The 107,476-nt window shown below is 71.2% G+C and carries 97 protein-coding genes and 2 pseudogenes (1 of these 99 only partly in view); 63 read left to right on the forward strand and 36 right to left on the reverse strand.

What is annotated here, in order from left to right:
• Together lysX and ACZ5VC_RS23025 are read left to right on the forward strand one after the other, a co-directional pair.
• A protein-coding gene (gene lysX / locus ACZ5VC_RS23020) for a bifunctional lysylphosphatidylglycerol synthetase/lysine--tRNA ligase LysX (RefSeq protein ID WP_469121902.1) crosses the window boundary here: on the forward strand, window positions 1-2,691 show its 3' portion. It extends 615 nt beyond the left edge of the window; the window shows 2,691 of its 3,306 coding nt (coding positions 616-3,306); its start codon lies beyond the left edge, outside the window; it ends in the stop codon at window positions 2,689-2,691.
• Between the two features lie 96 nt (window positions 2,692-2,787).
• A complete protein-coding gene (locus ACZ5VC_RS23025) occupies window positions 2,788-3,636 on the forward strand; it encodes a polysaccharide deacetylase family protein (protein WP_469121903.1) in 849 nt (282 codons plus the stop codon).
• A gap of 18 nt (window positions 3,637-3,654) precedes the next feature.
• Here the strand turns inward: ACZ5VC_RS23025 and ACZ5VC_RS23030 are convergent, their stop codons facing one another.
• Window positions 3,655-4,314, reverse strand: coding sequence for a class F sortase (locus ACZ5VC_RS23030; RefSeq protein ID WP_469121904.1), 660 nt, complete (start codon window positions 4,312-4,314; stop codon window positions 3,655-3,657).
• 309 nt (window positions 4,315-4,623) lie between these two features.
• Here ACZ5VC_RS23030 and ACZ5VC_RS23035 point away from each other — a divergent pair, with 309 nt between their 5' ends.
• Window positions 4,624-5,127, forward strand: a complete 504-nt coding sequence (locus ACZ5VC_RS23035) for a hypothetical protein (protein ID WP_469121905.1) — start codon at window positions 4,624-4,626, stop codon at window positions 5,125-5,127.
• Between the two features lie 104 nt (window positions 5,128-5,231).
• Here ACZ5VC_RS23035 and ACZ5VC_RS23040 read toward each other — a convergent pair whose 3' ends face one another.
• The 3 genes from ACZ5VC_RS23040 to ACZ5VC_RS23050 all read right to left on the reverse strand — a co-directional run bounded on the left by ACZ5VC_RS23040 (window position 5,232) and on the right by ACZ5VC_RS23050 (window position 6,857).
• Complete coding sequence (locus tag ACZ5VC_RS23040) at window positions 5,232-5,762, reverse strand: hypothetical protein (RefSeq protein WP_469121906.1); 531 nt, start codon at window positions 5,760-5,762, stop codon at window positions 5,232-5,234.
• 155 nt (window positions 5,763-5,917) lie between these two features.
• Complete coding sequence (locus tag ACZ5VC_RS23045; RefSeq protein ID WP_469121907.1) at window positions 5,918-6,682, reverse strand: bestrophin-like domain; 765 nt, start codon at window positions 6,680-6,682, stop codon at window positions 5,918-5,920.
• A 13-nt stretch (window positions 6,683-6,695) separates the two neighbouring features.
• Window positions 6,696-6,857, reverse strand: coding sequence for a hypothetical protein (locus ACZ5VC_RS23050; protein WP_469121908.1), 162 nt, complete (start codon window positions 6,855-6,857; stop codon window positions 6,696-6,698).
• 533 nt (window positions 6,858-7,390) lie between these two features.
• Between ACZ5VC_RS23050 and ACZ5VC_RS23055 the strand changes: the two genes are divergently transcribed.
• The 3 genes from ACZ5VC_RS23055 to ACZ5VC_RS23065 all read left to right on the forward strand — a co-directional run bounded on the left by ACZ5VC_RS23055 (window position 7,391) and on the right by ACZ5VC_RS23065 (window position 11,632).
• A complete protein-coding gene (locus ACZ5VC_RS23055) occupies window positions 7,391-8,392 on the forward strand; it encodes an SCO0930 family lipoprotein (protein WP_469121909.1) in 1,002 nt (333 codons plus the stop codon).
• 265 nt (window positions 8,393-8,657) lie between these two features.
• The gene (locus tag ACZ5VC_RS23060) at window positions 8,658-9,470 is read left to right on the forward strand and encodes an SAM-dependent methyltransferase (RefSeq protein ID WP_469121910.1); all 813 of its coding nucleotides are present in this window, start codon (window positions 8,658-8,660) and stop codon (window positions 9,468-9,470) included.
• Window positions 9,471-9,472: 2 nt separating this feature from the next.
• Window positions 9,473-11,632, forward strand: a complete 2,160-nt coding sequence (locus ACZ5VC_RS23065) for a putative bifunctional diguanylate cyclase/phosphodiesterase (protein WP_469121911.1) — start codon at window positions 9,473-9,475, stop codon at window positions 11,630-11,632.
• A gap of 69 nt (window positions 11,633-11,701) precedes the next feature.
• Here ACZ5VC_RS23065 and ACZ5VC_RS23070 read toward each other — a convergent pair whose 3' ends face one another.
• Window positions 11,702-12,616, reverse strand: a complete 915-nt coding sequence (locus ACZ5VC_RS23070) for a LysR family transcriptional regulator (RefSeq protein WP_469121912.1) — start codon at window positions 12,614-12,616, stop codon at window positions 11,702-11,704.
• A 95-nt stretch (window positions 12,617-12,711) separates the two neighbouring features.
• On the opposite strand from ACZ5VC_RS23070, the gene ACZ5VC_RS23075 reads away from it, so the two are divergent.
• The 5 genes from ACZ5VC_RS23075 to melC2 all read left to right on the forward strand — a co-directional run bounded on the left by ACZ5VC_RS23075 (window position 12,712) and on the right by melC2 (window position 17,655).
• A complete protein-coding gene (locus ACZ5VC_RS23075) occupies window positions 12,712-13,419 on the forward strand; it encodes a succinate dehydrogenase (RefSeq protein WP_469121913.1) in 708 nt (235 codons plus the stop codon).
• Window position 13,420: 1 nt separating this feature from the next.
• Complete coding sequence (locus ACZ5VC_RS23080) at window positions 13,421-15,367, forward strand: fumarate reductase/succinate dehydrogenase flavoprotein subunit (protein ID WP_469121914.1); 1,947 nt, start codon at window positions 13,421-13,423, stop codon at window positions 15,365-15,367.
• On the forward strand, window positions 15,364-16,116 hold the full coding sequence (locus ACZ5VC_RS23085) for a succinate dehydrogenase/fumarate reductase iron-sulfur subunit (RefSeq protein WP_469121915.1): 753 nt from the start codon (window positions 15,364-15,366) through the stop codon (window positions 16,114-16,116). The genes ACZ5VC_RS23080 and ACZ5VC_RS23085 overlap by 4 nt, the downstream gene beginning before the upstream one ends.
• 297 nt (window positions 16,117-16,413) lie before the next feature.
• Window positions 16,414-16,797, forward strand: a complete 384-nt coding sequence (gene melC1, locus ACZ5VC_RS23090) for an apotyrosinase chaperone MelC1 (RefSeq protein WP_469121916.1) — start codon at window positions 16,414-16,416, stop codon at window positions 16,795-16,797.
• 30 nt (window positions 16,798-16,827) lie between these two features.
• Entirely contained in the window at window positions 16,828-17,655 is an 828-nt protein-coding gene (gene melC2 / locus ACZ5VC_RS23095; protein WP_469121917.1) for a tyrosinase MelC2, read from the forward strand.
• On the opposite strand, the gene ACZ5VC_RS23100 is transcribed toward melC2, so the two are convergent.
• Both ACZ5VC_RS23100 and ACZ5VC_RS23105 read right to left on the reverse strand, forming a co-directional pair.
• Complete coding sequence (locus ACZ5VC_RS23100) at window positions 17,652-20,006, reverse strand: ATP-binding cassette domain-containing protein (protein ID WP_469121918.1); 2,355 nt, start codon at window positions 20,004-20,006, stop codon at window positions 17,652-17,654. The genes melC2 and ACZ5VC_RS23100 overlap by 4 nt on opposite strands.
• 9 nt (window positions 20,007-20,015) lie before the next feature.
• Complete coding sequence (locus ACZ5VC_RS23105; RefSeq protein WP_469121919.1) at window positions 20,016-21,035, reverse strand: MsnO8 family LLM class oxidoreductase; 1,020 nt, start codon at window positions 21,033-21,035, stop codon at window positions 20,016-20,018.
• A gap of 47 nt (window positions 21,036-21,082) precedes the next feature.
• Between ACZ5VC_RS23105 and ACZ5VC_RS23110 the strand changes: the two genes are divergently transcribed.
• Window positions 21,083-21,571, forward strand: a complete 489-nt coding sequence (locus tag ACZ5VC_RS23110; RefSeq protein ID WP_469121920.1) for a phosphatase domain-containing protein — start codon at window positions 21,083-21,085, stop codon at window positions 21,569-21,571.
• Between the two features lie 17 nt (window positions 21,572-21,588).
• Here the strand turns inward: ACZ5VC_RS23110 and ACZ5VC_RS23115 are convergent, their stop codons facing one another.
• On the reverse strand, window positions 21,589-21,816 hold the full coding sequence (locus ACZ5VC_RS23115) for a dodecin (RefSeq protein WP_469121921.1): 228 nt from the start codon (window positions 21,814-21,816) through the stop codon (window positions 21,589-21,591).
• Between the two features lie 263 nt (window positions 21,817-22,079).
• Here ACZ5VC_RS23115 and ACZ5VC_RS23120 point away from each other — a divergent pair, with 263 nt between their 5' ends.
• From ACZ5VC_RS23120 to ACZ5VC_RS23130, 3 genes are all read left to right on the forward strand, one after another.
• Window positions 22,080-23,330 (forward strand): extracellular solute-binding protein, encoded by a 1,251-nt coding sequence (locus ACZ5VC_RS23120; RefSeq protein ID WP_469121922.1) that lies wholly within the window; start codon window positions 22,080-22,082, stop codon window positions 23,328-23,330.
• A 178-nt stretch (window positions 23,331-23,508) separates the two neighbouring features.
• On the forward strand, window positions 23,509-24,285 hold the full coding sequence (locus ACZ5VC_RS23125) for a GNAT family N-acetyltransferase (RefSeq protein ID WP_469121923.1): 777 nt from the start codon (window positions 23,509-23,511) through the stop codon (window positions 24,283-24,285).
• On the forward strand, window positions 24,282-25,160 hold the full coding sequence (locus ACZ5VC_RS23130; protein ID WP_469121924.1) for a lysophospholipid acyltransferase family protein: 879 nt from the start codon (window positions 24,282-24,284) through the stop codon (window positions 25,158-25,160). Before ACZ5VC_RS23125 ends, ACZ5VC_RS23130 begins: the two co-directional genes overlap by 4 nt.
• Here the strand turns inward: ACZ5VC_RS23130 and egtD are convergent.
• The 4 genes from egtD to egtA are packed head-to-tail and all read right to left on the reverse strand — an operon-like array spanning window position 25,055 to window position 29,377.
• On the reverse strand, window positions 25,055-26,020 hold the full coding sequence (gene egtD, locus ACZ5VC_RS23135) for an L-histidine N(alpha)-methyltransferase (RefSeq protein ID WP_469121925.1): 966 nt from the start codon (window positions 26,018-26,020) through the stop codon (window positions 25,055-25,057). The two genes, ACZ5VC_RS23130 and egtD, sit on opposite strands and share 106 nt — an antisense overlap.
• Entirely contained in the window at window positions 26,017-26,772 is a 756-nt protein-coding gene (gene egtC, locus ACZ5VC_RS23140) for an ergothioneine biosynthesis protein EgtC (protein ID WP_469121926.1), read from the reverse strand. The genes egtD and egtC overlap by 4 nt, the downstream gene beginning before the upstream one ends.
• Complete coding sequence (gene egtB / locus ACZ5VC_RS23145) at window positions 26,772-28,082, reverse strand: ergothioneine biosynthesis protein EgtB (RefSeq protein ID WP_469121927.1); 1,311 nt, start codon at window positions 28,080-28,082, stop codon at window positions 26,772-26,774. Before egtB ends, egtC begins: the two co-directional genes overlap by 1 nt.
• A complete protein-coding gene (gene egtA, locus ACZ5VC_RS23150; protein ID WP_469121928.1) occupies window positions 28,079-29,377 on the reverse strand; it encodes an ergothioneine biosynthesis glutamate--cysteine ligase EgtA in 1,299 nt (432 codons plus the stop codon). The genes egtB and egtA overlap by 4 nt, the downstream gene beginning before the upstream one ends.
• 149 nt (window positions 29,378-29,526) lie before the next feature.
• Between egtA and ACZ5VC_RS23155 the strand changes: the two genes are divergently transcribed.
• Window positions 29,527-30,375 (forward strand): TIGR02452 family protein, encoded by an 849-nt coding sequence (locus ACZ5VC_RS23155; protein ID WP_469121929.1) that lies wholly within the window; start codon window positions 29,527-29,529, stop codon window positions 30,373-30,375.
• Window positions 30,376-30,406: 31 nt separating this feature from the next.
• Here the strand turns inward: ACZ5VC_RS23155 and ACZ5VC_RS23160 are convergent, their stop codons facing one another.
• Entirely contained in the window at window positions 30,407-30,865 is a 459-nt protein-coding gene (locus ACZ5VC_RS23160) for a type II toxin-antitoxin system PemK/MazF family toxin (RefSeq protein WP_469121930.1), read from the reverse strand.
• A 318-nt stretch (window positions 30,866-31,183) separates the two neighbouring features.
• Here ACZ5VC_RS23160 and ACZ5VC_RS23165 point away from each other — a divergent pair, with 318 nt between their 5' ends.
• Window positions 31,184-32,311 (forward strand): enolase C-terminal domain-like protein, encoded by a 1,128-nt coding sequence (locus tag ACZ5VC_RS23165; RefSeq protein WP_469121931.1) that lies wholly within the window; start codon window positions 31,184-31,186, stop codon window positions 32,309-32,311.
• Between the two features lie 70 nt (window positions 32,312-32,381).
• Here the strand turns inward: ACZ5VC_RS23165 and ACZ5VC_RS23170 are convergent, their stop codons facing one another.
• Window positions 32,382-32,876 (reverse strand): alpha/beta hydrolase, encoded by a 495-nt coding sequence (locus ACZ5VC_RS23170; RefSeq protein WP_469121932.1) that lies wholly within the window; start codon window positions 32,874-32,876, stop codon window positions 32,382-32,384.
• Between the two features lie 407 nt (window positions 32,877-33,283).
• Here ACZ5VC_RS23170 and ACZ5VC_RS23175 point away from each other — a divergent pair, with 407 nt between their 5' ends.
• From ACZ5VC_RS23175 to ACZ5VC_RS23185, 3 genes are all read left to right on the forward strand, one after another.
• Window positions 33,284-34,372, forward strand: a complete 1,089-nt coding sequence (locus ACZ5VC_RS23175; protein WP_469121933.1) for a LacI family DNA-binding transcriptional regulator — start codon at window positions 33,284-33,286, stop codon at window positions 34,370-34,372.
• Between the two features lie 69 nt (window positions 34,373-34,441).
• A complete protein-coding gene (locus tag ACZ5VC_RS23180; RefSeq protein ID WP_469121934.1) occupies window positions 34,442-34,714 on the forward strand; it encodes a hypothetical protein in 273 nt (90 codons plus the stop codon).
• A gap of 172 nt (window positions 34,715-34,886) precedes the next feature.
• Window positions 34,887-36,071: a thiolase family protein gene (locus ACZ5VC_RS23185; protein WP_469121935.1), complete on the forward strand. Its 1,185-nt coding sequence runs from the start codon at window positions 34,887-34,889 to the stop codon at window positions 36,069-36,071.
• A 131-nt stretch (window positions 36,072-36,202) separates the two neighbouring features.
• On the opposite strand, the gene trxA is transcribed toward ACZ5VC_RS23185, so the two are convergent.
• Window positions 36,203-36,568 (reverse strand): thioredoxin, encoded by a 366-nt coding sequence (gene trxA / locus ACZ5VC_RS23190; protein WP_469121936.1) that lies wholly within the window; start codon window positions 36,566-36,568, stop codon window positions 36,203-36,205.
• A 115-nt stretch (window positions 36,569-36,683) separates the two neighbouring features.
• On the opposite strand from trxA, the gene ACZ5VC_RS23195 reads away from it, so the two are divergent.
• Window positions 36,684-38,114, forward strand: a complete 1,431-nt coding sequence (locus tag ACZ5VC_RS23195) for a dihydrolipoyl dehydrogenase family protein (RefSeq protein WP_469121937.1) — start codon at window positions 36,684-36,686, stop codon at window positions 38,112-38,114.
• A 200-nt stretch (window positions 38,115-38,314) separates the two neighbouring features.
• Here the strand turns inward: ACZ5VC_RS23195 and ACZ5VC_RS23200 are convergent, their stop codons facing one another.
• On the reverse strand, window positions 38,315-38,932 hold the full coding sequence (locus ACZ5VC_RS23200; protein ID WP_469121938.1) for a class F sortase: 618 nt from the start codon (window positions 38,930-38,932) through the stop codon (window positions 38,315-38,317).
• The gene (locus ACZ5VC_RS23205) at window positions 38,929-39,612 is read right to left on the reverse strand and encodes a DUF4142 domain-containing protein (RefSeq protein ID WP_469121939.1); all 684 of its coding nucleotides are present in this window, start codon (window positions 39,610-39,612) and stop codon (window positions 38,929-38,931) included. Before ACZ5VC_RS23205 ends, ACZ5VC_RS23200 begins: the two co-directional genes overlap by 4 nt.
• Before the next feature lie 350 nt (window positions 39,613-39,962).
• On the opposite strand from ACZ5VC_RS23205, the gene ACZ5VC_RS23210 reads away from it, so the two are divergent.
• The 6 genes from ACZ5VC_RS23210 to ACZ5VC_RS23235 all read left to right on the forward strand — a co-directional run bounded on the left by ACZ5VC_RS23210 (window position 39,963) and on the right by ACZ5VC_RS23235 (window position 44,372).
• Window positions 39,963-40,421 (forward strand): hypothetical protein, encoded by a 459-nt coding sequence (locus ACZ5VC_RS23210; protein ID WP_469121940.1) that lies wholly within the window; start codon window positions 39,963-39,965, stop codon window positions 40,419-40,421.
• Window positions 40,418-41,647, forward strand: a complete 1,230-nt coding sequence (locus tag ACZ5VC_RS23215; RefSeq protein ID WP_469121941.1) for an NRAMP family divalent metal transporter — start codon at window positions 40,418-40,420, stop codon at window positions 41,645-41,647. Before ACZ5VC_RS23210 ends, ACZ5VC_RS23215 begins: the two co-directional genes overlap by 4 nt.
• Complete coding sequence (locus tag ACZ5VC_RS23220) at window positions 41,647-42,072, forward strand: hypothetical protein (protein WP_469121942.1); 426 nt, start codon at window positions 41,647-41,649, stop codon at window positions 42,070-42,072. Before ACZ5VC_RS23215 ends, ACZ5VC_RS23220 begins: the two co-directional genes overlap by 1 nt.
• Window positions 42,059-42,448 carry a hypothetical protein gene (locus ACZ5VC_RS23225; protein ID WP_469121943.1) on the forward strand — a complete coding sequence of 130 codons (390 nt, stop codon included), beginning with the start codon at window positions 42,059-42,061 and terminating at the stop codon, window positions 42,446-42,448. The genes ACZ5VC_RS23220 and ACZ5VC_RS23225 overlap by 14 nt, the downstream gene beginning before the upstream one ends.
• Window positions 42,449-42,600: 152 nt before the next feature.
• Window positions 42,601-43,683 carry a hypothetical protein gene (locus ACZ5VC_RS23230; protein WP_469121944.1) on the forward strand — a complete coding sequence of 361 codons (1,083 nt, stop codon included), beginning with the start codon at window positions 42,601-42,603 and terminating at the stop codon, window positions 43,681-43,683.
• Window positions 43,680-44,372, forward strand: coding sequence for a hypothetical protein (locus ACZ5VC_RS23235; RefSeq protein WP_469121945.1), 693 nt, complete (start codon window positions 43,680-43,682; stop codon window positions 44,370-44,372). The genes ACZ5VC_RS23230 and ACZ5VC_RS23235 overlap by 4 nt, the downstream gene beginning before the upstream one ends.
• A gap of 152 nt (window positions 44,373-44,524) precedes the next feature.
• On the opposite strand, the gene ACZ5VC_RS23240 is transcribed toward ACZ5VC_RS23235, so the two are convergent.
• Window positions 44,525-45,889, reverse strand: coding sequence for a phosphoribosyltransferase family protein (locus ACZ5VC_RS23240; protein ID WP_469121946.1), 1,365 nt, complete (start codon window positions 45,887-45,889; stop codon window positions 44,525-44,527).
• 153 nt (window positions 45,890-46,042) lie between these two features.
• Here ACZ5VC_RS23240 and ACZ5VC_RS23245 point away from each other — a divergent pair, with 153 nt between their 5' ends.
• Window positions 46,043-46,876: an HAD-IIA family hydrolase gene (locus ACZ5VC_RS23245; RefSeq protein WP_469121947.1), complete on the forward strand. Its 834-nt coding sequence runs from the start codon at window positions 46,043-46,045 to the stop codon at window positions 46,874-46,876.
• A 65-nt stretch (window positions 46,877-46,941) separates the two neighbouring features.
• On the opposite strand, the gene ACZ5VC_RS23250 is transcribed toward ACZ5VC_RS23245, so the two are convergent.
• On the reverse strand, window positions 46,942-47,328 hold the full coding sequence (locus tag ACZ5VC_RS23250; RefSeq protein WP_469121948.1) for a VOC family protein: 387 nt from the start codon (window positions 47,326-47,328) through the stop codon (window positions 46,942-46,944).
• A gap of 121 nt (window positions 47,329-47,449) precedes the next feature.
• Here ACZ5VC_RS23250 and ACZ5VC_RS23255 point away from each other — a divergent pair, with 121 nt between their 5' ends.
• The 9 genes and pseudogenes from ACZ5VC_RS23255 to ACZ5VC_RS23295 all read left to right on the forward strand — a co-directional run bounded on the left by ACZ5VC_RS23255 (window position 47,450) and on the right by ACZ5VC_RS23295 (window position 57,134).
• The gene (locus ACZ5VC_RS23255; protein WP_469121949.1) at window positions 47,450-48,415 is read left to right on the forward strand and encodes a pirin family protein; all 966 of its coding nucleotides are present in this window, start codon (window positions 47,450-47,452) and stop codon (window positions 48,413-48,415) included.
• A 367-nt stretch (window positions 48,416-48,782) separates the two neighbouring features.
• The gene (locus ACZ5VC_RS23260; RefSeq protein ID WP_469121950.1) at window positions 48,783-49,814 is read left to right on the forward strand and encodes a LacI family DNA-binding transcriptional regulator; all 1,032 of its coding nucleotides are present in this window, start codon (window positions 48,783-48,785) and stop codon (window positions 49,812-49,814) included.
• Between the two features lie 250 nt (window positions 49,815-50,064).
• The gene (locus ACZ5VC_RS23265; protein WP_469121951.1) at window positions 50,065-51,774 is read left to right on the forward strand and encodes a ribulokinase; all 1,710 of its coding nucleotides are present in this window, start codon (window positions 50,065-50,067) and stop codon (window positions 51,772-51,774) included.
• Between the two features lie 7 nt (window positions 51,775-51,781).
• Entirely contained in the window at window positions 51,782-52,450 is a 669-nt protein-coding gene (locus ACZ5VC_RS23270) for an L-ribulose-5-phosphate 4-epimerase (RefSeq protein ID WP_469121952.1), read from the forward strand.
• A gap of 11 nt (window positions 52,451-52,461) precedes the next feature.
• The gene (araA, locus tag ACZ5VC_RS23275) at window positions 52,462-53,967 is read left to right on the forward strand and encodes an L-arabinose isomerase (protein ID WP_469121953.1); all 1,506 of its coding nucleotides are present in this window, start codon (window positions 52,462-52,464) and stop codon (window positions 53,965-53,967) included.
• Window positions 53,968-54,319: 352 nt separating this feature from the next.
• Window positions 54,320-55,069: pseudogene (locus ACZ5VC_RS23280) on the forward strand (ISL3 family transposase); the annotation flags it as partial.
• 215 nt (window positions 55,070-55,284) lie between these two features.
• Window positions 55,285-55,911 carry a transposase gene (locus tag ACZ5VC_RS23285; RefSeq protein ID WP_469121954.1) on the forward strand — a complete coding sequence of 209 codons (627 nt, stop codon included), beginning with the start codon at window positions 55,285-55,287 and terminating at the stop codon, window positions 55,909-55,911.
• Between the two features lie 251 nt (window positions 55,912-56,162).
• Complete coding sequence (locus ACZ5VC_RS23290) at window positions 56,163-56,555, forward strand: nuclear transport factor 2 family protein (RefSeq protein WP_469121955.1); 393 nt, start codon at window positions 56,163-56,165, stop codon at window positions 56,553-56,555.
• 198 nt (window positions 56,556-56,753) lie between these two features.
• Complete coding sequence (locus ACZ5VC_RS23295) at window positions 56,754-57,134, forward strand: AbfB domain-containing protein (protein WP_469122134.1); 381 nt, start codon at window positions 56,754-56,756, stop codon at window positions 57,132-57,134.
• Here ACZ5VC_RS23295 and ACZ5VC_RS23300 read toward each other — a convergent pair.
• The 4 genes from ACZ5VC_RS23300 to chvE form a co-directional block, all read right to left on the reverse strand.
• On the reverse strand, window positions 57,058-59,175 hold the full coding sequence (locus tag ACZ5VC_RS23300) for an ATP-binding SpoIIE family protein phosphatase (protein ID WP_469121956.1): 2,118 nt from the start codon (window positions 59,173-59,175) through the stop codon (window positions 57,058-57,060). The genes ACZ5VC_RS23295 and ACZ5VC_RS23300 overlap by 77 nt on opposite strands.
• Before the next feature lie 264 nt (window positions 59,176-59,439).
• The gene (gene mmsB, locus ACZ5VC_RS23305) at window positions 59,440-60,690 is read right to left on the reverse strand and encodes a multiple monosaccharide ABC transporter permease (RefSeq protein ID WP_469121957.1); all 1,251 of its coding nucleotides are present in this window, start codon (window positions 60,688-60,690) and stop codon (window positions 59,440-59,442) included.
• Window positions 60,687-62,240 (reverse strand): multiple monosaccharide ABC transporter ATP-binding protein, encoded by a 1,554-nt coding sequence (gene mmsA, locus ACZ5VC_RS23310; RefSeq protein ID WP_469122135.1) that lies wholly within the window; start codon window positions 62,238-62,240, stop codon window positions 60,687-60,689. Before mmsA ends, mmsB begins: the two co-directional genes overlap by 4 nt.
• 95 nt (window positions 62,241-62,335) lie before the next feature.
• Window positions 62,336-63,406, reverse strand: a complete 1,071-nt coding sequence (gene chvE, locus ACZ5VC_RS23315; RefSeq protein ID WP_469121958.1) for a multiple monosaccharide ABC transporter substrate-binding protein — start codon at window positions 63,404-63,406, stop codon at window positions 62,336-62,338.
• A 785-nt stretch (window positions 63,407-64,191) separates the two neighbouring features.
• Between chvE and ACZ5VC_RS23320 the strand changes: the two genes are divergently transcribed.
• The 5 genes from ACZ5VC_RS23320 (at window position 64,192) to ACZ5VC_RS23340 (ending at window position 70,530) form a co-directional block, all read left to right on the forward strand.
• Window positions 64,192-65,739: a cellulase family glycosylhydrolase gene (locus tag ACZ5VC_RS23320; RefSeq protein WP_469121959.1), complete on the forward strand. Its 1,548-nt coding sequence runs from the start codon at window positions 64,192-64,194 to the stop codon at window positions 65,737-65,739.
• 15 nt (window positions 65,740-65,754) lie between these two features.
• Window positions 65,755-67,503, forward strand: coding sequence for a glycoside hydrolase family 6 protein (locus ACZ5VC_RS23325; RefSeq protein ID WP_469121960.1), 1,749 nt, complete (start codon window positions 65,755-65,757; stop codon window positions 67,501-67,503).
• A gap of 233 nt (window positions 67,504-67,736) precedes the next feature.
• Entirely contained in the window at window positions 67,737-69,074 is a 1,338-nt protein-coding gene (locus ACZ5VC_RS23330) for a pectate lyase family protein (protein ID WP_469121961.1), read from the forward strand.
• A gap of 200 nt (window positions 69,075-69,274) precedes the next feature.
• Entirely contained in the window at window positions 69,275-69,799 is a 525-nt protein-coding gene (locus ACZ5VC_RS23335) for a SigE family RNA polymerase sigma factor (protein ID WP_469121962.1), read from the forward strand.
• On the forward strand, window positions 69,799-70,530 hold the full coding sequence (locus ACZ5VC_RS23340) for a hypothetical protein (protein ID WP_469121963.1): 732 nt from the start codon (window positions 69,799-69,801) through the stop codon (window positions 70,528-70,530). Before ACZ5VC_RS23335 ends, ACZ5VC_RS23340 begins: the two co-directional genes overlap by 1 nt.
• Window positions 70,531-70,683: 153 nt before the next feature.
• Here the strand turns inward: ACZ5VC_RS23340 and ACZ5VC_RS23345 are convergent, their stop codons facing one another.
• Together ACZ5VC_RS23345 and ACZ5VC_RS23350 are read right to left on the reverse strand one after the other, a co-directional pair.
• Complete coding sequence (locus ACZ5VC_RS23345; RefSeq protein WP_469122136.1) at window positions 70,684-72,726, reverse strand: pectinesterase family protein; 2,043 nt, start codon at window positions 72,724-72,726, stop codon at window positions 70,684-70,686.
• A 135-nt stretch (window positions 72,727-72,861) separates the two neighbouring features.
• A pseudogene (locus tag ACZ5VC_RS23350) lies at window positions 72,862-73,340 on the reverse strand (carboxylesterase family protein); the annotation flags it as partial.
• Between the two features lie 572 nt (window positions 73,341-73,912).
• Here ACZ5VC_RS23350 and ACZ5VC_RS23355 point away from each other — a divergent pair.
• From ACZ5VC_RS23355 to ACZ5VC_RS23390, 8 genes are all read left to right on the forward strand, one after another.
• The gene (locus ACZ5VC_RS23355; protein WP_469121964.1) at window positions 73,913-75,535 is read left to right on the forward strand and encodes an AMP-binding protein; all 1,623 of its coding nucleotides are present in this window, start codon (window positions 73,913-73,915) and stop codon (window positions 75,533-75,535) included.
• Between the two features lie 22 nt (window positions 75,536-75,557).
• Entirely contained in the window at window positions 75,558-76,055 is a 498-nt protein-coding gene (locus tag ACZ5VC_RS23360; RefSeq protein WP_469121965.1) for an acyl-CoA thioesterase, read from the forward strand.
• 102 nt (window positions 76,056-76,157) lie between these two features.
• On the forward strand, window positions 76,158-78,464 hold the full coding sequence (locus ACZ5VC_RS23365) for an oxidoreductase (protein WP_469121966.1): 2,307 nt from the start codon (window positions 76,158-76,160) through the stop codon (window positions 78,462-78,464).
• A gap of 13 nt (window positions 78,465-78,477) precedes the next feature.
• A complete protein-coding gene (locus ACZ5VC_RS23370; protein WP_469121967.1) occupies window positions 78,478-79,521 on the forward strand; it encodes a carbon-nitrogen hydrolase family protein in 1,044 nt (347 codons plus the stop codon).
• The gene (locus ACZ5VC_RS23375) at window positions 79,518-80,630 is read left to right on the forward strand and encodes a cupin domain-containing protein (RefSeq protein ID WP_469121968.1); all 1,113 of its coding nucleotides are present in this window, start codon (window positions 79,518-79,520) and stop codon (window positions 80,628-80,630) included. The genes ACZ5VC_RS23370 and ACZ5VC_RS23375 overlap by 4 nt, the downstream gene beginning before the upstream one ends.
• Before the next feature lie 178 nt (window positions 80,631-80,808).
• Window positions 80,809-81,714, forward strand: a complete 906-nt coding sequence (locus tag ACZ5VC_RS23380) for a fumarylacetoacetate hydrolase family protein (RefSeq protein WP_469121969.1) — start codon at window positions 80,809-80,811, stop codon at window positions 81,712-81,714.
• 8 nt (window positions 81,715-81,722) lie between these two features.
• Window positions 81,723-82,526 (forward strand): maleate cis-trans isomerase family protein, encoded by an 804-nt coding sequence (locus tag ACZ5VC_RS23385; protein ID WP_469121970.1) that lies wholly within the window; start codon window positions 81,723-81,725, stop codon window positions 82,524-82,526.
• A gap of 106 nt (window positions 82,527-82,632) precedes the next feature.
• Entirely contained in the window at window positions 82,633-83,472 is an 840-nt protein-coding gene (locus tag ACZ5VC_RS23390) for a PaaX family transcriptional regulator (protein ID WP_469121971.1), read from the forward strand.
• A gap of 96 nt (window positions 83,473-83,568) precedes the next feature.
• Here ACZ5VC_RS23390 and ACZ5VC_RS23395 read toward each other — a convergent pair whose 3' ends face one another.
• On the reverse strand, window positions 83,569-83,691 hold the full coding sequence (locus ACZ5VC_RS23395) for a hypothetical protein (RefSeq protein ID WP_469121972.1): 123 nt from the start codon (window positions 83,689-83,691) through the stop codon (window positions 83,569-83,571).
• Between the two features lie 195 nt (window positions 83,692-83,886).
• Here ACZ5VC_RS23395 and ACZ5VC_RS23400 point away from each other — a divergent pair, with 195 nt between their 5' ends.
• From ACZ5VC_RS23400 to glpK, 6 genes are all read left to right on the forward strand, one after another.
• Window positions 83,887-84,576 carry a helix-turn-helix domain-containing protein gene (locus ACZ5VC_RS23400; RefSeq protein WP_469121973.1) on the forward strand — a complete coding sequence of 230 codons (690 nt, stop codon included), beginning with the start codon at window positions 83,887-83,889 and terminating at the stop codon, window positions 84,574-84,576.
• A 288-nt stretch (window positions 84,577-84,864) separates the two neighbouring features.
• A complete protein-coding gene (locus ACZ5VC_RS23405) occupies window positions 84,865-85,344 on the forward strand; it encodes an SPW repeat protein (RefSeq protein ID WP_469121974.1) in 480 nt (159 codons plus the stop codon).
• Between the two features lie 146 nt (window positions 85,345-85,490).
• Window positions 85,491-86,288, forward strand: coding sequence for a hypothetical protein (locus tag ACZ5VC_RS23410; protein ID WP_469121975.1), 798 nt, complete (start codon window positions 85,491-85,493; stop codon window positions 86,286-86,288).
• Window positions 86,289-86,338: 50 nt separating this feature from the next.
• On the forward strand, window positions 86,339-87,607 hold the full coding sequence (locus tag ACZ5VC_RS23415; protein ID WP_469121976.1) for a SpoIIE family protein phosphatase: 1,269 nt from the start codon (window positions 86,339-86,341) through the stop codon (window positions 87,605-87,607).
• A gap of 155 nt (window positions 87,608-87,762) precedes the next feature.
• On the forward strand, window positions 87,763-88,608 hold the full coding sequence (locus ACZ5VC_RS23420; protein ID WP_469121977.1) for an MIP/aquaporin family protein: 846 nt from the start codon (window positions 87,763-87,765) through the stop codon (window positions 88,606-88,608).
• 54 nt (window positions 88,609-88,662) lie between these two features.
• A complete protein-coding gene (gene glpK / locus ACZ5VC_RS23425) occupies window positions 88,663-90,180 on the forward strand; it encodes a glycerol kinase GlpK (RefSeq protein WP_469121978.1) in 1,518 nt (505 codons plus the stop codon).
• 50 nt (window positions 90,181-90,230) lie between these two features.
• Here glpK and ACZ5VC_RS23430 read toward each other — a convergent pair whose 3' ends face one another.
• The 3 genes from ACZ5VC_RS23430 to ACZ5VC_RS23440 all read right to left on the reverse strand — a co-directional run bounded on the left by ACZ5VC_RS23430 (window position 90,231) and on the right by ACZ5VC_RS23440 (window position 94,860).
• A complete protein-coding gene (locus ACZ5VC_RS23430) occupies window positions 90,231-93,059 on the reverse strand; it encodes a SpoIIE family protein phosphatase (protein ID WP_469121979.1) in 2,829 nt (942 codons plus the stop codon).
• 176 nt (window positions 93,060-93,235) lie between these two features.
• On the reverse strand, window positions 93,236-93,907 hold the full coding sequence (locus ACZ5VC_RS23435; protein ID WP_469121980.1) for an NAD(P)-dependent oxidoreductase: 672 nt from the start codon (window positions 93,905-93,907) through the stop codon (window positions 93,236-93,238).
• Window positions 93,904-94,860 carry an EamA family transporter gene (locus ACZ5VC_RS23440; protein ID WP_469121981.1) on the reverse strand — a complete coding sequence of 319 codons (957 nt, stop codon included), beginning with the start codon at window positions 94,858-94,860 and terminating at the stop codon, window positions 93,904-93,906. Before ACZ5VC_RS23440 ends, ACZ5VC_RS23435 begins: the two co-directional genes overlap by 4 nt.
• 79 nt (window positions 94,861-94,939) lie before the next feature.
• Between ACZ5VC_RS23440 and ACZ5VC_RS23445 the strand changes: the two genes are divergently transcribed.
• Complete coding sequence (locus ACZ5VC_RS23445) at window positions 94,940-95,830, forward strand: LysR family transcriptional regulator (protein WP_469121982.1); 891 nt, start codon at window positions 94,940-94,942, stop codon at window positions 95,828-95,830.
• Window positions 95,831-95,930: 100 nt separating this feature from the next.
• Here the strand turns inward: ACZ5VC_RS23445 and ACZ5VC_RS23450 are convergent, their stop codons facing one another.
• Entirely contained in the window at window positions 95,931-96,992 is a 1,062-nt protein-coding gene (locus ACZ5VC_RS23450; protein ID WP_469121983.1) for an AI-2E family transporter, read from the reverse strand.
• A 150-nt stretch (window positions 96,993-97,142) separates the two neighbouring features.
• Between ACZ5VC_RS23450 and ACZ5VC_RS23455 the strand changes: the two genes are divergently transcribed.
• The gene (locus ACZ5VC_RS23455) at window positions 97,143-97,997 is read left to right on the forward strand and encodes a DMT family transporter (protein WP_469121984.1); all 855 of its coding nucleotides are present in this window, start codon (window positions 97,143-97,145) and stop codon (window positions 97,995-97,997) included.
• Here the strand turns inward: ACZ5VC_RS23455 and ACZ5VC_RS23460 are convergent.
• Together ACZ5VC_RS23460 and ACZ5VC_RS23465 are read right to left on the reverse strand one after the other, a co-directional pair.
• Window positions 97,984-98,625: a TetR/AcrR family transcriptional regulator gene (locus tag ACZ5VC_RS23460; RefSeq protein WP_469121985.1), complete on the reverse strand. Its 642-nt coding sequence runs from the start codon at window positions 98,623-98,625 to the stop codon at window positions 97,984-97,986. The genes ACZ5VC_RS23455 and ACZ5VC_RS23460 overlap by 14 nt on opposite strands.
• Window positions 98,626-98,769: 144 nt before the next feature.
• Window positions 98,770-100,833, reverse strand: coding sequence for a galactose-binding domain-containing protein (locus tag ACZ5VC_RS23465; RefSeq protein WP_469121986.1), 2,064 nt, complete (start codon window positions 100,831-100,833; stop codon window positions 98,770-98,772).
• A 279-nt stretch (window positions 100,834-101,112) separates the two neighbouring features.
• On the opposite strand from ACZ5VC_RS23465, the gene ACZ5VC_RS23470 reads away from it, so the two are divergent.
• Window positions 101,113-101,343, forward strand: coding sequence for a hypothetical protein (locus ACZ5VC_RS23470; protein WP_469121987.1), 231 nt, complete (start codon window positions 101,113-101,115; stop codon window positions 101,341-101,343).
• Between the two features lie 330 nt (window positions 101,344-101,673).
• Complete coding sequence (locus tag ACZ5VC_RS23475) at window positions 101,674-102,270, forward strand: TetR/AcrR family transcriptional regulator (protein WP_469121988.1); 597 nt, start codon at window positions 101,674-101,676, stop codon at window positions 102,268-102,270.
• Window positions 102,271-102,360: 90 nt separating this feature from the next.
• On the opposite strand, the gene ACZ5VC_RS23480 is transcribed toward ACZ5VC_RS23475, so the two are convergent.
• From ACZ5VC_RS23480 to ACZ5VC_RS23490, 3 genes are all read right to left on the reverse strand, one after another.
• Window positions 102,361-103,563, reverse strand: coding sequence for an aromatic acid exporter family protein (locus tag ACZ5VC_RS23480; protein WP_469121989.1), 1,203 nt, complete (start codon window positions 103,561-103,563; stop codon window positions 102,361-102,363).
• Between the two features lie 22 nt (window positions 103,564-103,585).
• Window positions 103,586-104,197 carry a phosphatase PAP2 family protein gene (locus ACZ5VC_RS23485; protein ID WP_469121990.1) on the reverse strand — a complete coding sequence of 204 codons (612 nt, stop codon included), beginning with the start codon at window positions 104,195-104,197 and terminating at the stop codon, window positions 103,586-103,588.
• 67 nt (window positions 104,198-104,264) lie between these two features.
• Window positions 104,265-105,305, reverse strand: a complete 1,041-nt coding sequence (locus tag ACZ5VC_RS23490; RefSeq protein ID WP_469121991.1) for a YihY/virulence factor BrkB family protein — start codon at window positions 105,303-105,305, stop codon at window positions 104,265-104,267.
• A 262-nt stretch (window positions 105,306-105,567) separates the two neighbouring features.
• Between ACZ5VC_RS23490 and ACZ5VC_RS23495 the strand changes: the two genes are divergently transcribed.
• The 3 genes from ACZ5VC_RS23495 to ACZ5VC_RS23505 all read left to right on the forward strand — a co-directional run bounded on the left by ACZ5VC_RS23495 (window position 105,568) and on the right by ACZ5VC_RS23505 (window position 106,931).
• Entirely contained in the window at window positions 105,568-105,795 is a 228-nt protein-coding gene (locus tag ACZ5VC_RS23495; RefSeq protein ID WP_469121992.1) for a hypothetical protein, read from the forward strand.
• 92 nt (window positions 105,796-105,887) lie between these two features.
• A complete protein-coding gene (locus ACZ5VC_RS23500; protein WP_468709975.1) occupies window positions 105,888-106,097 on the forward strand; it encodes a hypothetical protein in 210 nt (69 codons plus the stop codon).
• 87 nt (window positions 106,098-106,184) lie between these two features.
• Window positions 106,185-106,931: a ZIP family metal transporter gene (locus tag ACZ5VC_RS23505; RefSeq protein ID WP_469121993.1), complete on the forward strand. Its 747-nt coding sequence runs from the start codon at window positions 106,185-106,187 to the stop codon at window positions 106,929-106,931.
• 110 nt (window positions 106,932-107,041) lie between these two features.
• Here ACZ5VC_RS23505 and ACZ5VC_RS23510 read toward each other — a convergent pair whose 3' ends face one another.
• Entirely contained in the window at window positions 107,042-107,287 is a 246-nt protein-coding gene (locus ACZ5VC_RS23510; RefSeq protein WP_469121994.1) for a hypothetical protein, read from the reverse strand.
• Between the last annotated feature and the right edge of the window lie 189 nt (window positions 107,288-107,476).

The raw sequence follows: 107,476 nt of genomic DNA on the forward strand, positions 1-107,476 counted from the left end.
GGGCGCCCGCCCCGGCTGCTCTTCTTCTTCCCCGGGCTCTTCGGCGCCCTGGCACTGCTGGCGTCCGCCGCGACGCTCTTCCGTTCCCAGCGCATGGAAGCCGCCCTGCAGGGGGACGAGGAGCCGCGCATCCGCGCCCTGCTCGGGGCGTACGGCTCCCAGGACTCACTCGGCTACTTCGCCACGCGCCGCGACAAGGCCGTCGTCTTCTCGCCCAGCGGCAAGGCCGCCGTCACCTACCGCGTCGAGGCCGGCGTCTGCCTGGCCAGCGGCGACCCCGTCGGCGACCGCGAGGCATGGACACAGGCGATCGAGGCCTGGCTGGACGTCGCCCGCCGCTACGCCTGGGCCCCCGCCGTGATGGGGGCGTCCGAGGAGGGGGCGAGGGCCTTCGCCCGCTCCGGCCTCGGCGCCATCCAGCTCGGCGACGAGGCGATCCTGCAGGTCGCCCGCTTCGATCTGAACGGCCGCGAGATGCGGGTGACCCGCCAGGCGGTCAACCGGGTCGCCCGTACCGGCGCGAGCACCACCATCCGCCGCCACTCCCGGCTCACCGACGAGGAGATGCGCCGCATCGTCGACCGGGCCGACGCCTGGCGCGACACCGAGACCGAACGCGGCTTCTCCATGGCCCTGGACCGGCTCGGCGACCCCGCCGACGGGGACTGTCTGCTGGTCGAGGCCTTCGACGGGCGAGGCGAACTGGTCGCACTGCTCTCCTTCGTCCCCTGGGGCCGCGACGGCATCTCGCTCGACCTGATGCGCCGCGACCGCACCGCCCCCAACGGCGTCATGGAGTTCATGGTCGCCGAGCTGTGCGCCGCCGCCCCGAAACTCGGCGTGCGCCGGATCTCCCTCAACTTCGCCGTGTTCCGCTCGGTCTTCGAGGAGGGCGCCAGGATCGGTGCCGGGCCCGTCCTGCGCGCCTGGCGCAGACTGCTGCTCTTCTTCTCCAAGTGGTGGCAGCTGGAGGCGCTGTACCGGTCCAATGTGAAGTACCAGCCCGAGTGGTACCCCCGCTTCCTCTGCTACGGGGACGCCGGCTCCCTCGCCCGGATCGGCCTCGCCTCCGGCATCGCCGAGGGCTTCGTCTCCGTACCGAGCCTGCGCAAGCTATGGGGCAAGGGCCGCCCCAAGGGCGTCACCAGCCCCGTCACCACCGAGGGCCTGCCGTCGATCGACTCCCTCGGACTGGCCGGCCCCGACGCCGCCGTGGCGGAGCGGGAACGGCCGCTGCCCGAGCAGGTGCGGATCCGTCACCGCAAGCTGGAGCGCCTGCGCGCCGACGGCGTCGACCCGTACCCGGTCGGGATCGCCCCGCGCACCGCCACGCTCGCCGAGGTCACCGCCGACCGGCGCGGAGAGCGGGTCACCGTCGCCGGACGTGTCATGGCCGTACGCGACTTCGGGGGAGTCGTCTTCGCCGTGCTGCGCGACTGGTCGGGGGACCGGCAGCTCCTCCTCACCCGGGACGGTTCCGGTCCGGGTGTACTGCGCCGTTTCAGCCGTGACATCGATCTCGGCGACCACGTCATCGCCACCGGTGACATCGGCACCAGCGACCGCGGCGAGCTCTCCGTCCTCGTCACCGACTGGCAGCTCACCGCCAAGTGCCTGCGACCCCTGCCCGACAAGCGGCGCGGGCTCGCCGACCCGGAGGCGCGGGTCCGCCGCCGCTATCTCGACCTCGTCGCCCGCCCGGACGCCCGCGACGTCGTACGCGCCCGCTCCACCGCCGTCCAGGCGCTGCGCCAGGGCCTCCTGGACCGCGGCTATCTGGAGGTCGAGACCCCGATGCTCCAGCAGATCCACGGCGGGGCCAACGCCCGCCCCTTCACCACCCACATCAACGCCTACGACCTCGATCTGTATCTGCGGATCGCGCCCGAGCTCTATCTGAAGCGGCTGTGCGTGGGTGGTCTGGAGAAGGTGTTCGAGATGGGCCGCACCTTCCGCAACGAGGGCGTCTCGTACAAACACAACCCGGAATTCACGATGCTGGAGGCCTATCAGGCCTTCGCCGACTACGACGTGATGCTCGAGCTGACCCGCGAGCTGATCCAGGGGGCGGCCGTCGCCGCCTTCGGCGCTCCCGTCGCCCACAAGGCCGGCCCGGACGGAAGGCCGGAGGTGCACGACATCTCCGGGCCCTGGCCGGTGAAGACGGTGTACGGCGCGGTGTCCGACGCCCTCGGCGAGGAGGTCGACGCGGGTACCGACGAACGGGTGCTGCGCGGGCTGTGCGACCGAGCCGGGGTGCCGCACACGCCCGACGACACCCGTGGGGACGTCGTCCTGGAGATGTACGAGCGGCTGGTCGAGGAGCGGACCGAGCTGCCCACGTTCTACAAGGACTTCCCGACCGACGTCTCCCCGCTGACCCGCCAGCACCGCCGCGACCCGAGGCTCGCCGAGCGCTGGGATCTGGTCGCCTTCGGTACGGAACTGGGCACCGCCTACTCCGAGCTGACCGACCCGGTGGAGCAGCGGCGCCGGCTGACCGCGCAGTCACTGCTCGCCGCCGGTGGCGACCCGGAGGCCATGGAGCTCGATGAGGACTTCCTCGACGCCCTGGAGTACGCGATGCCGCCGACCGGCGGGCTCGGGATCGGGGTCGACCGACTGGTCATGTTCCTCACCGGGCTGACCATTCGCGAGACGCTGCCGTTCCCTCTGGTGCGGCGGCACTGAACCAGGCCGGTCCGGCGATGGGCTCATCGGGTGTTTTCGGGGCCCCGGCACCGTGTTGCTCCGGCGCGGCGGCATCCATCATGCGAGCCATTAGTCATGAAAAACGATGAGATGCCCCCGCGGCGCAGGGCGGTTCTGCGCCTCGCCGCCGCGCTCGGGGTCACCGCCACGGTCGGTGTCTTCGCCGCCGAGCGGGCCGCGACACCCGGCGCGACAGCCGGCCGGCCCCCCGCCGTCCCGCCCGCGGCGGCGGGACCCCCGCGCAAGGCCCGGCTCCGCCCCTCCACGTACCGTCTCCAGCCCATGACCGCGGCGACGCCTCCGCGCTTCCGCCGGGCACTTCCGCCGGTGCGCCAGCGGCCGTTTCTGCGGATGTCCGGGGTCGGCCGGTCGATGGTGCTCACCTTCGACGACGGGCCCGACCCCCGCTACACCCCCGGCATCCTGCGCACCCTGCGCCAGTACGGCGTCCGCGCGATGTTCTTCGTCTGCGGCGAGATGGCCGTCGAACACCCCGACCTGCTGAAGGAGATGGCCGACGACGGCCATGTCGTCGGCAACCACACCTGGTCGCACCCGCTCGTTCCGAAGCTCGCCCCGTCCCGCATCCGCGAGGAGCTGGGCAGCACCAGCGAGGTGGTCGAGAAGACCCTCGGCAGCCCCCCGCTCTGGTACCGCGCCCCCTACGGGGCGTGGAACCGGCACTCGTTCGAGATCGGCGCCGAGCTGGGCATGGAGCCGCTCGCCTGGACCTGCGACACCCTCGACTGGGAGGAGCCCGGTACCGACGCGATCGTGCGCAGGGTCCTGGACGGCGCGGGGCCCGGCGTCGTGGTCCTGTCGCACGACGCGGGCGGCGACCGCTCCCAGAGCGTCGCCGCCTTGCGTCTCTATCTGCCCGAACTGCTCGACGCGGGATACCGGATCACGGTGCCCCGCCGCTGACCGCCGGGCGGCGGCCGCTCAGCGTGTGGCGACCATCCGGGCGAAGACCACCACATTGCCCGAGTAGCCGCTGCCCCTCGAGTAGCCGCCGCCGCAGGTGATCACCCGGAGCTCGGCGTGCCCGGAGTCGCCGTAGACCTGAAGGCCGGGGAAGTTGTCCTTCGCGTACACCTCCACGCCGTACACCTCGAAGACGGCGACCCGGCCGTCGTACCGCTCCACCTCGACGTGCTGGCCCTTCTCCAGGGAGCCGAGACCGTAGAAGACGGCCGGACCCGAGGCGTTGTCGACATGGCCGACGATCACGGACGTGCCGCGCTGACCGGGCGCGATGCCGTTCTGGTACCAGCCGGCCATGTTCGAGTCCTGCGGCGGCGGAGCCTGGATCCAGCCGTTCGGGTCCAGACCCACGTCCATGATCGCGGCGTCGACCCGGATGGCGGGCATCTTGATCCTCGACGCGGGGGCGTACGGCAGCGGTTGCAGAGAGGCCGACGGGGTGGGCGCCGAGCCGAGCGGACGGGTGTCGGGCGCCGCCGCGGCGGCGGGCTGCGGCGGACCCATGCTCGCGTCCACGCCGTTGCGCATCATCGCCATGCCGGAGAGCATGACGAGAGCCAGGGCGCCCCAGGGCGAGCGCCTCTTGAAAAACTCCGAGCCGCCGAAATGCAGGCCCATGGTTCTCCCTTCGTGACATCTGCTCGCACGGTAAGCGCACGATGCCGAACCGGCGATCGGGGAGGGGCGAACGGGTGGCGGGTGACAGGGGGATGGCCCATCCGAGTAATCGCCATATAAAACTTCTGACGGTCTGTGACCTGCGGGTCCGTCAGGTTTGCGGCCGCTGACGCGGCGTGTCGGCTCACCGGGGTGGACCAGTGTCGAAATGCGAGAAGTGCCCGTATTTGTGAGGGTTCATCATGAAAGGCGTACTCGTCGAATCTCCCGGAGCACCGCTTTGGGGCGCCTTTCGCTGGAGGTTCCACGATGCGTGCTGCACGCACTCTGGCGGTGGCCGCCACCGCCTGCGCGACCCTCGGGCTCATGGCCCCCGTCGCGCTCGCCGTCAACGGGGGCAGCGGGGGCACCGGTCCACGCGATGTCACCGTCACGCCCTTCTCGGTCCACCAGGGATCGACCTTGACCATCACCGCACGGGGCTGCAACCGCGGGGGCACGGTCACGTCGAACGCGTTCCCGACGACGACCCTCTCTCCCAGCTCCAACGGGATCTCGACCGCGGTCGCCCGTATTTTCGACAGTGCGACGCCCGGCCAGTACAACCTGGCTGTCCGGTGCAACGACAGCAACGCGGTCGCCACCGCCCAGTTCACCGTGCTGTCCGGGCGCGGCGCGGCGGGTGGCCTCGGTGGCTCGCTCGGTCCGAGCTCCACTGAAATGGCGGTCGGCGGCGGCCTGGTCGCCGTGGCCGCCCTCGGCGGCGGCGTCTTCGTCGCCCGTCGCCGCCGTCTGGCCGGCGGAAAGGTCTGACCGGCCGAACCTCCCGGTCCGAGTACGCCCGTCGCCCCCGAGTCCTCGCCAGGACTCGGGGGCGACGGGCGTACCGCCTGCGCGCGGCGCGTGACCTGTCAGCGTCAGTGCCGGCGTCCCTCGGCACGGCGCCGCAGTACGTAGATGACGCCGGTGGCCGCCACCACCACGAGGCCGGTTCCCGCGGCGAGCATCCCGGTGTTCATTCCGCTGACGGCGCCGCCGAAGCCGCCCCGGACACCCCGCGACGGGGTGAGCGCGGTCGAGCTGATCGTCGGCGTCGGCGTGGCCGTCGCGCCTCCGGCGATGGTGAGATCGAGGGTGCCCGTCGTGCTGCCGCTGCAGACGAAGTGCACCGTGTACACGGCGCCGCGCTTGGCGTCGAAGTCCACCGTGGCCGTCGCCGAGCGTCCGGGCGGGATGGTGACCGTGTCGAAGACGCCCGAGGACGCCGTGGCGGTGGTGGCGCAGCCGGGCGCGGTCAGGGTGACCCGGCCGCCCGGGGCGACCGTCGAGGGCGAGATGGCGAAGTCGCCCGGAGCCCTCGCGGTGTCGGCCGCGGACGCGGCGGGAGCGGTCAGGGCGAGTGCGGCCGCTCCCAGCAGAGCGGCTGATGCGGCACGTATCGCGCGCATGGTGAATCCTCCGGGTCTCCGAGGAGCAGCTGCGGAAGGGGTTTCCACAAATCGCGGGAAATGCACCTCGATGCCCGACACGCTAGGAGCCCACTACCACAGCCGCGATCCCAGGCGGGCGAATGGGGCACCGGTGTCCCCCATTCGGCCCCCGGTCACCCCCTGATGTGCGGAAACAGGTCGAGGAACGGCCCCGCAGTCGCGGAGATGCCCCGCCCGAACGGCGCGTCGAAGTCCCAGATCAGGAAGAGCAGAAAGGCGATCAGCGCGCTGAAGAGACCGGCGAGCAGCAGCTCTCTGAAGGTCCGCCGGATCTGCAGCGTGAAGATCAGGCCGACGGTCACCAGCGCGCCGGTGATCAGGCCGAACCAGACGACCCCGGGCATGGTCGCCCCGGCACTCTCCCCCCGGGCGCCCCGGGCGTCGTCCACCGCCGCCACCAGGTCCACCAGCGGCTGATAGGCCTGGCCCTCGTGGTCGTTGGCCGGCTTGTAGTCGGTGACCCCGCGGCGCACCCGCTCCAGCAGTTCCGTGCCCTTCTCCGTGAGCTCCCCGTGCGTGGACATGTGGTCCCACTCCTTGGTCACCACATGCGTCGCGTACGCGTCGGTGTCCGCCCGGATTCGGGTACGGACCGCCTCCGGATACACCTCGACCCGGGCCGAGATCTCGTGCAGCGCCTGCGCCTCGTGGCGCACGGTGTCCTGGGCGGCGCCGCGCGCCTCCCACACGCCGGCGATGGCGAGACCGAGGACGATCGCGTAGACCACGCCGATCATCATCGTCATGTACTCCATGACGTCCGGGGTCTCGGACGGATCGTCGTCGTCACCGACCCGTCGGTGGTTGATCACGACGATGGTGAGCACGACGGCGCAGGCGGCGGCCATCGCGATGGTCAGAACAAGCCATTCCGACAAGGAAGCCTCCGGTTCAGCGGGAGCGGGGGCGCAGCGCGGCCGTCGCGAGCACCGCGGGCGCGGTGACCAGGAGCGTCATCGACACCAGGGAGGGGCCGCCCTTGGGTTCGGGACGCCGAAGGGGCCGGTAGACCGGCAGGGCGACGGGGGTCGGCGCGGGGGGTTCGGGCCGCACGGACGGTTCGGGGGTCGGCGCGGGCGCCGGGGGAGGGGGCGGCGCGGGCGGTGGGGGCGGCGGCGGAGGCGGCGGAGCGACCCGTACGGGGGGAGGGGGCGGCGGCGGAGCCGGTTTGGGTCGGGGAGGCCGGGGTTCGGGTGCGGGAGGCGGCCCCGCCCTACAGGTGGCCGACCCCGCGACGGCGACCGACGACCCGGGATCCTCCCCGATCGTGGCGATGGTGCAGTTGTCGGAGACGGCGGCGGCGACTGCGTCGGGCGGTGCGGCCAGGAGCCACAGGAGCGCGACGGCCGCCACCGTCCGGGCGACTTGGGATCCGTACACCCGATGAGCATGGTCAGCAGGGTGGGTGGATACGCCGTGAGCGGCGACGATTCCCCGGATGGAGGGGTTCTGCCCCGGACGTGTTTGGGGCCATCGGGGAAATTCTTTTCCCGACCGTTGAACACCAGGCACGAGGTCGCCCGTACCTAGGGCCATGAGCGGCACACAGAGGCGCCGCAACCGGATAGAACCCCACGGGAGTTGACATGAAGACCTGGCGTAACGCCTCTCTCGCGCTGACCGCGGCGGCCGTGCTCGCGCTGACGACGGCGTGCGGTCAGGACAAGGGCGACGAGCGTCTGGGCGGGCAGTCGGTCGGTGCCGCCAACCCGGCCCAGGCCCCCGCCGAGAACGGCTACGGCTCCGACAGCGGCTACGGCGCCGACACCGGGACCCAGGCCGCCAAGCCGGCGGGTCAACTCGCCGTCTGGGACAGCAAGAAGCTCGGCAAGGTGGTCACCGACAGCCAGGGCTTCACCCTGTACCGCTTCGACAAGGACACCGCGAGCCCGCCGAAGGCGACGTGCGAGGGGGAGTGCGCCAAGGCCTGGCCGGTGGTCTCCGCCGGTGACGCGAAGGTCCCGGCCGGCACGGACGCCGCCCTGCTCGGCGAGGTGACCCGCGCCGACGGCACCAAGCAGCTCACCCTCGGCGGCTGGCCCATGTACCGCTACGCCAAGGACACCAAGCCCGGCGACGCCAACGGCCAGGGCGTCGGCGGCACCTGGTACGCCGCGGCCCCCGACGGGAAGAAGGCCGCCCCGGCGGCCGGCGGCGGCGAGGGCGACGGCTACGGCGGCGGCGCGGAGAGCGGTCAGGAGAGCGGCCAGGAGGGCTCCGACGATCTGGCCGGCCTCTCCGTCCGCAAGGACCCCAAGCTCGGTGACATCGTGGTCGATTCCAAGGGCATGACGGTCTACCGCTTCAAGAAGGACTCCGCCTGGCCGATGAAGACGGCCTGCACCGGCGCCTGCCTGGAGAAGTGGCCGGTGGTGGCCCCGGTCGAGAAGAACGACACCGAGGGCATCACCAAGAAGGGCTTCGTCACCTTCGCCCGTCCCGACGGCGTCAAGCAGCAGACCATCGACTGCTGGCCGATCTACACCTTCTCGGGCGACCAGAAGCCCGGTGACATCAACGGCCAGGGTGTCGGCGGCACCTGGTACGCCGTCTCCCCGCAGGGAAAGCTGGTCGGAGCGCCCAAGTAGGTCCCCCACGCCGCGACTCCGGCCCGCCGGCCCACTGTCACACCCCCCGGGGTGGCGGTGGGCCGGCCTCATGCGACCCTTTGTGTCGGTCTGTTCGGGCCGTCACGCGTCCCTCGGAAGCCGCACGTGCCAATGGCGTGTGACCAAGAACGGACCGTGAATTTCCGTTTCCGCTCGCTCTCTTGGCGGGCGATCAGTAGCCTCGGCTCGAACACCCGGCCAGGAACATGGCCGCACCCCCCGTGGCGACTTGTTGGAGACATCGATGGAGCGTCCCGCCTGGGCCCCGCCGGGCATCGACATTTCGGTGCCGAGCGTGTCCCGCATGTATGACTTCTATCTGGGCGGTTCGCACAATTTCGAGGTCGACCGGGCGGCCGCCCGCAAAGCCATGGAATTCCTGCCGGGTCTGCCGAAGATCATGCAGGCGAATCGTGCCTTCATGCGCCGCGCCGTCCGCTTCGCCGTGGACGAGGGCATTACCCAGTTCCTCGACATCGGCTCCGGCATACCGACGTTCGGCAATGTCCACGAGGTCGCGCAGGCCGCGAGCCCCGAGGCCCGGGTGGCGTACGTCGACTACGACCCCGTCGCCGTCGCGCACAGCCAGGCCGTGCTGGAGGGCAACGACCGCGCCACCGTCGTCGCCGCCGACCTGCGCAAGCCGCGGGACATCATCGACAGCCCCGAGGTCCGCGAACTCATCGACCTCGACAGGCCGGTGGCCCTGCTGCTCGTCGCCGTACTGCACTTCCTGGAGGACGAGGACGAGCCCCAGCGGGCCGCCGCGGAGCTCCGCGACGCCCTGGCGCCCGGCAGCCTGGTCGTCCTCACCCACGCCTCCTTCGACGGCATCCCGCTGCCCCAGGAGCAGGCGGGCGGCGTCGTCGATGTCTACCGCAATGCCCGCAGCCCGCTGGTGATGCGCTCCCGCCCGGAGATCGCCGCGTTCTTCGAGGGATACGAACTGGTCGAGCCCGGCCTGGTCTCCATGCCGCTGTGGCGGCCCGACGGCCCGGTCGACCAAGAGGATCCATACGCCTTCTCGGGCTTCGCAGGGGTGGGGCGCAAGGCGTGAAGATGCCGTCGCAGGCACCCGGTTCCGCGGCGGAACCCGACGGCCTGGAGGACAGACTCAGACGGTTCGTGACGATCTGGAGCCGGGCGATCTTCCCGCTCACGGCGACGTCACTCACCCGCGCCGAGTTCGAAGAACATCTGCTGCCCTTCGCCCGCGAGTTGTGCGACGCGCTGCACGCCAGGCCCTTCGACACCGCCCCCGCCCACCGGGTCGGCGCCGCGCTGGTCGCCGCGCACTGCACCGACGCCGACGCCCTCAGCCGGACCCTCGGGGTCATCGACTCCTATCTGGTGCTCTACTGCGGTACGGAACAGCGCGCGACCGCCGAGGACCTGCGAGCCCGCTGCGCCCGCCTCCAGCACGCGCTGGCCGCCGGCTTCGCCCACACCCTGCGCGAGCGCACCCGCTCCGAGCAGGAGGCCATCGCCCGCTCGGCGCTGCTGGCCCGCATCGACGCCCAACAGGCCCTGCACGCCACCGAGGCACGCTTCCGGGCCGTCTTCGAAGGCGCGGCCATCGGCATCGGCATCGCCGACCTCGAGGGAAACGTCCTGGAGGTCAACGACGCTCTCACCCGGATGTTCGGCGGCCTCGAGCACACCGTCCGCAGCCGCAACGTCAACGAGTGGGTGCACCCCGAGGATGCCCCGCACGTCTGGAAGCTCTACAGCGAGCTGGTCCGCGGCGAACGCGACCACTACCGGGTCGAGAAGCCGTACTACCGCGGCGACGGAACCGTCCTGTGGACCAATCTGACGGTCTCGCTGCTCCGCGACGCCGACGGCCGCCCGCAGTACCAGCTGGCGCTCATGGAGGACACCACCGAGCGGCGGCTGCTCAACCTCCGGCTGCGGTACGAGGCCACCCATGACGCGCTCACCGGACTGCCCAACCGGACCCTCTTCTTCGAACGCCTCGACAAGGCACTCACCGCCGCCGGGAACACCCGCTTCGGCCTCTGCTACCTCGACCTCGACGGCTTCAAGGCCATCAACGACAGCCTCGGCCACTCCGCCGGGGACCGTCTCCTGGTCGAGGTCGCCGACCGGCTGCAGAGCTGCGCCACCGCGCCGGGGGAGATGGTCGCCCGGCTCGGCGGCGACGAGTTCGTGGCGCTCACCACCGGACCCGACACCCAGGCCGAGGTCGCCGAGCTCGCCCACCGCATCCTGGGCGCCCTCGCCACCCCCATCCGGCTCGACGGCCGGGAACTGACCGTGCGCGGCAGCGTGGGCGTCGTCGAGGGCCCGGCCGGCGAACGGACCTCCGCCGAGGTGCTGCGCAGCGCCGACATCACCATGTACCGGGCCAAGTCGGCGGGGGGCAACCGTTTCGAGCTGGCCGACCCGGAGGCGGACGCCCGCGCCATCACCCGCCACGGCCTGACCACCGCGCTGCCCGCGGCGCTCGAGCGCGGCGAGTTCTTCATCGAGTACCAGCCGCTGGTGCATCTCGGCGACGGGAGCGTCCACGGGGCGGAGGCGCTGGTCCGCTGGTGCCATCCGCAGCACGGCGTCCTCGGTCCCGACCGCTTCATCCCGCTCGCCGAGCACACCGGGCTGATCGTGCCGCTCGGCCGCTGGGTCCTCCAGGAGGCGGTGCGCCAGGCCCGGTACTGGCAGCGGCGGCACTCCGACGGCGGCCCGCTGCGGATCAACGTCAATCTGTCGCCCACCCAGCTGCACCACCCGGGCCTCGTCGCGGACACCGTCGACGTCCTGGAGCGCTCCGGGCTCGAACCGGGCGCCCTGTGCCTCGAGGTCACCGAATCGGCGTTGATCGGCGCCGACGAGGACCTCCTCAAGCCGCTGCGGCAGCTGGCCGACATGGGCGTGGACATAGCGCTGGACGACTTCGGCACCGGCTACTCGAATCTGGCCAACCTGCGCCGGCTGCCGGTGAGCGTGCTGAAGCTGGACCGTTCCTTCACCCAGGGCATGCAGCGGCATCCGGCGGACCCGGTCGACCTGAAGATCGTCGAAGGGATCGTGTCGCTGGCGCACAGCCTGGAGCTGGCGGTGACGGTGGAGGGCGTGGAGACGGGCGCCCAGGCCGAGCAGCTGCGCGAACTGGGCTGCGACACCGCCCAGGGGTGGTACTACGCCCGCCCCGGCGCCCCCGACCGGATCCACTCACTGGTGCTCGCCGACGCGGTCTGACCCGGCCCTGGAGCCGTCCGCCGGACTCCGACCCGGCCCGACCCGGTCCAGCGGCAGTCCGCAGGCGTCCTACCACTTGGCCCGCGAGGCCAGCAGCACCCTCTGAAGCTCGCGGGCCGCACGCGGCGGCGCCACGTCGCTGCGGTGCGCCAGCGCGATCGTCCGCCGCAGCCCCGGTCTGGCGAGCGCGGTCACCCTCAGGTCGCGGCCCGCCCGGGCCGCGACCATGGCCGGGACCACGGCGACGCCGAGACCCGCCCGTACGAACCCGAGCACCGCGTCCATCTCGCCGCCCTCCACCGTGAACGACGGCTCGAAGCCCTCGGCCCGGCAGGCGGCGACGGTCAGCTCCCGCAGGTCGTAGCCGTGCCGGAACATCACCAGCGGCTGGTCGCGCAGATCCGCGATCCGCACCGGCCGGCCGGGCGCGTCCGCCGTCGCGGGGGCGCCGCCGGGATGAAAGCCAGGAGGAGAGACGACCACCAGGTCCTCGCGCAGCAGCTCGACCGTGGTCAACGCGGGGGAGGGCGTCGGCAGCGGCAGCACCACCAGCGCCAGATCGAGCGCGCCTCGCGCCAGCTCCCGTACGAGGTCGTGCGAGCCGCTCTCCTCGATCAGCAGCCGGACACCAGGGTGCTGATCGTGGAAGGCGCGCAGGACGTCGGGCAGCAGCCCGGTGCACAGGCTCGGCGTCGCCCCGAGCCTGACCCGTCCCCGGCGCAGCTGGGCCAGCTCCTGGATCTCGTGTCGCGCGGTGTCGGTGTCGGCGAGGATCCGGCGGGCGAGGGGCAGCAGCGCCTCGCCCGCCTCGGTGAGGGCGATATTGCCCCTGGCCCGGCTGAAGAGTTCGGCGCCCAGCTCCTGCTCCAGCGCCCTGATCTGCTGCGACAGCGACGGCTGGGAGACATGGACCCGTTCGGCGGCGCGGGTGAAGTGCCGGGTCTCGGCGACGGCGACGAAATAGAGCAACTGCTGGAATTGCATACACCCCACCATAAGCCGTCGATAGGCGTTGCCTATGGAGATGAGCCGGACCATGTCTTGGACCTCTCGGGGCCTTCGGCCCTAGCGTCGGGACCATGGCTCTGGCAACGCGGACGGATCGACAACCGTCCCCCACACGCACCTTCTGGGGATCGACCCTCGGCAAGAAGACGGTCATGGCCGTGAGCGGCCTGATCATGCTCGGCTATCTGGTCGCCCACGTGATGGGCAATCTGAAGGTGTTCTTCGGCCCCGGTGAGTTCAACGCCTACGGCCACTGGCTCCGCACCATGGGCGCCCCCGTCCTGCACCACGAGTGGGCCCTGTGGCTCGTCCGGATCGTGCTTCTCGCCGCCGTCGTCGGCCATGCCGTCTCCGCGTACCAGCTCAGCAGGCGTGACATCAAGGCCAGGCCCACCGCCTACGCCCACAAGCGCGCGCGGGCGACCTACGCCACCCGCACCATGCGCTGGGGCGGCGTCATCGTCGCCCTCTTCATCGTCTGGCACGTGCTCGACCTGACCACCGGCACCGTCCACCCGGGCGGATTCCAGGAAGGCCACCCGTACCAGAACGTCGTGGACACCTTCTCCACCTGGTACGGCAACGTGATCTACATCGTCGCGATGCTGGCAGTCGGCCTGCACGTCCGGCACGGCTTCTGGAGTGCGGCCCAGACCCTCGGCGTGGGCAACGCCGCCCGCGAACGCGCACTGAGGTTCCTCGCCAACGCCCTCGCGCTGGTGCTGACCGCGGGCTTCATCTCCGTACCCGTCGCCGTCATGACCGGAGTCGTGAGCTGACATGAACTTTTCCCGCTACACCACCGGCGAGCCCGTCGTCGACACCAAGGCCCCCTCGGGTCCCGTCGCCGAGCGCTGGGACAAGCGCCGCTTCGAGGCCAAGCTGGTCAATCCGGCCAACCGGCGCAAGCACACGGTCATCGTCGTCGGCACCGGCCTCGCCGGCGGGTCGGCCGGCGCCACCCTCGCCGAACAGGGCTACCACGTCGTCCAGTTCTGCTACCAGGACTCGCCGCGCCGCGCCCACTCCATCGCCGCCCAGGGCGGCATCAACGCCGCCAAGAACTACCGCAACGACGGCGACTCCATCCACCGGCTCTTCTACGACACCGTCAAGGGCGGCGACTTCCGCGCCCGGGAGTCCAACGTCCACCGGCTGGCGCAGATCTCGGTGGAGATCATCGACCAGTGCGTCGCCCAGGGCGTGCCCTTCGCCCGTGAGTACGGCGGGCTCCTCGACACCCGCTCCTTCGGCGGCGTCCAGGTCTCCCGCACGTTCTACGCCCGGGGCCAGACGGGCCAGCAGCTCCTGCTCGGCGCCTACCAGGCCCTCTCCCGGCAGATCGCCGCGGGCAACATCGAGATGCACCCGCGCACCGAGATGCTGGACCTGATCGTCGTCGACGGCCGGGCGCGCGGCATCGTCGCCCGTGACCTGATCACCGGCGAGATCTCCACCCACTTCGCCGACGCGGTGGTCCTCGCCTCCGGCGGCTACGGCAACGTCTTCTATCTGTCGACCAACGCCATGAACTCCAATGCGACCGCTGTCTGGCGGGCGCACCGGCGCGGCGCGTACTTCGCCAACCCCTGCTTCACCCAGATCCACCCCACCTGCATCCCGCGCACCGGCGACCACCAGTCCAAGCTGACCCTGATGAGCGAGTCGCTGCGCAACGACGGCCGCATCTGGGTCCCCAAGGCGCAGGGCGACACCCGTCCGGCGAACGAGATCCCCGAGGACGAGCGCGACTACTACCTGGAGCGCATCTACCCGTCCTTCGGCAACCTCGTTCCCCGTGACATCGCCTCCCGCGCCGCGAAGAACGTCTGCGACGAGGGGCGCGGTGTGGGACCCGGCGGCCAGGGCGTCTACCTCGACTTCGCCGATGCCATCAAACGGATGGGCCGCAAGGCCGTCGAGGAGAAGTACGGCAACCTCTTCGACATGTACGCGCGGATCACCGCGGAGAACCCGTACGAGACGCCGATGCGCATCTACCCCGCCGTGCACTACACGATGGGCGGACTGTGGGTCGACTACGACCTCCAGACCACCGTCCCCGGCCTCTTCGCCATCGGCGAGGCCAACTTCTCCGACCACGGCGCCAACCGGCTCGGCGCCTCCGCGCTGATGCAGGGCCTCGCCGACGGATACTTCGTCCTGCCGTCGACGATCAACGACTACCTGGCCCGCAACCCGAACGCCCAGCAGGTCACGCCCGACCACCCCGCCGTCCAGGAGGCGCTGGCCGAGACCGAGGACCGGCTGAACCTGCTTCTGTCGGTCGACGGCGACCGGACTCCGGACTCCTTCCACCGCGAACTCGGCGAGCTGATGTGGGAGTTCTGCGGGATGGCCCGCAGCGAGGACGGCCTGCGCAAGGCGCTCGACCGGATCCCGCAGATCCGCGAGGAGTTCTGGCGCCGCATCAAGGTCCCCGGCACGGGCGAGGAGTTCAACCAGTCGCTCGAGAAGGCCAACCGCATCGTCGACTACCTGGAGCTCGCCGAGCTGATGTGCCTCGACGCGCTGCACCGCGAGGAGTCCTGCGGCGGCCACTTCCGGGAGGAGTCCCAGACCCCGGACGGCGAGGCCGCCCGCCGGGACGAGGAGTTCTCCTACGCCGCCGCCTGGGAGTTCCAGGGCACCGGCGACGCCCCCGTCCTGCACAAGGAAGACCTCGTCTTCGAGTACGTCCACCCCACCCAGCGGAGCTACGCATGAGGCTCACCCTGCGCGTCTGGCGCCAGAAGAACGCCGACGCCCCCGGCGCCATGGCCACCTACGACGTCGACAACATCTCCTCCGACATGTCGTTCCTGGAGATGCTCGACACCCTCAACGAGGACCTCATCCTGCGCGGCGAGGAGCCGGTCGCCTTCGACCACGACTGCCGGGAGGGCATCTGCGGCGCCTGCAGCCTCGTCATCAACGGCGACGCCCACGGCCCCGAGCGGACCACCACCTGCCAGCTCCACATGCGGTCCTTCCAGGACGGCGACACCATCGACATCGAGCCGTGGCGCGCCTCCGCGTTCCCGGTCGTCAAGGACCTGGTCGTGGACCGGTCCGCGTTCGACCGGATCATCCAGGCCGGCGGCTACATCAGCGCCCCGACCGGTGCGGCCCCGGACGCGCACGCGACCCCGGTGCCCAAGGCCGACGCCGACTTCGCCTTCGAGCACGCCGAGTGCATCGGCTGCGGCGCCTGCGTCGCCGCCTGCCCCAACGGCTCCGCGATGCTCTTCACCTCCGCGAAGATCAACCATCTCAATGTGCTGCCGCAGGGCGCACCGGAGCGCGAGACCCGCGTCCTCGACATGGTCGCCACCATGGACGCGGAGGGCTTCGGCGGCTGCACCCTCACCGGCGAGTGCGCGACGGCCTGCCCCAAGGGCATCCCGCTGCCGTCGATCGCGGCGATGAACAAGGAGTGGCTGCGGGCGACGCGGAAGGCGCCGAGGCGCGGCTGATTCAGGCCAGTCTCCGGGCGTGAGCCCCGCCACCATTACCGTCCCGGAACGGGAGATTCTTCACGAGATCGTCATGATCTCCGCAGGATTTTCGTTCCGGGGCTCCTTCTTGCCCGTCAACAGCAAGATCAACTTCGTTCAAACTGGTACGAGAAAGGGCGAGTTGTCCGCATCGAGGCCAACCGCCGCTCGCGGAATTCCGCACTCCGACCACCCCCGGTAGGCATGGTCCTTGCCGGGGGCACATGACCAGACCCCCGGCGGTACCGAAACACCGCACCACACAGGGGGTTACCCATGTCCACCATCACCCGCCGCCGCGCCCTCGGCGTCGCGGCCTCGGCCGCCGCCGGCCTCGCCGTCGGCCAGGTGCTCACGGCCCCCTCCCCGGCCTCGGCCGCACCGGCCCACCAGGCCACCGGACCGGCGCCCTTCGACGAGATCTTCGAGGGGCGCCGCATCCAGGGCGGCCCCGCGCACGGAGGCGGCCACCACGGGGGACACGGCGGCGGCTACGCCGTCCACGTCGACGGCGAGGAACTGCACGTCATGCAGAACGCCGACGGAACCTGGATCAGCGTGATCAACCACTACGAGCCGTTCACCACGCCCCGGGCCGTGGCCCGCGTAGCCGTCCGTGAACTGCGCGGCGCCACGCTCGTCCCGCTCGCCGTCGCCTGATCCTCACCCCGATTCCGGAGCCGCACCACCATGACCGTCCGCAAGAACCAGGCCCAGCTCACCGCCACCGAGAAGCGGCGCTTCGTCGACGCCCTTCTGGAGCTCAAGCGCACCGGCCAGTACGACACCTTCGTCACCACCCACAACGCGTTCATCATGGGCGACACCGACACCAGCGACCGTGTCGGCCATCGCTCGCCCTCGTTCCTGCCCTGGCACCGCCGCTTCCTCATACAGTTCGAGCAGGCCCTCCAGGCCGTCGACGCGACCGTCGCACTGCCCTACTGGGACTGGACCACGGACCGCACGTCCCGCGCGTCCCTGTGGGCCCCCGACTTCCTCGGCGGCTCCGGCCGTTCCCGTGACGGTCAGGTCATGGACGGCCCGTTCGCCCGCTCCGCCAACCGGTGGACCGTCTCCGTCCGTGTCGACGGGCGCGACTTCCTGCGCCGCGATCTCGGCGCGGGCGGCCGCCAGCTGCCCACCCGGGCCGAGGTCGACTCCGTCCTCGCCATGGCGACGTACGACACGGCGCCCTGGAACAGCTCCTCCGACGGCTTCCGCAACCACCTGGAGGGTTGGCGCGGCGTCAACCTCCACAACCGTGTCCATGTGTGGGTCGGCGGGCAGATGGCGACCGGAGTGTCCCCGAACGATCCGGTCTTCTGGCTCCACCACGCGTTCATCGACAAGCTCTGGGCCGACTGGCAGGCCCGCCACCCCGACTCCACCTATCTCCCGGCCGCCGGTACGCCCAACGTGGTCGACCTCCACGACACCATGCGCCCGTGGAACGACGTGACCCCGGCCGACATGCTCGACCACACCAGGCACTACACCTTCGACACGGCCGCCTAGGAAGCGCCCCGGCCGGCGAGGGACTCCGCCAGGTACGGCGCGGTGAGGCTGCCCGCCGCGCCGGCCACCTCCGCCGGCGTACCGGAGGCGACGATGCGGCCGCCTTCCGCTCCTCCGCCCGGCCCCAGGTCGATCACCCAGTCCGCCTCGGCGACCACGTCCATGTCGTGCTCCACGACCACCACCGAGTGGCCCGCGTCGACCAGTTGGTGGAGCCGGCGCATCAGGACGTCCACATCGGCCGGATGCAGACCGGTCGTCGGCTCGTCCAGGACGTACAGGGTGTGGCCCGAGCGCTGTCGCTGGAGTTCGGCGGCGAGTTTGATGCGCTGTGCCTCGCCGCCGGAGAGCTCCGTCGCGGGCTGGCCCAGACGGAGATAGCCGAGCCCCACGTCGAGCAGGGTGCGCAGACTGCGGGCGGCGGCGGGAGTGTCCGTGAAGAAGTCCGCCGCCTCCTCGACCGTCAGATCGAGCACCTCGGCGATGTTCAGGCCGGCGTGCCGGACCTGGAGGGTCTCGTCGTTGTACCGGGCGCCGTGGCAGTCGGGGCAGGGGGCGTACGTGCTCGGCAGGAACAGCAGCTCCACGGAGACGAACCCCTCGCCCTGACAGGTCTCGCACCGGCCGCCCTTCACATTGAAGGAGAACCGGCCGGCCTTGTAACCACGGGCCCGCGCCTCGTCGGTGGCCGTGAAGAGCCTGCGGACGACGTCGAACAGTCCCGTGTACGTCGCCAGGTTCGACCGGGGCGTCCGGCCGATGGGCTTCTGGTCCACCGTCACCAGGCGTTCCACACCCGGCAGTTCATCGGCGAGCTCGCCCACGAGCGTCGACTTCCCCGATCCGGAGACGCCGGTGACCGCCGTGAGCACACCGAGGGGGAACTCCGCCTCCAGGCCCCGGAGGTTGTGCCGGCTCACCGGGCCGATCCGCAGCCGGCCGGACGGCTCACGGAGCATACGCCGCGCCGGCGTTTCCCGGTCGAAGAGGAACCGGCGGGTCACCGACTCGGCCACCGCCGCGAGCTCCCCGGGCGGCCCGCTGTGCAGCACCCGCCCGCCGTGGACACCGGCCCCCGGTCCCACGTCCACCAGCCAGTCGGCACGTCGCACGACATCGAGATGGTGCTCCACGACGAAGACGGTGTTGCCGCCCGCCTTCAGCCGGTCCAGGACGACGAACAGCGCCTCGGCGTCGGCGGGGTGCAGGCCCGCCGACGGCTCGTCCAGGACGTACACCACGCCGAACAGCCCCGAGCGGAGCTGGGTGGCGAGCCGCAGCCGCTGCAGCTCGCCACTGGAGAGCGACGGCGTTGTCCGGTCCAGACTGAGATAGCCGAGGCCGAGCTCGGTGACCGTGGCGATCCGTGCCGACAGGTCCCCGGTCAGCACCCGGGCCGTCTCGCTCCGCGCGCCCGTGGGCAGGATCTCCGCCAGGGCGGTCAGCGGAAGAGCGGCCAGCTCGGCGATCGTACGGCCCGCGTAGGTCACCGCGAGCGCCTCCGGCCGCAGCCTGCTCCCGTGGCAGACGGAGCAGGGCGCACTGCTGAGAAAACGCTCGGCCCTGGCGCGCAGCGTCTGGCTCCTGGAGTCGGCGAAGGTGTGCATCACATAGCGCCGGGCGCTCATGTACATGCCCTGGTACGGGCGTTGGATGCGCCCCGCCTCCCGGACCGGATGGACCGTCACGACCGGCTGCTCGTCGGTGAACAGGATCCACTCGCGGTCCTCGGGGTCGAGCTCGCGCCACGGCCGGTCGACGGCGTAGCCGAGGGTGTCGAGCACGTCCCGCAGGTTCTTCCCCTGCCAGGCGCCGGGCCAGGCGGCGATCGCGCCCTCGCGGATCGACAGCGAGGGGTCCGGCACCAGCAACTCCTCGCTGGTCTCGTGCACCCGGCCAAGACCCTGGCACGCGGGGCAGGCACCGGCCGCCGTGTTCGGCGAGAAGGAGTCCGAGTCGAGCCGGTCCGCCCCCTCGGGATAGTCGCCCGCGCGCGAGAACAACATCCGCAGCGAGTTGGAGAGCGTGGTGACCGTGCCGACGGACGAGCGGGAACCCGGCGACGAGCGCCGCTGCTCCAGCGAGACGGCCGGCGGCAGACCGGTGATCTCACCGACCTTGGGCGCGCCCACCTGGTGGATCAGCCGCCGCGCGTACGGCGCCACCGATTCGAAGTAGCGGCGCTGCGCCTCGGCGTAGATCGTCCCGAACGCCAGCGACGACTTCCCGGACCCGGACACCCCGGTGAAGACGGTGATCGCGTCGCGGGGGATGTCCACGTCGACATGGTCGAGATTGTGCTCGCGTGCTCCGCGGACGCGGACGAACGGGTCATGGGGGCTGCCGTGCATCCCCGGAGTCTAGGTGTCCGTGCTGGTCAGGCCCGCGATCCGGGCGATCCTCCGATACGAGTCGAGCAGCGCCCCCCGGTCGTACGTGCTGGTCGTCACCAGGATCTCCTGCGCCGCGGTCTCCTTCACGGCCTGCTCCAGCGCCTCGCGGACCTGCTCCTCGGTGCCATGGATGTGTCCGCGCAGCCCGGCTTCGTAGAATCCCCGCTCCTTCTCCGACATCGCCAGGGACTCGATCCGCTCGGGAGACTCCAGCGGCGGGAAGACGCCGTGCGTCCGCGAGTACGCCAGCGACCACGCCTCCGGCATCAGCAGCCGCCGCGCCTCCTCCTCGGTCCCGGCGACGGCGACCGTCCCCGCCACGGTGACATGAGGCTCGTCGGACCAGACGGAGGGGCGGAAGCCCGCACGGTAGGCGTCGAGGGCCGTGAGGAGCTTGTCACGGCTCCGCAGGTCGCCGATCACCAGCGGAAGACCCGCGGCGGCTGCGATGGCCGCTCCCTCGCCGGTGGCCAGGACGTACGGCGGCACCCGCAGGCCCTCGGCCGGGCGGGCGTGCACCTGCGGATGGGCCGTCTGGTCGCCGGTGAACCAGCCGAGCAGCTCGGCCAGCTGCCCGGCGAAGTCGTCGGCGTCCTTCTTGTCCCGGCCCAGGGCCCGCCGTATGCCGTCCGTGAACCCGACCGACCGGCCCAGACCCATGTCGATCCGGCCCGGGAAGAGCGACTCCAGGACGCCGAACTGCTCGGCCACGACGAGGGGTTGGTGGTTGGGCAGCATCACCCCTCCCGTGCCGACCCGGATCACCGAGGTCGCGGCAGCGACGGCCGCCGCAAGGACGGTCGGCGCGGACCCCGCGACACCGGGCACGCTGTGGTGCTCCGAGACCCAGAAGCGGTGGTAGCCGTACCCCTCCAGCTCCTGGGCGAGGCGGACGGTGTCCCGGAGTGCCCCGGGAGCGTCCTGCCCCTCGCGGGTGCGTGAACGGTCGAGGACGGAGAACCGGGTCGAAGCGAGAAGAGAGCTCACGCCCGGTTCAACGCCTGCGCCGCCCGGGGATTCCCTAAGCTCGGGGCGTGACGCGAAACAGCAGGCCAGTGGCCGTATTCGACCTGGACATGACGCTCTCCGACTCCGGGCACCGCCAGCACTTCCTGGAGAGGCGACCGCGCGACTGGGACGCGTTCTTCGCGGCGGCGCCGCAGGATCCGCCTTTGGACAAGGGCGTGGCGCTCTGCCTCGAAGCCGCGCGGGAGTGCGAGGTCGTGTACCTCACGGGCAGGCCGGAGCGCTGCCGCCGGGACACGGTGACCTGGCTGGCCGCGCAGGGCCTTCCCGAGGGCAGGATCCATATGCGGCGCAACCACGACCGGCGGCCCGCCCGCACCACGAAGCTGGAGATCCTGAACGCGCTCGCCCGCGACCGGGAGGTCCATATGTTCGTCGACGACGACGAGCTGGTGTGCGAGGCCGCCGAGCGCGCCGGGTTCCCGGTCGTACGCGCCCGCTGGGGAGCGCCCTCGCAGGAGCTGAAGGACGCCCAGGAGAACCAGGGCCGTACCTGAGATCCGGCACCTGCGGATCAGGTACCGGCCCCGGCGCCGTCCTCCAGACGGAATCCCACCTTCAGGCCGACCTGGTAGTGCGCGATCTGCTGGTCCGCGATGTGGCCGCGGATCTGGGTCACCTCGAACCAGTCCAGCGCGCGCACGGTCTCCGAGGCGCGGGCGATGCCGTTGCGGATGGCCTGGTCGATGCCCTCCGGGGAGGTCCCGACGATCTCGGTGACACGGTAGGTGTGGTGGGACATGGGGTCCGCCTCTCTGTCGCGAGCGCCGCGGTCGCGGGTGTCACTCCACCGTGCCCCACCCCGCCCAGGTGCGCGATTCATCGGCGGCGGGATGGTGGACGGAGTGGTCGCGGGCCCATCCGCCTGGCAGAACCATGCATTCCGGGACTTGACCACCCCGTTGGTCCAGACCAGAATCCAGGCCACACGCCCGTACGAACGTTTTGTTCGACCCCCCCACGTCGGGTCCGTCCTCCCATGCTGAAACGCAGAAGGTGACCCACGTGAAGAAGCGCTCTCTCCTCTGTCCGCTCGCGCTCGTCTCCGCCGCCGCGCTCACCGGATGCGGGCTCCTCCCGGGCGGCGGCGCGAAGGCGCGCACGGTCGACGTCTGGCTGATGAAGGACAGCGTCACCGACGACTTCCTCGCCCGCTTCACGAAGGCCTACGAGGCCGAGCACCCGTCCGTGAAGCTGCGGTTCACCTTCCAGGAGTGGACCGGCATCGGAAAGAAGGTCACGGCCGCGCTTGAGGGCGAGGGCGGTCCGGACGTCATCGAGGTCGGCAACACCCAGGTCGCGCAGTACGCCGAGACGGGCCGGCTCTTCGACCTCACCCTCGAATCGATGCGCGACCTGGGCCGCGAGGACTGGCTGCCCGGCCTCGCCCAGCCGGGCAGCATCGACGGCGCGCAGTACGGCATCCCCTGGTACGCGGCCAACCGTGTCGTCGTCTACAACAAGGACCTCTACGCCCGGGCGGGGATAGAGAACCCGGCGAGGACCCGCGCGCAGTGGCTCAAGGACACCGAGAGGCTCAACTCCGGCGGCACCCAGGGCATCTACCTCGCCGGCCAGGACTGGTACACCCTCGCCGGCTTCATCTGGGAGGAGGGCGGGGAGCTCGCGGTGGACCGGGGCGGCAACTGGTCCGGCGCGCTGGACAGCGCCGCGGCCCTCAAGGGCATGGACTTCTACAAGGAACTCCAGTCGCTCGGCGCCGGCCCCAAGAACGCCGACGAGCAGACCCCGCCGCAGTCCGACGTCTTCGCCGGGGGCCGGGTCGCCCAGATCATCTCCACGCCCGGCGCCGCAGCCCTCATCCAGAAGAAGAACCCCGCCCTCGCGGACAAGCTGGGCTTTTTCCCCATCCCCGGGAAGACCGCCGCCGCGCCGTGCGCGGTGTTCACCGGAGGCTCCGACCTGATCGTCCCCGAGAACGCGCCCGACCGCGGCGCGGCCGTCGACGTCGTCGAGGAACTGGCGGGCGAGCAGTGGCAGTCCGACCTCGCCCGCACCATGAGTTACGTCCCCAACAAGACGTCGCTGGCGTCCGTCGTCGGGGGCGAGGAAGCGACCGCCGCCATGGCCGCCGGCGCCGTCCGGGGCCGGGCCACGCCCAACTCGCCCCAGTGGGCCACCGTGGAGGCGGACAACCCCATCAAGCCGTACATGACCGCCGTACTCGAAGGACAGGACCCCAGGCGCGCCGCACAGGTGGCGTCGGCGAAGATCACCAGGGCGCTCGCCGACTGACCGTCCCCACCCGGCGCGGGCTCCCAGCGCCGGAAATCCGGTCATTCAGCCGTCGCACATCCCCGATCCGCCGGGCCGTCATGTCGAATCCAGCCGGTCACGGAAGAAGTAAGGAGCCGGGCCGCCGCACCCGCGGCCCGCCCCTCACGTCCCCTTCCGTCCGCCGGAGGAGCCCGCCATGTCCGCACCGACCGCCGCCCTTCTCGCACCGCCCACCGACGCCCAGCCCCGCTATGTCGTCTCCCTCGCCCGCGACCAGGACGAGGTCAGGGCGGCCCAGCGGCTGCGCCACCTGGTCTTCGCCGGAGAACTCGGCGCCCGCCTCGACGGGCCCGAACCCGGCCTCGACATCGACGCCTTCGACGCCTACTGCGACCACGTCCTCGTACGGGAGGGAGCCACCGGAGAGGTGGTCGGCACCTACCGGGTCCTGCCGCCCGACCGGGCCCGGATCGCCGGACGCCTCTACTCCGAGGGCGAGTTCGACCTGGCCCGGCTCGACCCGATCCGCGACGACCTCGTCGAGGTCGGCCGCTCCTGCGTCCACCCCGCCCACCGCAACGGCGCCGTGATCGCCCTCGTCTGGGCCGGCCTCGCCCGCTACATGACCCGCACCGGTCACACCTGGCTGGCCGGCTGCTGCTCGATACCGCTCGCCGACGGGGGCTCCCTCGCCGCCGGCACCTGGGACGTGGTCAGGGACAAGCACCTCGCCCCCGAGGAGTACTGGGTGACACCGCACAGGCTCTGGTCCCCCAACGGCATCGCCCGGCCCGCCGGCCGCACCGAACCGCCCCCGCTCCTGCGCGGCTACCTGCGGCTCGGCGCCTGGGTCTGCGGTGCTCCCGCCCACGACGTCGACTTCGGCGTCGCCGACCTGTACGTCCTGCTCTCGCTGCGCCGCACCAACCCCCGCTATCTGCGCCACTTCCTCTCCCTCGCCCCCGTGCGATGACCGGGCCGGGGACCGGTTCTCCCTGGCTGCCCACCGCGCCCTGCACGCCGGGCAGCTGTGCGCGTGCCGAGGGACCGGCGGCCGCTCATCCGCTCGCCGCCGCGCGGCTCACGGCCGGACTCGCCACCGTCCTGCTCGGGCTGCTCCTCGCGCCCGCGACCGCCCTGCTGACCCGCGGAGCCCGGCTCCGGCTGACCCGCGCGTGGACGCGGGCGGTGGTCCGCGCCTTCGGCGTCCGGATCCGCGTCACCGGGCCCCCGCCGGCCACCGGCGCACCGTCGCTGGTCGTCGCCAACCACATCTCCTGGCTCGACATCCCGCTGCTCGCCACGGTCCTGCCCGGCCGGATGCTGGCCAAGACCGAGGTCCGCGCCTGGCCCGTCCTCGGCCCCCTCGCCGCCCTCGGCGGCACCCTCTTCGTCGACCGCGACCGGCTGCGCGCCCTGCCCGCCGCCGTGCGCCGCGTCGCGGACGCGCTGGCGAGCGGCTCACGCGTCGTCGTCTTCCCCGAGGGCTCCACCTGGTGCGGCCGCGAGCGCGGCCGCTTCCGGCCGGCCACCTTCCAGGCCGCCCTCGACGCGGGCGTCCCGGTCCAGCCCGTACGCCTCGCCTACACACCGACCGGTCCGGCCGCGTTCGTCGGTGACGACCCGCTCGCCGCCTCGCTGTGGCGGACCGTGCTCACCGGCCGGCTCACCGCGGAGATCCGGATCCTGCCCCCGATCCCCGCGGGCCGCCACACCGACCGTCGTTCACTGGCCCGCGCCGCTCAGCGCGCCATCGCCAGTGACAGCGCGAACCGCTCCTCCTCGTCGGTCCACCAGTGCGTCAGCTCCATCCCGGCCGCCTCCAGCTCCACCCTCACGCCCTCCTGACGGAACTTCGCCGACACCTCCGTACGCATCTCCTCACCGGCCTCGAACGCCACCGCCAGGCCCAGCTCGGGAATCTTCACCGTCAGCGCGGTGCGGGCCCGCAGCCGCATTTCGATCCACTCGTGCTCCGCGTCCCACACCGCCACATGATCGAAGTCGTCCGGGTCCGCGTCGGCGCCCAGCTCCCGGTCGATCACCGACAGGACGTTCTTGTTGAAGGCGGCCGTCACTCCGGCCGCGTCGTCGTACGCGGCAACCAGCGTCGCCTCGTCCTTCACCAGATCCGTGCCGAGCAGCAGCGCGTCCCCGGGAGTGAGCAGCGAGCGTACGGAACCGAGGAACGCGGCGCGCTCGACGGGCAGCAGATTCCCGATCGTGCCGCCCAGGAACGCCACCAGACGGGGCCCCGCCGTGCCCGGCAGCGCCAGCCCCCGGGTGAAGTCGGCGACCAGCGCGTGCACATGCAGCCCCGGGCGCTCGGCCAGCAGCGACTCCGCCGCACCCCGCAGGGCGCTCTCGCTCACATCCACCGGCACATAGCCGTCCAGCTCCGGCAGCAGCGCGTCGATCAGGAACCGGGTCTTCTCCGACGACCCCGACCCGAGCTCCACGAGCGTGCGCGCGCCGGTGGCGGCCGCGATGAGCGGCGCGCGTTCCATGAGGATCTCCCGCTCGGCGCGCGTGGGGTAGTACTCGGGCAGCCGGGTGATCTCCTCGAACAGTTCACTGCCCCGCGCGTCGTAGAACCACTTGGGCGGCAGCTCCTTGGGCATGCGGGTCAGGCCGTGCAGGACATCGGCGCGCAGGTCCGCGCCGGTGGCGTCCTCGGGCAGGGTGCGGGTCAGCAGGAACGGGCTCACGCAGCAAGCTCCTTGAGCGGGGTGAGGGACACATCGGTACGGGTGGCGGTGAGCACGGTGAGCTCGGGGACCTCCCGCCAGAGCGGATCGTCGTCGTACGGCTCCGACGCGACGACCATGCGATCGCCGGGCCCGGCCAGATAGGAGAGGGTGTCCCCCCAGGTCGTCGCCGTGATCGTCCGGCCGTCGGTCAACAGCAGATTGAGCCGTGAGCCGGGCGCCGCCTGGGCGATGTCCAGCACGGTCGAGGCCAGCGCCCGGCCCGCGTCCTCGCCGGCGCGCAGCCGGTGCAGGGCGAGCGCCCAGACCAGCGCCGCGTCGCAGCGTGCCTCCAGGGACAGCAGCTCGGTGAGGGACAGACGGCCCGCGAGCGGGGCCATCGAGTCCGGCCAGTCCTTCACCACGCCGTTGTGGCTGAACAGCCATCGCCCGTCGGCGAAGGGGGCGACCGCCGCCTCCCCGTCCGCGCTGGGCCGCGACGCGTCGCGCACGGCGGCCAGCAGTGCGCCGCTGCGCACCACCCGGGCCAGGTCGGCGAACGACGGGTCGCCCCAGATCGGTCCGGCGCGACGGTACCGGGCGGGCACCGGGTCGTCCTCCACGTACCAGCCGACGCCGAATCCGTCGACGTTCACGGTTCCGTGGCTCTGGCGGCGCGGCTTCCAGGACTGCCGCCACAGCGCGTGCTCCGGCTCCACCAGCAGCTCGCCGAGCCGCAGCGGCGCTCCCACATAGGCGATATGGCGGCACATCAGGAGGCCTCCGGATCTCTCGCGGTGCGGAAGCCCGAGAAGATCTGGCGGCGGACCGGGAGGTCCCAGTTGCGGAAGGTGCCCCGGCAGGCCACGGGGTCGACGGCGAACGACCCGCCGCGCAGCACCTTGTGGGCACTGCCGAAGAAGACCTCCGAGTACTCGCGGTACGGGAACGCGGCGAAGCCCGGGTAGGGCAGGAAGTCGCTGGACGTCCACTCCCACACATCACCGATCAGCTGCCGCACGCCCAGCGGTGAGGCTCCGGCCGGATAGCTCCCGGCCGGAGCCGGCCGCAGATGCCGCTGGCCCAGATTGGCGTGCTCGGGAGTCGGGTCGGCATCGCCCCACGGGTAGCGCAGGGAACGGCCCGCGACCGGGTCGTGACGGGCCGCCTTCTCCCACTCCGCCTCCGACGGCAGCCGGCGGCCCGCCCAGCGGGCGTACGCGTCGGCCTCGTACCAGCTCACGTGCAGCACCGGCTCGTCCGCCGGTACAGGCTCGGTCACCCCGAAGCGGCGGCGCATCCACTGCCCGCCCTCGCGGTGCCAGAACAGCGGCGCGGCGATGTCGTGCTTGCGGATCTGCTCCCAGCCCTCGGCCGCCCACCACCGCTCGTCGGTGTACCCGCCGTCGTCGATGAAGCGCTGGTAGGCGCCGTTGGTGACCGGCACGGTGTCGATGTGGAACGCCGGAACGAAGCGGGCGTGAGCGGGACGCTCGTTGTCCAGGGCCCACGGCTCCGTGGACGTGCCCATGGTGAACGGCCCGCTCGGCACCAGCACTTCGGCCGGCAGCGAGGTCAGGTCACCGGCTCCGGGCGGCTCGGGCGCGGACAGCGCGGCGGGCCCCCGGCGCAGCTGATGGGTGATCAGCATCGTCTCGTCGTGCTGCTGTTCGTGCTGCGCGATCATCCCGAACGCGAAGGCCGCGTCGGTCAGCGGACGGCCCTCCAGCGGCACCCTCTCCAGGATGTCCAGCACCCGCCCGCGCACATCGGAGGCGTACGCCCGCGCCTCGGCCGGGGCCAGCAACGGCAGTGTCGGCCGCAGCGCCCGGGGATGCTGGAAGGCGTCGTAGATGGAGTCGATCTCCGGACGCAGCGCCTCCCGGCCCCCCACGTCCCGCAGCAGCCACTGCTCCTCCTGGTTGCCTATGTGGGCGAGGTCCCACACCAGCGGAGACATCAGCGGCGAGTGCTGCGCGGTGAGATCACGGTCGTCGACGCAGCTGGTGAGGACGGCCGTACGGGCACGGGCGGTGGTCAACGCCTCGAGCGCCCGCTCCCGCAGCTTCTCCGGTTCGGTCATGAGCGGGTGTCCTTCCCGAGGGCGAGCGACGCGGACGGATACGCGTACGTGGAGGGGTCGTCGGCCGGGCAGCGCCCCCGGACGACATAGCGTTCGTGAAAGGCGGCGACCTCGTCCCGGACGGCGGCGGTGGCGCCGATCCGGGGCAGCGCCTCGAGCGCCAGGGTGAAACAGATGACTGCGGCCGCGTGCAGCTCCGGGTCGGCGAGTCCGCGCCGGGCCGCGTGCCGCCACAGGTCGTTGCGGGGAGCGGGCAGGGAGCCGGCCGTCTCGGCGAGGGGCTTCACCGTCCGGTAGACGGTCTCGGCCGCCTCCGGGTCGTCGAACAGCGCGGCGGTCACGGCGAGCGGCACGATCCAGCCGTCGTCGCCGGGCTGGGCGTCGATCATGCGCAGTTCGAGATGGCCCCGGGGCCGCACCGGCGGGAAGAGCGTGGTCCGGTGGTAGGTGAGGTCGGCGAGGGTCGGGGGGCGCCGGTTCCCGGAGCGGAGCCAGCGGCGGAAGGTCAGCCCCTCGGGGACCTCCCAGGGCCCCTCCTCGGCCCGTACGCACATCACCGGGGTGTCCAGCACATGCGTGGCCCACGCGGCCCGCGGGTCCCCACCGAGGGGCGGGGCCATGCCCCGCAGGGGGTCGAGATCGGCCCACAGCGACTGCCGGGTGGAACGCCAGCCGGTGCGGCGGCCGCCGTGGACCGGGGAGTTGGCGAACGCGGCGACCAGCACCGCCCCCAGGAGGTGGGCCAGTTGCCAGCGCCGTCCGTAGCCGAGCGGCCCCGGCTCCTCGTGGCCCGCGTCCAGGCATATCTGCACCGAGGCGGACTCGCACATCATCGCCCGGCCGGCCGGGCCGCTCCGGTCGAAGGACGCCTCCATCGCGTCGTACCGGGGCTCCCGCAGCAGCCGGCCGCGCGGCGCGTGCCAGGGTTCGACGCCATGACCGTCCAGGCGCAGGCCGTGCGGGCGCAGTGCGGACCGTACGGCGTCCAAGTCGGCCGAGACGACGTCCACACACTCCATCAGTGACGCGGCGGGAGGTGAGCTGAGCTCCAGCTGCCCACCCGGTTCGAAGGTGAGCGCCGAGCGCAGTGGCACGCTCGCGAGACCGGCGATGGCGGTCTCGAGACGGGCGCCGGAAACCGGCAGGCGGGGGTCGGCCAGCTCATGGACGAGCCACTCCACCTCAACACCCACCGACTGCGGCGGACCCGTCTTGAAGCAGATACATCGCAGCAGATCCTCGGCCTCGTCCTCGGTGAGGGGCGGGCCGCCCTCATCTGCATCGCTGGGCGACATGATCGGCTCCTCCAGTCGAACGGCGCTGAATCCACCTAAGGCCACGGTCGTCGACCGCACAAGTGCGCCCTTTCGTTGCCGCGCGCGATCGCCTCCGGGCTGGGAAAATAGATCGCTCGACCGGGGCGTGTGCCGCAATGATCGCGGGTATGAGTGCACGATTGCGCGGCATCGCCAAGGAGACCGAGACCATCGTCGAAGCGGGCCGCTACCGGGCCCCCGGAGGCCGCGAGGTGGAGCTGGGGCCGGCGCTGGCCGCGTCCCTGGCCCGGACCCGCATGTACGGCCCCGAGCCGCTCCCCGTCGTCCCGGACGCCGGCCGAACGACCGTCGTCGAGGTGACCGGCGAGAGCAGCCTGGAGGCCGCCCGGCGTCTGACCGGGACCTCTCCCGGCCCCGTCGGGGTACTGAACTTCGCCTCCGCCCGCAATCCCGGCGGGGGCTACCTCAACGGCGCCCAGGCCCAGGAAGAGGCCGTGTGCCGGGGCTCCGCGCTCTACGCCACGCTGCTGAGGGCGCCCGAGTTCTACGCGCACCACCGGGACGACCGCAGTCCCTTCTACTCCGACCGGGTCATCCTCTCTCCCGGCGTCCCCGTCTTCCGCGACGACCGGGGACGGCTCCTGGAGACGCCGTACGAGGTCGGGTTCCTCACCTCTCCCGCGCCCAACGCCGGGGTGATCCGCGCACGCACGCCCGAGCTCGCCGGCCGGATCGGCGAGGCGCTCGGCTCACGGGCCGAGCGGGTCCTGGAGACAGCCGTCACCGGCGGCTACCGGCGGCTGGTGCTCGGGGCGTGGGGCTGCGGGGTCTTCCGCAACGATCCGGCGCAGGTGGCGGGGGCCTTTCGCGCCCTGCTCACCGGGGAGGGCCGGTTCGCGGGGCACTTCGACGAGATCGTCTTCGCGGTCCTCGACCGGACGGCGGGCGGCGCCACGCTCGCCGCGTTCCGGACGGCGTTCGGGAGCTCCGGAAGCTCTCGGGAGCCGCGGAACTGAGGGAGGCGGCGGATGCCGGCGACGGCCGAGGTCAGGACCAGCCGTAGCGCTCGACGAGGCGCAGCACGACGAGGTCGAACCGCCGCCGGTCCAGCGCACACGCCTCGCGCCGCATCCCGTCCTCATGGACCCGCAGCACCCGGTCGATGTCCACCCATGACTCGCGCCGGGCGCTGTCCCAGTCGCCGACTCCGATCGGAACCCATTCGCGGTCGTTGTCGTGACGCTTGCTGGAGAGCTGCACGGCGAGGAGTGTGCCGGCGGCCTCCCGGGCCACCACCAGGACCGGACGGTCCTTGCCCCGGCCGTCGTTCTCCTCGAACGGCACCCACGTCCACACGATCTCACCGGGGTCCGGATCCCCGTCCCGGTCGGGGGCGTACGAGGTGCGGACCGGGCCCACGTCGAGCGGGTCGGCCTCGGTCGTGGCGGAAGGGCCCTGCCGGCCCGGGTGGTTCGGGGTACTGGAGAAGATCGTCACCCGCCACACCGTAGAGCCCGCACCACCCGCCCCGAAAACTCCCGGACGGCGAATGTGCCGCGGTGAGGTGACAGGGCGATGTGACATAGATGGCCCCCCGCGCTTGCGTCCGCACGACCTCGGTCACTTAATTTCCGCAATCGACCGACCGAGTGGAAGGGGGAGGGCAGCGCCCACCATGCGAGCCGAAGCCATGCGCGGGGGCGCTGCGCAGACCTCGTCGTCCGCCCCGCGGTCCGCCCCGATGCCGGTGCTGATGTCCGCTGTGCTGCCCGCGGTGCTCGCGAGCCGCCCGGCCGCCCTCCGCCGCCCGGGCGGTGCCACGGCATGAGCGGCGAGACCTGGGAGCTCTTCAGAATCGCGGCCGGCGTGCGAAGAGAGTGGCTGGTCCTGCGGCTCTCCGCCGACGAGGCGGAGGGGCTGTACGGATACGGCGAGTGCTCCGACGCCGGCCCGCTCGCCAAGGTGGTCGCGGTCCTCGAGACGGCCGTACGGCATGGACTGTGCTCCGAAACGGCGCCGAACGATCCCGGCGACCGGGACGCCGCCGAGTGCGCGGACGCGGACCGGCGCGCCGTCGAGTCGTGCTTCGCGGGGGTCACCGTCGGCGGCGGCATGGAGCAGGCCCGCACCGATCTCGCCGCGCGCCTCGAAGGCCTGCCCCTGTGGTCGTGGATGGGCGGCAGCCGTCCCGGCCCGATCGAGCTGTACGCGAGCCTCGGCCGTGCACCCGGCGGGCGCACCCCGAAGGACCTCGCCGGCGTCGCCGGGCGGGCACTGGCCGACGGGTTCCGCGCCGTGAAGGTGGCTCCCTTCGATGCCCCGGGAGAACTGCCGCTGTCCCAGCTCGGAATCGCCCGGCTCAAGGCCGTACGGGACGCCGTCGGAGAGCGCACCCTGCTGATCGCCGACGCGCACGAGCGGCTCACCTTCGACGAACTCGTGCCGCTGCTGGGCCCGTTGGACGACCTCGGCCTCCACTGGCTGGAGGACGCCGTCTGTATCAGCCGCCCCCGGGAACTGGCCCGGCTGCGCGCCCGCACCGTGATCCCGCTGGCCGGAGGCGAGTACGCCTGCGACCCCGCCGAAGTGTGGCGCGTGGAGGGGCTGATCGACGTGCTCCTGCCGGACGTCAAACACGCCGGCGGCACGTTGGGCGCCCGGCGCCTGGCCGACGCGGCCGCCGCCCGGATCTCCGTCCACAACCCCGTCGGCCCGGTCGCCACGCTCCACTCCGCCCATCTCACCGCCGTGTGTGCCACGGCCGAACCGATGGAGTACGCGTTCGGGGACGCCCCGTGGCGGTCCGATGTGGTCCACGGCGCCGAACGCGTCGACGACGGCCGCCTCACGCTGCCCGACGCCCCAGGTGTCGGCCTCGAACTCGACACCACCCACCCGGCGGTCACCCGCGTCTGGACCGGCCGCCTGGAGGACCGGCGCCCCACGGACTGAACCGGGCGCCTCACCCGAGGACGAGCCGGGCGACGCCCCGGCCCGCCCACTTCGGCGCCCGGCCCGGAGCTCAGATCCAGCCGTCCAGCGAGGCCATGAAACCGTCGAGGTCGTCGCGGTGGATCGTGTGGCCCGCCCCCGCCACCGTGCGGACCTCGAAACCCCTCTGCCTGAGGACCCCGGCGTTCGCCTCGGAGATCAGGAAGGTCGGGTCGGCGAGCGTGACCAGCGACGGTACGGCCGGCTTCGCCGGCAGCAGGTCCGCCCCGGCGAACGGCTCGAGCCCGTACGCCGACCGCTCGTCCCACAGCTTCAGCGTCTCCAGCTCGATGCCGACGTCGGCCGTCTGCCACCGCGGGTTCATCGCCCCGGTCTGCTCACCCGTCACCCCCTTGGCCCGGGCGAACATCTCCGGCCGGAAGCCGTCCTCGCCGCCCGCCAGATGCCACGCCGGGTCGGAGAAGACCGCGCACCGCGGCGCGAGCCGCTCCACGGCGAACGCGAGCGTCAGACCGCCCAGCGAGTGGCCGATGGCCAACTCGGCGCCGGTGGGCAGCGTTTCCACGATGTCGTCGGCGAAGTCCTGCGGTGCGTAGCCCCTGGTCGCTTCGCTTCGTGCTGTGCGGCGCGGACGCAGGGACAGCCGCGGAGTCGGCCAGAGCGGCGGAGGCCCGTGTGACAGCCGGTGGAACCAGCCGGGTCGGCTCCGGATCGAGTCCTGTGCTCGCGCACGACGCTGCGCGCACCCCGGCGCCCCCGCCGTGAAGGACGTGAGGCCTCCGTTCGCCAACACCGGGTCGGCCGGGCCGGATCGGCCGGTGAGTCCCGGCGGCGGACGCGGGCGTCGAACACGCCTTCCGGCCCCGGGCGGAGCCGGGGTGCGCCCGCGTCGGGGGCGGGTGTTCCCCGGCGCTCGAATCAGGCCATCCGCCAGATCCGGGCCCGCACCGGTCTGGAAGGATGCCGAGCGCGATGAGACAGACACCCCACCAGACCTCCCGTCCGGCACCCGGACAGCCCGCCGAGCTCCCCGGTCACCCGGCCGGGCGCCCCGGGCCCGTGACCGAGCGCGCGGTCCCCACCAGTGCCGACGTCGCCCGGCTCGCGGGAGTGTCCCGGGCCACCGTGTCGTACGTACTGAACAACACCGCGTCCGTCCGGATCAGCGAGCCCACCCGCCGCAGGGTGAGGGCGGCCGCCGAGGAGCTCGGGTACGTGCCGCACGCGGCCGCCCGCAGCCTGCGGGCCGGCCACAGCCGCATGGTGCTGCTGCCCACCGCGCACATCCCGGTGGGGCCCCTCTACAGCCGCTTCTTCAATGAGCTCCAGTGGGCTCTGCGGCGCCTCGACTACACCGTCGTCCAGTACGGCAGCCTCGGCCTCGACGGCGACGAGGCCGCGCGCGCCTGGGCCGAGCTGCGCCCCGTCGCGGTGGTCTCGCTCGGCGAGATCGCGCTGACCCCGGACGGAGTCGAGCTCCTCAAGCGCTCCGGGGCGAAAGCCGTCATCACCCTCGGTGCCGGCCGGGTCGAGGGCGCCCACTCCCTCGTCATGGATCAGCGGGAGGTCGGCGCCTGCGCGGCCACTCATCTGCTGGAGCGCGGGGCGCGGCGGATCGGCGTGGTGATGCCAGGGGAGCCGGGTCTGGAGATGTTCTCCGAACCCCGCCTCGAAGGCGCCCGCCGGGCCGTGAGCGGTACGGATGCCGTGATCGAGCCACTTGGGCTGCGGTACGAGGAAGAGTCGGCCGCCGCGCTCGCGGCCCGCTGGCGTGATCTCGGGCTGGACGGGGTGTTCGCCTACAACGACGAGTACGCGATGCTCCTGATGCACACCCTGCAGGACGCGGGCATCGACATCCCCGGCGAAGCCGCCGTGATCGGCTCCGACGATCTGCTGCTGGGCAGACTGCTGCGGCCCCGGCTCAGTACGGTCCGGATCGACATGGTGTCGGGGCAGCACCTGGCCGAGCTGGTCGACCGGGTGGTCCGCGACCCGGAGGGCACGGGGGAGCGGCACGATCTCATGGGCGCGCGGGCCGTCCGGCGGGAGTCCACCTGACGCGGCCGCCGCCGGAGGCATCGCCGATCCGGCGCGCGAACGGGCCCGCCTCGGCTTAGCGTCGCGTCCATGAGCACAGTTCCGAAACGCTTCGAGATCCTGCTGGTATCCGAGCACGTGGACGACCGGGGCGACGCGTCCGTCCGCGACAGTGCCATTCGCTCGGCGGTCGTCGAGGCCACGGGCGAGAAGGGCGCCTCGGGCTATCCCCGCTACGCGGGGCACGGTCTGGTGGCCGACATCGACCCCGAGACACGTACCGTGGAAGCGCTGCTCGTGGACGGCGCCGAGCTGGACTACGGGCTGACGGCTCTGGTGGCGCGGGAGGGCCGCGACGGCTGAGCGAGGGCTCGCGACCGTTGGGCACGAGGAGGTGAGGCCGTTGCGTGCAGGAGCCACTCACTCCCGTGCGAGGGCGTTGACAGGCGGCGTCACCCGACGCAGACTCGGGCGACGCAATTCCTGAATGATATTTCACCTGGCGAACGCCCGGCGGCCTGTGGGAGAGATTTCGATGAGCATCCGCGACGTGTACATCGTCGACGCCGTCCGCACCCCGATCGGCAAGTTCGGCGGGGCGCTCTCCTCCGTCCGCCCGGACGACCTGGCCGCGCACGTCGTCAAGGCGCTCGTCGACCGCGCGCCCGCGCTCGACCCGGCCAGGATCGACGACGTGTACTTCGGGGACGCCAACGGCGCCGGCGAGGACAACCGGGACGTGGCCCGCATGGCCGTCCTGCTCGCCGGTCTGCCCGCCTCGGTGCCCGGCGTCACCGTCAACCGGCTCTGCGGCTCCGGCCTCGAAGCCGTCATCCAGGCCGCCCGCGCGATCGCGCTCGGCGACGCCACGGTCGCGATCGCCGGCGGCGTCGAATCGATGTCCCGCGCCCCGTGGGTGCTGCAGAAGCCGGAACGCGCCTTCCCGGCCGGCCACCAGCAGCTCCACTCGACGACGCTCGGCTGGCGGATGACCAACCCGCGGATGCCCGCCGAATGGACCGTCGCCCTCGGCGAGGGCGCCGAACTGGTCGCCGACAAGCACGCGATCACCCGCGAGCAGCAGGACGCGTTCGCGCTCGCCAGCCATCAGAAGGCCGCGGAGGCGTGGGCGAAGGGACTGTACGAGGACGAGGTCGTGCCGTACGACGGTGTCGACCTCGCCCGCGACGAGTGCATCCGCGACAACACCTCCCTGGAGGCGCTGGGCCGGCTGAAGCCTTCGTTCCGTACGGACGGGACGGTGACCGCAGGCAACGCGTCGCCGCTCAACGACGGTGCCGCCGCACTGTTGCTGGTCGACGAGGAGGGGCTGCGGGAGTACGGGCGCGAGCCGCTCGCCCGGATCCGGGCCTCGGCCGTCACCGGGATCGAGCCGCAGCTCTTCGGTCTCGGCCCGGTGGAAGCGGTCCGCCGGGCGCTCGCCAAGGCGGGCCGGTCCTTCGAGGACCTGACCACCTTCGAGCTCAACGAGGCCTTCGCCGCACAGTCGTTGGGCTGCCTCGCGGAGTGGCCGGAGCTGGACCCGGCCGTGGTCAACCCGCGCGGCGGGGCCATCGCCGTCGGACACCCTCTGGGGGCGTCGGGCGCGCGGCTGGCCGGTTCCGTCGCACACCAGTTGGCGGCTGCGGGGTCGGGCACGGGCCTGGCGGCGCTGTGCATCGGCGTGGGCCAGGGACTGGCGCTCGTCCTCGAGCGCTGAGTCCGGTGGCGGGCCGACTGCGCGACCGCCGCGTTCGGCCGGGGCGACGGGAGCGCCGAGTACGGACGCGCTGACGCAGAAGGGCGCGTGCCCCCGGGGGGAACGCGCCCTTCATCCGGTCCCGGCGGACGTCATCCCTGCTTGGCCGCCTCGACGGACTTGCGCACCTCGTCCATGTCGAGCTTGCGGGCCTGCCCGATGACATCCTCGAGCGCGGCCTCCGGCAGGGCCCCGGGCTGGGCGAACACCGCGATGTTGTCGCGGACGATCATCAGCGTGGGAATCGAGCGGATCTCGAAGGCGGCGGCCAGTTCCTGCTCCGCCTCGGTGTCGACCTTGGCGAAGACCAGATCCCCGTGGCGCTCGGACGCCTGCTCGTAGACGGGGGCGAACTGACGGCACGGACCGCACCAGGAAGCCCAGAAGTCGATCAGAACGAACTCGTTCTCGCTCACGATCTGATCGAAGTTGTCCTTGGTGAGCTCGACAGTGCTCATGCTTCCTACCTCTTCCGGTCGTCGTCCGACTCGTGCCCCCCACAACGGCGCACGGGCCCGCGCTATTCCGCTGCCCGTGTGGCCAGGGCGCACACCTCCCTCCACACTGTGCGGTATGACGCGAGCGGTGGAGTACGACGTAGTGGTACTGGGCGCGGGGCCCACGGGAGAGAACGTGGCGGACCGGGCACGCGCGGCGGGCCTCGATGTGGCCGTCGTGGAGAGCGAACTGGTCGGCGGCGAATGCTCGTACTGGGCGTGCATTCCCAGCAAGGCGCTGCTGCGCCCGGCCCTCGCGCGGGCCGACGCACGCAAGGTCCCCGGGCTGCGCCAGGACGTCCAGGGCCCGCTGGACACCGCCGCCGTCCTCGCGCACCGCGACTGGAACGCCTCCCACTGGAAGGACGACGGCCAGGCCGGCTGGATGGAATCCGTCGGCGCCCGCCTCTACCGGGGCCACGGCCGTCTCGACGGAACCCGCCGGGTCACCGTCGCCGGCCCGGAGGGCGAGCACCACGTCCTCACCGCCCGCCACGCCGTCGCCGTGTGCACCGGCACCCGCGCCGCCCTGCCCGAGCTCCCCGGCCTGACCGGCGCGAAACCCTGGACCAGCCGTGAGGCCACCAGCTCCGCGCACGTCCCCGGCCGGCTCGCCGTGGTCGGCGGGGGAGTGGTCGCCGTGGAGATGGCCACGGCGTGGCAGGCCCTGGGCTCGCGGGTCACCATGCTGGTACGGGGCGGCGGGCTGCTGCCCCGGATGGAACCGTTCGTCGGCGAGCACATCGCCGACGCCCTCACCGAGGCCGGTGCCGACATCCGCCGGCACACCGCCGTCGCCGCGGTCGTCCGTGACGGCGGCACCGGACCCGTCACCGTCGTCCTGGAGGGCGGTGACCACATCGAGGCCGACGAGGTCCTGTTCGCCACCGGCCGCACACCGCGCACGGACGACATCGGGCTGGAGAGCGTCGGGCTCGAACCGGGTTCCTGGCTCCGCGTCGACGACAGCTGCCTGGTCGAGGGCAGCGACTGGCTCTACGCCGTGGGAGACGTCAACCACCGCGCTCTCATGACCCACCAGGGCAAGTACCAGGCCCGCGTCGCCGGCGGGGCGATCGTCGCCCGCGCCACGGGCAAGGGCCCGCTGGACACCGGCCGCTGGGGCGCCCACGCGGCCACCGCCGACCACGCCGCCGTGCCGCAGGTCGTCTTCACCGACCCGGAGGCCGCCTCGGTCGGCCTCACCCTCGCCGCCGCCGAATCCGCCGGGCACCGCGTGCGCGCGGTCGACTACGACCTCGGCGCCGTCTCCGGCGCCGGACTCTACGCCCACGGCTACCGGGGCCACGCCCGCATGATCGTCGACCTGGACCGCGAGATCGTCCTCGGCGCCTCCTTCGTCGGGCCGGGCGTCGGCGAACTCCTCCATGCGGCCACGATCGCGGTGGCGGGCGAGGTCCCCCTCGACCGGCTCTGGCACGCGGTCCCGGCGTTCCCGACGATGAGCGAGGTGTGGCTGCGGCTGCTGGAGACGTACCGAGGCTGAGGACGGGCGGACGGGCGGACGGGCGGACGGGCGGACGGGCCGACGGGTGTAGGGGCGGACGGGCGGACGGGCCGACGGGTGTAGGGGCGGACGGGCGGCCCGGGCGTCGGGCAAGACGGGGCGGACTGACGCGGCCCGGGCGTCGGGGGCGGACGAGCGGGCATCGGGGCGGGGCGGACGGGCGGACGGCCCTCGCCGCCTCAGTCCGGCCTCGCCGGCTTCGCGTACAGCACCAGATTGCTGTCGTAGCTGCCCGCCTCCCTGTCGTACTCCCCCGCGCAGGTGACGAGGACCAGCCGGTGGGCGCCCTCGCGGGTGAACAGGTCACGGGGGAGCGCCTGCTGGGCGTAGGTGCGGCGGGCGACGACCGTGTACGGATGGGCGCGGCCGTCGGCCGCGACCAACTCCACGCCGGCGCCCAGGGGAAGCTCATGCAGGACGGCGAACGCCCCCAGCCCCTCGGGGGTGTCGACATGTCCGGCGAGGAGAACGGTGCCCCGGGCGGCTCCGGCCGGCGCCCCGAGCGCCCACCACCCGCCGCGGCGCGTGTCGCGGGGGAGCGCCAGCGCGCCGTCGGCGGTGGCGGCGACCGGAACGAGCGGGGCATGCAAGCCGTTCGGGCCCCTGACCTCCAGGGGCGGTGAGGCGGCGGGCCGGCCGGCCGGCGCGACGGTGGCCACCGCGGTCGGCGGCACCACGCCCGCGTCTCCCGGAGGATGCGGGCCCGTCACCATCGCCCAGCCGGTGGCCACGCCCATGGCGCCGAGGCCGGCCGCCGTGGCCGCGAGCGCCCGGCGGCCCGCCGGGCCCCGCGTCAACGGTCCTGTGTCGACCGCCGCCGACTGCGGATCAGCCACGCGGTGCCGAAGCCCGCGAGGATCCCGCCGGCGGCCAGGCTCACGGCCCCGGCCACGGTGAGCGGGTCGTTGGTCATCTCGGCCAGCTGCCCGCCGCTGCCGGCCTTGACCATCCCCGCGTCCTTGCCCGCGTGACAGTTGCCGCCCTGCACCATCTGGAGGTGCATCGCCACCACCGGCCGCGCCGCCCGCGCGGCGGCGATCACCTCGGCGTTCTTGCCGTCCTCGAGCTCGTCGTCGATCATCGCGAGTGTCTTGGTGTGGGCGGTGTCCTGAAGCTTCAGCCAGGCCGCGTCATAGGCGGACGTCCCCGCCTTGGCCTGCACCGCGGCGAGCTCGTCCCGCTGTTCCTGGGTCGGGCCGGCGGGCAGCGCGATGCTCAGTTTGTCGGCCAGGGTCTTCACATCGGCGTCGAGCTTGCCATGATCGCGCACCAGTACCGCGCCGACCGACTTCACACAGGCACTGGTCGCGTTCTTCTCCGCATCGCGCCCGGCGGCGATCTCCGCGAGGTTGCCCTGGTGCGCGGCCTTGACGAACATCGTGTCCTGGTCGCTCACCGGGGCGGCCGCAGCCGAGGGCGCGGCTATTCCGCACACGGTCACCACGAGCGCGGCCACGGAGCCCATCCGAGTACGCATCACAACACGCTCCCTTCACGCCCTCCGGACCGCGGCGGGCGGAATCTTCGAAAAGGGCGCCGACTTAGCACCCGGGAGGTATCAATCCCCAACGACACGCCGTAGAGTGCAGCAATTCGGTCATTTCACTCCGACGGTCGATGTAGCGGCCGTCGTACGGCCGAAGCGACAGCGCACCCTCCCCGGGTCGCGCCGACGATGTGCGTGCGTCCCTGCCCCCAAAGCGGGTACGCGATCGCCCACACGGTGAGAGTGAGGTGACGCATGGACCAAGGGCTGGTGCTTCTTGCGGCATGGGGGCAGCTGGCGGTGCTGCTGGCCGTGGGGCTCTACTTCGTGGTCAGGGGCCGATGAGGGCCTCGGGGCGCCGGGCCGGTGCGATCGGCGGACTCGTCGCCCTGGCACTCGCGGCGGGGTGCGCGGGACCCTCCCGCACCGACGACGACTACCGGCGCAAGGCCGCCAACACCGCGGAGGCCGCCGCCTCCGTCGTGAACACCGCCCTCATCGGCGTCCGGGCGGCGGGCCGGGGCAAGGTCAGCGGGCCGTACATCTCCACGCTCCTCGGCGAGGCGGAGACCGATCTGCTCGCCACCCAGAGCACCTTCGAGTCCCGGCAGCCGCCCAGCGAGCACAGCGACGCCATCAGGGACCGGCTCGGCAAGGCTCTCGACGACGCCGCCGACGCCCTGGCCGACGTCCGGATCGCCGCCCGCCGGGGAGAGGTACGCCAACTGCCCGACAAGGAAGGGGCCTTGCCCGCGGTGGCCGGGCGGCTGGACGCGCTGGAGAAGGAGCTGTCGTCGTGAAGCGCCTGCTCGCCGTCACCCTCGGCATCCTGACCGCCATCGGCGGCTTCGTCGACATCGGAGACCTCGTCGCCTCCTCCCTCGTCGGCGCGCGCTTCGGCTTCTCGCTCGTCTGGGTGCTCCTCGTCGGCGTGGTCGGCATCTGCGTGTACGCGGAGATGGCCGGCCGGGTCGCCGCGGTGGCCGGCCGCCCGACCTTCGACCTGGTGCGTGAACGGCTCGGTCCGCGCGTCGCCCTGGCGAACCTGGTCGGCTCGCTGCTGGTGACCGTACTGACGCTCGCCGCCGAGCTGGCCGGCGTCGCCCTGGCCGTCGAGCTGATGAGCTCCGTCGACTACCTGCTCTGGGTGCCGGCCGTCGGTCTCCTCGTATGGCTGGTGGTCTGGCGGACCAGGTTCGAGACCATGGAACGCGTCTTCGGCCTGGCCGGACTCGCTCTGATCGTCTTCGTGGTCGCCGTCATCCAGCTCGACCCCGAGTGGGGCAGCGTCGTCGACCGGGTCACCCACCCCGAGGTACCCGGGGGAGAGGGACTGCCGACCTACTTCTATTACGGCATCGCGCTCTTCGCCAGCGCCATGACACCGTACGAGGTGTTCTTCTTCTCCTCCGGAGGCATCGAGGAGCGCTGGGGCCGCAAGGACCTCATCACCGCACGGATGAACGCGTTCATAGGGTTTCCGCTCGGCGGCCTGCTCGCTCTGGCCATCATGACCGCCGCCGCGCTGCTGCTCCACCCGGCGGGGGTGGCGGTCGAGCATCTGTCCCAGGTCGTCCTGCCGGTGGCGTACTCCCTGGGGAAGGTCGGCCTCGCCCTCGTCCTGCTCGGTGTCTTCGCCGCCACCTTCGGAGCCGCCCTGGAGACGGCGCTGTCCTCCGGCTACACCGTCGCCCAGTACTTCGGCTGGACCTGGGGAAAGACAGCGGCGCCACGCACCGCCTCGCGGTTCCACGCCGTCGTCATCATGTCCCTCGTCGGCGGGATGATGCTGATCCTCACCGGCGTGGACCCGATCAAGGTGACCGAGTACTCGCTGGTCTTCGCGGCGGTCGCCCTGCCGCTGACCTATCTGCCGATCCTCGTCGTCGCCAACGACCCCGAATACATGGGCGAGGCCGTCAACGGCCGCCTCGCCAACGTCATGGGCGGCCTGTATCTGGTCGTCGTGCTGGTCGCCGCCGCCGCGGCCATTCCCCTGATGATCGCCACGAAGGCAGGACTCTGATGCCCCGTCACGAAGACCCCGAGCGGTCCCGGCGCCGCGTCGGCCGCGCCTACAGCGCCCGTTTCCACCTGCTCGACCGTCAGGTCGTCGATCAGGACGAGAGGCCGGTGTGCAAGGTCGACGACCTGGAACTGGACCACGACGACCACGGTCGCCCCTATGTGACGGCCGTGCTGGTGGGACCGGCTGCTCTCGCGCCCCGGCTGGGCGGGATGCCCGCGCGGTGGCTCACCTCCGTCCAGCGGCGGCTGAACACGGGCCACGAGGAGGGCCCGGCCCGCCTCGACATGAGCCATGTCACGGGCATAGGAGCCGTATTGACCGTCTCCCTTCCGGAGGCGGGGTCCGGTGTGCACGCGTTGGAGGACTGGATGCGCGAGAACGTCATCGGCCGACTTCCGGGATCCGGTCATGCGGCTGGCTGACCTCATGGGCGCACGCGTCCTCGACTCCTCCGGCCAGGAGATCGGCCACGTCGGCGACGTGCGCCTCGTCGAGCGCCGGACGCCGTCGGGATCCGGCGCGGCCGGCACCGTCCTGCGGGTCGAGGGGCTGGTGGTGGCCACCCGGGGGCGCGGCCGGCTGTACGCCTACGACCACCGTCCGGTCGACGGCCCGCTGCCCCTGACGTGGCTGGCGCGCCGCGCCGCCCGGCGCGCCCGCTGGGTGCCGTGGGAGAGGGTCGCGGCCCATCAACGTCCCGAGCGGCTGGGAGAAGCGGGAACGGTACGGCTCACCGTCCGCGCGGAGGACCTGACCCCGCTCATCCGGGCCCACGACGACTGGGCCAAGTCCCTCTGACGCCCAGGCAGTCCCGGCACGCGAGCGGATCCGCGCCGGGCGGGGGAGAATGGGAGTGGTGACCGGCGCGACGCGCCCGCCCTTCTCTCCTCAACCCCTGCCTCATGTCCTCTGCCGCGCGAGTGGTTCTCCGATGGCTGACAGCAGTGCTGGTGAGCATTGCGGTCGCGGTGGGGCCGACTGCCCTCTCGGGAGCGTGGGCGGGTGGGTACGCACCGTCGGACATCGGCGCGGCTGCGGACGCGGGGGCACTTCTGAAGCAGGGAATCACTCTCAACCCCGGCGATGGCCCGCCGGGGACGCCGGTCGACGTCGGCGGTGACGGATTCGGGAGCTGCCGCCTTCACACCGCCACGGGGGACATTGGGCGTGAGGTCGCCCTCAGGGTCGACCTCACCTGGGACGGGGGCGAGATCGGCACCCAGGGGACGGTCGACGAGAACGGGAACCTCAATGACGCGAGTTTCGAGGTCCCCGAGGACGCCACCGAGGGAGGCCACCTCGTGGTGGCGACCTGCTACGGGCCCAGGGGAGAAGCCCGCGCCTCCGGCTCCGCGACGTTCACGGTGGTGACGCCGGCCCCGACGGAGAGTGCGCTGGCCCTCGATCCCGCCGAGGGCCGCGCCGAGGGGACCGTGCAGGCGACTGGTTCCGGATTCAACTGCGAGAGTGCGGAACTCCTGTGGGAGGAAGACGCGCTGGGTACCGCCGACGTCCTGGAGGACTACTCCTTCTCCGTTCAGTTCGAGGTTCCCGACGACGCGTCCGTCGGGCCGCACCCGGTACGGGCCCAGTGCGTGGGTGACCCCGAGGTGAGTGCCGAGGCCGACTTCACGGTGACGCGGGGGACAGGCACCGACGGCGGTACGGACGCCGGGACTGACGGCGGTACGGACGCCGGGACTGACGGCGGTGGGACTGATGGGGGTGGGACGGACGGCGGTACGGACGGCGGCGGTACCGGAGGGGAGACGTCGACTCCCGCCGCCTGGGTTGTCGGTCCGGCGAGCCTCGGCGGCGTACTGCTCCTCGCCGCAGGCGCGTTCGCCTTCATGAGCCGCTGGCACCGCGGCCCCCGCTGGGTCCGCAGTCACGTCCGCACGGCGCTGCGTTCCGGCGCCGCGTCCGCCGATGTGAGCGAGCAGACCGAGCCCGGAGCCGGAGCGACCCGCAGCGTACGGCTCGAACCCCATACGGACCCGGGGGACCAGACCATCGACGAGGTGGACCGATGACCACGATTCCAGCGGCACAGCCCGTCACACAGCCTCCCGCGGAGCCCGTCACCGTACGCGCCTTCCTGTTCGGCGAGGACGGCCCGGACTCCACCGGCGCTCTCGTCGGTCCCCTCCGTGCCCAGGGCGTGACCGGCGCGCTGGCCGGCGGACTGCGCGGACTGACGCCCGCCGCCGACCGGGCAGTCGAAGAGGAACTGGCCGCCGTCCTCGACGGCTTCCTGGGCCTGGACCTTCTCGATCTCGTGGCGGGCGGATGGCGCAGGCACGCCGCCCTCACCGCGGCCGCGCGCCGCACCCGCGACACCCCGGGCAGCCAGGAAGTGGTCGCGATGGCGACGCACAGGATCACCTCCAGCCACCGGCCGCACGTCGACGTGTTCGTCGACGCCGCGAAGATCGGCACCCTCGACGTGGCCCTCACGTTGGTCTACCGGATCTCCGCGCTCGTCGTCGTCGTGCGAGACGCCCACCTGGTCGCCGTACGCAGCGGAGAGTGCGCGATCGAGGGCACGCTCTCCGTCCAGCGAGTCGTCCTGGCGGAACGGAAGGGGAGGCTGAACCTCCCCGGCATCCTCCGGCTGCGCTCACCGATTCCCCTGCTCCGCGAGCCGACCCCCGCCGTTCCACCGACACCCGAGTACCGCCCCACGGTGGCTCAGGGCACGCGGGGCGACGGATGGGCCTGACGCCCGGCCGCCCTTCCAGCCCTCCGTCTTCCAGCGCTCCGTCTTCCGGCCGTCCGGAGGCGATCGCGCAGGTGCCCGCACGGGCAACCCGCGCCGCACGCACCCGCGCCGTGCAGTGTCACACCCTCACACCCGCCTGTCACCCTGCGGTGTCACCCCTCATGAGCCGTCAGATGCTCGCCGAACCAACCCCTCGCCAGCTCCGCCACCGCGTCCAGCGCTCCCGGCTCTTCGAAGAGGTGCGTGGCGCCCGGGACCACCTCGAGGCGGTTCTCGCACGTCAGTTGCCGCTGCGCCTGGCGGTTCAGGTCGAGGACCATCGTGTCGTCGCCGCCCACGATGAGCAGCGTGGGCGCCCGTACGTCCGACAGATGCGGGCCGGCGAGATCGGGCCGGCCGCCGCGCGAGACCACGGCGCCGATGTCGAGGTCGGGTGAGGCGGCGGCCCGCAGCGCCGCCGCGGCTCCCGTACTGGCTCCGAAGTAGCCGACCGGCACCGAGGCCCGGCTGCGCAGCCAGCGCGTGGCGTCCGCGAGTCTTTCGGCCAGCGTCTCGATGGCGAAGACATTGGCCCGCTCCGCTTCCTCGGAGGGCGTGAGCAGGTCGAAGAGGAGGGTGCCGAGACCGGCCCCGTTCAGGGCCGCCGCGACCGAGCGGTTCCGGGGGCTTCGCCGGCTGCTGCCGGACCCGTGGGCGAACATGACGACCGGTCCGGCACCGATCGGCAGCGTGAGGTCCCCGGCCAGCCGGACACCGCCCGCTTCCACGACGACCGCCTCGGCGACGGCTTCGGCGAAGGGACGCCCCGGCGCCGCACTCGTACCCCTGCCGGTGCCCGTACCTGACCCTGTACCTGTACTCGCCACGTCCGTGGCCGCGTCCTCGTGCCCCGCCCGCGCCAGCAGATCCACCACGTCCTCGTCGGGCGTCTGCGCGAAGTCCTGGTACCACTCGCCGACCGCCCGGAACGCGGCCGGCGCCGACAGGCACACCACCTCGTCCGCCACTTCGCTCAACCGGGCCACCGCGTCCGGGGGCGCCACGGGAACGGCGAGTACCACCCGGGCCGCGCCCTGCGCCCGTACCACCTGGCACGCGGCCGCCGCCGTCGCGCCGGTCGCGATCCCGTCGTCCACGACGATCACCGTGCGCCCGGTGAGCGCGACCCGCGGCCGCTCGTCGCGGAAGCGCCGGGCCCGTCGTACGAGCTCCGCCTCCTCCGCCTTCTCGACCGCCGCGAGCTCCTCGGGCGCGGCCCGGCTGCGGCGGACGATGTCGTCGGTGATGACCCGTACACCGCCCTCACCGATGGCGCCGAAGGCCAGTTCACGGTGGTAGGGAACCCCGAGTTTGCGCACCACGATCACATCGAGGGGTGCCCCGAGGGCGCGCGCGACCTGGTACGCCACCGGCACCCCACCCCGGGGCAGGCCCAGGACGACAGGACGATCCGGTTCCAGATGCCGCAGCTCCTCGGCCAGGCGCCGGCCGGCTTCTGTGCGATCGGTGAACAGCACCGTGGTGCACCCCCAAACCCAGGGGAGAGGGAACCGGAGACGGAAACCGGGAGTCGACAACCGGGAGTCGAACCGGGAGTCGGAAACCATGTCCACACCTCCTTCGACGCAACCCCATTTGCGGCTTTCCCGCAAGTCGGGGACGGTCGGTCCATGGGTGGTCGCACGAGTGGTCGCATCCGGGCCGTACTGATCGACATCGACGGTGTCCTCACGGTGTCGTGGAAGCCGCTGCCCGGCGCCGTGGCGGCCATGGAACGGCTGCGGTCCGCTGGGTTCCCGCTGGCCCTGGTCACCAACAACACCTCGCGTACCCGTGCCGTCATCGCCGAGAAGCTGTCCGGGGCGGGCTTTCCGGTCGGCGTCGACGACATCCTCACGGCGCCGGCCGTCACCGCCGCGTACCTGCGGGAGAACCACCCCGGCGCCCGCTGCCTGCTGGTGAACACCGGGGACGTCCACGAGGACCTCACCGGCGTGACGCTGATCGACGGGGCCGTCGCGGGGGAGGGGGGCGGGCACGACGCCGGGGCGCCACCGGGCGTGGTCGTTTTCGGTGGCGCCGGAGACGCGTTCAGTTACGAGGCCCTCAACCGGGCTTTCCACCATGTGCAGCGCGGCGCCCGTATGGTCGCCATGCACCGCAATCTCTACTGGCGCACCGAGGCGGGCCTCGACCTGGACACCGGGGCCTTTCTTCTGGGCCTGGAGAAGGCGGCCCGCACCGAGGCGGTGATCACCGGTAAGCCGTCGGAGGCCTTCTTCGCCAGTGCACTGTCACACCTCGGCGTCACAGCGGCCGAGGCGCTGATGGTCGGCGACGACATCGAGTCCGACGTACTGGCGGCTCAGCGCGTCGGCATCACGGGAGTGCTCGTGAAGACGGGCAAGTACCTCCCCGAGACGCACCGGGCGGCCACCGGCTCGCCGGACCACGTCCTCGACTCCATCACCGACGTGCCCGGGCTGCTGGAGCGGCGGGGGTAGCGGGTTGCCGTTGCCCGGATCGGCCGGCCGGCCCGTCCGCCCGAATCACGGCGGGGTCGGGAGGGTCAGGGCCGGTAGCGCAGCGGGTGCTCCTCCGGGACCTCCACCAGGGCGATATTTACCCCGTCCGGATCCAGGACCCACATCTCGACGAGCCCCCACGGCTCGAGCGTCGGCGGACGCACCACCTCGACACCCCGCCGCTCCAACTCGGCATGGGCGGAGCGCACGTCCGCCACCTGGAGCCACAGCCGGAGCCCGGGCGCCGCAGGCGCGTCGGCGCGTCCGGACACCTCGAGGAAACCGCCGCCGAGGAAGTAGACCGTGCCGCGCTCGGGCCCCGTGCCGAACTCCCGGTAGACGGCAAGGCCCAGCGCCTCGCCGTAGAAGGCGCGCGAGCGCTCGGGATCGGTGGGACGGAGCAGGATCCTGCTGCTCAGCACATGCACCATGCGAGGCACCCTAACCGCCGGCGTCACGGCTCCCGCGACACGCCATACCATTGAACATTCCACTAGGATTTTCATGCGGGTACCCGCCTCGCGGCACCCGGACCGCAATAGGTTGAGCGTCATGAGCAATCTAGATCGCCAGGCCGCACTCTCCGTCTGCGGCGGCCGCGGCTTCGTCGCGGCCGAGCCGGTGCGCGAGCTCCTCAGCCCGCGTCACGTCCAGCTCGGCGAGTCGACCGAAGTGCGCCGTCTGCTGCCCAACCTCGGGCGCCGCATGGTCGGCGCCTGGGCCTTCGTCGACCACTACGGTCCCGACGACATCGCCGACGAGCCCGGCATGCAGGTCCCGCCCCACCCGCACATGGGTCTGCAGACCGTCAGCTGGCTGCACGAGGGCGAGGTACTGCACCGCGACAGCACGGGCAGCCTGCAGACCGTGCGCCCGCGCGAACTCGGGCTGATGACCTCCGGCCGGGCCATCTCCCACTCCGAGGAGAGCCCCCGCCCCCACGCCCGCTTCCTGCACGGCGCCCAGCTCTGGGTCGCCCTGCCGGACGCCCACCGCCATGTCGAGCCCCACTTCCAGCACCACGCGGACCTCCCGAGAGTGACCGCGGGCGGCCTCACCGCCACCGTGATCCTGGGCGAACTCGACGGCGCGCGCTCACCCGGTACCACGTACACGCCCCTGCTGGGCGCCGACCTCGCCCTCACCCGCGGCACCGAGACCACCCTCCCGCTCGAACCGGACTTCGAGTACGCGGTCCTCTCCATGTCGGGCGAGGCCCACGTCGACTCCGTCCCCCTCCTCCCCGGCTCCATGCTCTACCTCGGCTGCGGCCGCACCGAACTGCCCCTGCGCGCCGAGTCGGACGCGGGCCTGATGCTCCTCGGAGGTGAGCCGTTCGAGGAGGAGATCGTCATGTGGTGGAACTTCATCGGACGCTCCCACGAGGAGATCGAACAGGCCCGGAACGACTGGATGAACTCCACCCGTTTCGGCGAGGTCCACGGCTACGACGGAGGCCGGCTCCCTGCTCCCGAACTTCCGCCCGTGGCGCTGAAACCACGGGGTCGAGTGCGCTGACCCGGGCGTTTCTGGAGCAGGCCGACCAGTTCACCGACGAGGAAGCATCGTGGCCGCCTGGCCGCCGTCACGCGCATCGGGGTCCATGTCCGCAAACGGAGTCGTGGGGTCGGGATTCCAATAGCTGTGGTCTGTGCGCGAAGGGCCACCCGTCCACCGTGCTCCGGGACCGGGCCCGTCCCCTGCACCTCCACGGCCGGGCTCTGTGATCGTGAACAATTACACTCTCCCTCGTGGCGTCCTCGTGCAGACACCACCGCGATACCGGTGCGCGCAACAGGGCCCGAGTCAGCCGCGGGCTTCGTCGACGAGAGGGCTCTCAGTGGGAACGGGAAGTACGGAACAATCCGAGCCACGCCAACCTGTGATGGCCGACGTCGCGCGCGTCGCCGGGGTGTCCCATCAGACGGTGTCGCGGGTGCTCAACGGCGCGCCCCACGTCCGCCCCGGCACCCGAGAGCGGGTGCTCGCGGCCATTCGCGAGCTGGACTACCGCCCCAATGTGGCGGCCCGAGCCCTGGTCACCCGTCGGTCCCAGACGCTCGGCGTGGTCAGTTTCGGCAGCGCCCTGTACGGACCGGCCTCCATGCTGGACGGCATTGAGCAGGCCGCGCGCAGCGCGGGCTATTTCGTCAGCGTGGCGAGCCTCCGGTCCCTGGACACGCGCTCGGTGCAGGATGCTGTGGACCGGCTTCGGGACCAGGGTGTGGAAGGCATCGTGGTGATCGCGCCGCAGACTCCGGCGGTGAGCGCGGTCGCCCAGTTGTCCACGGCGGTGCCCGTCGTCGCCGTAGGGGCCGGCAGCGGTTCGCCCGTGCCCACGGTCTCGGTCGACAACGAGGCGGGTGCCTGCGCCGCCACGCGGCACCTGCTGGACCTCGGGCACGCCACGGTCCACCACATCGCCGGCCCGCCGGGCTGGCTGGAGACGGCGACTCGACAGGCCGGGTGGCGCAAGGCCCTCGAGGCGGCGGGAGCCCCGGTGCCCGAGGCCCACCCCGGGGACTGGAGTGCCCGCGCCGGTTACCAGGCGGGCCTCCGGTTGGCCGCGGACCTCGCCGTCACCGCGGTGTTCTGTGCGAACGACCATCTGGCGCTGGGACTGCTGCGCGCGCTGCACGAAGCGGGCCGGGCCATCCCGGGGGACATCAGTGTGGTCGGTTTCGACGACATATCCGAAGCCGCGTACTTCGCCCCACCGTTGACGACGGTCCGTCAGGACTTCGGTGAACTGGGCAGGCGTGCATTGGAGTTGCTGGTCGAGGAGGTGACCCGGAGCGGCCGTGCGAGCGATGCGGCCGGCAGGGCGCGCGCCGGGTCGCCGGAGCCTCCGGGCAGGCACGTCCTGGTGCCCACGGAAATCGTGCTGCGCCGTAGCTCGGGCCGCGCGCCGCGCTAGACCGGAGTGCGGCGTCTCTTTCGGAAGGTGTCGGTAGAGACCGCGTCGGCTCGGGCTTTCAAGAGACCTCCGGGCGCTCCTGTCGCACTGAGGTGGTCGAGTCAAGATTGGGTAACGCTGTAGACGCGAGCCCTTGTACGGCTAATTGTTAGCGCTAACAATCTGACTCGAGGTGGCCGTGTCCGCCGCCGCCCCTCCGCCCCCCCGGTGGTCGATCCGGGGCGCTGGGCTCCGCACAAAGGATGTGAACGTGACCTCGACTCGCTCCCCAGCCGACCGGGACGCCGTGCGCTACGTCGTCGGTGTCGACTTCGGTTCGCTGTCCGGCCGTGCCGTGGTGGTTCGGGTGCACGATGGCGAGGAGGTCGGTACCGCCGTCCATGAGTACCGCCACGGCGTCATCGACCGCCAACTGCCCAGCACCGGGGTCAGCTTGCCGCCCGACTGGGCCCTCCAGCATCCGGACGACTGGCGCGAGGTGTTGCGCACCGCCGTCCCGGACGCCGTCGCCTCCGCGGGCGTCGACCCCGGGCTCGTCATCGGGGTCGCGACCGACTTCACCGCCTGCACAGTCCTGCCCGCACGGCGAGACGGAAGGCCGCTCTGCGAGACCGGGCTGGGCCACCGCCCCCACGCCTGGCCCAAACTCTGGAAGCATCACGCCGCGCAGGACCAGGCCGACCGGATCAACCACCTCGCCCACCTGCGGGCCGAGAAGTGGATCGCCCGATACGGCGGCAGGATCTCCGCCGAATGGCAGTTCGCGAAGGCGCTGCAGGTTCTGGAGGAGGACCGGGAGACGTACGCGGCGACCGAGCGCTGGATCGAGGCGGCCGACTGGATCGTCTGGCAGCTCACAGGAACCGAAACGCGCAACATGTGCACCGCCGGCTACAAGGGCATCCACCAGGACGGCAGGTACCCGAGCGAGGACTACCTCGCAGCCCTGCACCCGGACTTCGGGGACTTCGCCCGCACCCGCCTGGAGCATCCCCTCTCCCCGCTGGGATCCCGGGCCGGCTCGCTCACCGCCGAGGCCGCCGAGTGGACGGGTCTGCCCGAGGGCATCGCGGTCGCCGTCGGCAATGTCGATGCCCACGTCGCGGCCGCCGCGGCCCAGGCCGTCGAGAACGGCCGGCTGCTCGCGGTCATGGGGACCTCCACCTGCCACGTGGTGAACGGGGCCGCGCTCGCCGATGTGCCCGGCATCTGCGGCGTCGTGGAGGGAGGGATCGTCGACGGGGCGTACGGCTACGAGGCGGGACAGAGCGCGGTCGGCGACATCTTCGCCTGGTGGCTCACCCAGGGCGTCCCGGCCGGTTACCAGGCCGAGGCGGAGGCCCGGGGTGAGGACCTGCACCAGTTGCTGACCCGCAAGTGCGCCGACCAGCCGGTCGGCGGGCACGGCCTGGTCGCCCTCGACTGGATGAACGGCAACCGTTCCACTCTGGTCGACCACCACCTCTCCGGCGTCATCGTCGGCCTCACCCTCGCGACGCGGCCCGAGGAGATCTACCGCGCCCTGCTGGAAGCCACCGCCTTCGGCACCCGCACCGTCGTCGACGCCCTCGAACAAGGCGGCGTACCGGTGCACGAGTTCATCGTCGCCGGCGGCCTGAAGAAGAACGCCCTGCTGATGCAGATCTATGCTGACGTGCTCCGCCGCCCGGTGTCCCTCGCGGCCTCCGCCCAGGGCCCGGCCCTCGGCGCTGCCATCCACGCGGCCGTCGCCGCCGGCGCACACCCTGACGTACGCGCCGCCGCGGCGGCCATGGGCCGCGTCCAGCGGGCCGCCTACCTGCCGGACCCCACCCGGGCCGACGCCTACGACGCGCTGTACGCGGAGTACCGCGCCCTGCACGACCACTTCGGCACCGGCCCCGACAAGCAGCTGCACCGGCTGCGGGCCCTGCGCAACGCCGCCCTGACCACCTCGACCGCCCCGACCGAGAGGCCCTGAACCGCTCATGACGTCACCGATCGAGCAGCTGCGCCGCGAGGTCAGCGACCTGCACCAGGAACTGGTCCGCTACGGCCTCGTCGTATGGACGGCGGGGAACGTATCCGCTCGCGTGCCGGGCGAGGACCTGATGGTGATCAAACCCAGCGGCGTCCCCTACGAGGACCTGACCCCCGAGCGCATGATCGTCTGCGATCTGGACGGGAAAGTGGTCGAAGGCGACTACGCCCCCTCCTCCGACACCGCCGCACACGCCTACGTCTACCGGCACATTCCGCACGTCGCGGGGGTGGTGCACACCCACTCCACCTACGCCTGCGCCTGGGCGGCGCGCGGCGAGGCCGTCCCCTGCGTTCTGACCGCCATGGCCGACGAGTTCGGAGCCGAGATCCCGGTCGGCCCCTTCGCCCTGATCGGGGACGACTCCATCGGCCGGGGCATCGTCGAGACGCTGCGCGGACACCGGTCGCCCGCCGTCCTGATGAAGAGCCACGGCGTCTTCACCGTCGGCAAGGACGCCAAGGCAGCGGTCAAGGCGGCCGTGATGTGCGAGGACGTCGCCCGCACGGTCCACATCTCACGCCAGCTCGGGGAGCCGCTGCCCCTGGCACAGAGCGACATCGACGCACTGAACGACCGCTACCAGAACGTGTACGGCCAGCGGGCCGGCCGGTGAGGAGCTTTTCCGTGGCATCACTCGAAGAACGCGAAGTGTGGTTCCTGACCGGCAGCCAGTCCCTCTACGGAGACGAGACCCTGCGCCAGGTGGCCCGGCAGTCCCAGCAGATCGCCGAAACCCTCCAGGGCGACCCCGTCGTCCCCGTCCGAATCGTCTGGAAGCCCGTCCTCACCGACGCCGGGGCGATCCGCCGCATCTGCCTGGAGGCGAACTCCGACGACACCTGCATCGGGCTCATCGCCTGGATGCACACGTTCTCCCCGGCCAAGATGTGGATCGCCGGCCTCGACGCGCTGCGCAAGCCCCTGCTCCACCTCCACACCCAGGCCAACGTGGCCCTTCCGTGGTCGTCCATAGACATGGACTTCATGAACCTCAACCAAGCGGCGCACGGCGACAGGGAGTTCGGCTACATCCAGTCCCGCATCGGCGTCGCCCGCAAGACGGTCGCGGGCCACGTCAGCGACCCGTCGGTGGCCGCCCGCGTCGCCTCGTGGGTCCGGGCGGCCGCGGGGCGGGCCGAACTGCGCGACCTCAGGCTGGCCCGCTTCGGCGACAACATGCGGGATGTCGCCGTCACCGAAGGCGACAAGGTGGAGGCGCAACTGCGCTTCGGCGTCTCCGTCAACACCTACGGGGTCAACGACCTCGTCGAGGCCGTCGACGGTACCGCGGAGGCCGACGTCACCGAGCTCGTCAAGGAGTACGAGGACACCTATCGGGTGGCGCCCGAACTGCGGGCGGGCGGGGACCGCCACCCCTCGCTGCGCTACGCCGCGCGCATCGAACTCGGCATGCGCGCGTTCCTCACCGCAGGCCGATTCCGCGCCTTCACCACCAACTTCGAGGACCTCGGGGGACTGCGGCAACTGCCGGGACTGGCCGTGCAGCGACTGATGGCCGACGGGTACGGCTTCGGCGGCGAGGGCGACTGGAAGACATCGGTCCTGCTGCGCACGCTCAAGGTCATGTCCGAAGGGCTGCCGGGTGGCGTGTCCTTCATGGAGGATTACACCTACCACCTGGAACCGGGCAGGGAACTGATCCTCGGCGCGCACATGTTGGAGGTCTGCCCGACGGTCGCGGCCGCGGTTCCCTCCTGCGAGATCCACCCGCTCGGGATCGGCGGCCGGGAGGATCCCGTCCGCCTGGTCTTCGACGCGCACATCGGTCCGGCGGTGGTCGTCGGGCTCGCCGACATGGGCGACCGGTTCCGCCTGGTCGCCAACGAGATCGACGTGGTCGAGCCCGTTGAGCCGCTGCCGAACCTGCCGGTGGCCCGGGCCGTGTGGCGGCCCCGACCGGACCTGCGGACCTCGACCGAAGCCTGGTTGATCGCCGGCGCCCCGCACCACACCGTGCTGTCGAGCGCAGTGGGCACCGAGGAGCTGGATGACCTCGCCGAGATGCTCGGCACGGAGCTGCTGGTCATCGACGGGGACACCGGCATCCGCCGGTTCACCCAGGAGATCCGCTGGAACCAGGCCTACCACCGGCTGGCGCAGGGTTTCTGACGCCGGCCTCACCCGCGCCCGCCCCAACTTCGGCATCCCGGTCGCTGACGGCACTGCTCCGCACCGGCTCGCATCCGTCAACTACCCCGCCCTGGTTTCGTACTTGGGAGCTGACACCACTTGTCGCTCAGAGCAGGGAACGCCCGGTTTCGCCGGAGGGCGATGTATCCGAGTTCTGGGTTCTGGCACAGATCTTGGGGAGTCGTCGCGGAGCGATACCCGATGTTCGATTGCAGGTGACTGGCTCGCGTGAGACGGCGTACGCCTTGTCGTCTGACGGTCGGAAGTGACGCTCCCTCAGGTGCCTGCCGATCGCTGCTGTGATCGGCTGTGGACGGTGATGGTGCTGGTCATGCAGACCGATGCGCCGTTCTGGGACTCGCTGGTGTTCAACGGGACCGACGATGTGGATGTCGAGGCGGTTTCGGCTGCGTTCGGCACGGTCGAGGTGGTGGCGAGAGGCCGTGCGACCGGGGCTAGATGCCCGGACTGCGGCCGCTTCTCGGACCGAGTCCACGACCGTTGCCGGCGCAGGCTGAAGGACCTTCCGCTCGCTGAGCAGGGCGTCGTGATCCGGCTGACGGTCCGGCGCTTCATCTGCGGAGCGGCGGACTGCCCGCGCCGCACGTTCGCCGAGCCGTTCTCCCGGCTGGCAGCCCCGCACGCACGGTTCACCACTCGGCTCAACCACGCCCTGGAGCGAGTGGGGCTCGCCCTGGCCGGGCGGGCTGGCGCCCGGCTGGCCGCCCAGCTGGGGTTCGGAGCGGGGAGGATGACCTTATTGCGCAGGGTCATGGCCCTGCCCGACCCCCGGTTCAGTACTCCGCGTGTGCTGGGCGTGGACGACTTCGCGATCCGCCGCGGCCAGACCTACTCCACCGTCTTGACCTGCGTCGAAGACCATCGCGTGGTCGATGTGCTCCCGACCCGTGAAGCCGGGCCACTGGCCGCCTGGCTGATCCGCCACCCTGGCGTGGAGATCATCTGCCGTGACCGGGCGGGCGCCTACGCCGAGGGTGCCCGCCGCGGTGCCCCCGACGCTCTGCAGGTCGCTGACCGGTTCCATCTGTGGCAGGGCCTCGGCCGCGCCGTGGAGACCGGTGTCGCCGCCCATCGCGAGTGCCTGCGCAACCCGTCGCCCAGCGACATGTTGCGGAGGCCACCAGACTGGCTGCCGGTCGGCCGCAGGACGACTCAGCGCCCGTCGGCCGGCGGGCCGAGCGAAAGAAGGCAGCACACGCACTGGTCCATGAGCTGCTCGCCCAAGGCCATTCACGCCGGGCGGTTGCCCGGCACCTGGGCTGGGGTCTCAACACCGTGCTCCGGTACGCGAACGCCGCACGGTGGCAGGACACCTTCCGCGAGAACCGGCCCCGGCCCAGCAGACTGGACCCCTACAAGCCCTATCTGGAGCGACGCTTCGCCGCGGGATGCACCAGCGTCACCCGACTGCACGGCGAACTCGTTGCCGAGCACGCTCCCGTCACCTACGCCATGGTCCGCGCCCACATCGCCACCCTCCGCGCGGCTCCGTCCGGCGCACCGCCCCGGCCACCGACGGTTCAGCAGGTGACCGGCTGGCTCACCCGCCACCCCACGACCCTGAACGAGGAAGACCGCGCCGGCCTGAAGGACGTCCTGGCACGCTGCCCCGAACTGGACACGGCCACCTGCCATATCCGCGACTTCGGCGAGATACTCACCGACCGCCTCGGCGCCACACTCCCTGCCTGGATCGACGCCGTCGATGCCAGCCAACTGCCCGGCCTCACCGGCTTCGCACTCCACCTGCTCCGAGACCTCGACGCCGTGACAGCAGGGCTCACCCTGGACTGGAGCTCCGGCAGCATCGAGGGCGCCGTCAACCGCATCAAGAAGATCAAGAGGCAACTCTACGGTGGAGCCGGATTCGAACTACTCCGCAAGATGATCCTGCTTCAGTAGCCTCCTCGGCCACTGCCCAGGATCTGCGTCAGAACCCTTGACGGCACTGGGCTACTCGCCGGGGGCAGCATCGGGGTGCTCCTCGTGAAGGGTCCCAGGTCAGCCGGTCACCGTGCTGCGAGTCATGGCCATCCGTGGCGCTACCCACTCCGAATGGCCGCACCTAACGAGGTGGCAGGGAATGGTGACCGGCGTGGCCGCTGCCCTCCAGCCTGTTTCCCGGGCATCCTTCTGGGCTCAAGGAGGCTTCCATGACCGAACATCCCAACATCGCTGTGTTCAGAAGCGCCATGGACGCCTTCTCGACAGGCGACATGGACGCTCTGGCGGAGGTGTTCCACCCCGACGTGCGGTGGCACATCCCCGGCCAATCCCCGCTCGCGGGCGACTTCCAGGGCCGTGACGCCACCTTCGCCACATTCGAGCTCGACTTCCGACTGTCCGGCGGCACTTACCGCCCGCAACTCCACGATGTGCTCGCCAATGACACGCACACCGTCGCCCTGCTGCACGCCACGGCGTCCCGTGACGGTAGGGAGCTCGACATGGACTACGCCATCGTGTTCCACATCAGCGACGGAAGGATCACCGAGGGCTGGGAGTTGTGGGCTGACCAGAGGGCGTTCGACGCCTTCTGGTCGTAGCGTCCCGTTCTCGCGTGTGAACGACCCTCACCCAGTGGGCCCGGCACGCATCCATACCGCGCTGGCGCGGGTCGGCGGGGTGTCCGGCGTCGTGCTGTCAAAATTCTACGGTCAAGCGGCAAGGCGTACGCAGGCTCACGCGAACCACCCCCTAGCCATCGAACACCAGGGCGACCCTCCGCGACGACTCCCCAAGATCTGTGCCAGAACCCCGCTCCGACCTACGAAACCACCGACCGCTACGTCCGCCACCGGGAGAAGAACGACGGCAGCGCCGCCTTCAGGGCCAGCGCCACCTTCCACCGGCGCACCGGACTCGCCGACGCGGCAGGGGTCTCGTACGAGTCGTACGGCGCACCCGGACGCTTCCTGCGGCACCGCGACTTCCTGCTTCACGTGGAACCGGGGGCCACGACGTCGGCCAAGGCCGACGCCACCTTCCGCCTGGAGTGGCGGTGGCGGGCCCGCGCCCACCACCCGTCCGGGCGATGGGCGCGGGCCATCAGCCGCCTTCCAGGAACTGCTCGGTCCAGATGGTCTTGCCCGCCGCCGTGTACCGGCTGCCCCAGCGGTGGGTGAGCTGCGCGACGAGGAACAGACCGCGCCCGCCCTCGTCGGTGAGCTGTGCCCGGCGCAGATGCGGCTGCGTCTGGCTCGGGTCGGAGACCTCGCAGATCAGCACGCGGTCCTTGATCAGCCGCAGGCCGACCGGACCGCCCGCGTACCGGATGGAGTTCGTGACCAGCTCGCTGACGATCAACTCCGTGGTGAAGACCAGATCCTCCAGTCCCCAGGCGGTCAGCCGGTCCGAGACGAGCTCGCGGGCCCGCCCGACGAGAGAGGGGTCGGGGGGCAGCTCCCACACGGCGGTGGCATCGGCGGACACCTCCCTGACCCGCACCACGAGCAGTGCCACGTCGTGGTCCGGCGGCTCGTGCAACAGGGCGCCCAGGATGCCGTGCCCGATCTCGGTGACCGGCCGCCCGCTGTCGGCGCCGTCCCGCACACCCGCCCGGACCACCTCCAGCTGCCGCTCCGACCGGTCGGTGCCCTTGACGAGCGCTCCGCCGTGGAAGGCCAGTACATCGCCGGGCTCCAGGCCGAATTCCACCGGTTCGAACGGCTGCCCGCCGGTGCCCAGGACCGGACCCGGGCGGTAGGCCACCGCGTCGCTCCCGGCCCGTCCCCGTGCGGCCAGCACGGGCGGCGTGTGGCCGGCGCCGGCCAGGACGCAGATGCGGGACACCGGGTCGTAGGTGGCGTAGAGGCAGGTGGCGCCGGTCAGCGCGCTCGGCGCGCCCGCGTCCGGGTCCTGGCGGTCGTCGTCCTCGATGAACCGCACCACCAAGTCGTCGAGGTGGGCCAGCAGTTCTTCCGGACTGAGGTCGAGATCGGCCAGCGTCTGCACCGCAGACCGCAGACGCCCCATCGCGGCGGTGGCGTTGAGGCCGCGCCCGGCAACCGTGCCCATGACGAACCCGAGCCGCGTCGAGGGGAGTTGGATGACGTCGAACCAGCTGCCGCCGCCGGCCGCGGTCGTCGCGGCGGGCACGTGGACACCAGAGGTCTCGGCGCCGGTGACGTCCATGACCGGCCGGGGCAGGAGACTGCGCTGCAGGGCCTCCGCGGTACGGCGCTCACGGGTGTACCGGCGGGCGTTGTCCATGCTGAGCGAGGCCCGGGAACCGATCTCCTCGGCGAGGACCGCGTCCTCCTGGTCGAACGGGCGGCGCTCCGCTGTGCGCCACAGGACCAGGGCGCCGAGGACCGCGCCGCGTGCCCGCAAGGGGACCAGCATGAGGGAGGTGGCCTGAGGCGGAAGGATCAGCCGCACGCGCTCCTCCTCGCCCGCGAGCACCTCGCGCAGCTCGGTCAGGTCGGGGAGGAAGACCGCCGAGCCCCCGCGCAGGTGGATGCTCTCGACACTCTGGAGACGGATGGTGTCGCCCACAGAGTGGCTCTCGGGCGGCCACCGCCCGTCGGCGGCCCTCACAGCGACGCGTCGCATCGGCGCTCCGGTGACCAGCTCTCCCGGTTCCTCGCCGAGCAGCACGGGTTCGGTGAGGTCGACGGCCGCGAGGTCGGCGAACGTGGGGACGAGCACCTGGGCCAGCTGCTCGGCATTGCGCACCATGTCGAGGGAGCTGCCGATCTCCGCGGCGGCCGCGTTGAGCAGCGTCAGCCGCTCGGCGGAGCGCTGGTCCGCCGGCGGCAGGGGTGGGGCCCGGCGGACGTCACCGGCGACGGCGACCGGTACCGGGTGGTCCGGGTCAGCGGGGTACAGGCGCAGCAGGAACCGCGCCGACGAACCCTCCATCAGGGCGATGATGTCGACGTCGGCCTCCAGCTGTCCGCCGTCCGGCCGCAGCAGTCGGGCCCGGGCGCTTCGCCTGGCACCTCCCACGGCCCCGGCGACCAGGCGGGCCCACAGGCCGGGATCCTCGAAGAGCAGTTCCGCGTCCGACTGCGCGATGCCGGGGCCGCCGAGGGCCTCATGAGCGCCCAGGAGCGTCGCCGCCGAACGTGTGGCCGTCAGGACCTTGCCGGCGGCGTCGAGTACCAGAACAGCCGTGGGGAAGTCCGCTGCTGCGACAGGTTCTCCCAGGCCGTTGTCGCTCACTCGTGTCTCACTCCGGCAGGATCGAGGGCCCTCCTGATCTCATTCAACACCTCGCGCGCGGCGTGCGCGCGCCGGTGGCGGAAGGCGCCGGCCAGGGCGGCGGCGGGCAGGCGTTGCGCATCAGTTCCTGGAACTGGGCGGAGAACCACCGGCCCGGTACGGGCGCGCCCGGCAGGGCTCCCGACGGGTTGAACCCGTTCCGTGGACTGCCCAACGGTTCGCCCCGGCCGGGGGCCGGGGCGAACCGCCGTCGCGCGGCGACGCTCAGGAGCCGGCCTTGCGCTTGTTCCACACGTCGAAACCGACCGCCGCCAGCAGCACGAGACCTTTGATGACCTGCTGGTAGTCCGTGCCTATGCCGACGAGCGACATCCCGTTGTTCAGCACGCCCAACACGAGACCACCGATGATCGCGCCGAGTACCGTGCCGACACCACCGGACGCCGAAGCGCCGCCGATGAAGGCCGCCGCGATCGCCTCCAGCTCGAAGTTGATGCCCGCCTGCGGCGTACCCGCGTTGAGCCGGGCTGCGAAGACCAGCCCGGCCAGTGCTGCCAGGACACCCATGTTGACGAAGGCGAGGAAGACGATCCGCTTGCTCTTGACGCCGGACAGTCGGGCGGCGGGCTCGTTGCCGCCGATGGCGTACGTGTGGCGGCCCAGGACGGAGTTGCGCATCACGTACCCGAAGGCGACCAGGAGCACGCCGAGGATGAGCAGCACGATCGGGAAGCCGTGGTAGCTGGCGAGCAGCAGGGTGAAGACGGTCACCGCGGTGGCGATCGCCGCCAGCTTGACGAGGAAGAAGCCCATCGGCAGCAGCCGCAGTCCGTAGGAGGCGGCCTGGCGGCGGCCTCGGACCTCCTGCACGACGGCCAGCGCGAGCACGCCGAAGCCGAGCAGCAGGGTGAGGTTGTGGTAGTTCGTGTGTGGGCCGGCCTCCGGCAGGAAGCCGCTGCTGATCTGACGGAAACCCTGGGGGAAGGGGGCCACCGACTGGCCCTGGAGCAGGATCTGCGTCCCGCCCCGGAAGAGCAGCATCCCCGCGAGGGTCACGATGAACGACGGGATGCCCACGTAGGCGATCCAGAAACCCTGCCAGGCCCCGGCGGCGCCGCCGATCAGGAGCGCGGCGATGGCGGCCATGGGCCAGGGGATGCCGTGGTGCACCATCATCACCGCGGCCGCGGCTCCGACGAAGGCCGCCAGGGACCCCACCGACAGGTCGATGTGGCCGGCGATGATGACGATCATCATCCCGATGGCCAGGATGAGGATGTAGCCGTTCTGCTGGATCAGATTGGTGACGTTGAGCGGTTTGAGCAGGGTTCCGTCGGTCCAGATCTGGAACAGCACGATGATCAGCGCCAGGGCGGCCAGCATGCCGTACTGCCGGATGTTGCCGCGCAGGAGACGCACGAGGAGGGTGCGCGGATCCTCATGCGGACGGTTGCCCTTCTCCCCGCCGGGGGCGGCGCCTTCGGCATCGAGGGCGGGGCTCTGGATCTGGGTCATGCGCACACCTGTTCGTTCTGGGTTGCCGCGCCCACGGTCATGAGGCGCATGAGGGATTCCTGGGTCGCGTCCGCCCGGTCCGTCTCACCAGTGATGCGCCCTTCGGCCATGGTGTAGATGCGGTCGCAAAGGCCGAGCAGCTCCGGCAGTTCGGAGGAGATCACCAGAACGGCCTTGCCCTGTGCCGCGAGCTCGGCGATGACCGCGTAGATCTCGGCCTTCGCACCGATGTCGATGCCCCGGGTGGGTTCGTCGAGGATGAGCACTTCCGGCTCGGAGAAGAGCCATTTGCTGAGGACGACCTTCTGCTGGTTGCCGCCGCTGAGCCTGCCGGTCTCCGCGAACACCGAGGGCGCCTTGATGTTCATGGTGCGGCGGTACCTCTCCGCGACCCGCGTCTCCTCGTGATGGTTCACCCAGCCCCGGCGGGAGACCTTGCCGAGCGCGCTCAGCGAGATGTTGCGGCGGATGTCGTCCGTGAGGTTGAGCCCGAGGTGCTTGCGGTCCTCGGTGACGTAGGCAAGCCCGTGGGCGATCGCCTCGGGGACCGTACGCGTACGGATCTCCTTGCCGTCGAGCAGGACCCGGCCGCTGGTGCGGCGTCCGTAGGAACGGCCGAAGACGCTCATCGCCAGCTCGGTCCGGCCTGCGCCCATCAGGCCCGCCATGCCGACGATCTCGCCGCGCCGGACCGTGATCGACGCTCCGTCGACCACCTTGCGGTGGACGTCGATCGGGTGCAGGACGGTCCAGTCCTCGACCGTCAGCGCGACCTCGCCTATCTCCGGGGTGCGTTCGGGATAGCGGTGCTCCAGGTCGCGGCCGACCATCGCGCGGATGATGCGGTCCTCGGAGACCCCCTCGGTGCCGACCGAAATGGTCTCGATGGTCCGGCCGTCGCGCAGGACGGTGATGGTGTCGGCGACGCGGGCGATCTCGTTCAGTTTGTGGGAGATGACGATGCAGGCGATGCCCTGGGCCTTGAGTTCGAGGATGAGGTCCAGCAGTTTGCGGCTGTCCTCGTCGTTGAGCGCGGCCGTCGGCTCGTCCAGGATCAGTAGCTTGACCTCCTTGGCGAGGGCTTTGGCGATCTCGACGAGCTGCTGCTTGCCCACGCCGATGTCCGCGACGCGGGTCTGCGGGTTGTCCGGCAGGCCGACGCGCTCGAGCAGGGCCTGCGCGTGGGTGAGCGTCCGGTTCCAGCTGATGAACCCACGCGAGGCGTGCTCGTTGCCGAGGAATATGTTCTCGGCGAGGGACAAGTAGGGGATCAGGGCCAGCTCCTGATGGATGATCACGATGCCGCGGCGCTCGCTGGCCCGGATGTCGCCGAAGGCGCACGGGTCGCCCTGGAACCGGATCTCGCCGTCGTAGGAACCGTGCGGATGCACGCCGCTGAGGACTTTCATCAGGGTGGACTTGCCCGCCCCGTTCTCGCCGCAGACGGCGTGCACCTCGCCGGCGGCGACGGTCAGGTTGACGTCGGACAGTGCCTTGACGCCGGGGAAGGACTTGCTGATCGAACGCATCTCGAGGACGGGTCCGGCCATGGTGGTGGGTCCGTTCGACTGGGGGCGGTGCGGCGGCCGGTCGGGACGGCGTCGCATCACCCGCTCTTCGGCCCGGAGGGTGGGCCCGGCGGTGGCTACTTCAGCTGGTCGGCGGAGTACTGCCCGGATTCGACGAGCAGCTTCTGGTAGTTCCCCTTGTCGACGCTGACCGGCTGCAGCAGGTAGGAGGGCACGACCTTCACGCCGTTGTCGTACTGCTTGGTGTCGTTGACCTCGGGCTGGTGGCCGGTGAGTACGGCGTCACCCATCTGCACGGCCACCTTGGCGAGTTCGCGGGTGTCCTTGTACACGGTCTGTGTCTGTTCGCCGGCGATGATGGACTTCACGGAGGCGAGCTCGGCGTCCTGGCCGGTGACGATGGGCAGCGGCTTGTCCGCGCCGCCGTAGCCGACTCCCTTGAGGGACGAGACGACGCCGATCGAGATGCCGTCGTAGGGCGAGAGCACTGCGTCGACGGTGGCGGACGTGTAGGCCTTGCTGAGCAGGTTGTCCATCCGGGACTGTGCGACGCCGCCGTCCCAGCGCAGGGTGGCTGCCTGGGTGAATTCGGTCTGGCCGCTCTTGACCACGAGCCGCTTGGCGTCGATGTGGGGCTGGAGGACGCTCATGGCGCCCCGGAAAAAGAACGCGGCGTTGTTGTCGTCCGGTGATCCGGCGAAGAGCTCGATGTTGAACGGGCCCTTGCCGTCCCGGAGGCCGAGCCGGTCGGCGATGTACGTGGCCTGCAGGACGCCGACCTTGTAGTTGTCGAAGGTGGCGTAGTAGTCGACGTTCCCGGTGCCGCGTATCAGGCGGTCGTAGGAGATGACCCGGATCTTCGCGTCGGCCGCCTTCTGCAGCACGTCGCTGAGCGAGGAGCCGTCGATGGGAGCGATCACCAGCAGTTTGGCGCCCTTGGTGATCATGTTCTCGACCTGGGCCACCTGATTCTCGACGACATTGTCCCCGAACTGCAGATCCGTCTCGTAGCCCTTGGCCCGGAACTGCTTGACCATGTTGGCGCCGTCGTTGATCCAGCGCTCGGAGGACTTGGTCGGCATGGCGATCCCGACCAGGCCCCCCTTGGTGTCGCCCGCGTCCGCCTCGCTCCCGACCCCGTTGGCGCTCTGGCCGCAGGCCGCCAGGGTCAGGCCGAGCACTGTCACAACCACACCTGTCGAGATTCTTCGCACGTTTCCTCCAGTGGAGCGCCGTGACACGGCGCGACGAGGGGCCCGGCCCGGGCGGCCCGGCGGTTTCCCGGGCGGCGGGGCCGGCGCCGGCCGCTGGGGTGCACTGCCGGACCGCCCTGTTCCGGCCTGGCACGACACGAGTGTTAACGCTCACAACTGTGCCGTCAAGGCCCCTGGGGCCACCTTTGCGAACCCATCGCGAAGCCCCTCCGGGGCCCCTGCGCCCCAGGCCCACCGCCCCGCCGCCACTCTCGGTGCGGGGCGATTGTCTGCCAGGACCGGTTCGAGCTGCGCGGAGTCAGGGGGTGGCGTTGTTCTCGCCGACGGTCAGCTCTGAGGGAACGCGCGGTAACCGACCCTGCACGGGACCGCCGCGGGTTCGGCTGTGGTGGTTCCGGCGGCGGTGCGGCCGAGGGGAGGGAGCCGGCTGTCGGGATCGCGGTTACCAAGCTCCATCGTCCTCATCGCCCGCGTGGCGGTGGTGTGGCGCATGCGGATCGTTCTCCTCGCGACTCGGGAAAGTGCGGGGCGTGCGAAGAGCGTGAGCACAAGCTTTGAACCAGTGGGAGCGCTCCCACTGTGCGGATGCGGCGCAACGACGTCAAGACGCGTGAAGAAACGAAGGGATGCCCTGAGGAATCTCGGCAACTTCTCTTTCGCGGGGCGTCAGTTGCCGCTACGGTCTGGCCCCAACCAGTGGGAGCGATTCCGTCAGTCGGCGCGCCGTCAGAGCGCGCCCTCGCTGCAAGGAGTCGCTCATGCGACACCCCCCGCGTCTGTCCGCGTTGCTCGGCGGAGCGGTGCTCACCTTGGTGAGCGCCGCTCTCACCCTGGCGGGTACGGCCTCAGGAGCAGCGGCCGCATCCGTCTGCACCGTTCAGTACTCCGTCGTCGGCTCCTGGGCCGGCGGCTTCCAAGGGTCCGTCACCGTCACCAACACCAGTGCGACGTTGCACGATTGGCGCCTCGGCTTCGACTTCGCCGACGGCCAGGAGATCAGTCAGGGCTGGGGTGCCAAGTGGTCCCAGTCCGGGGCGAGCGCCACAGCCGTGAACGAGAGCTGGAACGGAACGCTCGGCACCGGCGCCGGCGTCACCGTCGGCTTCATCGCTTCCTGGTCGGGCTCCAACAGCGCGCCCACCACGTTCACTCTCGACGGCGCGGCCTGCAGCACAGTGCCAGGTCCGACCAACCCGGCCCCGACTCCTACCCCGACACCCACACCCACACCCACACCCACCCCGACACCCACGCCGACATCCACCGGCCCGACCGTTCCCCCCGACCCGGTCTCCGGGGCGCCCGAACTGAGCGTCACCGGAAACCGCCTCACCGACCAGAAGGGCGCCACGCGTCGCCTCCTCGGCGTCAACCGGTCCGGGGCCGAATTCATGTGCGTCCAAGGCCACGGCATCTTCGACGGTCCCGTCGATGACGCCTCGGTGCGCGCCATCGCCGACTGGGAGGCCAACACCGTCCGCATCCCCCTCAACGAGGAGTGCTGGCTCGGCCTCGACAACATCAAGCCCGAGTACCGGGGCAAGAATTACGTCGACGCCGTCAAGGGCCTGGTCAGCCGGATCCTCGCCCAGGGCATGACCCCGGTCGTCGAACTGCACTGGACGTACGGCCAGTACACCGGCAACTCCTCGGGGTGCTCGGACGTCCACGCCTCCTGCCAGAAGCCGATGCCGGACGCCCAGTACACCCCGGCGTTCTGGACCTCGGTGGCGAACTCCTTCAAGAACGACCGCCGGGTCGTCTTCGACCTGTTCAACGAGCCGTACCCCGACCGGGCGACCCCCACCACCGGGCAGGCCTGGTCCTGCTGGCGCGACGGCGGCACGTGCCCGGGCATCGGTTACGAGGTCGCCGGGATGCAGGACCTGGTGGACGCGGTCCGTGCGACCGGGGCCCGCAATCTCGTCCTGGTGCCCGGCATCGCGTACTCCAACGACCTGAGCCAGTGGCCCGCCCACTCCCCGGTCGACCCGACGGGCAATCTGGCGGCGGCCTGGCACGTCTACAACTTCAACACCTGTTCCGACGAAGCATGTTGGCAGTCCACCCTCGCCCCGGTCGCCGCCCAGGTCCCCCTGCTGGCGGGCGAGATCGGTGAGAACACCTGCGGACATGCGTTCATCGACCGCGTCATGAAGTGGTTCGACGACCGCGCCCTCTCGTACCTCGGCTGGACCTGGAACACCTGGAACTGCCACTCCGGTCCGGCCCTGATCACCTCGTACGACGGCACACCCACCGCATTCGGCACCGGGCTGCGCGACCACCTGCGCGCCCTGAACTGAAAGGCATCCCACGAAATGAGCCGCACGATTCCGCGCACGACCGCCCGCACCGCCCTGCTGGCGGCCATGAGTCTCGTCACCACCGCCGGCGCCACCGCCACCGTGTTCGGTACCACGGCCGACGCCGCCTCCGCCGGCTGCACGGTCGACTACCAGGTCACCAGCCAGTGGAACGCCGGGTTCGGTGCCAACGTGACCGTGACCAACACCGGCGATCCGGTCGCCGCCTGGACCCTCGAGTGGTCCTACGGTGGCGACCAGAAGGTCATTCAGGGCTGGAACGCCGCCATCGCCCAGGCCGGTACGGCCGTGACCGCCAAGAGCGTCTCCTACAACGGGTTCTTAGCCAAGGGTGCTTCGACGTCCTTCGGCTTCAACGGCTCGTACAGCGGCACGAACGCCGTCCCCACGACCTTCAAGCTGAACGGCGTCACCTGCAACGGCACCACCGTGCCGACGGAGCCGCCGACCACTCCGCCGACGACGCCACCCACGACTCCGCCGCCCTCCGGTAGCAAGGTCGACAACCCGTACGCCGGCGCCAAGGTGTACGTGAACCCCGAGTGGTCCGCCAAGGCGGCCGCCGAGCCGGGCGGCACCAAGGTGTCGAACCAGCCCACCGGCGTCTGGCTGGACCGCACCGCTGCCATCCAGGGCGTGAACGGCGGGATGGGCCTGCGCGCCCACCTGGACGAGGCTCTGGCACAGAAGGGCAGCGGCGAGCTCGTGGTGCAATTGGTGATCTACAACCTGCCGGGGCGGGACTGCGCCGCACTCGCCTCCAACGGCGAGCTGGGACCCACCGAGATCGACAAGTACAGGACGCAGTACATCGACCCCATCGCCGCGATCCTCGCCGACCCCAAATACGCGGGGCTCCGGATCGTCACCACGGTCGAGATCGACTCGCTGCCGAACCTGGTCACCAACGTCTCCGGACGCCCGACGGCCACCGCCAACTGCGATGTGATGAAGAACAACGGCAACTACGTCAAGGGAGTCGGTTATGCACTGAACAAGCTGGGCTCGATCGCCAACGTCTACAACTACGTGGACGCGGGCCACCACGGCTGGCTCGGCTGGGACGACAACTTCGGCGCCTCCGCGGAGATCTTCAAGCAGGCGGCCACCACCGAAGGCTCCACGCTCTCCAAGGTGCACGGCTTCATCGTGAACACGGCCAACTACAGCGCCCTGAAAGAGGATCACTTCAGAATCGAGGACTCGGTCAACGGCACGTCCGTGCGCCAGTCGAAATGGGTCGACTGGAACCGGTACACGGACGAGTTGTCGTACGCCCAGGCCATGCGGTCCAAGCTGGTCTCCCTGGGGTTCGACCCGGGCCTCGGCATGCTGATCGACACCTCCCGCAACGGCTGGGGCGGCACGGCCCGACCCACCGGACCCGGCGCGCTGACGAGCGTCGACACCTACGTCAACGGCGGCCGCTACGACCGGCGCATCCACCTCGGCAACTGGTGCAACCAGTCGGGGGCGGGGCTCGGCGAGAGGCCGCAGGCGGCGCCGGCCGCCGGCATCGACGCGTACGTGTGGATCAAGCCGCCGGGCGAGTCGGACGGGGCGAGCAAGGAGATCCCGAACGACGAGGGCAAGGGCTTCGACCGGATGTGCGACCCGACCTACACGGGTAACGCCCGGAACGGCAACAGCATGTCGGGTTCCCTGCCGAACGCACCCCTGTCCGGCCAGTGGTTCTCGGCCCAGTTCCAGGAGCTCCTGAAGAACGCCCACCCGGCGCTGTGACGCAGCGCCCATGAGGACGCGCGAGCCGTACGGAACCTGCGGGTTCCGTACGGTTCCCGCACTCCGCCGGCGTCCGGGCGTTCCTCGTTCGTGCGGGAGGGGCCCAGCTCGCAGCCGTGTGACGCACATCGCACGACTTCCTTCCCGTCCCCGGCAACTCCGGCGGGTGCGGCGGCAACTGAAGGGAGACAGAGCAGTACTCCGCTCCACCTCCGCACAAGGAACACCATCCGATGCCCCCTTCCTCCCACCGCCGCCTCCCCGCCCGTCGCCGTCTCGCCCTGGTCACCGCGGGACTCGTCACGGCGGCGGGTCTCGGCGTCCTGCCGTTCGCGACGCGCGCGGACGCGGGTGCCGATCTCGCGCACGCCACCCTGGCCGCCCAGGACGGCTGGGCGTCGAGCGGCTCCGGCACCACCGGCGGACAAGCAGCCGACGCCAAGCACGACATCACCGTCACCACGCGGGCAGAACTGGTCAAGGCGCTCCGCGCGGGCCCGTCCGGCGCCCCCAGGATCATCCGGGTCAAGGGCCGGATCGACGCCAACACCGACGACCAGGGCCGCCCGTTGACCTGCGCCGACTACGCCAAGGGCACGGGATACACGCTCGCCGCCTACCTCAAGGCCTACGACCCCGCGGTGTGGGGACGGTCCAAGCTGCCGTCCGGCGCGCAGGAGTCCGCGCGTGCGGCGGCGCAGGCGAAGCAGGCCGAGCGGGTGGGCATCGCCGTGCCGTCGAACACCACCATCATCGGCGTGCCCGGCACCGCCGCGGGGATCAACGGAGGCAGTCTTCTGGCGCAGAAGGCGGACAACGTCATCATCCGCAACCTGACCTTCGCCGACACCCGGGACTGCTTCCCCCAGTGGGACCCCACGGACGGCTCAGAGGGCAACTGGAACTCCGCGTACGATGCCGTCACCCTGCGGGGGGCGACCCACGTGTGGGCCGACCACAACTCGTTCACCGACAGTCCCCACTTCGACGCCGCGAATCCGCGCCACTTCGGCCGCGAGTACCAGGTCCACGACGGAGCCCTCGACATCACGAACGCCTCGGACCTGGTCACCGTCTCGTACAACCGGTTCGCCGACCACGACAAGACCATGCTCATCGGCAGCAGCGACAAGGACTCCAAACTCCGTGTCACGCTGCACCACAACGTTTTCCAGGGCATCGTGCAGCGCGCACCGCTCGCCCGGGTCGGACAGGTCCACCTCTACAACAACCACTTCGACACCACCCCGCGCAACGGCTACACCCACAGCTACAGCGTGAACGCGCGTGCCGGCGTCCGGATCGTGGCGCAGAACAACCACTGGACGCTCTCCTCCGACCGCAAGACGTCCCAACTCCTGTCGGGTGACGGCACGGGCGCTTTCGCGGGCAGCGGGAACATGGTCAACGGCTCGGTCACCGATCTCGTCGCCGCCCACAACGCCGCGAACAAGAAGAAGATCAAGCCCGAGGCCACGTGGAAGCCCGCTTTCGCCAGGGGACTGGAGTCCTCTGCTGCGGGCCTGCCCACGTCACTCGCCCGCCGCGCGGGCGCGGGCGTCCTGCAGTGATCCACCGCCCCGGTGCCCGGGCGGGCGCGCCTGCCCCGCCCGGGCACCACTGCGAGCCGCCGAAGACGCAACGAGCACCCCGCCCCAGGAACGAGCTGACCGAACGGTTGGTATGCTCACCGCCCCCGTCCCCACGGGCGGGCACGAACACCGGCACTGACTCGGGCAGGAGCACGGACACACCACACGGAGACTCCGGTATGGCCCTCGACGACGCGTCCGCGGAGTTCCACGACTTCTTCGAGCGCCACCACGCCGAACTGGCGCGCCTCGCCCGCCTGCTCACCGGCGAGGCGGAGACCGCCGACGACCTGGCCGCCGACGCCTTCGTGGCGCTCTGGCACCGCTGGGACCGCGTCCAGCGTGCCGACCACCCGGTGGCCTACGCCCGCGGCGTGGTCACCAACATGGCCCGCGCCCGCATCCGCGCTCTCACCCGCGAACGGCGCCGCATCCACCTCTTCTGGACGGCCCTCCCGGGCCGCGCGCAGCACCCCGACGTGGATGCGGTCATGGACGTGCGCCGCGCGCTGGCGCGCCTGCCGTTCCGCAAACGCGCGTGCGTCGTGCTGCGCCATGCCCTGGACCTGTCGGAGAAGGACACCGCCCTCGCCCTCGGGACATCCGTCGGTACGGTGAAGAGCCAGACCTCCAAGGCCATGGCCGAACTGCAGCGCCTCCTCGGTGCGCAGGCCGCCGAAGAACTGACCGGAACGAGGAACTGATGGAGGACCTGAAGCGCCGGCTCCGGGACGCGGCGGCGGCTCAGACGCCCGACAGGGACGGGATGCTGGAGCGGGTCCGGCACGGCATGCCCCGCTCCCCCCGTCCCGACCGCCGTGCGGCCCGGCCCCTGTCCTGGCCCCGCGTCACCCTCGCCACCCTCGCCTCGACGGCGGCGCTCGTGGCGGGCGGACACACGATCGCCACCACCGTCCATACGAACCACCCCGGACGGGAAGTTGCCACGACACCCGCAGCGCCGGCGCCTCCGTCCACGACAGACGGTGCCCTCACCCCTTCCGCTCCTGCCGCACCACCCCGCAGCCAGGACGGGCCGCTCCGCTCCGACGGCGCCGTCGACCCCCACGTCAACGCCTACTGGTCCCAGAGCAACATCACCTTCCAGACCAGTGCGCCCCTGGATGCGCTCACGCTGGAGGTCCGCATCGCCCAGACGGGCGGCGTGGCGTCCACCGGCGCCTGGCGGACCCTGCCCGAGGGCGACTTCACGCTGACCACCACCGACGAGGGCGGGACCCTCACCTACCGGTGGATTCTCAAGCCAGGCCGAACCGTCCCCCCGGGACAGCACGTCTTCGCCGTCCAGTACAACCATGCCCCGGGCTCGCGATCCGCGACCGGCGATGCCTACGACGCGACGGCCACCACGACGACGGGACAGCAGCACACCGTCACCGGAACGTTCCGCCCGGCGGCGAGGGAAACGGGCTGACGGTGCCCCGGGCCACGCCGTGCACCGCGTCGGACGGGCCCGTCCCGGCGGGGGAGGGCCCACGGTGCGGCGTCGAGGGGCGCAGCCTGCCCGCCGTTGCGGGGCCGGGAGTCACGCGATGACGCATCTCCCAGGCCCCCTTCTCCCACCGGTCTACGGGGTCCAGTCACCCAGCCAGTCCGAGACCTCCTGGGACGCGGCCTGGGGGTCGGTCAGGTGCGGCCGGTCGGTGCTCTTCGAGCCGGCACCCGGACCGGCGTTCATGTACTCGGCGAAGCGGTCGTCCTTCCAGGAGAAGCCGCCCATGTCGGTCCAGGGAGTGCGCTTGATCGCGGCGCTGAGGATGGAGTTGCGGACGGTGGCCTGCGGGTCGGCGGTCTTGTCGCCGCCGGGGTGCCAGTTCCGGCCGAGATGGAAGGAGGATGCGGCCACGTCACCGTTGACCGTGGAGCGGTTGATGAGGATGCCGTGGCGGCCCACCGGGGTGCTCGGGGCGGTGATGTATCCGGCCGAGGTGCCGTTCCAGCGCTTCTTGAGGGTGATGACCGACTGGTCGATCACCGCGGTGGCACGGCCGAAGACGAAGTCGACGTTGCCGACGACGTAGGAGTTGGTGACGAAGACGCGGCCGGGCTTGTCCTTCGCCGCAGTCTCCAGCTCCACGGTGTCCTGGTCACCGGTGACGATGACGCCGTCCAGCACGATCTTGTCCGCGGTCGTGAGAAGGGCGACTGCCTGGTGGCCGTCCAGGGACTGGTTCGCTGCCTCGTCGAAGTCGTTGGAGACGGTGAGGTTGCGGAGGCGGGAGTCGTCCGACCGGATGGCGACCGTGGCGCTGCCCGGAGTGCCGTACGTGCCCGAACCGTCCGGCTTCCGCATGCCGGCCGCGTTGCCGTACACGATCACCGTGTCCTTGCGGCTCGCGCCCGAACCCTGGATGGTGACGTGCGGCTTGTTCGCCGGAACGTTCACCGTCTCACGGTACGTACCCGGCTCGACCGAGATGACCACGCGGGAGGAATTGCCGGCGGGTACGGCGTCCACCGCGGCCTGGACCGTCTTGTACTGGCCGGTGCCGTCCTTGGCGACGGTGAGGGTCCTGCCGGCGGCAGCGGTGGTCGAGGCCGCCGTACCCGGGGAACTCCTCGGTCCGGCTCCGGACTTCACCAGCGCCGGAACCTCGCCGGCGGCGTCCAGGGTGTAGCCGTAGTACGCCTTCGGGTCGAAGGCCGTACCGCCGCCGCTCTCGTTGCGTCCGCTCGTGCCGGAGAAGACGTTGCCGCGCTGGACGAGAGCGGCGGTGGCGTCCCTGATCACGGGGTTGCCCATGCCCTGGAAGTAGGAGTTCTCCAGCAGCATCCGCGTCCTGCCGCGTGCGTAGTTGCCGTAGGAGGACTTGATGGACGTACCCGGAGTGTCTTCCATGAAGTTGTTGTAGAGGTGTGCGCGGGCGGCGTTGTCCGTGGACGGGTTGCGCTGTTCGGTCTCCCGGATCCAGTTGTGATGGATCGTGATGTCGGTGACGAGATTCTCGGTCCACCCGATGCCAAAGGCCTTGTTGGCGTTGCTCAGCCTGTTCCAGGACACTGTCACGTACGTGCTGTCCTTGCGGACGTCGATCAGTCCGTCGGCGGTGTGCCGCAGGTCGTTGTGGTCGATCCACACATGATGGGCGCCGTCCATCTGGATGGCGTCGAAGTCGTGCTCCTTGTCGTTCCACACGCCCTGGTACGAGTCCCTGATCGTCAGGTTCCGGATGATCACGTTGTGAACGCCCTGGCCGAGGAAGAAGCCGCCGCCGACGATGTGCCCCAGGGTGCCGGAGCCGATGATCGTCTTGTCCGAAGCGACCTTGATCTCCTTGCCGACGGGGGCCATGTCGATCGTGCCGGCGACGACGATGACGTACGGCTCCGGGGCAGTGGCGTACTTCTCAAGGTCGGCGAGCGTCCTGACGGTGACCGTCCTGCCACCCCGACCACCGTACGTACCGTTCTGTCCGAGAGCGCTGACCGAGGCGAACCCGTCGGCGGCAGCAGTTGCCCAGGCCGGCGGCTTCGCCGCCGCGGCCCTCTCACCCTGTCCGAACGCGGACCCGGACACGATGACTCCGGAAGCGGCCAGTACCAGCGGCACACCGATGGCCAGGACCCTTTGCGGTCTGCGATGACGGGCCGTGCGGCGGGTCGAACTCATGGGCGGTTTCCGTTCCGTGAAGAGGGGACGATCGGTGTGGGGTTGCCGCCGGAGGTCGAAAGGGTTGCCGTGCTCGTCGAGAAACCGCGGCTGTGCCACGGCGGAGATTTCCAGGTAGGCGGCGGAACGGGCCAGGGACTCGGCAGGCGTGGCGAGGGGCATGGCGAGCGGGACGCTCTGGAGGATGGCTCGCCGGAACAGGCGGCCTTCACCTCCACGGCCCGCGAGTGCCGCTGTGGAAACGGCGTCGGCCGACTGGCCGGCGACGGTGACGTTGCCGGGCTCCCCGCCGAAGGCGGCGATGTTGTCCCGGACCAACGCAGCGCGGCGAGTTGGTCGGTGAGCCAGGGGTTGCCGCACTCGGCGCCGTCGTCCGACGCGAAGGACAGCAGGCCCAGCGGTCCGAGCCGGTAGGTGAGGTTCACCACCACCAGGTCGCCGTGCCGCGCGAAGGTCTCGCCGGAGCAGTTCGGCATCGCCCCTGACCCGGAGATGAAGGCGCCGCCGTGGATCCGGACGAGGACGGGACGGCTGGCGTCATGGGTGCCGGGCGTCCACACGTTGAGCGTCAGACAGTGCTCGTCGAAGGGCGGGAAGCCGTGGCCGCCGAGTATCGGGTCGCCCTCGCGAACGACCTACGGCGAACTGGGGCCGTCCGTCGTCGCGTCGAGGGTGCCGCTCCATCCCGGATGCGGTTGCGCGGGGCGCCACCGGAGAGGGGCCCGACGGGCGGCGCCGCGTACGGCACGCCCTTGAACACGGCCAGGTCATCTTCGAAGACGCCGCGGATCGGTCCCGATCGAGCGTTCACGACAGGTGCGGTGCGGTCCTGAGCGAAACCCATCCAGTGCGTCCTTCCAGACCGGATCGAGGGGTCTTGGGAACCTCACCGACGCGAGCACCGGAAGGCATGGGGGGACGTCGTGCTGCGTCGGCGCCGCATTGCAGCGACAGGAGCGCCGGAAGTGCGGTCAGGCGTCCGGGTGGCGGGCCTCTTCAGGCTTGATGCCTGGCAGATTACACGTGTAACTATTCCTGGGCAAGGACTCCGGTGCCCCCCGGCGCCGGCGAGCGGCCGCGTAACACGCTGTTAACAAAGTCGCGTATTGCGTATCATTGACGGTCGCAAGTTTAACGAGATACTTGCCTCACTCTCCCCGCTGCCCCGAGATTGAGGTGCCGCCCCATGGAGCTCTCCCCGTCCGCTCATGTCGACACGTTCTGTCGCGATCGGCTCCCACCCTTCGCTCTCTGGCCCGAACTGCACTTCGATCTATCGGAGTTGCGCTACCCCGACCGGCTCAACTGCGCCCAGCGACTGCTCGACGACGCCGTCCGGCGTTGGGGAGCCGAACGGCCCTGTCTGCTGACTCCCACGGAGCGGTGGACCTATGGCGACCTGTTGGAGCGCGCCAACCAGGTCGCCCGGGTGCTGACCGAGGACTTCGGCCTCGTCCCCGGAAATCGCGTGCTGTTGCGCGGACCCAACAACCCCTGGCTCGTGGCCTCCTGGTTCGGGGTGCTGAAGGCCGGCGGCGTTGCCGTCACCACCATGCCGCTGCTGCGCGCCGGCGAGCTCGCGGAGCTCTGTGAGATCAGCCGGCCGACCGTGGCCGTGTGCGACCACCGCTATCTCGACGAACTCGCTGCCACCCCCGCCTCCGGCCCGGCCGTGCTGGCCTATGGCGGTCCGGGCGAGGAGGACCTGGTCGCGCGGTGTGCCGCGAAGGACGGGCGGTTCTCCACGGTCGTCACGGCCGCCGACGATGTGGCCCTGATCGCCTTCACTTCGGGAACGACCGGACGGCCGAAGGCGACCCTGCACTTCCACCGGGACGTACTGGCCAACGCCGACACGTTCTCCCGGCATGTCCTCAGGCCGCGGCATGACGACGTGTTCACCGGAACTCCGCCGTTGGCGTTCACCTTCGGGCTCGGTGGGCTGGTCGTCTTTCCCCTCCACGTCGGGGCGGCGACGCTGCTGATCGAGCAGGCGTCGCCCGAGCGGCTCGCCGACCTCGTCGCGGAACACGACGTCACGGTGCTGTTCACCGCGCCCACCGCGTACCGGGCGATCCTGGCCGCCGGGGTCGTGGACCGCCTGGCGGGCCTGCGCCGGTGCGTGTCCGCCGGCGAGGCGCTGCCGGCGGCGGTGTGGGAGGAGTTCCACGCCGCGACGGGGCTGGGCATCATCGACGGTATCGGCGCCACCGAGATGCTCCACGTGTTCATCTCGGCGTCCGACGGCGACATACGCCCTGGGGCCACGGGCCGGCCGGTCCCCGGCTACCGGGCGCGGGTCGTCGACGAGGCGGGCGAGCCCGTACCCGACGGAGAGCCGGGCCTCCTCGCCGTCACCGGCCCCACCGGGTGCCGCTACCTCGACGACCCGCGCCAGCGCACGTACGTCAGGAACGGCTGGAACATCACCGGCGACACCTACATCCGGGACGCCGACGGCTACTTCTGGTACGTGGCCCGGAGCGACGACATGATCGTCTCCTCCGGCTACAACATCGCCGGCCCCGAGGTCGAAAAGGCGCTCGCCACCCACCCCTACGTCGAGGAATGCGGCGTCGTCGGAGCCCCGGACGACAAGCGCGGAATGCTCGTCAAGGCGTACGTGGTCCTGTGCCCCGGTGTCGTGCCCGACGCGGCGACGGTGAAGGAACTCCAGGACCACGTGAAGCGGACCGTCGCGCCCTACAAGTACCCGCGCGCCGTCGAGTTCGTCCCCGATCTCCCGCGCACCAGCACTGGAAAGCTCCAGCGCGCCGAGCTGCGCAAGCGCGCCCAGTACACCCCTTAGAGGCCGAACGAAAGGCATGATCATGGACACCTCCAGCCCGCAGCACGCAGCCCCCGCGTCGACGGACAGCTGCGCCGCAGGATGCCCCGAAGCCCTCGCGCAGAACCTGCCCAGCGTCGTCATCGAGCGGCGCGTCGAATGGCCCGACACGGACGCGGCCGGCCACTACCACCACTCCACGGTGGTGCGCTGGGTCGAGGCGGCAGAGGCGGTCCTGCTGCGGCGACTGGGGCTGGCCCATCTCTTCGGCAGCACGCCCCGCGTCCACTTCGACGCCGACTACCGGGCCCGGCTCTGGTTCGGCGAGACCGTCCGTACCGAACTGGAGATCACCAAGGTCGGAACCAGCTCCCTGCACTACGCCTTCACCGTCCGCGGTGAGGGGGAGGAGCCGGCAGCCACCGGGCGCATGGTCATCGCCCATTCGGCTTCACGTGCCACCGGGTCCACGGCCTGGCCCGATGGCGTGCGGGAGGCCCTCACGAAGTCCGGTCCACAGGCCCCCGAGCTCTTCGCGTGATCCGAGGCGACGCGTCAACTGCACTCCACAGGATGTGTTGGATTCTTGACGATCGCCAAATACACAACATATTCTGCTTCTGGAACCACTGGGAGGAACACCGTGCATGTAGCAGTCATCGGAGGGGGCCCCGGCGGGTTGTACTTCGCGGCCCTGGCTCAGCAGCTCTCACCGGAGTGGGAGGTCACGGTCTGGGAGCGCAACGCCCGCGATGACGCGTTCGGCTTCGGCGTCGTCTTTTCCGACGAGACACTGGACGGCATCGCGCAGGCTGATCCCGCCGCGTTCGCGGCGATGTCAGCGGAGTTCGCCAGGTGGAGCGACATAGACGTCCGTTACGACGGTGAGGTCCACGTCTCCGGTGGCCACGGCTTCGCCGCCCTGGACCGCAACCGGCTGCGGGAGATCCTGCAGAAGCGTTGCGCGGAGCTCGGGGTGGAGGTGCGCTACGGCACCCAGGCGCCGCCCGTCGAGGAGCTCTCCGCCGGCTACGACCTGGTGGTCGCCGCGGACGGAATCCGCTCCACGACCCGAGAGGCGTATGCCGACAGCTTCCGCCCCGATCTGGACGAGCGGCACTGCCGCTACATGTGGCTGTCCACCGACCGCGTCTTCGAGGCCTTCACCTTCATCGTCGAGAAGCGGGACTTCGGCAGCATCCAGGTCCACGCCTATCCCTACGACGACAAGCGCAGCACGTTCATCGTGGAGATCGCGGAGGACGACTGGCGGCGGGCGGGCTTCGAGGCGTTCGCCGACCGGGAGTTCGCACGCGGCGAGAGCGACGAGGCGAGCGTGCGGCGGTGCGAGGAGATCCTCGCCGAACACCTCGACGGCCACCGTCTGATACCCAACGCCTCGAAGTGGATACGCTTCACGACCGTCCGCAACGCCTCCTGGCGCCACGGCAACGTCGTCCTGCTCGGCGACGCCGCGCACACCGCCCACTTCTCCATCGGCTCCGGCACCAAGCTCGCCATGGAGGACGCGCTCGCCCTGGCCGCCTGCCTGCACGAACACCCCGACGTGACCTCGGCGCTCGCCGCGTACGAGACCGAACGCCGGCCGGTCGTCGAATCCACCCAGCGAGCCGCCCAGGCCAGTCTCGAATGGTTCGAGAACATCGGCCGGTACACGGCTCAGGAGCCCCCGCAGTTCGCCTTCAACCTCCTCACCCGCAGCCGCCGCGTCACCTATGACAACCTGCGCGTACGCGACGAGGAGTTCACCACCGCCGTCAACTCCTCCTCGCCCGTGCCGCCCATGTTCCGCCCCTTCCGGCTCGGCGGACTGCTCCTGCGCAACCGGGTGGTCGTATCGCCCACCGCGCTGTACACCGCGCGCGAGGGAGTCCCCGGCGACTTCGACCTCGTCCACCTGAGCACCCAGGCCCTCGGCGGCAGCGGCCTCGTGCTCGCCGGAATGACCGCCGTCAGCGCCGCCGGGCGCGCCACCGCGGGCTGCCCCGGCCTGTACACCGACGAACAGGAGGCCGCCTGGCGGCACATCACCGACCTCGTCCACGGCCAACTCGACACCTGCCTGGGCATCCAGCTCACCCACGCCGGCCGCCGCGCCGCGGTCCACGCCGACGGGCCGGTGATCGCCGCCTCCCCACTGGCATGGGACGAGCGGAGCCCGGTACCGCGCGAAGTGACCCGCGCCGACATGGACACCCTCGTACGGGCCTTCGTACGCGCGGCCCAGCGAGCCGACCGGGCAGGCTTCGACGCTCTGGAACTCCAGTACGGCCACGGCCACTTGATCTCCGGATTCCTCTCGCCGCTGACCAATCAGCGCACCGACGAGTACGGCGGAAGCCTGGCCGGCCGGCTGTGCTTCCCCCTGGAAGTGCTACGGGCCGTACGGGCGGTGTGGCCGGCCGGCAAGGCGCTGCTCGTGCGGATCTCGGCTGCCGACTGGGCGGAGGGCGGTCTGAGTGAGGCCGACGCGGTCGGGATCGCCCGGGCTCTCGCCGAGGCGGGCGCCGACGCCATCGACGTCTCCACCGGTGAGGTCGTCGCCCACGAGCGGCCCCGCTACGGCCGCAGCTACCAGACTCCGTACGCGGACCTGATCCGCAACGCCACGGACATCCCCACCATCGCCGTAGGCGCGATCTCCACGTACGACGATGTCAATTCGATCATCCTGGCCGGCCGGGCCGACCTGTGCGCCGTCGGCCGGGCGCAGCTGTACGACCCCCTGTGGACCCTCCACGCCGCCGCCGCCCAGGGTTACAGCGGCCCGGCGGCGCCATGGCCCCCTTCCTGGCGGGCGGGCAGCGGCCGCCCGCCGGGTGCGCGCACCGACCGGATCGCGCCCCGGCTCCAGCTGCTCCGCGAGGCTTCCGCCCCTGTGCACCAGCGCTGGGTTCCGCGCCTTCCTGCTGCCGCGTCCGCCTGCTGACCCTGGAGACCTGATGGAAAATCTGCCACGCTTCACCGCCGCGGCCGTGCAGGCGGCTCCCGTGTACCTGGACGCCGCGGCGACCGTCGACAAGGCGATCGCCCTCATCGCGGAGGCGGCGGCCGGCGGCGCCGAACTGGTCGTCTTTCCCGAGGTGTTCGTCCCCGGCTATCCGTACTGGAACTGGACGATGAACCCGGTCCAGGGCTCGCCCTGGTTCGAGCGCCTCCACCGCTCGGCCATCGACGTTCCCGGCCCTTACGTCGATCAACTGCGTGCTGCCGCCCGCCAGTACGGGATCGTCCTCGTCATCGGCGTCAACGAACGCGGCCCACACAGCCTCGGCGTCCTCTACAACACCCTGCTCACCATCGGACCCGACGGGACTCTCCTCGGCATCCACCGCAAGCTGGTGCCGACCTGGGCCGAGAAGCTGACCTGGACCGGAGGTGACGGCAGTTCGCTGAAGGTCCACCCCACCCCTGTCGGCCCGCTCGGCGCGCTCGCCTGCGGGGAGAACACCAACACCCTGGCCCGCTTCACCCTCCTCGCGCAGGGCGAACTGGTCCACGCGTCCTGCTACATCGCCCTGCCCGTGGCGCCCGCCGACTACGACATGGCGGACGCCATCGCGGTCCGCACCGCCGCCCACAGCTTCGAGGGCAAGGTCTTCTCCGTCGTGGCCTGCTCGACGATCTCCCCGGAGATCGTGGACGCCATCGCGGGCGACGACGAGGACGTGCGTCGCATGCTCGACCGCCCCCGCAGCGCTCTGTCGGGGATCTTCGGCCCCGACGGCCGGCCCGTGACCGAGCCGCTGATCGACGACGAGGGCATCGTGTACGCCGAGATCGATCTGGCCAAGTGCATCCAGCCCAAGCAGATGCACGACATCGTCGGCCACTACAACCGGTTCGACGTCTTCCAGCTCCACGTCGACAACCGCCCGCGCACCCCGGTGACCTTCGCGACGGATCCGGCGCACACCACCACGCCCTTCTCACCCCTCTCACCCCTCTCCACCGAAACCACCGGCATCACGAAGGAGGACGCATGACCACCGAGTACGACGACAGCCGACTGGGCCGAGCACGGGTGTCCGACTCCCTTGAACTCACCGCGTTCTACGGCGAGCTCGCCCAGCTGGAAGCCGGCGCGCTCTGGACCGTGGCCAACGACATCGAGCCCTGGTACCCCCAGCCGAAGTCCGTGCCCGTGCTGTGGCGCTACAGCGAACTGCGGCCCCTGGTCCGCAAGGCCCTCGACCTGGTCAAGGCCGACGACGCCGGCCGCCGCGTCGTGATGCTCGTCAACCCGGGCCGCAAGGACGTCAGCGCCGCTGTGGGACTCCTCTACACCGGGCTGCAGATCATGGGCCCCGGCGAGGCCATGACCGCCCACCGCCACCAGGCCGCCGCGCTCCGCTTCGTCCACGAGGGCACCGGGGCATGGACCATCGTCGACGGACAGAAGCTGAAGGTCGGACCCGGTGACTTCGCGATCACCCCGAACGGCACCTGGCACGAGCACGGGAACGAAGCGGACGACGCCCCCGTCATCTGGCAGGACGGCCTCGACATCCCGCTGGTCAACGCCCTGGACGCCGGCTTCTACGAGGTCCACCCCGAGCTGTACCAGACTCCGGGAAAGGTCATCAACTCCTCCGTGCTGACCTACGGTGCGAACCTGCTGCCGTACGGCGTCGAGAAGTGGACCCGCCCGTACTCGCCGCTGCTCGCCTTCCCCTGGGAGCCCACGTACGAGGCCCTGCGCAACCTGGCGAAAGCGACCGAGGGATCTCCGTACGACGGGGCCATCGCCGAGTACACCAACCCTGTCACCGGCGGCTCCGTCATGCCGACCATGGGCGCCCACATGCAGCTCCTGCGCCCGGGCCAGGCCACCCAGGCACACCGCCACACCGGGTCGGTGATCTACACCGCCGCCAAGGGACGCGGTGTTTCAGTGATCGCCGGACAGCGCTTCGAGTGGCAGCAGGGCGACATGTTCTGCGTGCCCTCCTGGGCCTGGCACGAGCACCACAACCTCGACCAGTCCGAGGACGCCTGCCTCTTCTCCTTCAATGACTTCCCCGTCATGCGCTCCCTCGGCTTCCTCCGCGAAGAGGCGTACACCGACAACGGCGGGCACCAGCCCACCGCCTGAACCGCTCCGCCGTACCGGACGCCGCCGGCCCTGACACCGGCGCCGGCGCGGCGGAGCACCCAGCCGGGCGCGATGCGACGCCCGCACCGCCCGGGCCGGGTCGGCGGCGGCGCCACCTGATTGCCGCCGCCGACCCGCCTCTCCGCACCATCCCCTTTTCTTACGCAAGGAGCCCCCCATGCGGCTGGTCAGCTACACCCTCGACGATGCGCCCGTGCGTCTCGGGGCACAGGTCGACGACCTCGTCGTCGACCTCGCCACCCTGGCCGAGCGGGCCGCCGTGGAACTGCCCGTGGGCCTGCTGTCGTTCATCCGGGCCGGCGCCACCGCGCAGGAGACCGCGCGCGGCCTGCTGGCCGCCGGACCCGCGGCCTGGCCCGCCGAGGCCGTGCACCGGATCGAGGCCGTGTCCCTGCGGGCCCCGCTGCGCCCCGGAAAGATCATCGGAGTCGGGCTGAACTACGTCGAGCACGTGGAGGAGTCCAGTCGCAGCCTGGACACCGGCAAGGAGCGGCCCACGCGCCCCGTGCTCTTCAGCAAGCCCGCCACCGCCGTCACCGGCCCCGGACAGCCCATCCTGCACAACGCCGACCTCACCACCCAGCTGGACTGGGAATGCGAACTCGCCGTCGTCATCGGCCGCACCGCCTTCCGGGTGAGTGAGGAGGACGCGTACGACCACATCTTCGGCTTCAGCATCGTCAACGACATCAGCGCCCGCGACCAGCGCCGCTCCGGCCAGTGGTTCTTCTCCAAGGGCCAGGACTCCTACGCGCCGTTCGGCCCTGCGGTCGTCACGGCCGACGACATCCCGGACCCGATGGACCTCGACCTCTCCCTGCGCGTCAACGGCGTCACCAAGCAGAAGTCGAACACCCGCCACATGCTCTTCCCCATCGCCCGCCTCATCGCCGACATCTCCTCCGGCGTCACCCTGGAGCCCGGCGACGTCATCGCCACCGGATCGCCCGCGGGCGTGGGAGCCGGCATGGTTCCGCCCGAGTTCCTCGTCCCCGGCGACACCGTCGATGCCACTGTCGAGCTGATCGGCACCCTGACCAACCCCGTCATCGACGCCCGCTGAGGAGCGACATGTCCCGCCGCACCCCCCTTACCTACCGCATCGGCCAGATCGTGCCGAGCTCCAACGTCACCATGGAGACGGAGGTCCCCGCGATCCTGCGCGCCCGGGAAACCATCGCGCCGGAACGCTTCACCTTCCACTCCAGCCGGATGCGGATGACCCACGTCACCCCGGATCAGCTCAAGGCCATGGACGCCGACTCGGACCGCTGCGCCGTCGAGCTCTCCGACGCGCACGTGGACGTGCTGGGCTACGCCTGCCTGGTGGCCATCATGAGCATGGGGCTCGGCTACCACCGCACCTCCGAGGAACGCCTGCACGGCCGCACCGTGGAGAACGGCGCCCCCGCCCCCGTCGTCACCAGCGCCGGAGCCCTTGTGCACGGGCTGCAGACCCTCAAGGCGAAGAAGATCGCCCTGATCGCTCCGTACATGCGCCCGCTGACGAAGACCGTCGTCGACTACCTCACCCACGAGGGCATCGAGGTGCTCGACTACCGGGCCCTGGAGATCCCCAACAACCTCGACGTCGCCGCACACGACCCCGCACGCCTGCCCGGGCTTGCCAAGGCCCTGGACCACAGCGACGCCGACGCCGTGGTGCTCTCCGCCTGCGTCCAAATGCCCTCACTGGGCGCCATCGACGAAGCCGAACAGCTCCTCGGCAAGCCGGTCGTCTCGGCGGCCGTGTGCACCGCCCACCAGATGCTGCGCGCCCTGGACCTCCCGGCCGTGGCACCTGGCGCGGGTCATCTCCTGTCCGGCGCCTACGCGGAAACGCCGCCGGTGCGGCAGTCGTCCACCGAGCGGTGACGGCGCCACGCCGCCCCGTCGTCGCACACCCCGCCCGCCGTGACCTGGCCGGAGCCCCCTCCGCCAGGCTCGGTAGGATCGCGACCGCAGACGACGGAAGGCGATCATGGCGGACAGTCCCCTCAGGCCCAGCTCGTTGATCAACACGGTCTACGGGGCGTTCGCGCGCCGCCTCGGCGGCTGGGTCTCCGTCGCCGACCTGATCACCCTGATGTCCGAGCTGGACGTCGACGGCCCGGCCGCACGCTCGGCGATCTCCCGGCTCAAGAAGAAGGGCGTACTCGAACCGGAACGCCGCGGCGCCACCGGCTATCGGCTCAGCCCGGCCGCGCACCCCGTCTTCGACGAGGGCGACCGGCGCATCTTCGGCAGCCTGGAACCGGCGAAGCTCAGCGACGGCTGGGCGATGGCCGTCTTCTCCGTACCGGAGTCCGAGCGCTCGTACCGCTACCAGCTGCGCACCCGGCTGACCTGGCTCGGCTTCGGCAACATCGCCCCCGGCGTGTGGCTGGCGCCCGGCCGGCTCCTCGGCGACGCCCGCGACATGCTCATCCGGCGCGGGCTCAGCGACTACGTCCACCTGTTCGCCGCGGACTACGCCGCCTTCAGCGACCTGCCGGAGACGGTCAGCTCGTGGTGGGACTTCCCGGCGATCCAAGCGCAGTACGCCACGTTCGCCGACGCGTACGGTCCCGTCGCCGCGGGACTCGCGCAGCAGCGCGACATCGACGGCGGCGAGGCCTTCCGTCACTACGTCCCCATGCTCACCCAATGGCGCCGACTGCCCTACCTCGACCCCGGGCTGCCGAGCGAGCTGCTCCCGCCGGACTGGAACGCGGTTGCCGCGCGTCAGATCTTCCAGCAACTGCACGACGTGCTCGCCACGCCCAGCCTCCTGCACGTACAGCAGGTCACCGGCCTGGAAGAGGCGCCGCCCGCCTCCTAGGGTGTCGCCGCCCCCTGTTCCCCGTCGGCCGGGCGTACAGGGGGCGAGGACGGCCGCGCGGAATGAAACCGACCGACCACCTTCGCGGCGGTGTGGCTACGGCACCGCCGGATGGTGCAGGAGGCGCCAGTATCCGGCGATGTCCTCGATGGCTGTGGTGACCGAGTCGAGGGCCATCGTCGTGCGGGAGTCCCGGCCGTAGCGGTCCCACTGCGGCATGGGGCCGCTCGCACGTTAGAAGCCGGGCGCGCGGCCCTCAAGGCCACCGGGGCCAGGCGAGCAGGTGACGCGGACTCCTGGTGCGACGACGCGGATCCGTGCCTAGCGTGAATGGACACGGACCCCTCCGCACTGCCATGGGCCTCGCTCCGCGCCCGCCGCGTGAACGGTGCCCGTACAGGAAAGTGAGCCGTCATGTCCGATCGACCGCAGACCGGTCCGGCGTCGTCCGGGGCGCGCGCCAGGGGTGGTGACCTGGGCAGGCGGGCGGCGGCGCGGCGCGAGGAGCTCGGCATGTCCCGCGAAGACGTCGCCCTGCGCACCAGCGCTGCGCCCGAGTACATCCAGTACCTGGAGACGCAGCCCGCAACGCACGGCATCGGCTTTCTGCTCCGTCTGGCCGACGCCCTCGAAACGAGCGTCGACGAACTCACCGGCGGCAACATCGACCTTCCACCCGGCACGGGCCAGGCCGCATACCACCCCGAGCTGGTGGAGCTCGGCCGGACGGAGTGCTGGGAACTGCTGGGCAGCAACGGCGTGGGGCGCGTCGCGGTGACCACCGGGGCCGGACCGGCCATCCTCCCGGTCAACTACCTGACCCTCGGCACAGAGGTCGCTTACCGGACGTCCCCGGACGCCGCGCCGGCCAGAGCCGTCGGTAACAAGGTCGCCTTCGAGGCGGACCGCATCGACGACGCGTTCAGCCGAGGATGGAGCGTCCTCGTCGTCGGTGACGCCCGCGCGGTCACCGAACCCGCAGCGGTGCGGAGGCTCGAGACACACAGTCGCAGCGCGCCGTGGGCCGGTGGTGTGCGCGACCTGTGGATCACCGTGACGCCCGGTCAGGTGACCGGGCGCCGAATCGTCGTACGGGATCGGTGACGCACGCCCCCGAGGCCGCGCGGCACGTCAGGTGACGACCAGGACCTCGGACACGGGACAGCTGCCGCCGTCCGGTATCCGCGCCGCCTCGGTGGGCATAGGGGACCGGGGGCTTGCGTCGGGGCCGGTCCGGGACCGTGGCGGGTCCCGAGGACGTGGCCCCCGGGGGGCAGGGTCATGGCCGCTTCACGGCGGACCTGATGGCCGCGACCAAGAGAATGACCCATTTGCCTGTTTATGACGATTTTATGGGTAGTCGGTGGGTGAACACTTCTCTCGGAGGCAATCATGGCTTCAATCCACCGCGCACCCATCGAAGAGCACCCCGACCTGATGGAACTGCGCGCCCGTCACGACCGCGCCGTCACGACCCCACGGGCCCAGATGATCGAGGCCCTCGCCCTCGTCACCGGCCTGTACCTCGCCGCGTCGCCGTGGATAGCCGGCTTCAACGGCTTCACCACACTGGCCGTCACCAACCTCATCACCGGCATCGCCTACGCGTTGCTCCTCGGCGGTCTCGGCAACTCCTACGAGCGCACCCACTCCATGGCCTGGGCCGCGGCCGCCATCGGCATCTGGACCTGCATCGCCCCCTGGGTCGTCGCAGGGGACGTCGCCCACACCCGCTCCATCACCAGCAACCTCATCACCGGCGCCGTCGCGACTCTCCTCGCCGTCGCCGCCGCCTCCGCCGCCCGAGACCGCACCGACACCCGTGGCCGCTCCGGCGCACGAGAGGACCGCACCATGCCCGGCGACCGCTGAACCATCGGGCTCCGCGACGCGGCCGTTCCCCTGGCAGGGAGCGGCCGCGTGAGGCGGAGCGGAGGGTCGGCTGCTCATATGGTGTCGAGGGACGGTATGGCCGGGCCCTCGCGGAAGTTCGCTGGTGCGGCTGGGATCATGAGCGAGTGCACCAAGAACCGAACCCGCTGTCCGGCCTGTGGCCACTCGCGCCGTCCGGTACGGCCGACTGGTTGCTGGAGCTGTGCGGCGACGGTACGACCGGGTTCATGCCGCCGCCGATGCCCGATGCCGCCTGGGTGCTCAACGCCATGTACGAACACGAGCAGGGGCCGGCCGAGGTCTCGTACGACGAGGACCGCCAGGCGCGTCTGGCGGACGGGACCGTGCACCGCGGCAGCTTTGCGGGTGTCGACCTCGAAGTGGGCATCACCACGGGAGGCGGCCTGGGCCGCGCCGAGCACCCCGGCCGCGGCTGGCGGCGGCTGCGCTGGGCGGAGCTCGCCCGGCGCACCGGCGATCCCCTCGTGCCCGAGGGATCGCTTCCCTCACACCACTGCTTTCCCTCGGCCAGGAAGGCGGGCAGCTGGCCGCTCGGGATGATCCCGCCCACTGAGGGGAGCCTGGACCGGGAAAGCTGGAACCGGCTGATCACCGTCCTGACCGAGAAGAGCCCCACAGGTCCGGACACCCCCTGCCTGGCCTACTACAATCCGCTGATGCTCGCGGCCGCCGACTTCGACCACCACCATGTACGGACCGGCCGCCTCGGCGATGCCGCGATCCTCTACGACAACCCCGAGGCCGGCTTCAGCCCCTCCAACCTCTGGCCAGTGGACCGGTCCTGGGTCCTGTGTACCGACTACGACCTGTGGGCCACCAAGGTCGCTGGGCCGCGCGCTCTCATTGAAGCGCTGCTGAAAGACCCCGAGATCGAGGCGGTGCGACTGCCCTGGGCGCCCTGACGACGGACCTCCGAGGGGCGCAGTCCTCCGCGAGCTCGTAGATTGAAGGGGTGGCCATTTCTGCAGCCGGCGGAGGGCAGACGGTCCCGGGGGAAATCGACTACGCGGCGTTGTTTGCCGCCACTCCCAGTCCCTACCTGGTGCTGAACCCGGGGCTCATGATCGTGGGCGTCAACGAGTCGTACTGTCATGCGACCGGCCGCACCCGCGACGACCTGTTGGGGCAGTACCTGTTCGACGCCTTTCCGGACAACCCCGCCGACCCCCATGCAGACGGCGTCCGCAATCTCTCCGCATCGCTGCAGCGTGTTCTGGCCACCCGCGAACCGGACACCATGGCCGTGCAGAAGTACGACATCCCTCTCGCCGGGCAGGCCGGAGTCTTCGAAGAACGCTGGTGGTCCCCGGTCAACTCGCCCGTCCTCGACGAGGGCGGGCGAGTGGCGTGGATCATTCACCGGGTCGAGGACGTCACCAGTTTCGTTCGCGCCCGCGACAACCAGCCCACGCAACCCCTCCCCGGGCGGGCGACGTCCATGGAGAGCGAGCTGTACGCCCGTGCGCGCGAACTGCAGCGTCTCAACGAGGAACTACGTGCCGCGCACGCCCGCGAACGGCAGGTCGCCATCACCCTGCAGGAAGCGATGCTGCACACCCCGGACCTGGCCCACCACCCGGACGTCGCCGTGCGCTACCTGCCCGCCATCGGCTCACTCAACGTCTGCGGGGACTGGTACGACGCCGTCGACCTGGCGGACGACAGGTTCACCCTGGCCGTCGGTGACGTCGTCGGCCACGGACTCGAAGCCGCCACCGTCATGGGCATGCTGCGCAGCGCTCTCTCCGCGGCCAGCCGCGCGGTCGCCGGACCGGCCCAGGCCCTGGAAGTGCTCGGCCTTTACGCCCGGTCGGTGCACGACGCCCTTGCCGCGACCGCGGTCACGGTACTGGTCGACGCCCGCTCGAAACTGATCGTCTACTCCAGCGCCGGTCACCCCCCGCCCGTCCTCACTCATGCCGACGGCACCTTTGAACTACTGGACCAGGCCACGGACCCGCCCCTGGGCGCCCGGCCCGAGCACGTACCCCGCCCCCAGGCCGGCGCCGCGTACCGACGCGGCGACACCCTCGTCCTCTACACCGACGGTCTGATCGAACGCCGTGACGAAGACATCGACACCAGCTTGAACCGGCTCACCGCCGCCCTGACCGGCCTGCGCCACCTCAGCCCCGAGCGCCTGGCCGACGCCCTCCTGGCGCGCCTCGGTGTCGCCGGAGGCGCCCGCGACGACATCGCCCTGGTCATCGTCCGCCTCTAGGTCGCGTCTTGCGGATTTCGCGGTCGCTGACTTGGTCGCCACCCGTACGAAGGCGCTGGACGCGCGGAGCACTTCGGGCCGGTTTACGATGATGCGTGGATCACTTGGGGGGTCGAGCGACGGGCCGGTCCAGAGCCGGCGGGAAGCAGGCTCGCATGGCTGAGCGGCTCAAAAGGCTGGGGCTGGTCGGAGAAATGTCGGCCGAATTCCTCGGCACCATGATTCTCATCCTCTTCGGTTGCGGCGTGGTGGCCCAAGTGGTCGCCGGCGGAGCCCTTACGGACCCCCCGGGCGGTCTCGGAAACCACGACAGCATCGCTTGGGCATGGGGCCTCGGCGTCACCCTCGGCGTCTACGTGGCGGCACGGCTGAGTGGTGCTCACCTCAATCCCGCGGTGACGCTGGCCCTTGCCGTGTTCAAGGGTTTCCCCTGGAGCAAGGTGGCGCCCTACGCGCTGGCCCAGACGGCGGGTGCCTTCGTGGCGGCGCTGCTGGTGCGGTGGAACTACACCGAGGCACTGGCGAAGGCGGACCCCGGCCACACCATCAAGACGCAGGGCGTGTTCTCCACGCTGCCGGCCAACGGCAACCCGAATCTGCCGGTCCACGAGTGGGGCGCGTTCCGGGACCAGATCATCGGTACCGCGATCCTGCTGCTGCTGATCCTGGCGATCACCGACCTGCTGAACACGCCCCCCGGCGCCAATCTGGCCCCGTTCATCATCGGCCTGGTCGTCGTGGCGATCGGCATGGCCTGGGGCACCGACGCGGGCTACGCCATCAACCCCGCGCGCGACTTCGGTCCGAGGCTGGCGAGTTTCCTCACCGGCTACGGCGGAGCTTGGCGAGACCAGTACGGGAACTTCTACTTCTGGGTCCCGATCATCGGGCCGCTCATCGGCGGTCTGCTGGGGGCCTTCGTGTACAAGTTCTTCGTCGGCCGGTTCCTGCCGACCGCGGAACCGGAGCCGCCCGGTCGCGTTCCCACCCCCGAGGGCTGACCGGCCTCGTGTGAGGCCGGCACCCACTCCTTCCCACAGAAGAGGCGGAATGCCATGGCGGACTTCGTCGGCGCGGTGGACCAGGGAACCACGAGCAGCCGTTTCATGATTTTCGACCACGTCGGCAACGAGGTGGCGAGGCACCAGCTGGAGCACGCCCAGATCCTCCCGCGGTCGGGTTGGGTCGAACACGACCCGGTGGAGATCTGGGAACGCACCAACTCGGTGATCCAGAACGCCCTCCGCCACGGGAACCTGTCGCCGGAAGACCTGGCGGCGATCGGCATCACCAACCAGCGGGAGACGACCGTCGTCTGGGATCCCCGCAATGGCCGTCCATACTACAACGCCATCGTCTGGCAGGACACCCGCACCGACTCGATCGCGGCCGCCCTGGAGCGATCGGGCCAGGGCGACGTGATCCGCCGCAAGGCGGGACTGCCGCCGGCGACGTACTTCTCCGGCGGCAAGATCCAGTGGATCCTGGAGAACGTCGACGGTGTCCGCGAGGCGGCGGACCGGGGCCACGCCCTGTTCGGCAACACCGACGCGTGGATCCTGTGGAACCTCACGGGCGGGCCCGACGGCGGCATCCACGCCACCGACGTGACCAACGCCAGCCGCACCATGCTGATGAACCTCGAAACCCTCGACTGGGACGACGAGTTGCTGGGCTTCTTCGACATCCCGCGGTCGATGCTGCCCACCATCAACCCGTCCTCCCACCGGGAGGCGTTCGGCGTGACCCGCACCTCGCGGCCGCTGAGGGCCGCCATCCCCATCACCGGGGTCCTCGGCGATCAGCAGGCGGCAACCGTCGGGCAGGTCTGCTACGCGCCCGGCGAGGCCAAGAACACCTATGGCACCGGCAACTTCCTGGTGCTGAACACCGGTACCGAACTGGTCCGCTCCGAACACGGCCTGCTGACCACCGTGGCGTACCAGTTCGGGGACAGCCCAGCGGTCTACGCCCTGGAGGGTTCCATCGCGGTCACCGGCTCCGCGGTGCAGTGGCTGCGCGACCAGATGAAGATCATCAAGACGGCGGCCGAGAGCGAGACGCTGGCCCGCACGGTGAACGACAACGGCGGCATGTACTTCGTCCCGGCCTTCTCAGGTCTGTTCGCCCCGTACTGGCGCTCCGACGCCCGCGGCGCGATCGTCGGCCTCGCCCGCTACAACGACAACGGACACCTGGCACGGGCCACTCTGGAGGCCATCTGCTACCAGAGCCGCGACGTGGTCGAGGCCATGGAGCAGGACTCCGGCGTCCACCTGGACGTGCTCAAGGTCGACGGCGGTGTGACGGCCAACGACCTGTGCATGCAGATCCAGGCCGACGTCCTCGGCGTACCGGTCAGCCGGCCCGTCGTCGCCGAGACGACCGCGCTGGGTGCCGCCTACGCGGCCGGTCTGGCCACCGGCTTCTGGCGTGACACCGACGAACTGCGCACCCACTGGCAGGAGTCCAAGCGCTGGGAGCCCCAATGGTCCGAGGACCAGCGGGCGCAGGGGTACGCGGACTGGAAGCGTGCCGTGGAGCGCACGCTCGACTGGGCCAAGGTCGAATAGGCCCGCGCCCGCTCCGAAGCGACGGTCTCGCCGACCCGGAGGCACTACCGTCAGAGAGCTTCGTCGTCCCACTGGTCCAGCAGGATGTCGCCGAGGTCGCCACTGGGTTCAACCGCCCCGCCACGCAGGGATTGTTCGGTCCAGATGACCTTGCCGGTGGGGGTGTGGCGGGTGCCCCAGCGCTCGGCGTACTGGGCCACGAGGAACAGGCCGCGGCCACCCTCGTCGGTGGTCTTGGCCCGGCGCAGACGGGGTGAGGTGCTGCTGCCGTCGGAGACCTCGCAGATGAGGGCGCCGTCGTGCAGCAGCCGGACGGTGATGGGCTCGGCGCCGTAGCGGATGCTGTTGGTGATCAGCTCGCTGAGGACGAGTTCGGTGGCGAAGCCGATCTCTTCCAGTCCCCACTCCGCCAGGCGGCGGGCGCAGGCGGCACGGATACGGGCCACCGCCGCCGGATCGCGCGGCACGGCCCATTCGGCGACCTTCGAGGGATCCAGCCGCCGGGTGTCGGCCACCAGCAGCGCGATGTCGTCGCTCGGCCGGGCGGGCAGCATGGCCTCGATCACCGCCGCGCAGGTCTCTTCCGCCGTGCGGCCGCGTCCGGCCAAGGCCTCGCGCAGGGCCTCCATGCCGGCATCCAGGTCGCGGGTGCGGCCCTCGACCAGCCCGTCGGTGTAGAGCACCAGTCGGGAGCCCTCGGGCAGCAAGAGCTCAGCGGTTTCGAAGGGCAGGCCGGCACCGAGGCCCAGGGGCGGGGAAACCGGCAGCTCGGGGAAGGTCACGGTTCCGTCGGGGTGGACGAGCGCCGGCCCGAGGTGGCCGGCGGTCGCGGCAGCCACCTGCCCGGAGACCGGATCGTAGATGGCGTACAGACAGGTGGCGCCGGTGATCTCCTGCCCTTCCTGTTCCTGGTCCGCGGCCTCGTCGGCGTCGATGTGCGCCACCAGTTCGTCAAGAAGGGTCAGCAGCTCGTCGGGAGGCAGATCCAGGGTGGAGAAGTTGTGGACCGCGGTGCGGAGCCGGCCCATGGTCGCCGCGGCGTGCAGACCGTGGCCGACGACGTCGCCGACCACCAGCGCCACGCGGGCGCCGGACAGCGGGATGACGTCGAACCAGTCGCCGCCCACGCCCTCCCGGGCCGGCAGGTAGCGGTAGGCCAGTTCAAGGGCGTTCTGCTCGGGCAGGCGCCGGGGAAGGAGGCTGCGCTGCAGGGTGACGGCCATGGCGTGTTCGCGGGTGTAGCGGCGGGCGTTGTCGATCGCGACCGCCGCCCGGGCGGCCAGCTCCTCGGCGAAGGACCTGTCGTCCTCTTCGAAGGGCGCGGAGGCGTTCGCCCGCCAGAAATTCGCCACTCCGAGGAGCATGCCGCGCGCCCGCATCGGGACCACGAGGAGGGAGTGGATGCCGTGGTCCAGGACTCGCCGCGCGCGCTCGGGATCCTGCGACCGCCAGCCGTCCGAGGTACGCAGGTCCGCTTCCAGAACGGCTCGGCCGCCGACGACCGCGGCGGCGACCGGATGGGTGGGAACGTACCGGATCAGCTCACCGACGGGATAGAGGGAATGGTCCCCTTCCAGTCCGGCGGCCGCGGTGCGCCGCATCTCGGTGCTCGGCTCCTGCGGCTCCTCCCCGCGCAGGACCGGGTCCAGCAGCTCCACCGTGACGACGTCGGCGAAGCGGGGGACGGACACCTCCGCCAGTTCCTCGGCGGTGCGCGTCACGTCCAGCGTGGCCCCGATGCGCATCCCCGCGTCGTACAGGAGATTGAGCCGCTGCCGCGCCACCTCCGCACGGCCGGTGACCGCCGTCAGTTCCGTGGTGTCCCGCAGGGTCACCACACTGCCGGCCTGGCCGCCGTAGGGCGCGGTGGGCCGTTTGTTCACTGCCAGCAGCCGGTCCCCGGCCAGGTGGACGGCATCCGTGACCGGCTCGCCCGACGCCAGCAGCCGCGCCGTCTCCTGGTCCAGCCCCAGTTCCTCCACTCGCCTGCGCCCCGGGTCCTCCGGCAGGCGGAGCAGTCGTCGTGCCTCGTCGTTGGCCAGCACCACCCGCCCGCCGCCGTCGGTGATCAGCACACCTTCCCGGACCGCGTGCAGCACCGCGTCATGGTGCTCGTACATCCGCGTCATCTCTTCCGGGCCCAGTCCGTGCGTCTGCCGCCGCAGCCGCCTGGATACCAGCGCGGTCCCCGTGGTGGACAGTGCCAGCGCGCCCGCGCCGGCGCCGAGGATGAGCGGCAGCTGCTGTTCGACGAGGTCGCCGACGTTCTCCACGGTGATCCCGGCGGACACCAGCCCGATGACCGAGCCGTCGGTGTCCGTCACCGGGACCACTGCCTGGACGGCCGTTCCCACACCGGCGGGCAGCGGCGGCCCGCCGGCGCGCTCGACCACGGTTCCGCCTCTCAGCGCCGGGGCGATGGTGCCGACGAACTTCTTCCCGATCTGCTTCGGATCGGGATAGGTGAGGCGAATGCCCTGCGTGTCCATGACGAGGATGAAGTCGACGCCCGCCCTCATCCAGGCCGCTTCGGCGCGCGGCTGCAGCACGGCCGTCGGATCCCGGCTCTTCAACGCCGCGACCGTCCCCGGGGCGTTCGCGAACGTCTCGGCCGCGGTGAGCGAGAGCCGCTCGGCCTGGCGTTCGCTGCCACGATTGGCCTGGACGACCAGGGCCGTCACAGCGGCCGCGACCAGGAGCAGCACGATCACGACCTGAAGAGCGAACACCTGTCCAGCGGCGCTGTGCAGGTTCAGCAGGGAACGCAGCCCCGACGTGGCGCCGTGGCGTGCTCCCCCGGACCCGTCGTGAGCGTGCGAAGGGCGTGCGAACAGGCGCCGCGACTGGCTCTTCGGGCGCAAGCGCCCCTCTTCCTTCATGGCCACTTTCTACATCGCCCGCCTTCCCGAGGGCGGTAGGCCCTGGCGCGCTGGAGTCGGCCCGGCCACCTTTCACCGGTACTTTCCCTCCCGGCAGGAGCTTTCGCCAGGCCGTCCGCAGGGGCGGGGTGGAGGCCCTCTGCGCCACGGCGCACGACGCGGGCCGGTTGCGGCGGTCACCAGGTCCCGCTTCGCGGTGTCGTCCTCATCGGGCCCTGGTGACCGACCGTGAAGTGCTTGTCTCCGCGCGGGTTCTCGAGTTCGTCGAGGACGGCCACGGCGAGGTCCTCGGCCGAGATACGGGACGTACCGTCGGCGCTCGTGATGAGTGTGGTGGTGCCGCGTCGGTACTCTCCGGTGCGGCGTCCGGGTTCGAGGACGGCGGGTGGGCTGAGGTAGACCCAGTCGGCCGGGTGTGCTCGGCAGACGTCCAGTTGCGCGGCGCTGGCGGCCGCGATGGTGCGCCACTGTCGCGGTACGTACTCCGGGCTGTCGACGACGAGCCGGTCCGGATGACCCGGGATGCGGAGGGGAGCGGCGCCGCCGACAACGAGTATGCGGGTCCCGGCTGTCGCGGCCGCGTCCAGCAGCGCGGTCGTGGTGCCGACGACGGTGTCTTCCTGCCCGGGGGCGGGACGCGTCGCGGCCACGATCGCGTCGGTGCCGTGGAACAGTCCGCTCATGCGGTCGGGGTCGTTCGCGTCGCCCTCGACGGCGGTCACTCCCGGCGGCAGGGCGGCCCGCCGGTTCTTCCGGAAGACCGCGATCAGGGCATGGCCCCGGCTCGCGGCTTCGATGACGACGCGCGAGCCGACCATTCCTGCGGCTCCGACGACGGCGATCTTCATCGGGGTGTCCTTTCGGGTGCGGGTGTTGAACGGGCGTTCCGCGAGCGGGTGGGCGGGGGAAGCTGTCCCGCGCCGATCGCGGCGAGGGAGAGCCCGAATCCGGCGAGTTGGACCGGGCCGAGTGTCTGGCCGAGCAGGACGGCGCCGAGAAGGGCGGCGACCAGCGGAGAGAGCAGGACGAGAACCGCGACGGAGTTGACCGGCAACGCGGTGATGCCGCGGATCCACAGGACGTAGGCGAGCAGACCGCCGATCAGACCCAGCCAGAGGTAGCCCAGGGCGGCGGCCGGACCGATCGTGGGAGGGGGTCCCTCGACGAGGAAGGTGAGGGGCACCAGGAACAGGCCCCCCGCGGTGAGTTGCCAGCCCGCGAAAGCGGTGGGACCGACCCCGGCGGGCCGTCCCCAGCGTTTGGTGAGGGTCACGCCGAGCGCCATCGCCGCCGCGCCGCCGAGGCCCGCCACGATCCCGACGGTGTCGAGTGCCGCGTTCGGCCCTATCACGACCAGGCCGACGCCGACGATCCCCGCCGTACCCCACAGCAGGTGCCAGGCGGACGGGCTCTCGTGGAGGACCGTCGCGGCCAGGAGGGCGACGAAGAGGGGCTGGGCCGCCGCCAAGGTCGCGGCGACGCCGCCCGGCAGGCGTTCGGCCGCGATGAACAGCAGCGGGAAGAGCAGTCCGATGTTGAGCACGCCGAGCACTGCGGCTTTTCCCCACCACGCTCCGCGCGGCAGCGTCCGGGTGAGCGCCAGCGCGATCAGGCCGGCGGGCAACGCGCGCAGGAGACCCGCGAACAGGGGGTGCCCCTGCGGGAGAAGCTCGGTGGTGACGACATAGGTGGTGCCCCAGGCCAGGGGAGCGAGCGCAGTCAGGGCGGCACGCGGCGGACTCCCCCGGGGAGCACCTCCGCTGGTTCCGTCACATCCCTTTGGTGCTACTGGACTTGTCATACCCGCAGTCTCAGCGCCGGGCGATCCATGAGTCCAATACATGTTTGTCAGCCCACCGATCTCGAAACAAGATGGATCCGTGGAACTCCAGCAGATGCGTTACGTCGTCGCCGTCGCCGAGACGAACAGCTTCACCCGGGCCGCCGAACGCTGCCTGGTCGTCCAGTCCGCCCTCAGTCACCAAATCGCCCGCCTGGAAAGGGAACTCGGCGCGAGGCTCTTCGAGCGCACCAGTCGCCGCGTACGGCTGACGCCGGCCGGTGAAGCGTTCCTCCCGGCCGCCCGCCAGTGTCTGGACGCCGCCGAGCGCGCGGCCGCCGAGGTCGCCGCGGCTGTCGGAGAGGTGCGCGGGCGGCTCGCCGTGGGCCTGATCCCCACCGTGGCCGCGGTCGACATCCCGAGTGCGCTGCGTGACTTCCGCCGGCGGTATCCGCACGTGCGCATCAGCCTGCGGGTGGGCGCGAGCGACGACCTCGTCGAGCAGGTCGGACAAGGAACCCTCGACGTGGCTTTCCTCGGGCTGCCGACCACTGCGCGGCCGCAGGGTGTCACCGCCCACGAACTCGCCCGTGACCGGCTCGTCGCCGTGGTCGCGCCGGACCATCCACTCGCCGGCGAACCGGCGGTCAGCCTGCGCCGGCTCTCCTCCGAGGTGTTCGTGGACCTTCCGGCCGGGACGGCCGGACGGGCCCAGTCCGACCAGGCCTTCGCGGCCGCCGGCCTCGGCCGCGACGTCGCCTTCGAAGTGACCACCGCGGACTTCATCGCCCGCCTCGTCGGGCCGGGCCTGTGCGTGGCCATGCTCCCCGCCGCCTACGTGCCCCAGCTCACCGGCGTCATCACCGTCGAGGTCACCGACGCGCCGGCCCGCGTCGAGTACGTCATCTGGAGCCGCTTCAGCCGCACGCCGGCGGCGACCGCCTTCCTCGCGGTTCTCGGCATCACGGAGCAGGAGGGACACGACTCCTGAAGTCCCTCGCGCCGTTCCCCAGCAGCCCGCTGCGCCCCTCGGGCGACGGACGCGAGACGGGAAGCGGGGCCGCGTGAACCGGGGGCGGAGGGCGGGCGGGTCAGGCGGCCGTCGTGCGTGCCTCCCGCAGCGCCGTGCGGACCGACCAGATCACCGACACCAGCGGTACGGCCACCACGGCCCCCACGATGCCTGCCGCGATCGCCCCGCCGATCACCGAGATCGCCACCACCAGGGGGTGCAGCCGGACGGCCCAGCTCATGACGAGCGGGTGCAGCAGATGTCCCTCGATCTGCCCGATGACCACGATCAGGGCGATCACAACGGCCGCCACCAGAGGACCCTTCGACGCCAGCGCGACGACGGCCGCGACCGCGAGCGCGATCGGCGAGCCGATCAGCGGGACGAAGGCGGCCAGGAACTCCAGCAGCGCCAGCGGGACCGCCAGAGGGACCCCGAGGAGCCAGAGCGCGAGGCCGACGAGCACCGCGTTCGTCGCGGCCACCACCACGATGCCGTGCGTGTAGCCGGTGAAGGTCCGCCAGGCCGCACGTCCGCCGGTCCGCACGCGCCCGCGCACGGACCGAGGCAACTGCTCCTCGAACCAGGCCCACTGACGGTCACCCGAGTGGATGAAGAACACCGAACTGAACAGCGCCAGGGCCAGCGTGGTGAGCACCGCCACCAGCCGGTGCGCACCGCTCAGCGCCGTGCTGACCAGCGCGGAGCGGTGGCTCGACAGGAACTGCCCGATCTTGCCCTCGACATCGGAGAGCGCCTGGGGGTTCAGCCGGAACGGAGGCTGTTCCAGCCAGTGCTCGATGCGGTCCACGCCTTCCCGGAACTCGTTCATCAGCGTCGTCCGCTCACCGGCCACCGCCTCACCGACGAGCGTGAGAACGCCGAGGACGAGCGCGATGCCGACGAGGAGGGTGAGGGCGACCGCCGCGGCGCGGGGGAGCCCCCGCGCGACGAGGTCGGCGACCGGACGCAGCAGCGCGGTGATCACCAGGCCGAGGAAGACGGCGACGCCGATCTCGTGGAAGCGACCGAGCACGGCGAAGACGGCGTACACGACCGCTCCGACGGCCAGCAGGCGCCATGCGTAGGCGGCGGCCGTGCGAAGGAGGGGAGACACCGGCGGCGGTGTGCCTGGCTGCATGGCCCTCGAGGTACCACCGGGGGCCGGCCGGGTCACGCCCCAGGCCCGGCATTCGCCCGACCGGGGTCCGGACGGGCGAACGCCGGGCGAACCCCCCGCGTGGGCCGTGTCGTCGCGCGGGCGTCCGCCCGGGCGGTCGAGTATCGGGAGATGAGCGTCGTCCTGCCGGTCCTGTTCTCGTTGTTCGCCGCCTTCAGCAACGCGCTCGCCACGGTGCTGCAGCGCCGCGCCGCCCTCACCGTCCGTCAGTCCGACTCGTTCCGGCCCGGACTGATCCTCGACCTGCTGAAGCGCCCGCTGTGGCTGGCGGGCATCCTCGCGGTGATCGCCGCCGGGGTCGGGCAGGCCGCGGCCCTGGCGACCGGTCCCCTGGCGCTCGTTCAGCCGCTGTTCGTCCTCGAGCTGCCGCTCGCCCTGCTGATCGCCTCGCTGCTCGCGCGCGAGCGGCTGCCCGGGGCGCTGTGGCTCGCCGTGGCGGGAGTGGTGGCCGGTCTCGGGGTGGCTCTCGCGGCCGCCTCGCCCGTCGGGAACCGTACGCACGTGCCTCTGGACCGCTGGCTTCCGACGCTCGCGGTGGGAGGTGCCGCGGTGGTGGCGCTGGCGGTGGCCGGACTGCGCCGGCCTGTGGGCCGTGGCCGCGCCGGGTGTCTCGGGGCCGGCACGGCGATCTGTTACGCACTGACGGCGGCCCTGATGAAGACCTCCATGCACATCCTGGACGAGGGGGGTCTCAGCGCCTTCCTGACGAGCTGGCAGACGTACGCCTTCTGCGCGACCGGCGTCGGCGCCCTCCTGCTGCTCGAGCACGCCGTGCAGGGCGGACCGCTGGTCGCCTCGCAGCCGGCGCTGACCCTCGGTGACGCGACGGTCAGCCTGATCCTGGGCGTCCTGCTGTACGAGGAGCACGTACGGGCGGGATGGTGGCTGCTGCCCCAGCTGGCGGGGGTCGGCCTGATCGTCTTCGGGGTTTTCGCGCTGGCGCGCAGCGGGGTCAGCGCGTCGTAGCGGTCGGCGAGTACGGCGGGGCCTGTGCTGTCGCCTCGTCGAGGACGAGACCGGTGACATGGTCGGCGATCATGTCGAGGATGTGCGCCGTGGCCGTGTCGTCGCCGAGGACGAGGAGATTCAGCGTCACCCCGTCCGTCATCGCCGCCAGATAGCGGGCCAGGACGGGGACGGGCACGCTGAATTCGAGCTTCATGCTCTGCCGGAGCTGCTCGATGAGCTCGCTGAAGGTGGTGGAGTACAGCTCGTACTGCCGGCGCGCGAGGTGCTCCGACCCCGGCCGGCGCAGCGCGTACTGCGTCAGCTCGTACGTCAGCATGTGTTCGCCGGGATGCGCGGCCACATGGTCCAAGTACGCCTGGAAGGCCGCCCGGACCGTCTCCCGCAGGGTGGCCCTCGGCCGGATCGCCGCCCTCGCCACTGCCAGGCCGTGATCGGTGATCGTCGCCATGACCGACTCGAGCAGCGCCTGCTTGGAGTCGAAGCAGTAGTGGAAGACGCTCAGCGAGACGCCCGCCTCGGCGGCGATGGACCGGGTCGTCGTCCTGGCGACACCGTCGCGGGTCATCGCGCGGATGGCGGCCTCCGTCAGCTGCCGGCGCCGCTCGGCCGACGGCATGCGTGCCATGTGGTTCCTTTCGGTCCTTCGGTTCCGTGCCTGCCGCGCCCGGGGAAGCTGTCCGGGAGATTGTCCGGGAACGCGGCCGGGGCCGGAGCGGATCAGGAGAACTGACCCGCTCCGGCCCCCCGCGGACGCCTTGGGCGCCGTCCGTCAGCTGCTGTAGACGCCCACCTCGCGGAGGGAGTAGCCCCATGGGGTGCCGCGCTCCAGCCCGTGGACGCGCACATGGCGGGCTGACGTCCCGGTGAACTGCGCGGTGTCCAGACCGCCGTCGCCGGAGGTCGTGGACCATACGGTCTGCCAGTTCGTGCCGTCGCTCGAGAGCTCGATGCGGTAGGCCTTGCCGTAGGCCCGCTCCCAGTCGAGGGTGACCCGCTTGACCAGGCCCGGGGCCCCGAGGTCGAGCCGGAGCCACTGGTCGTCGCTCCAGTCGCTCGCCCAGCGGGTGTTCGGGTTGCCGTCGACGGCCCGGTCGGGCGCGTAGCTCGTGAACAGGCTCCACTCCGACGATGCCGCCGAGGCGGACGAGCCCGCGGCGAGGTTCACGCCGGCCTTGTGGGTCTCGGAGGCCTTCCAGGTGTCGAGGTAGGACTCGGCGCCCCGGAAGAGGTCGTCCACGACGTCCTTGCCGCCGACGAGCCGGATGTCCTCCAGCCAGTCCGGGACCATGCCGTAGTGCGCGGCGCCGTCGGTGTTGAAGTCCCAGGTGCGCTCACCCGTGGTCTGCTTGTCGATGACGGCGCTGCCGTCGGCGCTGCGGAAGGGGTACCGCACCGGGTTGGGCGTGTCCGCGCCGCGCGGGCCCGGCCAGCCGCCGACGCCGTTCATGTCGGTGCCGTAGCCGTAGCCGACGTGGTACTTCTCGCGCAGCTCCTTCGTGCGACTCGCCTCCGCGCTGAACCCCTCCGCGCCGTGCATGTACTGGGCGATGAAGCCGCCGAGGCGGTAGACCCGCTCGGTCCAGTTCAGGTCCATCCAGCTGTGCGAGGAGATCACGCCGGGGTACGACTCGGACTCGAGGATGTCGAGGGCCCGGCCCGCGGCCTTCACACCCATGTGGTCGATCTCCAGCATCATCTTGCGCTTCATCATGCCCCGCACGGCGTACTCGCCGAGCTCGGTGAGACCGCGGGTGTTGCACCGCGCGTCCGCGGCGTACGACGGGACCCCTACGCCCGGCGGAAGCTTCTTCTCCGCCTCGGCCGCCGGGGCGAGGCCGATGGGGTTGTCGTGCTGCGGGCCGGCGCACTTCTCGGTCTTCCAGAAGGTGCCGGTCGACAGGAACTGGCCGACGTTGATCGCCGTGCCGAGGGTGCCCTCGTCGAAACGGACCCCGCACAGGGCGTTGTCGAACTTGTGGCACAGGAACATGCTGCGTACGCCCAACCTGTGCAGCTCGTCCAGGCCGCGGTCGATGTCGTCCTTGCCGCACTGCGCGACGTCGAGGATCTGCTTGCAGCCGAACGGCTCGGAGGTCTCGACCCCCAGGATCACGGCCAGCTTGCCCTGCTGGATGACGTCGCGGGCCTGCGAGGAGTCGGTGACGATCCGGAACCAGCCCTTGCCCGGGCCGCCGTACATCGTGTCGATGAAGGCCTGCATCTCGTACGTCTTCTGCGCCTGCAGCCGGATGGAGGTCATCTCGTCGCAGCTGCGGTCCTTGAAGAAGTAGACCGAGCAGATCACCCCATTGGTGACCAGGTCGTTGACGAGCACCCGCTGGCCGCCGCGCCAGGCCCGTTCGACCCAGGCGTAGTAGTTCTGCTGGTGGGTCAGCGAGTCATGGGCGGGCCAGTCCTTGAACGTCGGCCAGCCGTTGGGGTCGTGCTTGCCGTCGCCGCCCTTGGTGATGAAGTCGAAGATCGCGAGCGAGCCGTCGGGGTAGTGCTCGGGGCAGTCCTTGAGCGCGTCGGCGATTCCCTGCGCGGAGAACGCCTTGCCGCAGATGAGCCGGCCGCCGAAGGCCTCGTTGGACATCAGATGGTTGTGCGCGTCGACGAATCCCCGTACCCGTCCCTGGGAGTCGGTCCCCTTGAAGGGCTCGCCCGAGACGTTGATCTCGGAGTCGGGTGAGGGCCGGGCGGTGGGGGTCCACCAGCCCGGGTCGGCCGAGGAGCTGGGCACGGGACCGAGCACCGTGGCCAGCACGGCGAGGAGCAACGACAGCAGCGCGACAGGGCTGCGCCCGGGCCTGCGGTGGGGGTGTCGAGTCATGGTCATCACTCACGTCTTCGGTCAGCGGATGGCGCGGTCGGGGAACGGGACCGTCCGGAGACATGGCTCTGGCTTGTCATGTCCCGCGCGAACGATGGTGATGAGAATCGTGACTGCCGGAATCGGAGTCAATAGTCCGGGACAAATGACCTGATGGATCGTCCGTCCCGTCCAAACCTCTGTGTGACGTCACGGGGTTGAGGACCGCTTGCCGTCTCTCCGGACACCGCCGGGCCGGTGGTCGGAGGACCCGCACGGCGTCCGCCGGAGCCGCAACCGATGCCCACGCCCGCGATCAGCGCTGTCAGTGAGTCGACGCCCGCGACCTGCTCGCACACGAACGCCGACGCCACCGAACATCACCGGCGCCAGGCACAGGGCCGCCAGGTGCAGGTGCCACTCCTCGCGTGGCCGGCCCGCGCCCCGCCGGGCGCGGACGTGCAGGACGGCGCAGGTAACGGCGTACGGGACGAGGAAAGAGACCAGCAGGCGCGGCCCTCGGTGCCGTGATCCATTGAAGGACAGGGGGATCCAGGCCAGGCCCGGAGGGCTTCCGCGGCCGGTCGCGGTGAGCTTCATCAGACGCCGGTTGCGCCCCCCGGCCTGCCGGACCCCGGACAACAGCCCGGCTTCCAGGAGGCGGTCGCACTGGGCGTAGACCTGCGCGTGCGGAAGGAGGGCGTGGTCAACCGGACTTCAGACATGCCGTGACCGCACCTTGGCCGGATGCCCGCCCACGGCAGCCGTCCGGAGAGGTACCGTACCCAAGACAGGCTTCTAGTAATTCCCTCTAATTCCGGTCCACTAGTCTGTCCGGCATGACGTCAACGGGACCGAGCCGTGTCTCCTAAGCAGCAGCGTGGCGAGGCCACCGTCGAACGCCTTCTCACGGCCGCCCTCGAGGTGTACGCCTCCTCGGGCCGGCAGGGGTTCACGGTGAACGCGGTCACCGAGGCCAGTGGTGTCAGCCTCGGCAGCCTCTACCACCATTTCGGCAGCTTCGACGGTCTCGCCGCCGGCCTCTACATCAGGTGCATGGGGGAGTTGTTCGACGAGCTGACCGCTGCCGTGACCCGTAGCCGCACCGCACGTACCGGCGTCGCCGCGCTCGTCAGGGCCTACCTGCGCTTCACCCAGGAGCGCCCCGACGCCGCGCTCTTCATCCACGCCTCCGCCTACTCCGGTTTTCTCGCCGCTCACGCCGACCGGATCCGCGCCGCCAAGGCCGACATGCTGGGGGACATCGTGGCGTGGATGGGGCCGAGGATGGAGGCCGGCGAGATCCTGCCCACTCCCGTGCCCCTGATCGAGGCCCTGGTGATCGGACCGGTGGCCGAGACGGCCCGCCGCTGGCTGTCCAGTACGTACGACGTCGACCTCGCGCAGGCCGCGCGGATCCTGCCCGACCGGATCTGGCGGTCCCTGCGGCCCGAGTAGGCCCTGCCGGTCGCGGCCCGGCGCGGCCCAACCCGGTCCGTTCCGGACCCCGTTACGCGCGCGGCCCAACCCGGTCCGTTCCGGGCCCCGTTACGCGCGCGGCCCAACCCGGCCCGTTCCGGGCCCCGTTACGCGCGCGGGCTCCGGGAGGGACAGGCGCAGCTCGTGGAGCAGACGGGCCGCATCGGTGAGCAGCGTGCCGCGCAGGGTGTGCACCGGAGCCGGTACGGCAGGGGTCCGCTCGATGGAGTCCTCGAGAGCGCGGTGCAGGGCCCGTCCCTCCTCCAGGACCGCGTCCACATCGGCGGAATCGGTCCCGGAGGTCTGCCCGATCCTCTCCAGGGCGGTGGCGAGGGTGCGCAGAAGCGCCGCGTAGCCGGCGAGGAAGTCATCGGGAAGCCGGTCGAATTCACCGCCGTCGACGGCGTGGGAGAGGCTGCGCGTCATCGAACAGAGGTGGACGAGACCGCGGCCGGCCGCCCTGCCCGCGGTACGGGCGCGGCCCAGAGCCTCCTTGGCGGCGAGGCGGTCGCTGCGCGGGTGGAGGCGGTTGTTCTCCCACTCCTCCCCGATCGCCGTCTGCACACCCTGCGCCTCGCCGACCAGGTCCTCGCAGTCGCGGCGCCACCGGCCGACGTGCTCGCTGCTCGGCGTGGTGCCGTCCTCGACGGCGTGGGCGAGGTCGGTGAGGACGTCCCGCATACGCAGGTAGAGCCCGTCGACCGCTTGCTGACGGTGATGTACGTGCCGGGCGGGGGCGAGGATCGTGTGGGCGGCGAGACCGCAGAGAGCACCCAGGGTCACCGAGCCGGTCAGGTGTCCGATGTAGGCGAGCCGGCCGTGACCGGCGGAGAAGGCCGAGAAGGCGAAGAACGCCACGACCGCGACCTGAAGCCCCTCGGAACCGCGGTGCCTGACGCGCCCGGCGGCCACGGCGGCGAGCGTGAGCAGCCCGAAGGACCAGGCATGGATTCCGGCGGCCGCCGCCAGGACGGCCGCGAGCGTCGCACCGATCAGCATGGCACCCAGATACCGGACGCATTCGCGCACCGACCGGTACAGCGTCGCCTGCAGCGCGACGATGGCGGTGAAGGGGGCGAAGGTCGTCACCGTCGGCGCCAGGAAGCGGTGCGCCAGCATCCAGGCGACCATCGCCGCCACCACGGTCTTCGCCTGAAGGAGCAGATCGTCCCGCTCCGCGCCCGATGACGTGACGCCCCTCCCGATGTGAGCGGCGATCCCACGGATCCCCGCCCTCGCCCGCCGTAGTCGCTCGGTCCTGCTCATCGGCATGTACGCCTGACCTCCGGAACGCTCACCTCGGACGCATCACCGCTGCGAGGCGCCTGCCCCACTTCCCCCCGGCCACACGTGCCCCGGCCACACGTGCCCCGGCCACACGTGCCGCGGCCACGGCCGACGCGCGGTGCGCGAGGCCGGCGCCGGCCAGTCCTATGACCGCGCCCGCGGCGACATCGCTGGGATAGTGCGCTCCGCTGTGGACGCGCTGGAGCGACACCGCCACGGCCGGCACCGCGCAGGCAGCACCCGCGAGCGGCCACACCACCGCGACCGAGGCGGTGAAGGCCACGGCGGCGACCGTGTGACCCGAGGGGAAGGAGGAGCTGTCCGGCCGGTCGTTCACCTCGGCGTGAGGGATGAGTTCCTTCGGCGGGCGTGGCCGGTCCCACAGGTGCTTCGCGGCGCCGCCGACGGCCTGCCCGAGCCACATGCCCGCGAGCCCCGTCACCGCGGCCCGGCGCCCCCGCCGACCGCCGCCGGCAGCCAGGAGCGCGGCGGCGCCCCACCACAGTTTCGTGTGCTCGGCGGACTCCTCGACCGCGGGCAGCACCCGGCGGGCAAGCGTCCCGTCCCAGGAGGCAGCCGCGCAGGTCAGGGCCGTGTCGATGCCGTGCAAGCGGTCCATCACACTCGCCGGCCATGTCGCGTCATCACCGTGGGGGCGCTCACTGCCGCCCGGGAGCCCGGAACGATCACTCAGCACGCCGCTTCTCTTCCTCACTCCACTCGCGGGTGTCCCGCGGCTCGACATAGGGCTCCTCGTCGGGCGGCAGACCGCCCACGATGGCGCGTTCCCGGCTCATCTCGGCATCGAACTCCAGCCCCAGCAGGATGGCGAGGTTGGTGATCCAGAGCCAGATGAGGAAGACGATGACGCCGGCGAGGGTGCCGTAGGTCTTGTTGTACGAGCCGAAGTTCGCGACGTAGAGCGCGAAGCCCGCGGAGGCGATCATCCAGATCACCAGTGCGAGGAAGCTGCCCAGCGTGACCCAGCGGAAGCCGCGGCCCTTCGTGTTCGGCGAGGCCCAGTACAGCAGCGCGATCATGATCGTGACGAGGATGACCAGGACCGGCCATTTCGCGATCGACCACACTGTCACCGCGGTGTCCCCGAGGCCCAGCGCGTCGCCCGCCCGCCGGGCGAGGGAGCCGGTGAACACGACGATCAGGGCGCTGGCGCACGCCATGATCATCAGCCCTACGGTGAGGGCGAGCCGCAGCGGCAGGACCTTCCACACGGGCCGGCCCTCGGGGATGTCGTAGACGGCGTTGGAGGTACGGATGAACGCGGCGATGTATCCCGAGGCGGACCACACCGCGGCGATCAGGCCGACGACGGCGAGTACGGACCCGATCCCGGCACCGCCCTGCAGCTGGCGGACGGCGTCGGACACGATGTCCCGCGCCGAGCCGGGAGTGAGCTTCTGGAGGTTGTCCAGGACCGTCTCGGTGGCGGACCTGCCCGCGATCCCGAGGATCGAGACCAGGACCAGCAGGGCGGGGAAGAGGGACAGGATGCTGTAGTACGTCAGAGCGGCCGCCCGGTCGGCCAGCTCGTCGTCCTTGAACTCCTGCACAGTCCGCTTCAGAACCGCCCACCAGGACTTCTTCGGCATGTCGCTGGGCTGGTCCGGTGCGTTTCGCTCCACCTCCGGGAGGGATCCCGGCTCCGGCGTGCGCCGCCCGTCGTCCTTGTGGTCGCCCCGGGCGGGAGGACGTGGTGTCTGGTTCATGACCGGCGGGTGTCCTCTCACGCGCGGACGAAACCGGTCCTGTCGCGCGCGGACGAAACCGGTCCTGGGCCGCTCGGTGGACAGGGCGGGGGCGACCGGCCGGCCCGGACGGCACGGGGCGTGCGGCGGGGCCCTCGCGGGGGACCGATCCGGAAAGCCGGACTTCTCCTCGCGCGAGGGGGTAGGCGCGAAAGGAGAAGCCGTTCTGCCGAAGGGCCCAGAAGGACATTCCCGAAGGACATCCGGCCTAAGGAACCCTCCCGTGGTATTCACAGCGCTGCTCATACCGCCGCTTCTGCTCGGTGCCGTCCTCGCGCTCGCCCGCTTCGAGGAACGCGTACTGCAACCGGCGGAAAGCGACCCCGTGCCCGCCCCCGCTCCCCGCCGCAGGCACCTGCACGCCGTGCCGGGCTCTTCGCCTCCCGGGGAACCCCCCATCGATGCCCCGGAGGCGTCGGCCCACGGCAGGCACCGGCGCCGCGCCGCCTGAAAAGCTCCGGCGGCCGGGCGTCCCGCCTCCCCGGCCGCTCTCCCCTTCTCGCGCCGCCCCGCCGCTCCTTCCTCCACCGACTGGAGACAGACATGGACTCGCAAGCTCCCCTTTCCTCCGTCCTGCTCGAGGAAGCACGGGCGTCCCTCCAGGACGTCGGCGATCCCTCGGCGCGTGCCATCGCGCTCGCCGTACTGGCCGCGACGAAGGAACTGCAGGACCTGGCGCGGAGCGCCCAGAGCCTCGACGCGCGGCTGGAAGCCCTCAACCAGTACCTCGGGGCCATCGCCAACAAGCCGTGACCGGTCCGGCCCGCGCCCGGACGCGATGAACGCGGCGTCCCGGGGTAGGCCTCGCCCCGTACGACCGAACACGGTGAAGGGGCGGACATGGCGGGTGCGTTGACTGCGGGAGCGTGGGGACTGTTCGCGGGAGCGGCGCTCCTGCTGGGAGCCGCGATCGGATCGTTCCTTAGGGTGCCCCCGCGATGGATCGCCCTCGTCATGGCGTTCGGCAGCGGAGTACTGATCTCGGCGGTGTCCTTCGACCTGATGGCCGAGGCCCACGAGCAGGGCGGAGCCGTACCGGCGGTCACGGGCGCGGTGGCGGGCGCGGGCGCCTACTCGCTCGCCAATGTGTGGCTCGCCCGGCGCGGCGCCCGGCACCGCAAGCGGTCCGGGGCCGCTCAGCCCTCCGAGGAGGAGCAGCCCGGCTCGGGCAACGCCATCGCCCTCGGCGCGCTCCTGGACGGAGTCCCCGAGTCGGTCGTCATCGGGACGAGCCTGCTCGGCGGGGGCCATGTGGGCGTCGCCACGGTCGCGGCGGTCTTCATCAGCAATGTCCCCGAGGGGCTCGCGAGCGCCGCCGGGATGCAGCGGGCGGGCCGCAGCCGTCTGTACGTCTTCGGCCTGTGGGCGGCGATCGCGGTGGTGAGCGGCTTGGCGGCGCTGGCCGGCTACACCCTGCTCGGGGACGCCTCCGGGACGGTGATGGCCGCGATCACGGCGGTGGCCGCCGGTGCGATCCTGGCGATGATCGCCGACACGATGATTCCCGAAGCCTTCGAGAAGGCCCATCTGTTGACCGGTCTCACCACCGTGCTGGGCTTCCTGACCGCGTTCGTCCTCTCCCACTGAGTTCAGGGCTCCGACCGCACCGGGCCTTGAGTCCAGGGAGCCCGAGTGCACGGGTAGGGGCCCAGCCCCGCGTCCACCGGCGAACAGGGCCGTCGCGGCCGTCGCGTGGGTCAGCGCCGCGTCGCTTCCCTCTCGGTCGCGCTGTCGCTGCCCGCGCTCGTCCTCGCGCGCCGCCGGGGGAACTGCGTCCATTCCGCGAACCACCACGCGCCGGCGACGACACAGGCCCATATCAGCCCGCTCCTGACGGCGGTTGTCCATGCCGCTCCGTTGCCGCCCCAGCGCTCGACGCCCGTCAGGGCGGCCCAGGAGATGACGAGGACGAGGAGGACGCGTACCCGGCGATGCTTGATCATGGAGCGCCTCTACCCGGAGCGACGCCTGCCAAGCGAGCGTGCCAAGCAAGCCTGCAGAGCACGGACGGGGGGGGGGGGGGGGGGGGGGGGGGGGGGGAGGGGTGGGGGGGGTGGGGGGGGGTGGGGGGGTGGGGGGGGGGGGGTAGGGGTAGGGGGGGGGGGTTTTCCCGCCCCTCTTTTTTTCTCTTC

The sequence above is a fragment of the Streptomyces sp. NPDC033174 genome (assembly GCF_055577795.1).

Excerpts from the sequence above, each read along its gene's own strand:
- ACZ5VC_RS23025 (WP_469121903.1), top strand. The coding sequence starts at position 2,788 with ATGAAAAACGATGAGATGCCCCCGCGGCGCAGGGCGGTTCTGCGCCTC.
- ACZ5VC_RS23030 (WP_469121904.1), bottom strand. The coding sequence starts at position 4,314 with ATGGGCCTGCATTTCGGCGGCTCGGAGTTTTTCAAGAGGCGCTCGCCC.
- ACZ5VC_RS23035 (WP_469121905.1), top strand. The coding sequence starts at position 4,624 with ATGCGTGCTGCACGCACTCTGGCGGTGGCCGCCACCGCCTGCGCGACC.
- ACZ5VC_RS23040 (WP_469121906.1), bottom strand. The coding sequence starts at position 5,762 with ATGCGCGCGATACGTGCCGCATCAGCCGCTCTGCTGGGAGCGGCCGCA.
- ACZ5VC_RS23055 (WP_469121909.1), top strand. The coding sequence starts at position 7,391 with ATGAAGACCTGGCGTAACGCCTCTCTCGCGCTGACCGCGGCGGCCGTG.
- ACZ5VC_RS23060 (WP_469121910.1), top strand. The coding sequence starts at position 8,658 with ATGGAGCGTCCCGCCTGGGCCCCGCCGGGCATCGACATTTCGGTGCCG.
- ACZ5VC_RS23065 (WP_469121911.1), top strand. The coding sequence starts at position 9,473 with ATGCCGTCGCAGGCACCCGGTTCCGCGGCGGAACCCGACGGCCTGGAG.
- ACZ5VC_RS23070 (WP_469121912.1), bottom strand. The coding sequence starts at position 12,616 with ATGCAATTCCAGCAGTTGCTCTATTTCGTCGCCGTCGCCGAGACCCGG.
- ACZ5VC_RS23075 (WP_469121913.1), top strand. The coding sequence starts at position 12,712 with ATGGCTCTGGCAACGCGGACGGATCGACAACCGTCCCCCACACGCACC.
- ACZ5VC_RS23080 (WP_469121914.1), top strand. The coding sequence starts at position 13,421 with ATGAACTTTTCCCGCTACACCACCGGCGAGCCCGTCGTCGACACCAAG.
- ACZ5VC_RS23085 (WP_469121915.1), top strand. The coding sequence starts at position 15,364 with ATGAGGCTCACCCTGCGCGTCTGGCGCCAGAAGAACGCCGACGCCCCC.
- melC1 (WP_469121916.1), top strand. The coding sequence starts at position 16,414 with ATGTCCACCATCACCCGCCGCCGCGCCCTCGGCGTCGCGGCCTCGGCC.
- melC2 (WP_469121917.1), top strand. The coding sequence starts at position 16,828 with ATGACCGTCCGCAAGAACCAGGCCCAGCTCACCGCCACCGAGAAGCGG.
- ACZ5VC_RS23100 (WP_469121918.1), bottom strand. The coding sequence starts at position 20,006 with ATGCACGGCAGCCCCCATGACCCGTTCGTCCGCGTCCGCGGAGCACGC.
- ACZ5VC_RS23115 (WP_469121921.1), bottom strand. The coding sequence starts at position 21,816 with ATGTCCCACCACACCTACCGTGTCACCGAGATCGTCGGGACCTCCCCG.
- ACZ5VC_RS23125 (WP_469121923.1), top strand. The coding sequence starts at position 23,509 with ATGTCCGCACCGACCGCCGCCCTTCTCGCACCGCCCACCGACGCCCAG.
- ACZ5VC_RS23130 (WP_469121924.1), top strand. The coding sequence starts at position 24,282 with ATGACCGGGCCGGGGACCGGTTCTCCCTGGCTGCCCACCGCGCCCTGC.
- egtC (WP_469121926.1), bottom strand. The coding sequence starts at position 26,772 with ATGTGCCGCCATATCGCCTATGTGGGAGCGCCGCTGCGGCTCGGCGAG.
- egtB (WP_469121927.1), bottom strand. The coding sequence starts at position 28,082 with ATGACCGAACCGGAGAAGCTGCGGGAGCGGGCGCTCGAGGCGTTGACC.
- egtA (WP_469121928.1), bottom strand. The coding sequence starts at position 29,377 with ATGTCGCCCAGCGATGCAGATGAGGGCGGCCCGCCCCTCACCGAGGAC.
- ACZ5VC_RS23155 (WP_469121929.1), top strand. The coding sequence starts at position 29,527 with ATGAGTGCACGATTGCGCGGCATCGCCAAGGAGACCGAGACCATCGTC.
- ACZ5VC_RS23165 (WP_469121931.1), top strand. The coding sequence starts at position 31,184 with ATGAGCGGCGAGACCTGGGAGCTCTTCAGAATCGCGGCCGGCGTGCGA.
- ACZ5VC_RS23175 (WP_469121933.1), top strand. The coding sequence starts at position 33,284 with ATGAGACAGACACCCCACCAGACCTCCCGTCCGGCACCCGGACAGCCC.
- ACZ5VC_RS23180 (WP_469121934.1), top strand. The coding sequence starts at position 34,442 with ATGAGCACAGTTCCGAAACGCTTCGAGATCCTGCTGGTATCCGAGCAC.
- ACZ5VC_RS23185 (WP_469121935.1), top strand. The coding sequence starts at position 34,887 with ATGAGCATCCGCGACGTGTACATCGTCGACGCCGTCCGCACCCCGATC.
- trxA (WP_469121936.1), bottom strand. The coding sequence starts at position 36,568 with ATGAGCACTGTCGAGCTCACCAAGGACAACTTCGATCAGATCGTGAGC.
- ACZ5VC_RS23195 (WP_469121937.1), top strand. The coding sequence starts at position 36,684 with ATGACGCGAGCGGTGGAGTACGACGTAGTGGTACTGGGCGCGGGGCCC.
- ACZ5VC_RS23205 (WP_469121939.1), bottom strand. The coding sequence starts at position 39,612 with ATGCGTACTCGGATGGGCTCCGTGGCCGCGCTCGTGGTGACCGTGTGC.
- ACZ5VC_RS23210 (WP_469121940.1), top strand. The coding sequence starts at position 39,963 with ATGAGGGCCTCGGGGCGCCGGGCCGGTGCGATCGGCGGACTCGTCGCC.
- ACZ5VC_RS23220 (WP_469121942.1), top strand. The coding sequence starts at position 41,647 with ATGCCCCGTCACGAAGACCCCGAGCGGTCCCGGCGCCGCGTCGGCCGC.
- ACZ5VC_RS23225 (WP_469121943.1), top strand. The coding sequence starts at position 42,059 with ATGCGGCTGGCTGACCTCATGGGCGCACGCGTCCTCGACTCCTCCGGC.
- ACZ5VC_RS23235 (WP_469121945.1), top strand. The coding sequence starts at position 43,680 with ATGACCACGATTCCAGCGGCACAGCCCGTCACACAGCCTCCCGCGGAG.
- ACZ5VC_RS23245 (WP_469121947.1), top strand. The coding sequence starts at position 46,043 with ATGGGTGGTCGCACGAGTGGTCGCATCCGGGCCGTACTGATCGACATC.
- ACZ5VC_RS23250 (WP_469121948.1), bottom strand. The coding sequence starts at position 47,328 with ATGGTGCATGTGCTGAGCAGCAGGATCCTGCTCCGTCCCACCGATCCC.
- ACZ5VC_RS23255 (WP_469121949.1), top strand. The coding sequence starts at position 47,450 with ATGAGCAATCTAGATCGCCAGGCCGCACTCTCCGTCTGCGGCGGCCGC.
- ACZ5VC_RS23260 (WP_469121950.1), top strand. The coding sequence starts at position 48,783 with ATGGCCGACGTCGCGCGCGTCGCCGGGGTGTCCCATCAGACGGTGTCG.
- ACZ5VC_RS23270 (WP_469121952.1), top strand. The coding sequence starts at position 51,782 with ATGACGTCACCGATCGAGCAGCTGCGCCGCGAGGTCAGCGACCTGCAC.
- ACZ5VC_RS23290 (WP_469121955.1), top strand. The coding sequence starts at position 56,163 with ATGACCGAACATCCCAACATCGCTGTGTTCAGAAGCGCCATGGACGCC.
- mmsB (WP_469121957.1), bottom strand. The coding sequence starts at position 60,690 with ATGACCCAGATCCAGAGCCCCGCCCTCGATGCCGAAGGCGCCGCCCCC.
- mmsA (WP_469122135.1), bottom strand. The coding sequence starts at position 62,240 with ATGGCCGGACCCGTCCTCGAGATGCGTTCGATCAGCAAGTCCTTCCCC.
- ACZ5VC_RS23320 (WP_469121959.1), top strand. The coding sequence starts at position 64,192 with ATGCGACACCCCCCGCGTCTGTCCGCGTTGCTCGGCGGAGCGGTGCTC.
- ACZ5VC_RS23325 (WP_469121960.1), top strand. The coding sequence starts at position 65,755 with ATGAGCCGCACGATTCCGCGCACGACCGCCCGCACCGCCCTGCTGGCG.
- ACZ5VC_RS23330 (WP_469121961.1), top strand. The coding sequence starts at position 67,737 with ATGCCCCCTTCCTCCCACCGCCGCCTCCCCGCCCGTCGCCGTCTCGCC.
- ACZ5VC_RS23335 (WP_469121962.1), top strand. The coding sequence starts at position 69,275 with ATGGCCCTCGACGACGCGTCCGCGGAGTTCCACGACTTCTTCGAGCGC.
- ACZ5VC_RS23340 (WP_469121963.1), top strand. The coding sequence starts at position 69,799 with ATGGAGGACCTGAAGCGCCGGCTCCGGGACGCGGCGGCGGCTCAGACG.
- ACZ5VC_RS23345 (WP_469122136.1), bottom strand. The coding sequence starts at position 72,726 with ATGAGTTCGACCCGCCGCACGGCCCGTCATCGCAGACCGCAAAGGGTC.
- ACZ5VC_RS23355 (WP_469121964.1), top strand. The coding sequence starts at position 73,913 with ATGGAGCTCTCCCCGTCCGCTCATGTCGACACGTTCTGTCGCGATCGG.
- ACZ5VC_RS23360 (WP_469121965.1), top strand. The coding sequence starts at position 75,558 with ATGGACACCTCCAGCCCGCAGCACGCAGCCCCCGCGTCGACGGACAGC.
- ACZ5VC_RS23370 (WP_469121967.1), top strand. The coding sequence starts at position 78,478 with ATGGAAAATCTGCCACGCTTCACCGCCGCGGCCGTGCAGGCGGCTCCC.
- ACZ5VC_RS23375 (WP_469121968.1), top strand. The coding sequence starts at position 79,518 with ATGACCACCGAGTACGACGACAGCCGACTGGGCCGAGCACGGGTGTCC.
- ACZ5VC_RS23380 (WP_469121969.1), top strand. The coding sequence starts at position 80,809 with ATGCGGCTGGTCAGCTACACCCTCGACGATGCGCCCGTGCGTCTCGGG.
- ACZ5VC_RS23385 (WP_469121970.1), top strand. The coding sequence starts at position 81,723 with ATGTCCCGCCGCACCCCCCTTACCTACCGCATCGGCCAGATCGTGCCG.
- ACZ5VC_RS23390 (WP_469121971.1), top strand. The coding sequence starts at position 82,633 with ATGGCGGACAGTCCCCTCAGGCCCAGCTCGTTGATCAACACGGTCTAC.
- ACZ5VC_RS23395 (WP_469121972.1), bottom strand. The coding sequence starts at position 83,691 with ATGCCGCAGTGGGACCGCTACGGCCGGGACTCCCGCACGACGATGGCC.
- ACZ5VC_RS23400 (WP_469121973.1), top strand. The coding sequence starts at position 83,887 with ATGTCCGATCGACCGCAGACCGGTCCGGCGTCGTCCGGGGCGCGCGCC.
- ACZ5VC_RS23405 (WP_469121974.1), top strand. The coding sequence starts at position 84,865 with ATGGCTTCAATCCACCGCGCACCCATCGAAGAGCACCCCGACCTGATG.
- ACZ5VC_RS23420 (WP_469121977.1), top strand. The coding sequence starts at position 87,763 with ATGGCTGAGCGGCTCAAAAGGCTGGGGCTGGTCGGAGAAATGTCGGCC.
- glpK (WP_469121978.1), top strand. The coding sequence starts at position 88,663 with ATGGCGGACTTCGTCGGCGCGGTGGACCAGGGAACCACGAGCAGCCGT.
- ACZ5VC_RS23430 (WP_469121979.1), bottom strand. The coding sequence starts at position 93,059 with ATGAAGGAAGAGGGGCGCTTGCGCCCGAAGAGCCAGTCGCGGCGCCTG.
- ACZ5VC_RS23435 (WP_469121980.1), bottom strand. The coding sequence starts at position 93,907 with ATGAAGATCGCCGTCGTCGGAGCCGCAGGAATGGTCGGCTCGCGCGTC.
- ACZ5VC_RS23440 (WP_469121981.1), bottom strand. The coding sequence starts at position 94,860 with ATGACAAGTCCAGTAGCACCAAAGGGATGTGACGGAACCAGCGGAGGT.
- ACZ5VC_RS23450 (WP_469121983.1), bottom strand. The coding sequence starts at position 96,992 with ATGCAGCCAGGCACACCGCCGCCGGTGTCTCCCCTCCTTCGCACGGCC.
- ACZ5VC_RS23455 (WP_469121984.1), top strand. The coding sequence starts at position 97,143 with ATGAGCGTCGTCCTGCCGGTCCTGTTCTCGTTGTTCGCCGCCTTCAGC.
- ACZ5VC_RS23460 (WP_469121985.1), bottom strand. The coding sequence starts at position 98,625 with ATGGCACGCATGCCGTCGGCCGAGCGGCGCCGGCAGCTGACGGAGGCC.
- ACZ5VC_RS23465 (WP_469121986.1), bottom strand. The coding sequence starts at position 100,833 with ATGACTCGACACCCCCACCGCAGGCCCGGGCGCAGCCCTGTCGCGCTG.
- ACZ5VC_RS23470 (WP_469121987.1), top strand. The coding sequence starts at position 101,113 with ATGCCCACGCCCGCGATCAGCGCTGTCAGTGAGTCGACGCCCGCGACC.
- ACZ5VC_RS23480 (WP_469121989.1), bottom strand. The coding sequence starts at position 103,563 with ATGCCGATGAGCAGGACCGAGCGACTACGGCGGGCGAGGGCGGGGATC.
- ACZ5VC_RS23485 (WP_469121990.1), bottom strand. The coding sequence starts at position 104,197 with ATGGACCGCTTGCACGGCATCGACACGGCCCTGACCTGCGCGGCTGCC.
- ACZ5VC_RS23490 (WP_469121991.1), bottom strand. The coding sequence starts at position 105,305 with ATGAACCAGACACCACGTCCTCCCGCCCGGGGCGACCACAAGGACGAC.
- ACZ5VC_RS23500 (WP_468709975.1), top strand. The coding sequence starts at position 105,888 with ATGGACTCGCAAGCTCCCCTTTCCTCCGTCCTGCTCGAGGAAGCACGG.
- ACZ5VC_RS23505 (WP_469121993.1), top strand. The coding sequence starts at position 106,185 with ATGGCGGGTGCGTTGACTGCGGGAGCGTGGGGACTGTTCGCGGGAGCG.
- ACZ5VC_RS23510 (WP_469121994.1), bottom strand. The coding sequence starts at position 107,287 with ATGATCAAGCATCGCCGGGTACGCGTCCTCCTCGTCCTCGTCATCTCC.